Below are 84,174 nucleotides of genomic sequence, written 5' to 3'. Positions count from 1 at the left end.
AACGGTTCGACGATCGCCCAGAATGCATCCGAAATTTCCCAGGTTTTGATGCGTGCCATTTCTGCCTCCATTGCTTGATTTTCAACGGAATATGAGCCAATGGCGCGAAAAATGCGAGTAATTTATTCGTAGATAAGCACTTAGAGAAGTATTACGGCGTTGGTCTCCCTGCCTGGGCAACCGCCGCCGACCTCCTCCCTGACCGGGGAAGGCGGCCAAGCGTTTATCCGGTCAAGCTTGCCCCCTCAAACCGGGTCCTCGCTGCTGCGGACGATCTCGCCTTCCACCAGGTAGATGATTTCCTCGGCGATGTTGATCGCCCGGTCGCCGATCCGTTCGAGATGGCGGGCGATGAGATAGGCGTTGACCAGGGAGGCGGCATTGTCCGGGCGGCGGCCGATCTCCTCGATCACCGTCTTGTAGGCAGCGTCGCGCAGGCCGTTGACCTGGTCGTCCATGAGGAAAATGGTGCGGGCCAGGGCCGCGTCCTCGGTGACCAGGGCGTCCAGGCTGGCCTTGACCATCTCCATCACCTTGGCGGCCATGGGCTGGTAGTCGTGCCTCAAGGAGAAATCCGCGGTGGCAGTGGCCATGATGGTGCTGATTCGCTTGGCGATGTTGACCGCGATGTCGGCGATCCGCTCCAGCTCGTTGTTGATCTTGATGATCGAGACGATCAACCGCAGGTCGCGGGCCACCGGCTGGTGCAGGGCGAGAATCTTCAGGCATTCCTCCTCGACCCGGATCTCCATGTCGTCGACTTCCCAATCCTCGGCCATGATCGCCTGGACCTGGTCCCGGTCCCTGGTGTGCAGAATGGCGCAGGCCCGCCGCAGCCGATCCTCCACCAGGGTCCCCATTGTGAGGATCGTTTTCTTCAGTTCATCGATCTCGCGATGGAAATGCATGTGCTTGGCCACGGGATGCCTCCGATTGATCTGGGATGGGAAAAGGATGCGTACCGTTGTTAGGTACCGTCTCCGCGTTACCGCCCGATTAGAAACCGGTTAGGATCGCGTTAGCCTTTTTCTTTTCCCTTGCAACCCGTCCGGGGCTGCATAACACTACCGACAAGACCATGCAGCCCAACGGAGTGAAAACGTGAGAAAACCGCGCATCCTGGTTGTCGAGGACGACACCGACATCCAACAGCTTGTCAGTTACAACCTGATCAAATCCGGCTTCAACGTCACCTGCGCCGACAGCGGCGAGGAGGCCCTGCAGCTGCTGGCCAAGGAGCCGGTCGACGCCATGGTGCTCGACCTGATGCTGCCCGGCAAGGACGGCGGCGAGGTCTGCCGGGCGGTGCGTAGCCAGGAATCCACCCGCGCCCTGCCGATCGTCATGCTGACCGCCAAGAGCGAGGAAGACGACATCGTGGCCGGGCTGGAGTGCGGGGCCGACGATTATGTCACCAAGCCCTTCAGCCCCAGGGTGCTGATCGCCCGGATCGAAGCGGCCCTGCGGCGCCAGCCGGAGCCCGGCGGCGGGCCGGGGAGCGAATCGGTCCTTCTTGGCCGCCACGGCATGGAGATCCACCCCGGCCGGCACGAGGTGCGGGTGGACGGCCGCGAAATCCATCTGACAGCATCCGAATTCACCATCCTGGAGCTGCTGGCCGGCCGCCCCGGCTGGGTTTTTTCCCGGCAGCAGATCATCGACCAAATCCGCGGCTACGACTACAGCATCACCCCCCGAGCCGTGGACGTGCAGATCTTCGGCCTACGCAAGAAACTCGGGGACGCCGGCGCCTGCATCGAAACGGTGCGGGGGATCGGCTACCGGATCCGCGCCTAGCCGCCGCACCGACCGTCGACCGCCGGTGCGCCTCCTTCGCGACGGAGCGCCGACGCCATTATCGATTTTCCGAGAGAGCCGCCCATGCGCAACATCCGTCTCTTCTGGCAGATCTTCCCGGTCTGCCTCGGCATCACCCTGATTTCCATGCTGGCGGTGGTCTGGCTGGCCTCCACCACCGGCCGCGCCTTCTACCTCGAGCGCCTCAAGGAGGAAATCCGGGAACGGGCCCTGTTGATCGAACCCACCGTCGCGACCCTTAGCGGTGGCGACGACCGATTATTCCAGGATTTCGTCCGACAGACCGGTCGGCGGGCCGCGACCCGGATCACGGTGATCGACGGCAACGGCACGGTGCTGGCCGATTCCAACGAAGACCACACCCTCATGGACAACCATGCCCAGCGGCCCGAGGTGGAACCGGCGCTGGCCGGGGAGATCGGCTATGCCCTGCGCCGCAGCCGAACCCTGGGCGAAGGCATGCTCTATGCCGCCATCCCGGCCAGGATCGGGCCGGACCGGCACCGAGGCGCCCTGCGTCTTGCCCTCGCGGTGACGCCGGTTGAGGACATGCTGGCCCTGTTGCACAAGAAGATGGCCGGCATCGCCCTGGCCGTCGCCGTGCTGGCCGGGCTGCTGTCGCTCTATTCCGCCCGCAGGATCAGCCGCCCCCTGGAGGAGATGAAGCGGGGCGCCGAGCAGCTGACCACGGGCCGCATCGATCAGCTGGTCAAGATCGATGGCGGGCGCATGTCGGCGGAGATGGCCGGCCTGGCCGCTTCGCTCAATCAAATGGCCGAGCAGATCAACCGCCGCATCCGGATCATCATCCAGCAGCGCAACGAATTGGAGGCGGTCTTTTCCAGCATGGCCGATTCGGTGGTGGCCATCGACGCCGACCAGAAGATCATCCGCATGAACCAGGCGGCGGCGGCCCTGTTCGGTTTGCCGGCGGACGCGGTCAAGGGCAAAGCGGTGGAAGGTGTGATCCGCAACGCCTATCTCCTGGAGATGATCGAGGTGACCCTCGCCCACAATCTGCCGCAGGAGCAGAAGGTGACCCTGTTCAACGGCGCCGATCCGATTATGCTCCAGGTCCATGCCGTGCCCCTGCGCGACGAGGACAACCGCAGCATGGGCGTGCTGTTGGTGATGAACGATTTGACCAAGCTCAACCGGCTGGAGACCGTCCGCCAGGATTTCGTGGCCAACGTCTCGCACGAGTTGAAAACGCCGATCACCGCGATCAAGGGCTATGTCGAGACCCTGCTGGACGGGGCGCTCGACGATGCGGACCATGCCCGCCGGTTCCTGGCCATCGTCAATCGCCAGGCCAACCGCCTGGATGCCATTGTCGACGACCTGCTGACCCTTTCCCGGATCGAGGATCGGGAGAACAAGGAGGAAATCGCCCTGGGGCCGGGCGAGGTGGGGTCGGTGCTGGAAAGCGCGCTCCAGACCTGCGCGGTGCTGGCCGACGAAAAGGACATCGTCCTGCAGATGGAATGCGACGAGGAGCTGAGGGCGACCATCAATCAGCCGCTGCTGGAGCAGGCGATGATCAATCTGCTCAAGAACGCCATTGCCTACAGCCCGCGCGGCTCAATGGTGACTTTGCGCGGCCGGGGTACCGCCACCCTGGAAGGGGAACGGCAGGTGCACCTTGCCGTCGCCGACAACGGCCCCGGCATCGCCAGGGAACACCTGCCCCGGTTGTTCGAGCGGTTCTATCGCTGCGACAAGGCCCGCAGCCGCGACCAGGGCGGCACCGGCCTGGGCCTGGCGATCGTCAAGCACATCGCCCATATCCACCGAGGCACGGTGGAGGTGGAGAGTTCGCTCGGCAAGGGCTCGACCTTCACCATCATCCTGCCCATGGCCCACCGCTCATAGGGACGGGCTGGACCTGCAAGCTTCAGTTGCCGACTTCGGTCGTCCGGTTGTGCCGCCCTGGCCTCCCGGGCCGGAAATTCCTGACTGCCTGGCAAAAGGCCGCGAGCATCTCCGCTGTCGCCTGTTCGCGGTAACGGATGGCAATATAGAAGTCGATGATGACTTCCGCCCGGCCTCGCAAATCGGGCCGTGCCGCAGCCACCTCCTTCAGCAGATCGGCCGGCCCCTGATAATCGAGGACGACGACGCCGGCTCGCTCAAGCTTTTCGCGAAAAACCCTCCAGGCCCGCGCCACTTGATCGCCCTCCCGAGGCATTTTCCGCATGAATGCCAGAGCCAGGAAAAAAAACACCGCTGTCCCCAGCACCGCCGCGGCGATGAGAAGCAATTGAAAAAGCCCCCTGAACTTTTCCAGATCGATGCCCAACGAAGCGAATAAGCGGAACTGATCGGCAAAGGAATACTCCATGACCGACTGATTCCAGCGGCTGTTGACCATATCCCAGGCATTGAACAGGCTGGCCGTCCACTGGCCGACGGCACTCTGTTTGAACTGGGAAAAAAGCGAATCCCGTGCCTCGGCGCCGGTGGCCACTCTGGCGTTTTCCAGACCGCGTTCCGGGGCAACGGCCAGAGTCGGGTCGACCCGTTGCCAGAAGTCGCCGTTCCGCACCTCGACCCAGACATGGGCGTCGGATTGACGGATCAGCCAGTAGCCGCCGAAAGGATTTTCCTCACCGCCGAAATAGCCGTTGACCAACCGGGCCGGGATGCCCGCCGCTCGCATCAGGAAGGCGAACGAGGCGGCGAAGTGCTCGCAAAAACCGCTGCGGCTGTTGAACAGAAACCAGTCGATGGCATCCGTTCCAGATGGCGCCACTGCTGGAGTCAGGCTGTAGGTGAAGCGATTTTCCCGATAAAAATCGAGGAGTTTTTCGACGAACTCCGCGTCCGTTGCCGAGGTCCGCCGTAGCCGAGCCGCCAGTTCTCGCGCTCGGGGATTGCCACCGCGGGGCAGTTGCAGGCCGGGCCGGTCGTCCTGGGCTGGCTGATACACCGGCTGGATATCGAGGATCGACTCGCCCTGGTAGCTGAGACGCGACGTCACCGGCCTTGACCGATGGATGGCGAAATCGTCATGCAGCCGGCTTCCCGGGCTGGTGACCCGCACCGGCAAGTCGAGGGCAAACAGCCAGCGCTGATTGTGCGGCTCCAAGGTGACGGTATAGCCGCGCCGCTCCTCCTGCGCCACCATATCCATATTATCCCGTTCCACCGGGCGCATCCGCCCGCCCTGCTTCCAGGTCTCGCCCTGACAATCCCACAACACGATACCGCGCCAGTAGAGCTGGTTTTTCGTGGGACGGAATCCATTGTCGAAGGTGACGCGGAAGGCGGCGTCGCCTCGCACCGCCAGTCGGGCGACGGCACCGAAGGAAATCTCGTCGGCAAAACCGGTGTTGCTCTCCAAAAGGGCCGGCCGGCCCCACAAGCCGCCCTGGATACGCGGAAAAACGAGAAACAACAGAAGCATCAGGGGGAAGGCCCGGGAAGTGAGCCGCCACGACAAAGCGAGCGCCGGCGTCAGCGCCAGGGCCGGAAACTGGATGTGGATGAGCACCGCCGTGGTGAACAGGATGCAGCCGAGGATATAGGCGGAGGAGAGGATGGAATCATCGAAGAACATCCCGGAAACAATCAAGAAATAACAAAGAATGACCACCGTCATTTCGTCGCGCTGATGCCGCTGTTCAAACAGCTTCAGGGCGATCATCATGGTCAGCAGCGAGACGAAGGCTTCGAGGGTCAGCCCCTCGTTCGTGACGATGGCCGCCGCGAACAACAAGACGCCCAACAGGGTTCTCGTCATCAGCCCCGCCCTCGGCAAGCTCCAACGATACGCGGCGAAATGATAGGCCCAGAGGGCCAGGCAAAGCAGGATGGCCGGGACCGAAATATTGAAAAAATGCGGCAGGGTACAGAGGATGACCGCGTACAGCACCAGATGCGCTTCCTGGCGGCTGGGGACGAAACCCGGCGTGGCGCTTGCTGGGGTGGTCATGACGATTGGTACAGGGCCAGCGCCCGCAGGCAGAGGCTTTTATGGGACAGGCCACGGCCCGGCGCGATCAATTGTCCGCCCAGGCGCAGGCCGTAACGGGCGCCGTAGCCGTCCGCCCGCAGCATGAGATAGCAAAGCTCGCCGAGCTTATCCTCAAGACTCCTCCCCGACATATCGGCCAGGGAAAAAATGGCCCCGCCGCCCTCGTCTTCTTCGAAAACCTTGGCGAAGAGGCCGCGTTGGCCGGCCAAACTCTTCCAGTGGATCCGCCTTGGGTGGTCGCCGGGGCGATAGTGGCGCAGGCCATCGAAATCGTGGCCCGCGGTATGGAGGGGGAATGTGTCGTTTTCCTCGCGCTCGCCCTGGATTTTTTCGCTCCCCGCGTGGGTCGGCAATGGCTTCGGGTACACCAATCCGGTCAAAACGATGGGAATCTCTCGCGTCGCCCGCAACAGCCCCAACGGAAAGGCGCTGGCGGCAAAAATCCGGCGCATCTCGATCCGGCCCCGGCGGTTGACCGGCATGAAAACCTGGCACGCCGCCGACAAGGCATCGACCCGCTCCACCCTGCTCCAGCTGGTGCCGTCAAGTGACAGACCGAGGCCATAGCAAGGGCCGTCCTTGGCCTGAAGCGACAGGGAAAAGGGCAGCGCCTGCCCGGCGAAGACCGCGGCCTCGCCGTGCCCCTGACAGATAAACCCGTTGATATTGCGGAGCGTAAAGATGATGGAGACCAGAAGAACAGCGCTCAATAAAAACGTCAGCAGATAGCCGAGGTTGTTGTTGTGATTGATCGAACCGACCAACAGCGCCGCCAGCAGCACGACATAGACGACGCCGTGGCCGGTCGGGAGCAGGCGGACGCCAAAGGCGGGCACGGCAAAGCGGGCGAAAAACCTGTTTTTCAGACCGATTCCCCGGCTTGCCCTTATCCGATCCGTCGTCATGCCGGAACCGGAACCGCCTGGAAGGCGATCTCCAGTTCGGCGATGGTCAGGGGCGCCAGGGAATCGGCTGTTTTCAAGCGGTGGATGGCGATATAGGGCAGCACGCGGCGCACATCCTCCGGCAGCACGAAATTTCGCCCATGCAGCAGGGCATGCGCCTGGCCGGCCCTGGCCAAGGACAAGCCGGCGCGCGGCGAAAGGCCGATGGCGAAGCGACCACTGTTCCGTGAAAAATCAAGAATATCCTGAAGATAACCTACAAGCGTTTTGGCAAGACGCACCTGGCCGACCTGCTCCTGCAACTGGAAAACGACTTTGGCGTCGACGAGCGCTTGTTCGTCATCGCTAAATGCGGTCCCACCCGCCACCAGTAATTGCCGCTCCGCTTCGTGGTTGGGATAGCCGAGGGATATTTTCATGAGGAAGCGGTCGAGTTGCGACTCCGGCAGCGGATAGGTTCCAGCCTGTTCCAGCGAATTTTGGGTGGCGACGACGAAAAAAGGCGTGGGCAGCGGGCGGCTTTCGCCCTCGATCGACACCTGCCGCTCTTCCATCGCTTCGAGCAGGGCGCTCTGGGTCTTGGCCGTCGCCCGATTGATCTCGTCGACCAAAAGAATCTGGGTGAAGATGGCGCCGGGATGGAAGGAGAACAGGCCGCTGCGCTGGTCGAAGACGGAAACGCCCAGAATATCGCCCGGCAGCATGTCATTGGTGCATTGGACACGGCGAAATTTCAGGCCCAACACCTTGGCCAGGGCCTTCGCCAGCGTCGTCTTGCCGATGCCGGGGATGTCCTCGATTAAGAGATGGCCTCGGGCCAAAAGACAGCACAGCGACAGCCGGATCTGCTCTTCTTTGCCGAGCACATGGACGCCAAGCCGCTGTTCCAGGGCGGCGAACAGTTGCAGGGCCTTGGCTGGAACATCGGTCGGAGCGGCGATCTGGCCGGGGGAAGGTGGGCTCTGGTTTGCTTGCCGGGTATCCATGGCGGGGGAGAGGTCACAAGGAAGAGGTTACGGAGATAAAAGACGGCTTGACGCCGTCTTGGCCTTTTCCTTTCCATCATAGCAGGAAAACTGAGCAGGAACAAAAATAGATGCATTTTTCCAGCGTTGAGGGCGCGTCAAGCGGCCGGCATGGTCGAAGAGGCGCTGCCCACGGGCGCGGCCAAGATTCGCCATCGTATCGGCGATATTTTTACATCTGGTTACCATCGAACTTCAGCCAGGCTTGTTCGCCGGCAATCGGCGGTGTACTTGACGCTCCGGCAAGCCGGTTAATCAAACGGGATCTCCCGCTGCGCCCGAGATGACAATGTGGCCAGCGTCATCCTTGTTGCGAATATCTTTTGTTGGTCGTTTCGACGAACGCAGCAAGGAGAAATCTCAAGAAGTTTCGGCGGGATGGCGTTTGGACTAAAATCGACTGAATGCGCGGTCAGGGAAAAAGAGGCGCGGAACGGCGCCTCGGAAAAAGGAGGTCACAAGATAGCGGCCGCCACGAGGCCAAGCCAAGTCGCACCGCAGCCGAGCAGCGCGGTGCGGGTCATCAGGCAACAGGCCAGCGGGATATGGGCGCTCTCGACCGCGCCCAGGCCGATCCCGATGTAGGGCTTGTCCACCAGAACGCCGTGGTAGTAATTCGGGCCGTTGAGGCACACGCCCAAGGCCCCGGCAAAGGCGGCCTCGGGATAGCCGGCGTTGGGGCTGCCATGGTGGCTGCCCTCGCGCCAGGCAGTGACCAAGGCGCGGCGAGCGTCGAGTCCGGGGCACAGCCGGGCGGCCAGCCCGATCAGCAGCGCCGCCAGCCGGGCGGGAACGAAATTGGAGGCATCGTCGATCCGGGCCGCGGCCCGGCCGAAGAGCAGATAGCGCGGATTCTTGTAGCCCACCATCGAATCCAGGGTGTTGACCATCTTGTAGGCCACGGCAAGCGGCGCCCCGCCGATGGCCGCGAAAAAAAGCGGCGACAGCACGCCGTCGACCACGTTCTCGGCCACGGTCTCCACCGTGGCCCGGGCAATGTCGCCGGCCTGGTAGCGCTCAACATCCCGGCCGACGATCATCGCCACCTCCGAGCGGGCTTGATCGACCGCCCCGGCGGCCAGCGAGCGGTGGATCGCCATGGCCGCCTGGCCCAGCGAGCGGGCCGACAGGCAGTAGAACAGCAGCACGGTTTCGACCGCAAAGCCGATCACCCCATGCAGCCGCCAACCCACCCCGACTACCAGGGCGGCCAGCCCCCACCAACCGACAATCAGGCCGAGCGCGAAGCAAAGGCCGGCCAGCCGCTCATCGGCAATCCATTTCCGGCACAGAGGCTCCGCCTTGGCGATGGTCCAGCCCATCCAGCGGACCGGGTGCGGCAGCCAGCGCGGGTCGCCAAGCATGGCATCCAGGGCAAAGGCCGCCGGAATGGTCAGCCACGGCAGGAGATCGGCAACAGTCATGGCGCCCTCACTTTTTTTCGCCGACAGCGGCCAGCAGATGGCGGGCGACGGTTTCGTTGACAGCCGCATCCTTGAGGGCGATGCGCACAAAACCCTCATCGAGGCCGTGAAAATTGGCGCAGTTGCGGATCAAAAACCGCTGTTCGGCCAGGGTGCGGCAGACCGTCGTGGCGGTGCGGTCCGCAGGCAGGCCGATGAGCACATAGGAGGTGGCGCTCGGATAGAGGATCAGCCTGCCGGTTTGCAGGCGCTGCCGGAAACGGCGCCCTTCCTCGGCCAGGTAGGCGCGGGTGCGGTCGATGAAGGCCGCCACCGCCTCCAGATCCGTGCCGAGGAAACGGACCGCCTCCTGGGCCAGGCTGTTCATGCTCCAGGGTTGCATCAGGCGGCGGAACCGGTCGATCACCGGGGTGTTGGCCACCAAAAATCCGGCCCGCAGGCCCGGCATGCCGAAAATCTTGGACACCGACCAGAGAACCGCGACGTTGTCCAGGCCGCAGCCGCTCATGCTGTGGCTGCGATCCGCCGGGGCAAAGGGCAGGTAGGATTCGTCGATTACAAAGCGGACGCGGGGATGGCGGGTGCACAGCGAAAGCAAGGCGCCATGGTCGACGAGATGGCCGGTGGGATTGTTGGCATTGCACAGAAACACCGTGTCGTAGCCGGAGAGTGCCGCGGCCAGCCGTTCAACGTCCAAGGCGAAATCGTGCTTCGCTTCGGCCAGGAAAAAGTCGGGTTCGATGCCGCAGACTCGGCAGCCGTCGGCGTAATCGGCATAGGTCGGACCGACGATCAGTACCTTTCGGGAGGCAAGGGCCGCACATGCGGCATAGATGAACTGGGTGGTCCCGCCCCCGGCCAGCACCCGCTCTTCGGCCACCCCGAGCAGGCCGGCGATGGCGCGGGCGGCCGAGCGGGCATCGACCTCGGGCAGCACCCTGATCCGGTCCATCCGCCCCCGGAGGTGATCGATCAATCCGGGCAGGGCGCCGAGCGGATTGATGTTGCTGCTCATGTCGACGATCTCTTCCGGCCGGCAGCCCAGCTGCTCGGCCAGGCCGAAGATGTTGCCGCCGTGTCCCTGGATCATGGCCGCCCTCCATTGGAAACGATTGGTGACCCGCACCGGGCGCGCGGCACATGGTATGAAGCGGCGCCGCATCTCATCGCAGCCGCTCCCGCAGGCTGGCCGGCAGCAGCGCCGTCAGCGCCTCGATGTCGAGGTGAGCCAGGGCATGGGCCGCCAACTGCTCGTAGGCTTGGTCGCGGGCAGCCGGGCCGTGCAGCCGGTCGACATCGATCCGCCCAAGGCCGATGCCGGCCAGCCAGCGGCGGGTGATGGCCGGGGTGTCGAACAGGCCGTGCATGTAGGTGCCCATGATCCGGCCATCGGCGGCGACGCAGCCGTCGCGGTCGGCACAGGGCTGTCGGTTGCGGGCCTGCACCGCCACCAGGCTGCAGGACTCGGGCGGCTCGGTCCGTCCCATGTGGATTTCATAGCCCCTGCCGGCGATGCCGTCCCAGGTGAAGTCGGTCAAAGTGGTGGTCTTGGGGGCCTTGAGCACGGTTTCCACCGGCAGGAGACCGAGTCCGGCGATGGCACCCGGCGCGCCCTCGATGCCGTCGGGATCGCGCACCCAGGTGCCGAGCATCTGGTAACCGCCGCAGATGCCGAGCAGGTGGCCGCCGCCGGCCGCGTAATCGAGCAGGTGCCCGCGCCAGCCGCTGTCGGCAAGCCATTGCAGATCGGCGCAGGTGGCCTTGGTGCCGGGCAGGATGACGGCGCAAAAGGCGCTCAATGCCTGCGGCTGTTCCAGGTAGATGAGCCGGCAACCGTCCAGTTGGGAGAGCGGCTCGAAATCGGTGAAATTGGAGATGTGGGGCAGGCGGATGACCGCGATCGCCGGTTCGGCCGCCGCCGTCGGCTGGAAGGGCCGGGGACTCTCGATCACCACCGCGTCCTCGGCCTCGATGCGGAAATGCCGGAACCAGGGGAGCACGCCGAACACCCGCTTGCCGGTGCGCTGCTCGATCCAATCGATCCCTGGCTGGAAGAGGCTGAGATCGCCCCGGAACCGGTTGATGACGAAACCGCCGATCTGCGCCTGCTGTTCGGGCGCGATGCAGGCCAGGGTGCCCACGATTTGGGCAAAAACGCCGCCCCGGTCGATGTCGGCCACCAGCACCACCGGCGCCTCGGCATAGGCGGCCATCCTGAGGTTGACGATGTCGTTGGCCATCAGGTTGACCTCGGCGCAGGAGCCGGCCCCTTCGAGGACGATCACGTCGTAGGCGCTGCGCAGCCGGTCGAGCGCGGCCCGGCTCTCGGCGAACAAAAAATCCTTGTTGCGGTAATAGGACCGGGAGGTGGCGTCCATCCAGGCGCTGCCGTTCAGCACCACCTGGGAGCCGACGTCGCTCACCGGCTTGAGCAGCACCGGATTCATGTCACAGTGGGGCGCGGTCCGCGCCGCCTCCGCCTGGACGATCTGGGCCCGGCCCATTTCCGCCCCTTCGGGCGTCACCCCGGAATTGTTGGACATGTTCTGGGCCTTGAACGGCGCCACCCGCAAACCCCGGTTGGCGAAGATCCGGCACAGGGCGGTGGCGACGATCGACTTGCCCACATCCGACCCGGTCCCGAGCACTGCCAAACAGGCGGCTTTATGCGTCATGCTGTCTCCTGCGCCTGGGGCGTCCGGCACGCCGGCCGGTCGGCCGCGCATGCCTAGCCCTCGATGCCCTTGCGGGCGGCCACGCCCCGCTCATAATAATGTTTGACCGACCGCATCTCGGTGACCAGATCGGCACGCTCCAGCACCGCAGCCGGCGCGCCCCGGCCGGTCAGCACCAGCTCCACCTCGGGCGGCCGCCGCGCCATCAGGCCGAGCAGATCCTCCTCGGCCAGCAGGCCCAGGGCGCAGGCCACGTTGATCTCGTCGGCAATCACCAGGGCAAAGGCGCCCGAGGCCATGGCCGCGTCGAGGGCAACCAGGCCCAGGCGGGCCGCGTCGATATCTTCCCCGGTGGGCACGTGCACCAGCATGCACCCCAGGCCGTATTGCTCGATTACGATGGACTCGGTCAGGTGTCGCAGGGTGTTCAACTCGCTGTAATCGGCGTTCTTGATGAACTGGCCGATATACACCCGCAGCCCCGCTCCGGCGGCCCGCACGGCCAGCCCCAGGGCGGCGGTGGTCTTGCCCTTGCCGTCGCCGGTGTAGACCTGGACAAATCCCTGCATGTACAATCCTCCTCCGCAGCGGCTTGCAGCGGCTAAAACGCCTGTCGCGGCCAACGGTTCGCATCGCCTTCGCGCCCCACGAGCCTCTTTAGAGAATCGCGCCACAACAGTCAACAGCTTTTCACCCGCCCCGGTCCCGGCCATCGAGCGGCTCGGAACAAAACAGGGTTTTCCCGGCGAAAAAAGAGCCGGCCAACCGCGTGTTAGGAAAAATACTTTTTTGAAGATGACCCCTGGTACAATTTACGCAAGATCCTCTTGAAAAAATTGCAGAAAGATGTTTACTCCCGGTCGAGCTTATCCTGCTAACTCGTTTTATGCCCGAGGGAAGAATATGAACGACCGACAACCATATGGGTGGCGTCTCTGTGGCCCGATCCTTTCCGGTCTGCTGACCGGTCTGCTGCTCGCCCTGCCCGCCCAGACCGTCAAGGCGGAAGATGAAATCCGGGTCGGCGCCGTGGTCCAGATCCCCTTCAATCTCAGTTCGGAGCGCTCGTTGTTCGATCCCGGCGCCATCCGACTGGGCGTGACCTGCCAGTACGCGAACGTGGAGGAGGACAATATCACCACCACCCGCGGGATAACCAACACCTACGTCAACGGCACGCTGACCGAGAGCGTCGAAACGCCCGCCGCGACCCAGGTGGACGAGGGCAACCGGGTGTATGGCGTCGAAGGCAACGTGTTCGTCACCGTGCTGGGCGATTGGAACATCTCCGGGGAAGTGCTCGGACTGTACGGCACCAACCATGTCCAAGGCGCCCTGGGCGCCGGATACGGCCTGGCGGAAAGCTTTTTCCTGGATGCCAAGGCCAGGTTCCCCTATTCGGAGGTCGGGCTCCGGTTCCTCAACGGCGCCGAACTCTACGGCGGCCTCAACACCTTGGGCGACTTCAATTCGGGCAAACAGCAGCGCCGCTACCTGGTGAAGACCAACCGCAACAGCTACAGCCCCTCCGAAGACACCGTGGTGGTCATCGAATAACGGCCCTGCCGACAATCGGGACAGCCGCGCGCCGGGCGGGCTGTCCTCTTCTTTCTTCCGGCACCTTTTCCCCCGCCCGACGGGCAGGCCGCGAGCCCCGGGCAGCGCTGCCCCTTTCCTTGTGCGATCGTCGCGCCATCCCGTCGTCCCCGGCCCAAAGCAACGGTTCTCCCGATGCGGCCCCTCTGGGTCCGATGCGTTCCGATGCGCCGCAGGAGGTCCCAATGGGCTCCCGGCACCCCTTTCCCCTTGTTTTAATTCAGTAAAAACGTATTCCTCCCCCCTTATTTTTTTTTCTTTACCGCCTGATTTTCGAAACAATGGAATGAGAGGGGGTTATACGCTGTGAGCGCGTGGTAAGATGAAAACCGAGCATTGTCGAGCTTTGGCGAGTAAAATCGAGCTAGGAAGGGATCGGACACTGTGGACATTTTGTTGATAACTTTTTAACCAAAGGAATAACGATATGTTTTAATTCATTTTATTTCAGATACTGGTAAAACGGACGTCGTTATTGAGGGTTATACGGTTTTCCCCCTCGTAACGCCTTATAGCTCCAAGGAGTTCCATGTTGTTGTCAATCGTCCTGTTTGTATCACGAAATCGCCGCAAACCGTTTTTGACCGGCCGCCGGATTTTCGGTAGATGATCACCATTCGACCGGTTGCCCGATTTTCGGGAAAACCCTTGCGATACAAAGGAAACGGCTTTTTATGATGTGGAACGCGATCAAAAAATCCCTGCACAGCACCCTGCCGGAGAGTGAATACGGCCTGTGGATCAAACCGCTGGAATGTCGGCTGCAGGAGGGGCAGATGCTGGAGCTTGCCGGACCTGACCGCTTTTTTTGCGCCTGGGTGGAAGATCGCTACCTTGAGCTCATCCGGCGCGCAGCGAGCGAGATCGGCGGCATCGACGAAATCCGCCTGGCCGTCGCCGAAAACCAGGCCCGCCCCTTTGCCGGCGGCAAGGGCGGCCAGCTGCTCCTGCCGGGAACCACGCCCCCGCCCCGCCTGCGCTCGCTGCATCCGGCCTTCACCTTCGAACAGTTCATGGTGGGCGAGTCGAACCTGCTGGCCCGGTCCGCCTGCAAGGCCCTGGCCACCGGCGATTCCACCTTCGGCAATTGCCTGTTCATGAACAGCAGCACCGGTTTGGGCAAGAGCCACCTGACCCAGGCCGTTGTCCACCAGGTCCTGAGCACCGCCCCCTCCACCCGGCTGCAGTACCTGACCGCCCAGCAGTTTTCCGCCGAGATGGTGAAGAACATCCGCACCCACTCCATGGAGCAGTTTTCAAAACGATTCATCAACAATTGCGACATCTTGCTGGTCGAGGATGTCCACACCCTCACCGGCAAGACCAAGACCCAGGAAGAGCTCAACACCATCCTCGATTACCTGATCAAATCGGGGTCCCGGGTGATTTTGACCTCGGCCCTGGCTCCGGCCAAGCTGGCTGGCATCGACGACGACTTCCGCAGCCGCATGACTTCCGGACTGGTCACCGGGATCGAATCGCCGGATTACGAAACCAGGGCCCGGATCATCCGCCACAAGATGCAGAGCCACGGCCTGGGTGCGGACGAGGATCTGGTGGGATTCATGGCCGAAAACCTCCACACCGACATCCGCCGGATGGAAAGCGCCATTATCGGCATCAAGGCCAAGTCCTGCCTGCGGGGCACCCCGCCGGACATGGCCATGGTCCGGGAAGTGATTCTGGGGCTGACCGGCGGCACCCTGGAGGAAATCACCGGCGAGGCCATCCGCGACCTCATCGGCAATCAGTTCCGGGTCAGCGTCGAGGAGCTGCGGTCGCGGTCGCGCAAACGGTCCATCGCCTTTCCTCGGCAGGTGGCCATGTATCTCACCCGCAAGTTCACCAACCGCTCCCTGGCCGATATCGGCAGCATCTACAACCGCGATCACTCCACGGTCCTGCACGCCATCAAGACCATCACCCGGGACATGAGCCAGCAGGATGCGGTTCGGCTCCAGGTGGAGATGCTCTGCACCAAACTCAAAAGATAACGGTAGCGCAACGAGCTGTCGGGCCACCGCCCAACACCCCGCCCTTCCGCGCACCCGCACTGTTCAAAAATAGACTCCCTTGACCTCGGCGCCCGCCTCCGGCGCGGCCGGGGTATCGATCGCCCCGGCAATCCGCCGGGCCTCCTTGATCATGTCATTGATACCGATTCCCTTCCAGCCGAAACCGCAAAGGTGGAGGTTGGGGTGGGCGGCCTGGATCGCGCCGCGCCAGCGGAGCAGTTCCGTGTATCCGGCCTCCAGCTGGGGAATGCCCGCCCTGGGCCTGAGCACGGCGGTATAGACGGGCCGTGGCAGCGCCATCAGACGGCCGAGGTCGGCGTAGACCGCCTCGACCAGTTCCGCATCCGGCAGCGCCAGCCGTTCCGGATGTCGGCGGCCGCCGACCAAGGCCTCGAGCAGCTGGCCGCCGGCCGGAGCGCGGCCGGGAAACATATGCGAGGAAAACAGCGCCCCCAAGGCGAAGCGCTGTTCCCGCTCCGGGGCCAGGTAGCCGAAACCAAAGGGAATCTGGGCCCGGTGGTCGAAACCGAGCAGCACCGAGAGAATCCGGGCCTCGGGGATGGCCGCCCTTGGCGGCGGCGTGTCCGGCAGGGCGGCGGCCACCAAGGGCAGACAGCGATTCACCGGCAGGGCCAGGACCAGATGGCGACAGGACAGCTCGCCCTGGCCGGTTGCCACCCGCCACCCATCCTCCTGGCGGCTGATCTTCAGGACCGGGCTGTCGTAGGCGAGCATCTCCGCTGCTTGCAAATCCGCGGCCAGCCGTCGGGGCAGTACGGCCATGCCATCCTTGAAACTGGTCATGGCCGGCAATCCCTTCTTCTCCCGCCCCTGCTTTTTCGTTGCCCGCATTTTGCCGAACAGGCCCCGGATCACGGAACCGTGCGCCCGTTCCAACTCCCGTACCCCCGGCATCACCGCATCGATGGCGAGCCGTTCGATATCGCCGGCATAGGTACCGGTGAAGACCGCGTCGGCAAAGGGCAGCAGGGCCGGGCCGAACCGGTGGGCCACCCACTGGGCCACGGTGGGTTCGCCCGGCAGCGGCCGACGCCACAGATCGCCCACGACCCGCAGCTTGTCTCTCCAGGGCATCAAGGGCTGGCGCAGAATCGCCAGTGGTTTCTGGGGGATACACTGCAAGCGGCCATCAAGGCAGACATAGCGTACAAACCTGGACAGGGGGGCAGTGACCACCTCGTCTTCCAACCCGGCCAGGCGGACCAATTCGCGGCTCTCGGGACAGTTGTCGAGGAATCCGTGCGGCCCCCATTCGGCCAGATAGCCGGATTCGCTGAAACTGGCAATGACTCCGCCCGGTTCGGCCGTCTGCTCCAGGACCACAAGACGTGCCGTGGGCCGCAACGACCGGACAAAGGTCGCCACGCTCAGGCCGGAGATGCCGGCGCCGACGATGCCGACATCGTATTCATTTAATTTCATAAAACATTCCAATATGGTCGGCCGCGGACGGCCGCTTGAGGGTTTTCTTGACAGTCGATCATTCGTGCTTACCATGTTGCCCGGATAAAGGAAAGGCCCTTTATCCCCTTGGTATCTCCGGAAAATCATGTCTTTCCGGTCAACGAAACAGCCCTTGTACCCTGGAGAGGAACAGCCCCATGACAACAGCACAGGTTGAAACCAAGCAGTTTCAGGCGGAGACCAGAAAGGTCCTTGATATCGTCATCAACTCGCTCTACACCGAACGCGACATCTTTGTCCGCGAACTGGTTTCCAATGCCGCCGACGCCCTGGAAAAATTCCGCCACCAGAGCCTGATCGAGAAAATCGAGTTCGACAGCCACGTGCCTCTGGAAATCGTCATCGACGGCGACGACAAGAAGCACACCCTGACCATCGCCGACACCGGCATCGGCATGACCCGGGAAGAGCTGGAAACCAACCTGGGTACCATCGCCCACTCGGGATCGCAGCATTTCTTCGAGCAACTGGCCGAGGCCGCGAAAAAGGACGTCAACCTGATCGGCCAGTTCGGGGTCGGCTTCTATTCGGTGTTCATGGCCGCCAAATCGGTCCGGGTGCAGACCCGCTCCTGGGACGGCGGCGAGGGTTGGGAGTGGAGCTCGGACGGCGGCGGCACCTACAGCATCGGCCCCTGCCCCGGCCTGCACCGCGGCACCAAAATCATCATCGAGCTCAAGGACGACGCCCACACCTATGCCTCCAAGTTCACTCTGGAGCGCATCATCCAGCAATACTCCACCTTTGTCCCCTTTCCGGTCAAGGTGGAAGGGAAAAAGGTCAACACGGTCCAGGCCATCTGGACCCGGTCCAAATCCGAGATCACCGACGAGGAATACACCGAGTTCTACAAATTCGTGGCCAACGCGGTGGACGAACCGCTCTACCGGCTCCATTTCTCGGCCGACGCGCCCCTGGCGATCAATGCCCTGCTGTACGTGCCCAAGGAGAATTTCGAGGTGCTGGGCATGGGCCGCATGCAACCCGGCGTCAACCTCTACTGCCAGAAAGTGCTCATCGACCAGCACAGCGAGAACATCCTGCCCGAGTGGCTGCGCTTCCTGAAAGGGGTGGTCGATTCCGAGGACCTGCCGCTCAACATCTCGCGCCAGTCGCTGCAGGACAACGCCCTGGTGGTCAAGCTGCGCAAGGTGCTGACCAAGCGGGTGATCAAGTTTTTCGCCGAGGAGGCCGGCCGCGACGCCGACGCCTACCGCGAATTCTGGCAGACCTTCGGCATTTTCATCAAAGAGGGCGTGACCTCGGATTTCGAGCACCGCACCGAGCTGGCCAAGCTGCTTCGCTTCGAATCCTCGGCCAGCGAGCCGGGCAGCATGATTTCCCTGGACGAGTATGTCGGCCGGATGAAGGACGGCCAGGACAAGATCTATTACATCAACGGCCCCAGCCGGGTTGCAGTGGAATACGGCCCCTACGTGGAACTGTTCAAGAAGCGCGGCATCGAGATTTTCTACACCCTGGAGCCGATCGACGATTTCGTTCTCAACCATTTGGGCGAATACGACGGCAAGAAGCTGGTTTCCGCCGACCGGGCCGACGTAAGCCTGCCCGAGCCCGCCGCGGATGCGGACCCGGCTGCTGCCCAGGAAACGGCCGAGCCGCTGGCCGCCGCCGTGTTGACCTCGCTCTGCCGCTGGATGAAGGAGGTGCTCGGCGACCGCATCCAGGAGGTCAAGTCCTCCGATCGCCTGGTGGACAGTCCGGCGATGATTGTCAACGTCGACGGCTACATGACCTCCTCGATGGAACGGATCCTCAAGGCCTCCGGCCAGGGCGAGGCCTTTGGCATGGGCTCGAAGAAAGACATGGAGATCAACGGCGCCAGCCCCTTGATCAAAAAACTCGCGGCCCTGCGGGAGGCGGATCCCGAATTTGCCAAGGACCTGGTCGAGCAGTTGTACGACAATGCCATGATCCAGGCCGGGCTCCTCGTCGATCCCATGGTGATGGTCCGGCGAAACTACCGCATTCTGGAACGGATTGCCGACGGACCGGCAGACGCCGCCTGACCTTTTCCACCGCCCCGACAGGCATTTTGTCGTCTAACGGGTCGGTTTTTTGTTGGATTTCCAGGAAAGCCCAGGATCAGAACTTGAAAAAAGGTTGTGTTCACGATATATGAACACAACCTTTTTATTTGTCCGGAGTGTTCCTGGAGGGAATCGATGCGACACCCCCTGTTCGTGCTGCTGTGCACACTTCTTCTGCTTGGCGGTTGTCACTCCAAGCAGGTACGCCACCTGGCATCCGACGCCGCCCTGATCAAACCCGGTCAGACCACGGCCAGAGAGATGCAAAAATACCTCGGCGAACCCGATGGCCGGCGGGAAGTGGCCCCCGGCGTCAGCGAGTACGTCTACTTCGAGAACCGGCCGGGCATATTCGGCTCCATGCCGGTGCTCGGTTCGATGACCGGACCGACCGGCTACGAGATGATCGTGGTCACGGTCAGCAACGATGTCGTCACCAATTGCGAATTCCGCAACTTCAATCAGTCGGATCGCAAATGGAGGGAAGATTTCACCTGGGACCAGGAAGTCAAGTGAGCCCGCCGTCGACCTTTGACATCAACCGGGAGCGCATGATCGACGAACAGCTGGTGGCCCGCGGCATCACCGACCAGCGGGTGCTGGAAGCGATGCGGACCGTCCCCCGGCACCTGTTCGTCGAGGATGCCATCCAGGCGCATGCATACGGCGACTTTCCCCTGCCGATCGGTTCCGGGCAAACCATTTCCCAGCCCTACATCGTGGCCCTCATGACCCTGACCCTGCATCTTACCGGCTCCGAAAAGGTGCTGGAGATCGGGACCGGATCGGGCTACCATGCGGCGATCATCTCCCGCCTCTGCCAGAAGGTGTACACGGTGGAGCGGCTTGATGCCCTGGTCGGCCGGGCCAGAAAGGTTTTCGACCGGCTCCGCTACTACAACATCGTCTCGCGCATCGATGACGGCACCGTCGGCTGGCCCTCGGAGGCCCCGTTCGACGCCATTATCGTCACCGCCGGCGGCCCCCGCATTCCCGAGCCGCTCGTCACCCAGCTGGCCGATCCCGGCCGTCTGGTCATGCCGGTCGGCGGCCAGGACGTGCAGGAGCTGCAGGTCGTGGACAAACGGGACGGCGGCATTACGGTGACCACCATCGAACAAGTCCGCTTCGTCGATTTGATCGGCGCCCACGGCTGGCCGAACTAAGTTGATCTTGGCGGGCTCTCGCCCGCTGCGGGACCGCCTCGCTCCGATGTCGGCATGTTCATCGCGCCGCCCCGCGCCTTTCCGCCCTGCCGGAAGCAGCCGGGCCGTGGCGGTTTTGCTTTTGTCCCCTTCCCCCACCGGTGCCCATGTCTTTTCTCAATAGTGATACCCTGCTGGATGTACTTGTCAAAGAGCGGTTGCTTTCCGCCGAACAGCGGAAATTGGTTCTCCTGCACAAGGGGCGGCAGCGACAGAAACTGCTTAAGCAGCAAGGAGCCCGGCGGCAGGAGGAGGAAACCAAGCGGGACAAGGGCTTTCCCGACATGGTGGACATCATCGTTTCGCTCGAGCTGGAAAGCGCCGGGCCGCCCCCCGGACCGGTGACCGAGGAGCGAATCATCCAGGCTGTCAGCCACGCCCTCAAGATTCCCTTCAAAAAGCTCGATCCCCTTGAGCTGGACATGGACACGGTCACCAAGACGATCCCCCGGTCCTTTGCCGTCAACCACCTGATCCTGCCCGTGGGCCTCAACAACGGCATCCTCGACATTGTTACCTACCACCCCGATATTCATCCGGTGCTCGAGGATATCGAGCGGGTCAACCAGGTCAAAGTCCGGCCGTTTCTGTCCACCAGGACCGACATCAAGAAAATCCTGGCCGAGTTTTTCGGCTTCCAGCGCTCGATCACGGCCGCCGAGTCCCAGTTCGTCAGCAGCGGCTCATCCGCCACCGTCGACATCGGCAACCTCGAGCAGTACGTGCGCCTGGCCACGACCAAGGAGCTGAGTTCCACGGATCAGCACATCAAGGCGGCGGTCAACCACCTGTTCGTGTACGCCCTGGAGCAAAGGGCCAGCGACATCCACATCGAACCCAAGCGGGACAGTTGCCTGGTCCGGTTCCGGATCGACGGTGTCCTGCACACCATCTACAAACTGCCCAAGGCCGTGCATGCCGCCATTGTTTCGCGGATCAAGAGCCTAGCGAGGATGGACATCGCCGAAAAACGGCGGCCCCAGGACGGCCGGATCAAGATCGGTCGCCCGGGCGAGGGCGGCGGTGAGGCGGAACTCCGGGTCTCCACCGTTCCGGTCGCCTTTGGCGAGAAAGCGGTTATGCGCATCCTCAATCCCGAAGTCATCTTCCAGGATCTGGACCATCTCGGTTTTGCCCGGCGGGACAGGATCGTTTTCAACAGCTTCATGACCGCCGCCCACGGCATTGTCCTGGTCACCGGCCCGACCGGCAGCGGTAAGTCGACCACCCTGTACTCCACCCTCAAGCAGATCGCCTCGCCGGAAAAAAACATCGTCACCGTCGAGGACCCGGTGGAAATGGTCCACGAGGACTTCAATCAGATCGCGGTGCAATCGCAGATCGACGTCACCTTCTCCACCATCCTGCGCAACATCCTGCGCCAGGACCCGGACGTGATCATGATCGGCGAAATCCGCGACCTGGAAACCGCCACCCATGCCGTTCAGGCGGCCCTGACCGGACACCTGGTGTTCTCCACCCTCCACACCAACGACGCAGTCTCGACCATCGTCCGTCTGCAGGACCTGGGGCTCGAGCCCTTTCTCATCGCCTCGACCATGCTGGGCGCCCTGGCCCAGCGGCTGGTGCGGCGCAACTGTCCCCACTGCATTGAGCCTTACAAGGTGGATGGCGCGGGTCTGCGCAAACTCGGCTTTCCGGTCGGCAACCAGGAACTGGTCGAGCTGAAAAAGGGCAAGGGATGCCTCCAATGCCGCAATACCGGTTATTTGGGGCGGATCGGCATTTTCGAGGTGTTCCCGATGTCGGACCAGATGAAAAAACTGATAGCCGCCAAGGCCAACGGCATGGAACTGCGGCAGATGGCCATCCGGGAGGGCATGACCACTTTGCGCGAGGATGCTTGGCGGAAGGTTTTGGCCGGACTGACCACTGTGGAGGAGGTGCTGCGGGTGACCGGAGAAACCGAGGCGGGATGATTTTTTCCTGGCGTTCGGGTCAACACTCCCTATAGTGTTGCGGCGAAACGGGAATAAGGAGCGAGCGGCAAAACATGGGACAGAAAATCGTCAGCAAAAACAAAAAAGCCTTTCACGACTACCATATCGAGCAGACCTTCGAGGCCGGCATGGTGCTCAGTGGGCCGGAGGTCAAGTCGCTGCGTGCCGGCAAGGTGAATCTCCGCGACGGCTATGCCCAGCTCAAGGACGGCGAGGTTTTTCTGTACAATGTCCACATTTCGCCCTACTCCTACGCCACCCATATCGACCAGGATCCTCTTCGGGTCCGGAAGCTGCTGATGCATCGACGCGAGATCCGCAAGCTCATCGGCAAACTCCACGAGAAAGGCATTGCGCTGATCCCACTCAAGATTTATTTTATTGAAAATGGTAAGGCCAAGGTCGAACTGGCTTTGGCCCGCGGCAAAAAACTCTACGACAAACGGGCGGCACTCAAGGAGAGGGAGTCGAATCGGGAAATGGAACGCTCCATGCGCCATGACGACTGATTCCTGCATGCCGGCCGGCACATCACCTTTGACGCACATCGATGGGGGCGAAACGGATTCGACGGGGATATTGAAGCTTGTTGTTGCATGCCGAGTTTCTGTCAGCTCGTAAAATTGGCGGAATTAAATATAATCGCAGACGATTATAACTACGCACTGGCAGCTTAACCTGCCATGCCGTTCCACCGGCTTTCGCCTGTAAGGCCGGATTCGGAGCGTCGACTTCACAGGCTGGTTGTCCGTGCATGCCTGGGGCACGGATGACGAGATTTTTCAGGCTGGCAACCGACTATCCCGGTTCCGGGTGAGAAGCGGATGCGAGACATAATCCCGGAACTACGCATGTAGAGACACGAGGGGAGAATTTTCGGACCCGGGTTCAACTCCCGGCGCCTCCACCATTTTTTACAACCCGCTGTTATGGCTACGAGAAACACTCGAGCTGTCAGCGGGTTTTCTTTTTGTGGCCATTACCACGACGGCTCGCCATATTCACTCCTCGATTCTGACAATCGAGAGGTTCTTGATGTCCTGCCGGGTTTAAGCGATTCTACAAACAAAAACGCCTTGAAAGCGCATCACTTTCAAGGCGTCTGTATCAGCGGGTAGCTAACTGGCTGAAATATTTGGCGTCCCCAACCGGATTTGAACCGGTGTTGCCGACGTGAAAGGCCGGTGTCCTGGACCTGGCTAGACGATGGGGACTAAATTTGATCGCATAATGGTGGGTCGTGCGCGACTCGAACGCGCGACTCTCTGCTTAAAAGGCAGATACTCTACCGACTGAGTTAACGACCCTTAACTTCGAGAGCATCTCTCTACTAATTTCTCTTTGGCGTGTCAATGAAAAATGGCGATCGAAACCTGATTTTTGCCCGCCGCGCCAAGTCGTCCCGCTCCGGCCGCAACGAATCTTTCTCCACATTTCCTTATGGTCTCGCGGCGGGTTTGCGAGTACAATCTTCTTCCTACAATCGATTTGATCGGACGGAATACGTCTTGTCCGTTATTCATTATGGAGTTCGAGAAGCTATGGGGTTGCTGACAGGGTCGGCGTCGCTGACACGGTTTTCGGTGGTGGGCGAACTGCCCGCCTCTTTCTGGGATGTTGCGAGCCAACGGATCGCGGCCTTGAGTTTTCGGGATATCGACGACACCATGGACGAGTATTCCATTGGCTGGGTGTCGGTCGCCGACATGTTCGATGCCGGTTTTGCCTACAGTTCCTATGCCGCCGGCGATTACATCGCCCTGACCATGCGGGTGGACGAACGCAAGGTGGCACCGGCGGTGCTCAAGAAATTTGTCATGAAGGAGGAAGAGCGGATCAAGCGGGAGAAGCAGATTCCGCGGCTTGCGCGGGCGGCCAGAATGGAAATCAAGGAGCGCGTCCGGGCAGAATTGATCCGCAATGCCCCGGCCGTGCCGGCAACCTATGATTTATGCTGGAATCTTGCCGACAGCACCCTCCTCTTTTTTTCGACCAGCAAAAAGGCCATGGCCCTGCTTGAAGACCTGTTCAAGGAAACCTTCAATCTGTCGCTGATTCTGCAGATCCCGTGGCTGACGGGCCAGCACTTGGCCGAAGGGGACGCCTTGGATCATTACGAGGCCATGCGACCCGCCATCCTGCTTTAGCCGGACGCCAGTCCCTAATCAATGGAGGAGAAATGAACGGCTCGATACTTGGGGCGCTTCTTGTCGTCGCCTTGCTCGCGGCGTACCTGGTGTGGAAAACGCGAACCGGACGCAAGCGAGCCGCCATGCGTACCGATCCCGAGTCGATACCAGCCGCCGCCCCCCAGGAATTGACCGGCGAACCGGCTGCAACTCCGGAGCAGTCGCCGGTGCGGGATGATGCCGGGGTATCCTCGCCCTTGGCCGAGGCGGCAATGCCGCCGCTCGAAGTGGAGAGCGGAGGCAAACCCGCCCTGGCAGACGAACTAACCGCCCCCCCGCAGCCAGAGATCGACGAGGGCGAACCCACTCCTGTTGCCGCACCGATTGTCCCGGAACAGGAGGAGATGCAGCTGGCGGCCGAATCGACCGAGGCCGTTGTTGCACAGGCCGCCGTAGACGAAGAACCGGCTGAACAGCCGGCCGGCGAGGCGATCGTGGCGGAAGAACCGAGCACCGCCACGATCCAGGCGACATCCGACGCACCGACAATTCGCCTCAGTCTGGATGCCTACGCAAGCCGCATGAACGGCCTGGAGGATCGGCAACGCACTTTACTGACCCAGGCCATTGCCGATCGGGACGAAGAATTGCGCGACAGATTGCAGCGCGAGCTGGTGGTCATGAACGACAGGCTGGCCCTGATCGCGGACAGCCACGCCGAGGAAGTCGCCTGCTTGCAGCGGGTTCTGGACACTCTGCTTCAATTACGCCGGGAGTCGGGGACACAACCGGCCCTGGAGGGAGCGGTCGCCGACCTGTGCGGCGGCAATGCCGAACCCGCGGCAGCATGCCTGGCCGAATGGGGCGGGCAGCCGCCCGCCATGGCTGGCAAAATCGCCTTCTGCAGGGGGCAGCTGGCCGAATGCCGGGTCGATTTGCAGCAGGCGCTGGACCAGTACCGGCAGGCAGTCGCCCTGGAGCCGGATGATTGGTGCGGTCTGCAGGCTGCCGGCCGGGTGGCGCGCACGCTCTACAATTACAAAGAAGCCATTCCCTGGCTGGAATCGCTGGTGCGCCTGGCCCGGAAGAGCAGCGCTGACGATCCCCTGGCCCTGGCGCTGGCCCAACGGGAACTGGCGTACACCCATGTCCTTGCCGGTCAACATCAGAAGGCCGGGCCGCTGTACAAGGAGTCCATGACGGCCTTGGCCAGAAAACTGGGCCAAGACCATCACGAGCTGGCCACCTGCTGGTTCCAGATCGGCGAATTGCAGGAGACGCTGGGCGAGTACGACAAGGCGGTGTCTCTGTACCGGAAGGCCCTGGCGATTGTCGAAAAGCAAAAAGGCGCGGAACATCCCGCCCTGGCCGCCATTCTCGACAAGCTGGCGGCCCTGTGCACGGAGCTGGAAATGGAAACCGAGGCGGTATCTTTGTACGAGCGGCTGGTCCGCATCCAGGAAAAAACGCTGCGCCCCAACCATTTGCAACTGGCCATCAGCCTCAACAACCTGGGCGAATCCTATCGCCTCGTGGGGCGGTACGGGGAAGCCGAATCTTGCTACCAAAAAATCCTGGCAATCCACGAGGCGACCTACGGCCCGGACCACCCCAGCGTGGCCGCCGTGCTGCAGGAGTTGGCCAAGCTGCATGGCAACCTGCGCCATCCCGAGGAGGCCAGGCAATACCAGCAACGGGCCGCGGCCATTTTTCAAAAAAGTGTCGAGGCCCAGCAAAAAAAGGGCAGCGAAGAGTCGCTGACCTTGGAGCTCTAACCCGAAAGCGGCACGCAACGAACGGAAGAATCACACATGGATCTTGTCGATCTCATTCAAGAAAAGCGATTTGTTGGCCAGGAGTTTCTTGCCTGGCTATGGTATAAATCAGAAGAGCGCGGCGGCAGCGTCGAAGTACCTGGACGGGGCGATGTCCAGGTGGTATTCGAGAAGCACATGCTACTCGAATACGGCGAGGGCGAGGCCAACGAAAAGGTTATCTGCCGCGGTCTGCAAACCGAACTCAAGGAAGCGCGGGCCGGGCTCGGGCTGGCCAAGAAACCCGAACAGGCCCGCGTCCGCCTGGCCTGGGGCGAATACGAATTCAGCGTCACCCTGACCGCGGCGACCTTCGAATTCCGCAACATCCGCCTACCCAAGACCGCCGGGGCCGACGAGGACGACGGCCGGGCCGAAAGCCTGGAAGGCCGCATCCTGGAGCGGATAGCACTGATCGAGCATCTGACCCGGCTGGTCGACGACCTGTTCCGCATGTTCATCAATATCAGGGCGTCAACGCTCTGGAACGAAGAATTGCTCAAGATCCGCGCCTGGATCAACGCTGGCGTCCAAGCCGCATAACCTCTGCCGCGAACAGTATTCCCATGGAATTTGAAACCGTGATCGGGCTGGAAATCCATGCCCAGATGAAGACCAAAAGCAAGATTTTCTGCGGTTGCTCCACCGAATTCGGCGCGCCGCCCAATACCCAGACCTGTCCGGTCTGCCTGGGCATGCCCGGCTCGCTGCCGGTACTCAACCGCAAGGTGGTGGAATCGGCGATCAAGCTGGGCTTGGCCACCGATTCGACCCTCAACCGAGAAAACCGGTTTGCCCGCAAGAACTATTTCTACCCCGATCTGCCCAAGGGCTACCAAATATCCCAATTCGAACTGCCCATCTGCGAACACGGCCAGCTGGAGATCGAGGTGGAGGGCCAGGCGCCCAAAACCATCGGCATCACCCGCATTCACATGGAAGAAGATGCCGGCAAGCTGGTGCACGACGACCGCGAACCGTTCAGTTATGTCGACCTCAACCGCACCGGCACCCCGCTGCTGGAGATCGTCTCCGAGCCGGACCTGCGCTCGCCCGAGGAAGCGGCCGCCTATCTCAAGAAACTGCACGCCCTTGTCCGCTACCTCGACATCTGCGACGGCAACATGCAGGAGGGCAGTTTCCGCTGCGATGCCAACATTTCCCTGCGGCCCCGAGGCCAGGAGGAATACGGCATCCGCACCGAGCTGAAAAACATGAACTCGTTTCGCAACGTGCAGCTGGCGCTGGAATACGAGGAGCGGCGGCAACGCGACATCCTCCTCGAGGGCGGCCAGGTGGTGCAGCAAACCCTGCTGTGGGATGCGGATCACGGCCGGACCGAGTCGATGCGCGGCAAGGAGGAAGCCCACGATTACCGGTATTTCCCGGACCCCGACCTGATTCCGGTGGTACTCGACGAGACCTGGATCGAGCGGGTGCACGCCGAGTTGCCCGAACTGCCGGACAAACGGCGGCAGCGCTTTGCCAGCCAGTTCGAGTTGACCGATTACGATGCGGCCATTCTCACCGGCTCCCGCGAGTTGGCCGATTTTTTCGAAACCGCCCTCCAGGAGTTCGCCAACGCCAAGAAGCTCGCCAATTTTATCGGCACCGAGCTGTTGCGCGACTACGGCCCGGAGCGAATCGGCGAGTGCCCGGTCAAGCCGGGCCAATTGGCCCGCTTGCTCAAAATGACCGAGGAAGGGGCGATTTCCGGCAAGATCGCCAAGACGGTCTTTGGCGAAATGCTCACCAGCGGTGCCGATCCGGAGGCTGTCGTCGAGGCCAAGGGGCTGGTGCAGATGAGCGACGAGGGCCAGCTGGTTGCACTGGTGCGGGAGATCCTGGCCGCCAATCCGGACCAGGTGCAGCAGTTCCGCGAGGGCAAGGCCAAGGTGATGGGGTTCTTCGTCGGCCAGCTGATGCAAAAGACCAAGGGTCAGGCCAACCCGCAGCTGGCCAACAAGCTTTTCCAGCAGGAATTGGGCAATTAGGCGGGCTCCGGCCGGTGCCCCGGCCGGCCGCGGCGAAGAACGGATACGCGCTTTTGTCTGGAGACGAAACAACCAAGCGCGGGTCTTTTCCGGAAACGACAGTCATGTCACTGCATCAGGAACCGAACCGACGCTCCCGTCTTTGAACGGGTGCGGCAGGCCGACTCCCGATCATTCCACTTTCCCGGCTTGGCCCACCGAAAAACCGGCGCCACCGGAACTCGGCCGGTGCTGGCCTCGACACTGTTGCCCTGTGCGCGATGCCAGCTGCAATCATTGATATCGTCGCCAAAGCTGCACTACGCATTTTTGTTGATGCAAATCCGGATTTTCCTACCGATAAGCAATGAATAAAAAAAACATTGCTGCAACGCTAAAAGCCATTTCTGGCGGCGGGGCCGTGTCGACAGTGCGAGGGAGCTGACGATTCTTTGAGTATTTGGTTGAAATTATAGCGTCTTGATTTTAATTTGCTTTTGAAATTATTGCTGTCTCTTACCGAACCAGGTATGTGCACCCCATGACCGAGTCAAAACAACCGCCCCGCAGCCTCGAGCTGCCGCCTTCTCCCGGACAATCAGCCGTCAAGACCGGTTGGTTCGGCATGCGGGAAAAGCTGATTCTTCTTTTTGTCGTCATCAAGGTCCTGCCGTTGATTGGCTTGATGTTCGTGGCCGACCGACAGGTAAGCCAGCTTGGCGAGGCGTTCATCGACAAATCGAACGAAGTGGTGCGCACCACTCAGGACCTGGTGAACCAGACCGGCGCCCTGGCCACCGAAAGCTCCATCCGGGCCCTGGATCTCAAATCCAGGGAGGCCATCGAACGGCTCACCACCAATCTGGCCAGGCAGGTGGCGGATTTTCTCTATGCCAGGGATGACAATATCATCCAGGCCTCGGCCTTGCCGGTCAACGAGGAAGCCTACCGAAAATTCGTCTCGGTCTATAAAAAAGAGGTCGTGCGCCCCCACGAGTGGGTGCTCAACAAGGAGCAGACGGCCTGGGTGCCCAAGGAGCCGCCGGCTCCCCTCGATACGCCTGCCCAGGTGCCCTACGGCGCGCCGGACAACGAAAAGGACTTTCATTACAGTCCGCCCGACCGCCCCGGCATCCGCACCATGCAGCCGCTCTACCACGAGATGACGTTTTTCGATCTCGCCGGTCAGGAAAAAATCAAGATCTCGCTGACCAAGGTGCTGCCGCCGGATTTGCGCAATATCTCGCACCGGGAAAACACCTGGTGCAAGGCGGAAGATTACTTTGCGGAAGCGCAAAAGCTGAAGGAAGGGGAAATCTATGTCTCCAAGGTGATCGGCCCGTATGTGCCGTCACCGATTGTCGGCGTGTACACGCCTGCCGCGGCCGAGAAGCGCGGCATCCCCTTCGAACCCGAAAAAGCAGGCTACGCCGGCAAGGAAAATCCGGTGGGCAAGCGTTTTCAGGGGCTGGTGCGCTGGGTTGCCCCGGTTTTCAAGGATGGAAAGAAAGTCGGCTATGTCTCGCTGGCCCTTGACCACACCCACCTCAAAGAGTTCACCGACCACGTCCTGCCCACCGAGGAACGTTTCTCCGCCATCGCCGACGCCGGCAGCGGCAACTACGCCTTTATCTGGGATTACCTGGGCCGCAGCATCTGCCATCCCCGCGACCATTCCATCGTCGGCTACGACCCGAACACCGGCGAGGAGACCCTGCCCTGGATCAGTTCCGAGCTTCTGCCCATCTGGGAAGCAGCCAACGGCGTATTCAGCGCTTTTGAGAAAACCGCGCCCCAATACCTGGAGCAGACCAACAAGAAAAAGCCGGTTTCCGCCTTTACCAAGGCCGGTTTTGTCGGCCTGGATTGCCGCTACCTCAATTTCGCCCCCCAATGCAGCGGCTGGATGTCGCTGACCCAGCACGGCGGCTCAGGCTCGTTTGTCATCCTCTGGACCGGCCTGTGGAAACTCACCACCGCAGCCTCCATACCGTATTATACCGGCATCTACGGCGCGAGTCCGCGAGGATTCGGCTTTGTCACCATCGGCGCGGACATCAACGAATTTCACCGGGCGGCCACGGAGACCTCCGAGCGGCTCGGGGTCATCACCAAGGAATACGAAAACACCCTGGCCGAGGACCAGAAGAAGACGCTGACCACCATCCGGAACTCGGTCGAGGAAACCGGCTGGACCCTGACCATCTCCACCCTGGTGATGATCGTCTTGGTCATCGGAGTTGCCATCTGGATCGCCTCCAGCATGACCAAACGGCTGACCGATCTCATCCGCGCGGTGGGCCGTTTCAAATCCGGCGATCTTTCCTCCCGCCTGCCCGTTGCCAACCGCGACGAGATGGGCCAGTTGGGGACGGCGCTCAACGAAATGGCCGACCAACTGCAAAAATCCATCGCCGTCTACCAGGACGCCAAGCAGCGGGCCGAGGAATCGGACAAGGAAAAAAGCCTTTTCCTGGCCAACATGAGCCACGAAATCCGCACGCCCATGAACGCCATCATCGGCATGACCTCGCTGGCGCAAAAGGCGAAAAACGAGGAACAACGGCGCTTCCTGTTGAAAACGGTGGCCATTTCCGCGGAAAACCTGTTGCGGCTTTTGGATGACATCCTCGATTTTTCCAAAATGGAGGCCGGCCAGCTGCAACTCTGCGTCGGGCCGTTCAATTTGCGTTCACTGCTGGAGAGCATTCTTTCCATCATGAACGTGCCGGCCATGGAAAAGGGCTTGAAGTTGTGGCTCAACGAACCGTCGTCTTCATTGCCGCCTCTGTTCATCGGCGATGAAATGCGCCTGCGGCAGATTTTGCTCAACCTGGTCGGCAATGCCGTCAAATTCACCCCGGAAGGATCGATTTCCATCTCGGTCAGCCAGGATGAGGCGGAGGATTCCGGCGGCGGGGCTCTGCATTTTATCGTTTCCGACACCGGCATCGGCATTCCCCAGGAAAAACTCGACAGCGTGTTCAACCGGTTCGAGCAGGTCGATTCCTCCTATTCCCGCCAATACAGCGGCACCGGTCTCGGCCTGGCGATCTCCAAACAGCTCGTCGGCCTGATGGGCGGACGCATCTGGGCGGACAGCATGGTGAATGTCGGCACCTCGTTCCACGTCGTCATCCCCTCCGAACCGGCCAAAGAGGAAGACCTCGCCGCCCGGCCCTCCACCCTGGACCAGATCCACTCCATCCAGGGCTTGCGGATTCTGGTGGTGGACGACAACCAGATGAACCGGGATGTGGCGCGCATGATGCTGGAGGAAAGCCATCAGGTGACGACCGCCAATAACGGTCTCGAAGCCATGTCGACCCTGGCGGACAGCGCCTTCGACCTGATTCTCATGGATGTGCAAATGCCGCGCATGGACGGCATCACCGCCACCGAGGCCATCCGCGATATCGAGCGGGGGGCCGATCCGGCCAAGGCCGTCCCGACCGCCCTGGTCGAGATTCTGCGCGGTAAATTGGGGGGCGGCCACATTCCGATCGTCGCCATGACCGCCCACGCCATGAGCGAGGACCGGGAAAAATGCCTGCAGGCCGGCATGGACGCTTATGTCAGCAAACCCTTTAAATATCAGTCACTTATAGCAACGCTCGCCGATTTACTCCCCCGGATAGAATCACAGCAGCGTTTCCACGGTATCGTTCCGGCACGGCACGCTTCGGCGGCCTCCCCGGATATGCCCACGGGGCAGGATACTCCGCCGGCGGAGTCCCCCCTCCCACCCGATTCGCCGGAACCTGCCCAACCTCAGGAGGAGATAATGAAAAGCGGCACGGAACTGGCGGCGGAAATAGCTCGCAGCATCAAGGAATCGACCCGTTTGCCCGATGCTCAGGTCGCGAAACTGGTCGATTCGGCCCGCCGAAGCCTGAACGAATACCTCGATCTGGCCGACAAGGCATTGGCCGAACAGAACCAGAAGGACCTGAACCTGGCCTGCCACACCATCAAAGGTATGATCCAGCAGTGCGGCCTGGTCGAGTTGGGCCAGGAGGCACAGGCCATGTACGATAAGGTGCGCAACGAGGAAGACTATCCCTGCGCCGAAACCCTGGCCCGGATTCGCGGGGAACTGTCCGGATTTTTGAAGATGTGAGGCTGCGTGCGCCCGCGCTCTCCCGCTCGACGTGGCGGCGCGGGCCTCGTGACGGCCATCCGGGCAAAGGAGCGGTTACGTCCATGACGACGCCTTGACCGCTCGGCCGCAACTTTCGACAAGGAACACCTTTGCACAAGAGCGACTGGCAGGAAAAGGGCGAGGGCCATCGACAGCGGCTTCGTGACAAGTTCCTCGGCCAGGGCATCGACGCCTTCACCGACAGCGAGATCATCGAGCTGCTGCTGACCTTCGGTACCCCGCGCTCCGACTGCAAGGAGGCGGCCCGAGCGGCGCTTGCCCAATTCAAAACCCTGCCCGCGGTCCTCGACGCCGCCCCGGACGAGTTACAGCGGATCAAGGGTATGGGCCCCAAGAACATCTTTGCCCTCCGCTTCATCCAAGGGGTGGCCCGACGCTACCTCCGCCAGCGCATCGTCGGCAAGCACTATGTCCGTTCTTCCCGCGAGGTGGCCGATTATCTGATCCATTCCATGCGCGGGTTGCAGCACGAAGTGCTTACCGTGATCTTTCTCGACGCCGCCCATGGGATCATCGATTCGGCGGTGGTGGCCGAGGGTACGGTCAGCTCCAACACCGTCTACCCCCGCGAACTGGTCAAGGCCGCCCTGACCCGCAACGCCAGCGCCCTCATTCTCGCCCACAACCACCCTTCCGGCAACCTGAGCCCCTCCCGCCAGGACGAGGAGCTGACCCGCTCGCTCCACCTGGTCTGCTCGTTCATGCACATCCGGCTTCTCGACCACCTGATCATCGGCAGCGGCGACCAGGTCTACAGTTTTGTCGACCAGGGGATCATGGGGCGCATCCGCGAGGATTGCCGCCGCCTGCTCGACCGGGTCGGCTGATGGAGCTTGCCGCCAGCGCCGGGCTCTACGTGCATGTGCCCTTTTGCCGGCGCAAATGTCCGTATTGCAGCTTTCATTCCTTTCCCCCGCAGCCCGGCGACATCGCCCGATTTCTGGCCGCGATCCAGGCACAGATGCGCCTGGCCGCCACCCTGCCCGAGGTGCGGGCGCTTACCTTTGCCACCGTGTTCTTCGGCGGCGGCACGCCGTCGCTGCTTCCGGTTGAGCCCCTGGCCGGCCTGCTGGCCGAGGCGCGCCGCCTGTTTGCCTTTACTGTTGAGGAGCCGGAAATCTCCGTCGAGGTCAACCCCGGCACCGTCGATGCGGCGGGCCTGACGCATTTGCGCCGGGCCGGCTTCAACCGGCTGTCCGTGGGCGTGCAATCGTTGGACGATGCGGAACTGCGCCTGCTCGGCCGCATCCATCGCGGCGCCGAGGCCCTGGAGGTGATTGCGGCGGCCCGTGGAGCTGGATTTGCCAATCTCAGCTTCGACCTGATGTACGGCTTGCCCGGCCAAACGGTCGAGGCCTGGCAGGCCACCCTGGACCGGGCCATGGCGCTGGCCCCGGTCCACTTGTCGATGTACGAACTGACCGTCGAGCAGGGCACGCCCTTTGCCCTGGCCGCCGGACGGGGAGATTGGCGGCTGCCCGGCGAGGACGAGATCCTGGCGATGATGGCCGCCATCGACTCGACCGTCGGCGCCAGCGACCTGCAACGCTACGAGATTTCCAACTATGCCACGGCCGGCAGCCAGTGCCGGCACAATCTCAATTACTGGCGTAACGGCTGTTACCTGGGATTGGGGCCGGGGGCGGTCTCCGCCCTGAAGGGCGAACGGCGGCTGGCGGTGGCCGACCTGGAGGCCTTTTGCCGCACCGTGGCGGCTGGCTCGCCGGGATGGTGCGAGAGCGAACGGCTCGACCGGGAAGCCGCCTTTCGCGAAACAGTGGTCATGGGCCTGCGGATGACGGCCGGCGTGGAGCTGGCCGAACTCAGGCAACGGTTCGGCATCGATTTGCCCGAATATTACGGCCCGACCCTCGCCCGCCTCCTTGACCGGCACCTGCTCGTCCTGCGCGACGGCCGGCTGTTCCTCAGCGCCAGGGGATTGCCGCTGGCCAATCAAGTAATGGCGGAACTGGTCTAGCGCACCCCGTTTTTCGGCCAAAACAATCACTAAATGCGGCAATTACCCGCCGTTCCCGTCTTGCCTTTGTCGCCGGTGCAGGGTAAAAGATACGGTTGAACATTTGTCCGGCCCGCTGTTCGTCGTGCCAGCGGACGGCTTTCGCCCCGGCGGAGGCCCTGGCGCGAAGACGGCCCAGGATTTCGGGATGCCGGCCGCGCACTACTGCCGCATCCCCTGGACCGCAACAGCCGTGCGTTGTTTGTCTGTCGGGAGGCCCGGTTCAGCCGGTCCCTTATCGTCGTCTTTTCACTCAACAAGGAGCATGATTATGGCAGGTTTTGTGTATCAGGATCCCTTTCCGCTCGGTCAGGATGACACCAAGTTCCGGCTGCTGGAAGGTTCCCAGAAGTATGTCGCCACCGACACCTTCAACGGCCAGGAAGTCCTCAAAGTCGATCCCGAAGGCTTGAAAGTCCTGGCCAACCAGGCCATGCGCGAAGTGTCGTTCCGCCTGCGCCCGGCCCACAACGAGCAGGTGGCGAAGATTTTCGCCGATCCCGAAGCCTCGCGCAACGACAAGGAAGTGGCCCATGCCATGCTGCGCAACGCCGAGGTGGCGGCCAGCTATGTGCTGCCGATCTGCCAGGATACCGGCACGGCTTGCGTCGTGGCCAAGAAGGGACAAAATGTCTGGACCGGCTGCGACGACGCCGAGATGATCTCCGCCGGCGTCTACACCACCTACACCGAGGAAAACCTGCGCTATTCCCAGAACGCGGCGCTGACCATGTACGACGAGGTCAACACCAAGACCAACCTGCCGGCCCAGATCGACATCTACGCCACCAAGGGCGGCGAGTACAAATTCCTCTTCCTGGCCAAGGGCGGCGGCAGCGGCAACAAGACCTATCTCTATCAGGAGACCAAGGCCCTGCTCAACCCCGGCACCCTGAAGAAATTCCTGGTGGAAAAGATGAAAACCCTGGGCACGGCCGCCTGTCCGCCCTACCACATCGCCTTTGTCATCGGCGGCACCTCGGCCGAGACCTGCCTCAAGACCGTGAAACTGGCTTCGGCCAAGTACCTGGACCACCTACCCACCAGCGGCAATGAGCTGGGCCGCTCCTTCCGCGATCTGGAACTGGAGCAAGAACTGCTGGTCGAGGCCCAGAAACTCGGCCTCGGCGCCCAGTTCGGCGGCAAATACTTTGCCCACGACATCCGCGTCGTCCGCATGTCCCGCCACGGCGCCTCCTGTCCGGTGGGCATGGGCGTTTCCTGTTCGGCCGACCGCAACATCAAGGCCAAGATCAACAAGGAAGGCCTGTGGATCGAGCAGATGGACGACAATCCCGGCCGTCTGATTCCGGCGGAATACCGCAACCGTACCGGCGGCCATTCGGTGAAGATCGACCTCAACCAGCCCATCGCCAAGGTGCTGGCCGAGCTGACCAAATACCCGGTTTCCACCGTCCTGTCCCTGACCGGCACCATCATCGTCGGCCGCGACATCGCCCACGCCAAGTGGAAAGAGCTGCTCGACGCCGGCAAGCCGCTGCCCGACTATCTGAAGAACCATCCGGTCTACTATGCCGGCCCGGCCAAGACCCCGCCCGGCAAGCCCTCCGGCTCCTTCGGCCCGACCACGGCCGGCCGCATGGACAGCTATGTCGACCTGTTCCAGGCCAACGGCGGCTCGATGGTGATGATCGCCAAGGGCAACCGCTCGCAGCAGGTCACCGACGCCTGCAAGAAGCACGGCGGCTTCTACCTCGGCTCCATCGGCGGCCCGGCCGCCTTGCTGGCCGAGGAGAACATCAAGAAGGTCGAGTGCATCGACTATCCCGAACTGGGCATGGAAGCTGTCTGGAAGATCGAGGTGGTCGACTTCCCGGCCTTCATCCTGGTGGACGACAAGGGCAACGACTTCTTCAAGAGCCTTTGATCGATAACACGTCGCCCGTTGGCGCCGCGCCCACGGGCTGATAAACCGTTCGACAGGCGGGGAGGCAATGCCTCTTCGCCTGTTTTGCCTTGTTACCTGCTATGGACGATCTCAGAACTTCGGAGGCCTGGCGGGTGTTCCGCATCCAGGCCGAACTGATTGACGGCATCGAAACCCTCAACGACCTGGGACCGGCGGTCTCGATCTTCGGCGGCGCCCGCTTCAAGGAAGACGCGCCCTACTACGAGGCCGCGCGCGCCACGGCCGGGCTGCTCACCAGGATGAACCTGGCGGTGATCACCGGCGGCGGCCCCGGCATCATGGAGGCGGCCAGCCGGGGTTGCTTCGAAGCCGGCGGCACCTCGGTGGGACTGAACATCACCCTTCCCCGGGAACAGCATCCCAACCACTACCAAAACCGCAGCATCACCTTCCGCTACTTTTTCATCCGCAAGCTGATGTTTGTCCGCTTTGCCATGGCCTATGTCATTTTTCCCGGCGGCTTCGGCACCATGGACGAATTGTTCGAATCGCTGACCCTGGTCCAGACCAAAAAAATCCGGCGGTTTCCCATTGTCCTGTTCGGCACGAGCTACTGGCAGGGATTGATCGACTGGCTCCGAACCGAAATGATTCCCCATCAGGCGATTGCCCCCGGCGATCTGGATCTCTTCCACCTGGTCGATACCCCGGAGGAGGTGACGACGATCATCGGCGATTATTTGACGCGCTGCAGCCAATTCGAGGGCGATCAGCGCAAGGGGGTGGCGTGAAGGACTTGCCCGTCTGCTCGGGTGGCGGAGAGTGTGTTCGAGGTGTCCCGCCGCCGCGTGACCGAGGAGCGGGCCGGAGCTGAAAAACCACCAAGCGAGGCCGGAGACGACTGTCTCCGGCCTCGCTTTATTTTTGCGCAACGAAGGACAGTTTAGCGGTGCGGGCGCGGCCCGTTTTTTTCCCGGCGGTACGATTCGGCCAAAAGCGAAACGAAATGGGTGACCTGTTGGTGACCATCGGTTCGGTTGACATTGTCGAGCAGTTGCATCATGCAGGCCGGGCAGCCGGTGGCCACGGCATCGGCCCGGGTGCGCTCGATGTCTTCGGCCTTCTTGCGGCCGATGATGCCGGCGGTTTCATAGTGGGTCAGCACATAGGAACCGCCGCTGCCGCAGCAGGCATCCGGGGCCGCCATTTCCTTGAAGACCAGGCCGGGAATTAAGCGGAGAATCTCGCGCGGCTCGGCCGCCACCTTCATCGATTTTTTCAGGTGGCAGGAATCGTGATAGGTCACGGTGCGTTCGATGCGGCCCTGGGGCGGCCGCAGGGCGATGACGCGAGTCAGGAAGGTGGAGATATCGTAGGTGCGCCCGGCCCAATGGCGGGCTTTGGGCCCGTAGACCGGATCGGCGGCCAGCAGCTCGGGGTAGTCGTGCTGCCAGGCGCCGCCGCAGGAACCGCAGCCGGTGATCAAGTAGGCGCAGCCGGTGGCCTCGAAGGTGTCGATATTCCTGCGAGCCAGGGTCCGGGCGGTCTCGACGTCGCCGTGCACCAGGACCGGCACCCCGCAGCAGTTCTGCGCCTTGGGAACATGCACCTCGATTCGGTTGGCCACGAGGACCTCGATCAGGTCCAGTCCGGTTTCCGGGTAGAAATAGTTGAGCGAGTCGCCGGTGAAAAAAGCCACCTTCATCGCCGCGCCCTCCACTCGGACCACCTCGTCGGTCCGGTCGCGCAACGGTGTGTCGTTCAGAGCCGGCAGCCGCCGTTCACCGTCAAACCCGATCCGCTCGCCCACCCTGGCCAGGGGCGTCCGGGGCAGGATCGCCCGGCAGCTGTCTTCGTTCCTGAAGGCCAGGCCCTGCAGGGCCGCGCCCAGCCGCATGCCGGTATCGAACAGGGCGGGATGCTTCAAGGTGGAAAAGATCGCCTTCTTCAGCCAGGGCACACCGTTCTTGCGCACCAGGGCGGCGCGCAAGGCCAGCATGATCCGGTCGAAATTGACCTTGGTCGGACAGTTGGTCATGCACGACTTGCAGACCAGGCAGTTGAACAGCATCTCGTAGACCTGCGGGTCGTCCAAGGCCAGTTCGCCGGCAAGCACCGCCTCGGCCACGGCGATCTTCGAGCGGGTGACCGCCGACTCGACCCGTTCGGCCCCGTACACCGGGCAGACGGCCATGCAGTTGCCGCACTTCATGCACTTGTCGAGTTCCTCGCGGACAACGGCCAACTCGTCGTAATAGGTTTTTTCGCCCGATGCTTCCGGGCTTTTCGTTTGCGCCGCCATGGTCAATTCTCCCGCTGGGGCACCATCTTGCCCGGATTGAGGATGGCATCGGGATCAAGCGCCTTTTTGATGGTCTGCATCAAATCGAGCCCGGATTGCCCGAGTTCGTCGCCCAGGTATTTCATCTTGGCCATGCCGATGCCATGCTCGCCCGACAGGGTGCCGCCGAAGCGCAGGGCGGTCTCGAAGATCTCGTCCACCGCCTGGTGCACCCGATGGATCTCGTCCGGATCGCGCTTATCGCAGAGAATGGTGGGATGCAGGTTGCCGTCGCCGGCATGGCCGAAGGTACCCAGGGTCAGGTTGTATTTCTTGCCGATGGTCTCGCAGGCCACCAGCATGTCGGTGATCCGCGAACGGGGCACGGTGGCGTCTTCCAAGACCACGGTGTTGTTGAGCGAGGCCAGGGCCGGCAGGGCGTTGCGGCGGGCGGTCCACAGCTGATCGCGCTCCTGGTCGGTTTCGGCCGCCTTGAGGTCACCGTTGTTGTCGCGCACCACCCGCATGGTTGCCTCGGCCTCGGCCCGGACCACCTCCTCGGCCATGCCGTCGACCTCGATCAGCAGCAGGGCCTCGGCATCCAGCGGCAGGCCGATGCGGGCGAAATCCTCCACGGTGCGGATGGTCATCCGGTCCATGATCTCCAGGGTGGCGGGAATGACCTGGGCGGCGATGATGCCGGCCACGGCATTGCCCGCGTCGGCCAGGGTCTTGAAAACGCCCATCATGGTACGCCGGTATTTGGGGGCTGGAATCAGTTTGGCGGTCAGCTCGGTGATGATGCCCAGGGTGCCTTCGGAGCCGACGAACAGGTTCGAGAAATCGTAGGCCGTGACGTTCTTGACCGTCTTGCCGCCGAAGCGCACCTTTTCCCCGTTGGCCAGGACCACCTCCATGCCCATGATGTAATTCTTGGTGACCCCGTATTTGAGGCCGCGCAGGCCGCCGGAATTCTCGGCGGCGGAACCGCCCATGGTGGCGGTGGCCACGGTGCCGGGATCGGGCGGGTAGATCAGGCCGTGGGGGGCGACCGCCGCGTTGAGGGCGGCGATGACCACCCCGGGCTGGACCACGGCGGTGAGGTTGGCCGGATCGATCTCCACGATTTGATTCATTTTCTGAAAAGAAAGCACGATCCCCTTTTTCAAGGGCACTGTACCGCCGCTCAAATTGGTGCCGGCCCCGCGGGGATAGATGGCGATCCGGTTGCGTCGGGCCAGCTGCACAATGTCCCGGACCATCTCGGCGCTGGTCGGCAGAACCACCACATCCGGGGTTTGTTTGGGCATGTCGGCGGTGGCGTCGTAGCTGTAGGCCACCAGGTCGACCTTGCCGGTGAGCACGTTTTCCTTTCCTGCCAGATTTTCAAGTTCCGTTATGATGGCTGCCTCAAGCATGTCGGCGATCCTCGTATGATGGGGTTGCCCGGACCGGTTCGGTCTGCCCGCCTAACTGCTTGAAATCAGAACCGGCCGCGGTTGCGGTATTGTTGTCATACCAATTATCAAATAGAAATTGATCTGTCAAATATTTCTTCGACTGCAAGAGGAGATAACCACCGGAAAGAAGGCGGCGATGAGGCTGAAAACAACAGGTGGGCGGGAAAAATTTGCCGGCTGGGCGGTACGGTCAGGCCGCGCCCCGGGCCACGTAGGCGATGCTTCGTTTTTCGGCAAAGGTGAGATGATGGAGCATGGTGTCGCGGGCGGCATCGGCATCGCGGGAGCGGATGGCGGCGACTATGTCGGCGTGGTGGCGGAACAGCAGGTTGCGATCCTCGGTGGTGAGGTAGACCGCGCGCCAGACCCCGCGCTGGAATTCCTTCATGGCATCGAAGATGGACTGCATCAGGTGCAGCCAGACAACGTTGTGGGTGGCGCGGGCGATGACGATGTGCAGGTTGGCGTCGAGATCCTCCGAGGGCAGATCCGCAACCAGATTTTTTTCCATGCCCGCCAGGATCTCCTCCATCCGGCACAGGTCCTCGGACAGAGCCCGCTGGGCCGCGTAGTAGGCGGTCCACGATTCCATGCACTTACGGACCTCGATCACCTCCAGCGCGCGCTCCTGCTGACTGCGAATGAGGTCGCTCAAGGTATTGCCCTGCCCGGCCTCGACCAGGGAGAGCACCACCGTGCCGCCGCCCTGATACGACATGACCAGGCCCGACGAGGCAAGCAAATTCAGCGCCTCGCGCACCGAAGGCCGGGATACGCCGAACATTTCCGCCAGCTCGCGCTCCGGCGGCAACTTCTCGCCGGGAGTGAAGTCGCCGGCAAGAATGGAGTCGCGGATCTGGTCGGCGATCTGGCTGGAAACCTTTTTCGGTTTGATCGGCTTGAATTTCATGCTGTCCCCGGCTTCAGATGGAAGTGGCCCCTAAACCAACCCTTTCTACTCCAATACCCTTGACATTGCAACAGGTTGTCACCCAGGCGATCCATGCGCCGGCGGCGCTCGCCAGCCCATGGAAAAATGCGTACATCGGACACCTTCCTGCTCCGTTCCCCGCTGTCGCGCTCCCGTTTTTGCCAGAACGGACAGACTGCGATCGGAATAAAAAAAGGGGGACGCGCTGGCGTCCCCCAAAGACAAGGGGGGTGCGGCAAGGTCCATAGGGAAGCACCCTGCCGCAGGTATTCGTCCCTTTCTCCAGGGGGGCGCGTCATCCGGACAGAGGGAACAAACCGGACAACTCCTGGAGAAAAGGGACAAATGGCGCGATCACGGAATCATCCACTGCAGGTGATAGGCCTGGAGATAGACGATGACGCAGACCAGGAAGGTCAGGAAGAGCGAATGCTTCAGGGTGAATCGGAACAAAGTGCCCTCCTCGCCCACCATGCCGCAGGCGGCGGTGGCGACGGCCAGCGACTGGGGCGAGATCATCTTGCCCATGACACCGCCGCTGGTGTTAGCTGCGCCGGTCAGGATCGGACTGATCCCCAACTGCTCGGCCGTGGCCTTCTGCAAACCGCCGAACAGTACATTACTGGAGGTGTCCGAACCGGTGAGGAACACGCCCAGCCAGCCGAGCAGCGGCGCGATCAGCGGGAACCAATGGCCGGTCTTGGTGAAGGCCAAGCCGAGGCAATTGGTCATGCCGGAATTGTTCATGATGTAGGCCAGCCCCAGGACCGAGGCCACGGTCAGGGCCGGGTAGCGCATGTCGACGACGGTCTTGACCGCGATCTTGAACACCGACCCGAACCGCACGCCGCAAACCAAGGCCGAGAGCAGGGCCGCGATCAGGATGGCAGTGCCGGCCGCGGACATGAAATTAAAGGTGTACTTGGCCGGAATCCGGGCGGGCAGCTGATCGGCCAGGGCCTTGTTGATCGCCTTGAACTGATCTTTTTCCACCACCTTGTCCCGCACCAGGTCTTCGCCCAGCTTTTTCAGCTCATCCGCCTTCTTGAAAATCGGCTCAAAGGCGGTGAAGCGCTCCTCGGGCAACACCGCGCCCTTGCCGACCAATCGCTGCTCGACCGGGGCCAGATTCGATTGCAGGGCCTTGAGCTCGCCGAGCACCGCCAGCGCCTTTGCCCCCTGGGTATCGCTCTGGGGCAGGGCCGCGGCCAGCTTGTCGATCTCACCGGTGACCGCGGCAATGCGCCGCAGGCCCTCGTCCGGGGTGGTCACCTTCTTGACGATCATGTTGTCCAGACCGGGCACGGCAAAGACCACCTTGCTCTGGTCGAGCACATTTTTTACCGAGGGAATGCCCCAGAGCAGCACCATGACGGTGAGGAACAGGTACGGGGTCCAGGCGCGGAAGATCTGGGCGCCGGTGTAGCTGTGCTCTTCCTTGATCGCCTGCTGTTCGTGGGCGAAAACGAAATTCTCCTTGGGCTGCCAGACACGGAGCAACAGCACCAGGGCCGCCATGGAGGCCAACGAGGCGGTGATGTCCGGCAGATAGGGGCCGATGAAGCTGGCGGTGACGTATTGGGCCAGGGCAAAAACCAGACCGCAGACCGCGATCGCCGGAAAGACTTCCATGGCCCTTTTGAAGCCCGCCATCATGACGATGACGTAGAAAGGAATCATGAGCGAGAGGAAAGGCAGCTGGTGGCCGACCATGGCCGAGAGCTTCATCATGCCGGTGTCGTCATAGCCCATGACCGCCGACAGGGCGACCACCGGGATGCCGATGGCACCGAAGGCCACCGGCGCGGTGTTGGCCACCAGACAGATGCCGGCGGCATACAGCGGCCGGAAGCCGAGCCCCACCAGGGTGGCGCCGGCAATGGCCACCGGCGTGCCGAAGCCGGCGGCGCCCTCGATGAAGGCCCCGAAGCAGAAGGCGATCAACAGCGCCTGGATACGGCGGTCGGCGGTGAGCCCAGCCAGGGAGGCGCGGATGATCTCGAACTGACCGCCTTCGACGGTGATATTGTAGAGAAACAGGGTGGTCAGCACGATGTAGAAGACCGGAAAAAGACCAAAGGCCGCGCCTTGACCAAAGGCCAGGCCGGCCAGCTTAAGCGGCATGCCCCATACGACGACGGCAATGGCGAGCGCTGACGCCACCGCCAGCAGCGAGGCCTTGTGCGCCTTCATTTTGAGCAACGCGAGGCAAATGAAAATGACAACCAGCGGAACCGCGGCGACCAAAGCCGACATTCCGAGGCTTTCCCCGACAGGGGTATAGTTTTGAATCCAGGGCATGGGCAAATTTCCTTGAGCGGAGGGTGGATGAACAACCCCGGAATCGGGGCGATACCGGGTTCCTACAAAAGCGCGCGCGTTTGTTCTTCAATTGGTATTACCAATTATCTTTTTGCCGTTAACTTGTCAACATTTTTTTATATGTATGCCACAAAAGCATGTTGACAAGGGGCAATAGGATGAAATATGGTGACTAAAAATTTTGTTTTACAAATTTCACAAACCCGGCTGACCGATATCTTCGAGCGCAGGACGCAAGGGCGGTTGCCGGGTGGACCGGAGACACCGGGGACGCATCCCCGGAGGGAGGAAAAATGTACGAACAGTTCAAATCGAGAGCAGAAAGCGTGAGCGCCGAGGTGCATCGCTTCGCCTCCGAGGCCGAGGCCTTGTCCTTTCTCGTCGGCTTTCTTCGGGACCAGGGCGTGGCCGACCGGGACGGACAGTACGGGGTTGTCGCCTCCTGCCCCTTCCTGGACCGGGTGGACCGGTCGCAGCTGGCCGCGATTCCCGGGCTCTCGTTCGAGGTGACCCGGGAGCGGGCCGCGGCGGCCAAGGTCGGCATCAGTCAGGTCGACTGGGCCCTGGCCGACACCGGCACCCTGGTGCAGGATGCCACCGCCATCGACAAACGGCTGGTTTCCACCTTGCCGTCCGTCCATGTCGCCCTGATCGAAACCGACGGCCTGCGGCCGGACATGCCGGCCTGGCTGGCCGACATCCGGCCGGAGCAGGCCGCCTATATCGCCATGATCACCGGCCCGAGCCGGACCGCCGATATCGAGCGGGTCCTGACCATCGGAGTCCACGGGCCCGAGCGGCTGGTCATCGTCTTCATCGACCGGATGGGAGGAACCCTCTGATGCAGCAAGAATTCAAGGCATCCATCGACCGCGCCCTGCACAACGCTAATCTCACCGGGGCCCTGGGCAAGTTTTCCGAGGCCTACAAGGTCAACCGGGCCAAGGCCTACGAAGGAATCGATTTCGAGGAGTTGCGGGGCCGGATCGCCGAGCTGAAGGGCTCCGCCGCCTCCCATCTGGCCGAGTTGGCCGAACTGTTCCGCAAAAACGCCGAGGCCAGGGGGGCCAAGGTGTTCTGCACCGACGACCCGGCCGAGGTGCGGCAATACATTCTCAAGGTGGCCCGCGACAACGGGGTGACATCGATCGTCAAATCCAAGTCCATGGCCACCGAGGAAATCCACCTCAACGCCTTTCTGGAAAAGGCCGGGATCGAGGTCAACGAGACCGATCTCGGCGAGTGGATCATCCAGTTGGCCGGGCAAACCCCGTCGCACATGGTCATGCCCGCCATCCACATGACCAAGGAGGAGGTGGCCGAACTCTTTTCCAAGGAGGTCGACGAGCGGCTCGCCTCGGACATTCCCCGCCTGGTCAAGGTGGCGCGGGGCGAGATGCGGCCCAAGTTTCTCCGGGCCGAGATGGGCATCTCCGGCGCCAACATCGCCGTGGCCGAAACCGGCTCGATCGCGCTGGTGACCAACGAGGGCAACGCCCGCCTGGTCACCTCGCTGCCCAAGGTCCACATCGCCGTGATCGGGATCGAGAAGCTGGTGGCCCGGTTCAGCGACATCGCCCCGATTCTCAAGGCCCTGCCCCGCAGCGCCACCGCCCAGTTGCTCACCAGCTACGTCTCGATCATCACCGGGCCGACGCCCAACAGCGACGGCTCGCCCAAGGAGCTGCACATCGTCCTCATGGACAACCGCCGCAGCGCCATGGCCGCCGATCCGATGTTCAAAGAGGCCCTGCAGTGCATCCGCTGCGCCTCCTGTCTCAATGTCTGCCCGATCTTCCGCCTGGTGGGCGGGCATGTCTTCGGCAAGGTCTACACCGGCGGCATCGGCACCATTCTCACCGCCTGGTACGACGAGTTGAAAAGCTCGGAGGAGATTCAGGGCCTGTGCATCCAGTGCGGGGCCTGCAAGGACGTCTGTCCGGGCCGGATCGACATCCCCGGCCTGATCATGGAAATCCGGCGGCGGCTGGTCAAGGAACAGGGCATGGGGCTGGCGCAGAAGTCGATCTTTTCGGTGGTCAACAACCGCCGGATGTTCCACGGTCTGCTCCGGGCCGCCTCGGTGGCCGCCAAACCCTTTGCCAAGGGGACCAAGTTCATCCGCCACCTGCCGATGTTCCTGGCCGACCTCACCGACGGCCGCAGCCTGCCGGCCATTGCCGCCAAGCCCTTCCGCGACCTGTTCCCCGCCATCGAACAGCCGCAAGGGCTCAAGGAGAAGGCGGTCTTCTACGCCGGCTGCCTGATCGACTTCGCCTATCCCGAGATGGGCGAGGCACTGGTCAAGCTCCTCAACCACGCCGGCATCGAGGTGCTGTTCCCGGACGACCAGACCTGCTGCGGGGCACCGGCCCGGTACAACGGCGCCTACGAGGTGGCGGCCCGCAACGCGGCCGACAACATCAAGGCCCTGTTGGCCGAACGGGCCGACTACGTAATCTCGGCCTGCCCGACCTGCACCGTGGCCCTGGACCATGAATTCATCGCCACCTTCGAAAGCTTGGGCGAGTCCCAGTGGCTGCCGCAGGCCCGCGAACTGGCCGCCAAGACCGTCGATTTCTCCACCTTGGCGAAAAAATTGGTGGACCAGGGCCGCCTGAGCTTCAAGCAGGGCCAGGCGTTGGGTGCCATCACCTATCACGATTCCTGCCATCTCAAGCGGACCTTGAAGGCGGACCAGCCACCGCGGCAACTGCTGCGACAGGCGGGGTACGAACTCACCGAGATGTTCGAGTGCGACACCTGCTGCGGCATGGGCGGCTCCTACTCGCTCAAGCTGCCGGAGATATCGGCCCCGATTTTGCAACGAAAACTCAAGAACATCAAGGACAGCGGCGCTCCGATTGCGGCCATGGACTGCCCGGGCTGCGTCATGCAGATCCGGGGCGGCATGGACCAGGACGGCGCCCCGGTCCGGGTGCGGCACACGGTGGAGATTCTGGCCGAACAGTTGCCATCTTCCCCGGAAAAACCGGGGAGTTGACTCTCAAACGGCGGCAATGCCGCATTTTAATTTGAGAGAACGTCCAAATCGTCTTACAGTTAAAGCACATAAATACGAGTCGGTCCCGGAGCAGTGCCACCGGGACCGATTCTTTTTTCCGATTCACCCCCGATCCCGCCCAACCCGGCGGCAAAACGAGGTGCACCTGCCATGGCGAACAATCTCTATGTGACCGCGGCCGAGGAACGCAGCGGTAAATCGGCCATCATTCTCGGCGTCATGCAAGTGATCCTGAAGGAAATCAGCCGGATCGCTTTTTTCCGCCCGATCATCAACGACCATGTTTTCGGGCGGATCGACCACGATCTCAACCTGGTGCTCAAGTACTTCAAGCTCGATATCGAATACACCGACACCCACGCCTACACCCTGAGCCAGGCGCGGCAGCTGATCACCTCGGGCCAGGAGGAGATTCTCTACGAGAACATCCTCAAAAAATACAAGCAGCTCGAGGCCAAATACGACTTCGTCCTCTGCGAGGGCACCGATTTTCAGGGCAAGGACCCGGGCTTCGAACTGGATCTCAACGCCAACATCGCCGCCAACCTCGGCGCGCCGGTGCTGCTCATCGCCTCGGGCCGCGACAAATCCACCGAGGAAATCTGCACCCTGACCGCGATCACCATCGACACCCTGGAGGAAAAGGGGGTGGATATCGCCGCCTGCATCATCAACCGCGCCCCGGAGACCTTCCTCCGCGACACCGCCAGCAACGCCAAATGCCGCGAGCAGTTCGGCCGGCCGTATCCCCTGTATGTGATTCCGGAAAACCGCGCCCTGGGCAACCCGACCATCGACGACGTCAAGCGCTGGCTCGGCGCCGAGGTGCTGTACGGCAAACCCAGCATGCTCAACCTGGTGAGCAATTACCTGGTGGCGGCGATGCAGATCAGCAACTTCCTGGAATACCTCAAGGAAGGCAGCCTGATCATCACCCCCGGCGACCGGTCCGACATCGTCATCGCCAGCCTCGCCAGCCGGATATCCTCGGCCTATCCCAACATTTCGGGCATCCTCATCACCGGCGGCATCGAGCTCAGCCCCAGCGTCCAACGGCTGATCCAGGGGTGGACCGGCATCCCGGTGCCGGTGCTGTTCGTCGAATCGCACACCTACGACACGGTGCAGAGCGTCAACGAACTCTACGGCCGGATCGAGCCCACCGACGACAAGCGGATCGCCACCGCCCTGGGCTGGTTCGCCAAGTATGTCAACGTGCCCGAGCTCACCAAGCGGATCGTGGCCCAGCGCTCCACCCGGATCACCCCGCGCATGTTCGAATATTCGCTGGTGGAAAAGGCCTCGCGCGACAAGCAGCGCATCGTCCTGCCCGAGGGAACGGGCGAACGCATCCTCAACGCCACCGACATCATCCTGCGCCGGGGCATCGCCGAGATCACCCTTTTGGGCAAGGCGGACGAAATCCGGGCCAAGGCCTCCAAGCTCAATCTCAACATCGAAGGCGCGGCGATCGTCGACCCGACCACCTCGGAGTATTACGACGATTTCGTGCAGACCTATTTCGACATCCGCAAGCATCGCGGCATCGTCATGGACGTGGCCCGCGATCGGATGTCCGATCCCACCTATTTCGGTACCATGATGGTGCACAAGGGGCTGGCCGACGGCATGGTCAGCGGCTCGGTCACCACCACCGCCCAAACCATCCGGCCGGCCTTCGAGTTCATCAAGACCAAACCCGGGGTCTCGGTGGTCTCCTCGATCTTCATCATGTGCCTGCAATCCAAGATCCTGGCCTTCGGCGACTGCGCCGTGGTGCCCAACCCCGATGCCCGCCAGTTGGCGGAAATCGCGATCAGCTCCGCGGAAACCGCCAGAATCTACGGCATCGAGCCGCGGGTGGCCCTGCTCAGTTATTCCACCGGCTCCTCCGGCTCGGGCGAGGATGTGGACAAGGTGGTCGAGGCCACCGCCATTGCCAAGCAGTTGATAGCCGAGCGCGGCCTCGATTATCCCCTGGAAGGTCCCCTCCAGTACGACGCGGCCTTCGACACCGAGGTCGCGGCGCTCAAATCGCCGGATTCCCAGGTGGCCGGCCGGGCAACGGTGTTCATCTTCCCCGACCTCAACACCGGCAACAACACCTACAAGGCGGTGCAGCGCGCGGCCAATGCCGTGGCCATGGGCCCGGTCCTCCAGGGCCTGAACAAACCGGTCAACGACCTGTCGCGGGGCTGCACGGTCCAGGACATCGTCGATACCGTGGCCCTGACCGCCATCCAGGCCCAGGTGGCCAAACACCACTAAACGACTTGCGCAAGGAACGGCATCATGAAATTTTTCATCGTCAATTCCGGGAGTTCATCGATTAAATACCAAGTGATCGAGAGCGCGTCCGAAACCGTGCTGGCCACTGGCCTGGTCGAGCGGATCGGCGAGGCCGGTGGCCGGTTGAAGAACACCGCCTTTCCGGGCACCAGCGACGAACTGGACTCGGTGATCGAACAGCCCATTCCGGACCACCGCAGCGGCATGCAACTGGTGATCGCCACCCTGACCGACAAGACCGACGGCGTGATCTGCAATGTCGCGGAAATCGGCGCCATCGGCCACCGGGTGGTGCACGGCGGCGAGGACTTCAGCGGATCGATGCGGATCACCGATCCGGTGCTCCAGGCCCTGGAGCGCAACATCCCCCTGGCCCCCCTGCACAATCCGGCCAACCTGGACGGCATCCGGGTGGCCATGGAGATCTTTCCCCATGTGCCCCAGGTGGCGGTCTTCGACACCGCCTTCCACCAAACCATGCCGCCCAGGGCCTACCTCTACGCCATCCCCTACGAGCTCTACGAAACCGACCGGGTGCGCCGCTACGGCTTCCACGGCACCTCGCACCGGTTCGTGGCCGGGGAATGCGCCCGCCTGCTCGGCAAACAACTGCCCGAGTGCAACCTGATCACCGTCCACCTCGGCAACGGCTGCTCCATGACCGCGATCGAAAACGGGCGCAGCGTCGACACCTCGCTGGGCATGACCCCGCTGGAAGGGCTGGTGATGGGCACCCGCTCCGGCGACGTCGATCCGGCCCTGCATCTGTTTTTGAAGCAGAACAAGGGGATGGAGCTGGAAGCCATTGACGCCCTGCTCAACAAGGAATCCGGGCTCAAGGGATTGTGCGGCATGAACGACATGCGCGACATCCACAAGGCCGCGGCCGAAGGCGATGTCCGGGCCAAGCTGGCGGTGGAGGTCCAGACCTACCGCACCCGCAAGTACATCGGCGCCTTCATGGCGGTGCTCGGCCGAGTGGACGGCATCGTGTTCACCGCCGGCATCGGCGAGAACGATCCCATTGTCCGCGCCGAATCGCTCAAAGGGCTGGAGGCGTTCGGGATACGGCTCGACCCGGAACGCAACTGGCAGCGCTCGAAGGAGGCACGCTGCATCAGCGCCCCGGACAGCACGGTTCGGATATTTGTCATTCCCACCAACGAGGAGTTGGCCATTGCCCGGGAGATGGCCCAGGTGCTCCGCAATTGAGCCCAAGGGCGGCCCCGGCAACCCGCGGGCCGCCCTTTCTTTTTTCCCCTTTGCCGCCACGCCCCCTCTCCCAGCCTTGCCCGGTCCCATGCTCATGGGATATCTCCCCGGATCGACGGCCTCCTTTTGACGAAGCCCTGCCTCTGTGGTAGGTTCAACGCGGTCCCCACCATGGCAGCCGCCGGACGTCCGAGCACGCCCGTCGTCGCCGTACCCCTGTGCAATCACGCGTTTTTCAAGGAGGCAAGAGATGACAGCCCAGCGGCCGCCCCTGACCCGTTATGCCTGGATCTCCATTGCGGCGGCCATCGCCACCATTCTTCTGAAACTGACGGCCTACCTGATGACCGGGTCGGTAGGGTTGCTTTCCGATGCGGTCGAGTCGGTGGTCAATCTCTTCGGCGCCCTGATGGCTCTGGGGATGCTGTCGTGGGCAGCGCAGGCCGCCGACGACAAGCACCCATCCGGCCACGGCAAGGCGGAATACTTTTCCAGCGGCACCGAGGGGGCGCTCATCATCCTGGCTGCGGGGGGAATCGCCGTCACCGCCATCGAGCGGCTCCTCCACCCGCGTCCCCTGGAGCAGATCGGCATCGGTCTGGCGGTTTCGGTGGCGGCGTCGGCGATCAATCTGGTGGTGGCGCGCATCCTGCTCAACGCGGGCCGGCGGTACAATTCGATCACCCTCGAGGCCGATGGCCGGCACCTGTTCACCGACGTGGTGACATCGGCCGGGGTCGTGGTCGGGATCGGTTTGGTGATGGTGACCGGATGGTCGGAGCTGGACCCGATCGTGGCCCTGCTGGTCAGTGCCAATATCGTGTGGACGGGGATCGCCTTGATCCGGCGGTCAGTGGACGGCTTGATGGATGCGGGCCTGCCGGCGGAGGAGCAGGAGACGATCGAGCGGACAATGACGGCATTCAGGGCCAAGGGGGTGGCCTTCCACGCCTTGCGCACCCGGCAGGCGGCGGCCCAGCGTTTCATTTCCGTGCACGTGCTGGTGCCCGGCGACTGGACGGTCCACGATGCCCACCACCTGGCCGAGGATTTCGAGCAGGCGCTGGGCCAAGCCCTGGGCGAGGCGAACATCACCACCCATCTCGAACCGATCGAGGATGAGAATTCGTTTCACGGGGAGGCGCCGCAACCATTGCCCGCCGGCGGGGCGGAGTAGGCTACGGCTTGCGGTTCAGGCGAAGAGGCCGGAGGTGGTGGCCAGGAAATCCTGCACATTGTCCACCTCGGTGCGGGAAAGGCCCAGGTGGACCGCCTCCGGCAGCGCCAGCAGGTCGAGGTCCGGGTCGTGCCGCAGGCCGATGCCCATCTGATGGCAGATATGGTTGGCGATGCGCACCAGGATGAGGATGTAGTTGTCGGAAGCGAATTCCTCGAGATGGTGGTCGCGGGCGACCAGGGCAAAGGTCTCCGGCATTTGGATCTGGCACAACAACCGGTAGCCCTGCTCGGCGTGGAGCTGGTCCATGGCTTCGAGCAGCAAGGGCACGCCGACGTTCAGGGCCTTGCTGGTCCGTTTTTTATCGGAAATCACCTTCAGGATAAGCAGCTTGCCGATGTCGTGCAGCAGGCCGGCGAAGAAGGCCTCCTGCTGAAAAACGCCGAAATCGAGGCTGTTGGAGAGCATGCCGGCGGCAAAGGCGCAGCCCATGGAATGCTGCCACAGTCTTTTCATGATGCCGTCGATCTGGCGATCGCGGTCGCTGAACGATTTCCGGCTGACATTGGTCAGCACGATCCGGAACACTTCCGAAATGCCCAGCCGGATCAGGGCGGAACGGACGGTGGTGCTGTCGACCAGCCCCCGGTAGACCGATGAGTTGGCGATCTTGAGCAGTTGGCTGGAGAGCGACTGATCGGCGCAGATCAGTTTTTCGATGGCTGCCAGACTGGGATCCTTTTTCAGCAGTTCCTGCTGAAGACGCATGGAAACGGGATCGAAGATCGGCAGGGAGAGCTGTTTCGCCTCGATGTGTTTTTTGAGGGCCTGCAGGAAGGCGCTGTCATCGGTCATGGGTGCTTCCTTGTCGTGATCTGTCGGGCGCTCACCTTGGCCCGCCTCGACCGGCCTCGTCATCCCGGGCCGCCTGCCGGCGGGATGACATAGAAGAGCACGGCGAAATAGTGCAGAACACTGCCGGCCAGGACAAAAAGATGCCAAATGGCGTGGTGGTACGGCAGGCGCCGCCACAGATAGAAGGCAATGCCGCCGGTGTAGGCCAGGCCGCCGGCGAGCAGCAGCCAGAGGCCGCCGCTGGCCACATTGGCCACCATCGGCCGGGTGGCGGCCACCACCGCCCAGCCCATGATCACGTAGAGTGCAATCAGCCAGCCCCTAAACCGCCTGAGCCGGGTGGTTTCGATCAAGATGCCCGCCACCGCCAAGCCCCAGATCAGGCCGAACAGGCTCCAACCCCACGGTCCCCGCAGGCTGACCAGGGTGAAGGGGGTATAGGTGCCGGCGATCAGCACCAGGATGGCCGCGTGATCGAGGATGCGCAGGATGGCCTTGGCGCCGGGATGGAAAACCGCGTGATACAGGGTCGAGGCCAGATAGAGCAAAAACAGGGCGGCGCCGAAGATCGAGCAGCTGACCACATGCCAGGCATCTCCGTGCGCGGCCGCGAAACAGATGAGCACCACGAGACCGGCGGCAGCCAGCAGAGCCCCCAGGCCATGGGTGAGGCTGTTGGCGATTTCCTCGCCTTTGCTGTATCGGGAAAGAGAAGATGCGTGCGCCATGGGCTTATGGAATTGGTTTAAAAAAAGAATGACTCCCATTTTGTCGAAACTGTAGCGCGCTTCCCCCTGCTTGTCCACCGCATTCCTGCGACCGACCGTGCCGCCGGGTGCGTCCAACGGTGCCAGCGGCCTGTACAAAACCCGAAGATATGGTATGGTTGGCGGCCAACGCGGACCGAGCCGTGGCAACGATCCGCACCTTCCCCTCACCGCGCACCCGAGCCCGGAGGTTGTCCCGTGGATGATCGTTCCGTTGTCCCCGCCCATCTCGATCAACTGATCGTCGACTACCAGCGCCTATGGCCGTTGATGTCCGGCCTGCACGCGCGCATCGCCCGACTGGCCGGCAAGGAGGACATCAAGTCCTGCGCCCGGCGGCTGGGCATGCTCAGCCGCCAAAACGGCAGGACCGGCGTGGCCATCGCCCACGAACTGGAGGCGGAAATTTTCCAGGATTACCTGATCTACATGCACCAGCCGCGCGGGATCTCCCTGGTCCAACAGATGTTCAACCGCAAACGCGCCCAGCCGGGCAGCGACGAGCATGCCCTGCTGGCCGGCATGGTCCAGGCCCGGTTTTCCCTTTTCTGGATCAGGGAACTCCACCCGCCCGGAGGTTTTGTCGCCCTGGATGTCATCGGGGGCGGGCACTTCTTCATCCTCGACCAGTCGCTGCCGCACCAGGATGCGGTCGGGCTCTTGAGCGCCTTTCGCATTTTCCCTTTCCGCGGGGCCTGGCTCCATACCGGCGCCAACATGGTGTTCGGCACCGTCGGCGACGATGCCGGCATGCAGCCGGCCGGCCGGGTGCTCGACCGGCAGCAGGAGCGGGAGTTGAACGAGGAGAACATCCGCCGCTGGCGGGCCTTGCTCAACGAGACGACGGGGTAGAAAACGGGCGCCACCGGCGGCTTAAGCCGCCGCCCCTGCCGGTGCAAGCACGAAGGTCCCGGCCTTGACCTCCTGCTCGATTTCCACCAGGGCCCGCTTCATTTGCTTGAGCGCCTGGCGGATGCGGTTTTCGTTTTCCACCAGGGCCAGGCGCAGGTAGCCGTCGCCCTCCTCGCCGAACCCGGCGCCGGGCGCAACCGCCACGTTGGCCCGGTTCATCATCTCGATGGAAAAGCGGATCGAACCCATTCCGGCAAAGGGCTCGGGAATGCGCACCCAGACGAACATGCCGGCTCTGGGCTTCTCCACCTCCCACCCCATCCGGGCCAAGCCCTCGCAAAGCACGTCCCGCCGCTTCTGGTAGATCGCCACCTGCTCGATAATGGTGTCGTCGCAGTCGCGCATGGCCACGATACCCGCCACCTGGATGGCCGAGAAGATGCCGTAATCGTAATAGCCCTTGATCTTAGCCAGGCCGCCGACCATCTCCCTGTTGCCCACACAGTAGCCCAACCGCCAGCCAGCCATGTTGTAGGATTTGGAAAAGGAGCCGAATTCGACCCCCACCTCGAGCGCGCCCGGAATTTCAAGCAGCGAGGGCGCGGCCAGGCCGTCGTAAATGATCTGGCCGTAGGCGAAATCGTTGATCACCATGAAGTTGTGACGCTTGGCCAGCTTGATCATCTCGACGAAAAAGTCCCTGGAGGCCAAGGTGCCGGTGGGGTTGTGGGGGTAATTGAGCATCACCAATTTCGGCTGGGGATAGAGCGACTGGCACATGGTGCTCACCTGGCGGAGAAACGCCTCTTCCGAACCCAAAGGGAAGCGGAGCACGCTGGCCCCGGCGATGACCGCGGCGTACACGTGGATCGGAAAGAACGGCGACGGCACCAGGACGGTGTCGCCCGGTCCGAGCAGGGCCAGGCAGAGGTGGGAAATGCCCTCCTTGGAGCCGATGGTGCAGATGACGTCGTCCTCGCCGTTCAGCCCCACCCCGTATTTGCGTTTGTAATAGAGGGCGATCTCCCGTTTGAGGTTTTTCATGCCGCCGGCGACCGGATAGCGGTGGGTCTTGGGATCGACCGCCACCTCGCAGAGTTTCTCGGTCACCTTGCCCGGAGTCGGGTCCATGGGATTGCCCATGCCCAGGTCGATGACATCGATGCCTTCCCACCGTTTTTCCATTTTAATTTTGTTGATCATGCCGAACAAATAGGGCGGCAGCTGCTGCATGCGTTCGGCAAAGCGGATGGTCACGTCGTTGCTCATGGTGTTCTCCTGTAGATTGCCCGGCGCCAGGGATGCGGGGCGCGGCGACGCGGTCCCCAAAGCAAAACAGCCTGAACCGTTCGGTCCAGGCTGCCCAAAAAACGCCATGGACCGAAGTCTCAGTCCATGGCGAGCGGTTTAAATATTTCTCTGCTGCGGGTTACGCGGCAAGCGGTCGCCAATGAACTGGGTTCATCGCCGCCGCGGCCACGCTCTGTCGTTTCATCATGGGGGCTATCCTGCTGAATACGCGGAGGTTGCGGTTTAACACCTTGATCGCTTTCTAGCGTGGATCGGCCGGTTTGTCAACGGCTCCGGCCACACGCCCGCCTTCCTCTCAATCGATGCGAGCCATCATCGCCGCCATGGTCCCCACTTGTTCGCGGGCTTCGGGCCGCTCCTCGATCACCAATACGTCTTCCAGCTTGGCCAGTTGCTTGACGATCTGGTCGAGTTTATCGGTGGCATCGACCGTCAGCCAGATGCGGCTGGTGTCGCCCCGGCCGATGGCGGTGCATAAAATCCCTTCGAGGTTGAAGGCGCGGCGGGCGAAAAGGCCGCAGATCTGGAGCATGACGCCCGGATGGTTGTTGACCGTCAGGCGCAGGATGGTCGTGGAACCGGCGGGCATCGCCGCCATGCGATCGGTGTGGTCGGCGTGGCCGGCGTCAGTTGCTGGCATGATCGTCTCCTATCATGGTGGTGTTGGCGGCGCCTGGCGGCACCATGGGGGTTACTTCCTCTTCGATGTCGATCGGCGCGTTGATCAGGCACGGACCGGGTTCGGCCATGGCCTCCCGCAGCAGGCAATCCGAGTCGGCGGCGCCGCTGAGGTCGAAGGCGCGCATGCCGAAGCCGCGGGCAATGGCGGCGAAATCGACGGCAATGCCGTAGGAGGAGGCAAAATAGTGGCGTTCGTACAAAAGGCGCTGCTGCTGGCGCACCAGCCCCAGACTTTGATTGTTGAGCACCACGATCTTGACCGGGGTGCGCTGCTCGACCGCGGTGGCCAATTCCTGGATATTCATCTGCAGGCTGCCGTCGCCGCTGAAGCAGACCACCGGTCGGTCGGGAAAGGCGAGCGAGGCGCCGATGGCCGCCGGCAGGCCGAAGCCCATGGTGCCCAAACCGCCCGAGGTGAGCAGCTGGCGCGGCACGGTAAAGGGATAGCTCTGCGCCACCCACATCTGGTGCTTGCCGACATCGGTGCTGATCAGGGCTTCGGGACCGGCCAGCTCGGCAATGCGGCGGATGAGCTGAAACGGCTTGCCCGGGGCGAAACTCTGCGGCGGGAACCGGGGGAAATCCTTTTGCAGTTGCTGGATGCGGTCGTTCCACTGGCGACGCGGCCGGGACTGAACCAAGGGCAGCAGACCGGTAAAGGCATGCCGGGCATCGCCGGTGATGCCCGCGTCGGCCAATCGTATCTTGCCGATTTCGCTGGCATCGATATCGACGTGAATGATCTTGGCATTCGGACAAAAGGCGTTGATTCGGCCGGTGGCTCGGTCGTCGAAACGGACCCCGGCGGCAATCAGCAGATCGCACTCCTCCATGGCCAGATTGGTGGCGCGGCAGGCGTGCATGCCAAGCATGCCGAGCGACAGCGGATGGTCTGTGGGCAGGATGCCCAATCCCATCAGGGTCATGACCGTGGGGATGGACGATTGTTCCGCCAGTTGCCTGGCCTCGGCCGCCGCCCCGGCGTGGATGACGCCGCCGCCCAGATACAGGACCGGCCGGACCGCTTCGTTGATCATCGCTGCCGCCTGCGCAACCGATTGCAGATCGCCGGGCCTGTGATCGGCGGCCGGACAGGGTTCCGGCCAGGCGGCAAACTCCACCATTTCGGTCTGCACGTCCTTGGGCACGTCGATCAGCACCGGACCGGGCCGGCCCGACCCGGCCAGACGGAAGGCCTTGGGCACGATGGTCAGCAGCTCGGCGGCCGAGCGAGCCATGTAGTTGTGCTTGGTGATCGGCATGGACATGCCGTAGGTATCGACCTCCTGGAAGGCATCGGTGCCGAGCAGGGAACGGGCAACCTGGCCGGTAATGCAAACCATCGGGATCGAATCGAGATAGGCGTCGGCCAAGGCGGTCAGGATGTTGGTGGCGCCGGGGCCGGAAGTGGCGAAACAGACCGCCGGCCGGCCGGTGGACCGGGCCATGCCCTGGGCGATGAACCCCGCGCCCTGTTCGTGGCGGGCAAGGACGTGGCGGATGGTCGTGCTGCGGGCCAAGGCGTCGTACAGGGGTAGGTTGGCTCCGCCGGGAATGCCGGCAACCAACCGAATCCCTTGTCGTTCCAATTGGTTGATAATGATCTGGGCGCCGCTGAGTTTGGGCATGGTATATTCCTCCTGATATGGGGTCGAATGCAACAACCAAAAAAAAACCCCTGCCGGCTGGCGCCGGCAGGGGGATTCATCTCAATCGAGCAAAACCTTCCCGCTACGGCGCCCCTATGGGTGCGCGTACCACGACGACTACGTCTACGACGAGAAGGAGAGAGCAGACGTAACTGGTGGCGTTGCGGTAGGAAATCTTCATATTTTCCTGGTGGTTGACAGGCTGCGCCAACGGCGCGAATATAAAATATTGCTTTTTCATTACCTGAAGCGCCGGGTAGCCGTCAAGGGGAATGTTTCTTGCTCGCGGAACTTTTGCGCAAACCGCGGCAAAAATGGCAAGGCTTGGCCCATGTCTATCAGGGAATGGAAAATGGCTTTGAACCAATTCTGCAGCATGTTTGAGGAGAGGTCGATGAATATTTAAGGCAAGTGCCATTTACACAAAACTGATTGCTATCCAACTGCAGCTGATTTCATCCCTGAAGGTATTGCACTGAAATTTTTTGAGATTTTTCCTCGCTCCATTCCTCCACATGCCAACCGGAGAACGCTTGAGACAATGACACCGCTGCCCACATTGTCTCAAACGCAGCGAGAGATCCCGTTTGATCGACCGGCTTTCCGGAGCGTCAAGAACACCGCCGATTGCCGACGAACGAGCCTGGCCGAAATTCGATGGGAATCAGATACACGAAAGTACTTCAAGCTCGCCTTCCCCCCTACACCCCTTCCGAAGAGGTTTTTTCACCGTCATTTTTCATTTTCTCTTCATCGTTTTTTCATAGCACCGGGTTACAATGGATCTCCAAAACTGCTGAAGTTTTTTTCCTCACCGGACCACGGAGATTGCCCCCTTCTCTTCACCCGGTCCGGTCAACCGGTTCAAGCAGCCATGGCTATTGATCATGCCGATGTCTGGCGAGCCCTTGACAAGGCGGCGAATCATCGCACGTACGCACAATTGGAGATTGACGAAATGAGTATGCAGGAAGAGATTGTCAGCGCCTTAGATTCCCCGAAGGATCTCGAATTAATTTACAGGAAATCCCCAGCCGAATTCACCAAGACCTTTCCCAAAGTGTTTTCACAATACCCAGACTCGATCACCCTTAAAATCTGGCACGAACGACTCTTCTTCCAATCATTTTTCAACAGCACATCCAACAAAAACAACGATATTCTAGGCAAAAAAGACATTATACTTACCGTTATACTGTCTCTGACAGCAGGAACATTAATGAAAATCCCTGATCTAATAAAAGGAATTGACGAAAGTTTTTTTTATATTCGCGAGTCGTCGTTTATTGTTTTCATATCATTGGCCGCATATTTTTTGATCCAAAACAATTCCTCATTCAAGACAACAGGAACGACTCTGGCCTTGTTCGCCACCTCGCTTATATACATAAATATTCTGCCACACGATTCGAATTCGCAAACACTTATTCTCTCCTGCCTTCACATGCCATTTTTTCTATGGTCATTACTCGGCATCTCTTTCGTATCAGGACGCTATGGAGATTTTACAGGACGAATGAACTATATTCGTTACAACGGAGAACTCCTCATATTTACTATTATGATACTCATCGGAGGAGCAATATTGATCGGAGTTACCGCAGGGCTATTCAAAATTATATCCATTAATATCGGAAGATTGTACATGAGCAACATCGTTGTTTATGGTCTTGTGGCGGCTCCCATTGTCAGCACTTTAATAATCGATAAAATCAGCGGAAATCGATTCAAAATCGCTCCCATTCTAGCCAAAATTTTTACTCCTCTTTTTCTCGTTACCACTATCGTGTACCTCGTGGCAATGATAATCCAGGGAGAAAGCCCTTACACGAGCAGAGACTTCCTGATAATCTTCAATATATTGCTTTTGATCGTTCTCTGTCTTTCAGTCTTCTCCATCTCAGATCGTGGCTCAAACCAGGAAAAGACTGCCGGAGACTTCATGAATATTGCGCTTGTCACCGTAACGCTGATCATTGACCTTGTTGCCTTATCCGCTATCTTGTTTCGATTGTCGTCTTTCGGATTCACTCCCAATCGAATTGCGGTACTGGGGGCAAACATATTGGTTTTCGGTCACTTGTGCGGCATCGCATTGCACTATATCCGCTTTTTCAAGGGCTCAAGCGCATTTTCTTCACTTGAACACTGGATCGCGGGTTACCTTCCTGCCTACACGGCCTGGACTACAATCGTAGCCTTCGGATTTCCGGTGATGTTCTGGTTCAAATAAGACCCTGCCCGTCTTCACGTCGGAATGGAACCACAACGGTCAGCCAGTTGATTGGACCGTTGCTCGAAGAGCGCAAACATCTTGCCCGGCCAACGGATACGCGCCCTTTCGCACCGGATGCCTTCACAAAAAAAATTGGGTGATCGCCTCGAAATCGCGGTTGATGGCCTCGCGCATGGCCAGGCACTCTTCCGGGGTGAGCCCGGTCGTCGTCCAGACCTGGGGCACGGCGGTCAGCGCCCTCTCGTCGAACGTGCCGTTCTCGTGTTCCGCCCTGGCCAGCAACGCGCCGAGATGCACCAGGGCGGTCTCGACCGGATGGTGTCGCGCCCGTGCCGGTTCGAGGTGGCAGCGGACCAATTCCACCAGATTTTCCGGCAATTCCCACAGGCGCATGAGTTCGCCGCCGACAACCGCATAATCGAATCCCAGCAGGGAGCGCTCGACCATGTGCACCGGCTGGCCGTCCGCCAAGGCCCGCACCAGGGCCTGCTGGGCAAGGCCGGGAATGGCCTGGTACATGAGCAGATGGCCGATATCGTGCAGCAGGCCGGCAACGAAAAGCCGCTCCTGGCCGCATTCCCCTACCCTGGCCGCCAGGTGTCGGCAGGCGGCGGCGCAGTGGACGCTCCGACGCCAAAACCGCTGCATATCGATGAGATTGCTGGAAATTCCCTTAAAGGTCAAGGCGATGGAGGTGGCCAGCACCAAATCGTGGATCTGCTGGCTGCCGAGCAGGGTGACGGCCCGGCCGACCGAATCGACCCGGGCCGCAAGGGAGTAGAGGGAGCTGTTGACGATGCGCAGCAGCCGCAAGGTCATTGCCGGATCCTTCTCGATCACGGCCGCCACTTCCGCAGCGGTGTATTCGGGGGTGTCGAGGACCTGCCGCAGCCGGATGTAGATATCGGGCAGGGAGAGGAGATGGGCCGCACGGAGGACGTCATGGAGAAGGGGGACCATTGGGCGCTCCTGAAATGCAGATCCGTCGAGGGCGGGCCGGGTATTGCTGCGCCGGCATCCAGGCGCGGCAGCCTGCCCTCACAATCGTTTCTGTACGGATGCCTCGGCAAGCGAGGATGGACTCAATCCTTGCGGGCCCCTTGGCGAACGCCGACCGCATACCTGCATTCGCCGTCCGTCCCGGTCAGGCGCAAGGTATAAATGTCTGTTTTCGGCGCGGCGAACGGGAGGACGAAGGACTCGGTGCCATCGTACCGCCTGGTGGGATTGAGATAGACGGGCCCGCCAGCCGAATCGACAATCTCTATGGTGTATTTACCCGAATCTCCGGCTCCTGAAAAATAAAAACGGACCGCTTGCAGCGCTTCGAGCTGCAGCCGGTATTCGGCCACCGCCCCCTGGGCGATGCCGCCTTCCGCCTGGGCGCCGCCGATGGCGAGCACGTTGGCCTCGCCGCGCAGCTGGGCATTGCTGGCGATCGGCAACAGCTGCAGCCCGTAGGCCCCTTCCCCCTCGACGCCCTTGAGCCGGATCGTGTACCTGCCCGTTTTGGGCGGGGTAAACGCAATGGCGGTCGGATCGCCCACATTGTGCACCCGGGCCGCATCCCGATACACGGACCGGCCGGCAACATCGACGATATCCAGGCTATAGCGCAATCGATCTTCCGAGGACGGCAGGACCAGCCGAACCGGGCTGTTCTCCTCCAGGGCCACCCCATATTCGGCCACCGCTCCCTGGGCGATGAGCCCCTGGGCCGCCCCGCCCCCCAGGTGCAGGGTATTGGCCGGGCTCCGGAGCCGGGCATTGGTGGTGATCGGCGTCACCGTGAAGGCGTATTTCCCCTCCCCCTTGGTGCCGATGATGAACAGCGAGTACACATCGCTTCTGGGCGGGGTGAACGGGACGCGGGCGGCATCGGTGCCGCTGAGCGGCCGGCTTTTGTTCTGGTACACGATCCACCGCGCCGAATCCAGGATCTCGAGATTGAACTGCTCGGTATCGCCGGTCGGAATGAAACTCAACCGTACCGGGCTGTTGCCCTCCAATTTGATGGTATGCTCGACCGCCGCGCTCTTGGCGACGATGCCGCCGAACTCCTGTTCCTTACCGGTCATCTCCTTACGCAGGGCCTTTTCCGTCGCCGACACCTCGGTTTTCTTCGGGGCGACGGAAGGCGCCCGCCGGGTCCTGTCCTCGAAAAAAAGCGCCACGGTCTGGGCCAGGGCATCGCTGCGGACCACATTGCCGACATTGTTGGCGACCGAAAGCAGCACGCCGGCGAACCGGCCGCCAATGTAGAGCGGGCTGCCGCTTTCGCCCTTGGCCAGGGGGGCGGCGGCGTCCTGCGGCAGAATATGGATGGCGCGGAATTGGTCGTAGCCGACGATATTGACCGGAACGATGCGGATGCTGCCGTCCGCGAGCATGGTGCGCAATTCGCCGCTCTTTTCGGACGCCAGCAGGGTATCGAGGGGGATGTTCGCGTAGTAGGCGCCGGCCTTGCACGGGATCGAATCGGCGGCCGCGATCCGGAGCACGCTGAGATCGCCGGGGAAGGACTCGATCATCTCCGCAGGATATCGGTGTTTGTCGGCCAGGGTGACCTCGATTTGTAGGGCATTGTCGACCACGTGCAAGGGGGTGATGACCAGGCACTCCTCGCCGCGTTGCCGCAAGACGCCCTGGCCGGTCTCGTTGTTGTCGGTTCTGATGTAGGCATCTGAGGCCAGGGCCGGACCGGGGCCGGGAAAGAGCGCGCAAGCCCAGGAGAGGCTCGCGACAAGGCAAACGGCAAGGGCGGGAATTCTACTCATTTTTTCACATGCAGGGCGTGAAAGGCGAGAAGCCGCGACAAAAAGACCAGCATTCCGGGCACGGTGAGCAGCACCGCCCAGGTGATCACGAGTTCTTCGTCCTTGCCCAGTTTTGACCAAAGGTTGTTCCGGATTTGGATATGGGTCGCTCTGAATTTCTTCACCGTCGCCGAGTTGGCCTCGACGATGGCCACCATCTGCAAGCCGCGGTTGGTGTCGAAAGTGACCATCCCGCTCGTCTTGGGATTTTCGGGCAAAAATTGAATCTCATCGCCTAGCTGCAGCTTGTACGGGTCGACCTTGTAGTGATTGCCGGACAACAGCTGCCTGGCGATCATCTGGATTTCCCCGTCGATCAGCAAACCGCTCAACTGCTGGACGCCGTAGGTCGGCACCCGCCCCACGATGAGCGGGCCGTCGAGATTGTATTTCCACGATATATCCTTGCCGAGCAGGGCCTCGGGATCGTTGAGCACCAGTTCGACGAAGGGCGGCAGGTTGGCGACGGCTTCGTCCTTGTCGTTGTACACCACCACCGGGCTGGAACTCTTGATCTGGATATGCAGGGTTCCCCGGCCGATCCTGGAAAACACGAGGTGGGACTTGCCCTGGATCTGCACGGAACCGCTGCCTGGAATGGCCAGGGATTTCGAGGCGGATGCCTCCGAGACCAGGGGATCGAAGCGCTCGGTGCTCTCCTCCTCCCAATGCACGGTGGCATTGTGCAGGGGAATGCGCGGCGGGGCGATGCTCTCGGGCTGGTATTCGATCTGCTCGGTGCGGGCGGTCAGGATGAACGAGCCGGTGGCAGTGGCGTTGATGACGATCTTGGCGACCAGGAAAACCAAAAATCCGAGATAGACACAGAAGAGAATCGTGATGCAGTTAAGCGTCTTGGGGTAGCGCTCGGCCAGAACGGAGAATTTCCTGTTTTCCGGCTCGTAGAGGACAGCGGCCAGGACGATGTTGCGGATGATCGAAAAGGCCCCTTTGCAGGGTTTGCGGAGCACCACGCCCTATCTCACGGGAAATTCCACGTTCGGCAGTTTGTTCCCAAAGCTGTTACGCACCAGGAAGATGCTCTTGGGCTCGGCCAGCACTTCCCTGCCGATGACGCACTGGGTGTCGTAGGCGATGGTGTTGTCGGCGGCGATCTTGGCACAGGGAATCCGTTCCGTGCGGCCGGGAACGCCGATGATGGTGTCGGTATTGCCCGAGTTGACGTAGAGGATATAGTCGGCCGCGCGGGCTTCCCCCCAACTGGCCGGAATGTATTTCAAATCCGGCGCGGCACAGCTCTGCTTGGCGATCCCGGCCAGCACCACCAGGGCATCGGGCGAATAGCTCGACATCTGCTCCTGGTATTTCGAGGGCAAATCGACATTGATCGCGCCCGCCGGCTGGCTGCCGATGGCGTACTGCCAGGAAGCCGCGTACCGGCCGTCCCGGCTGACCATGTTCACGCACAGCATGGCTTGCGGATCGTCGAGATCGCGTTGCAGGTGGATGTAGAGCTGGCGCGCGTCGACCCGCTCCAGGGGGCTCTTGTACATGAACCCGGCCCGAATGCCGCCGGAGACCGTCACTTTCTCAAGAAACGATTCCCTGAACTGGTTCTCGCTGAGGACGATCTTTCGTTGCTGCTGCGCCTGCGCTTGGCCGGAACCAACCACCAGAGCGACCACGAGGCCGCCGATAATGCGATAAAATGCGTTCATTGCTGCCGACCTGCGGGGCGGGGGCCAGCCGTCCGGTTCACCGGCACGGTATGGCGTTGCGGAAGCTGTCCTTGGTCCAGATGGTCTGGCCATCCGGCGTCTTGCCGTCCACTTTCCATTTTTCGGATACGCTGAGGCAGTAGGAACCGAGGTTGAGCTTCTCCACGGGCTTCTCGGCCGGGGCGTCCTTCCCGATGAACATCAATTCGGGATTGGCGGAACTGTAGTTGGGATTGATGGTGGCGGCGCCGCAGCCCGCCAGGGTGGCGGCCAGCAGAGCCGAGCCGAGCAAAAGAGCTTTGTTCTTCATGATCCTCTCTCCTGCAAAGGAGTGCGTCAGTCGATGAAAGCGACGGCCGGGCGGTGCGTCGCGCCGGGTTCGGCGGCGGAAAACACCCGCTCGGCATGGCCGCTACTATAGTCCACTTCGCCTGCAAAAACAAGCCGGAGAGCCTTGCAGCGCAGGCACTTTTTTTGTTGTTGTTTTCAAGGGATCGGGCCGGTGGCGCCCGCTCAGCACATCCGCTCGCTGGACCAGTCGTTGTGCTCGAACTGGCTGTGGTCGGGTTTGGTCGGTTTGATCTCGGCCATGCGCTGTCGCAGCCAGGCCTGGACCTTGGGAAATTCGGCGACGAATTCGGCCAATGCCCTGCCCCGGTGGCTCACCTTGCTTTTTTCCTCCATGGAGACCTCGGCAAAGGTCTTGCCGAAGTCGGGGAAAAAAAAGACCGGGTCGTAGCCAAACCCCGATTCGCCCCGCCGCTCGGCGGTGATCTCCCCGTCGCAGCGGCCTTCCCAAGTCAGGGCCGGACCCGCCGGAGTGGCTAGCGACAGCACGCAGACGAAATGGGCGGCCCGGTTGCTCTTACCCGCCATTTCCCCCAGTAATTTTTCGCAGTTGTCCCAATCGGTCGCCTTGGGCCCGGCATAGCGGGCCGAATAGACGCCGGGCCGTCCGTCCAGGGCATCGACCGCCAGGCCGGAATCGTCCGCCAGGCACGGCACCCCCAGCACCTTGGCATAATGCAGCGCCTTTTTGTAGGCATTGTCGTCAAAGGTGGCGCCATCCTCGACCGCCTCCGGCATGGGGCCGAAATCGCCAAGCGACTTGACCGTCACCGGAAAATCCTTGAGCAGCTCCTTGATTTCCTTCAATTTGTTTTTATTGCTGGTTGCCAGCACAATGATATTGTCCATGTCATTTCTCCGGGCATGCTTGCTACAACCTTGGGCGCGCCCTCCCCGCCCAAGGCCGGCGCCTCATCCCTTTCGGTTGCGCAGCCGCTTATCGTATCGTTCCTGTTCGCTGTAAATGCAGCCGCAGTAAGGCTGCCGGTATAAACCCAAACGGATGGATTCGTCGATCCCTTCCTGCCAACCCTGCCGGAAGTCCTCATAATACCATCCGACCCCGTTGGCCGCCGCCAACTGCCCGCCCAGGGTGTCGAGCAGCCGGTGGTTCTGGTATTTCGAATAGAGCAGAGTGCTGGAAAAGGCGTCGAAGCCGCCGGCGGCCGCCCTGACCGCCGCCGCCGCCAGCCGCAGATCATAACACCGGGAGCAGCGCTCCGCTTCATGAAACACGACCCGGCGCAGATACTCGGTGAGGCCGTAGCGCTCGTCGATCTCCATCGGACAATCCGCCGCCTCGGCCAACTGGCGGACCGCGTCGAGCCGGCGGCGGAATTCCTGGAAGGGGTGGATGTTGGGATTGTAAAAGAAACAGCTCACCCGGTGCCCCTGTTCCCGGAGCCTGCGGAGGGGATACACCGTGCAAGGCCCGCAACAGACATGGAGCAGGATGCGCATCACTTGACCTTGAAATGCTTGGGCTCGATGCCGTAGCAGTGGATCTTGTAGTTGATGATCCGCAGGCTGGTCTCCAGGCTCTTGGCGGCCCGGGTCTGGTTGCCGTTGTTTTTCTTCAGTGCCTCGATGATCAGCTCGCGTTCGAAATGCTCGACCGCCGCCGCCAGCGACAGGGGTTTGTCGGCGTGCACGCTGTCCGTGCTCTGCAGGGAGGGCGGCAGATGGATCGACTTGATCGACGGGCCGTCGCAAATCAGCACCGCCCGCTCCATGCAGTTCTGCAGCTCGCGCACATTGCCGGGCCAGTGGTACTGGACCAGCAGATCGATGGCCGGGGTCGAGATCCGGGTGATCTCCTTGCCGTTTTCCTTGGCATAGCGTTCCAAGAAGTATTCGGCCAACAGCAGGATGTCGGTCCGCCGTTCCCGCAGGGGCGGCAGGTAAACCGGGAAGACGTTGAGCCGGTAGTACAGATCCTCGCGGAAATGCGTCTCCCGGACCGCGGCCTCCAGGTCGCGGTTGGTAGCCGCCACCAGGCGGATATCGGCCTTGATGGGCTTGTTCGAGCCGAGCCGCTGGAAGGTGCGCTCCTGGATCACGTTGAGCAGCTTCACCTGGACCGCGGGGCTGATCTCGCCGATTTCGTCGAGAAACAGGGTGCCGCCCTCGGCCAGCTCGAAACGGCCGCGCTTGGTTTCGGTGGCGCCGGTGAAGGCCCCTTTTTCATGGCCGAACAGCTCGCTTTCCAGCAGGGTTTCCGGCAGGGCCGAGCAGTTGACCACCACGAAGGGGCCGTTGGCGCGGCTGGAATTGTAGTGCAGGGCCTTGGCCACCAGGGTCTTGCCCGTGCCCGATTCCCCGCGCAGCAGCACGGTGGCGTTGGAATCGGCCACCCGGTGCACCATGTCGAACACCTCCTGCATCCGGGACGAATTGCCGATGATCTCCTCGATCCGGTTCTTGGCCGACAGCTCCCGCCGCAGCTTGGAATTCTCCAGCCGCAGGGCTTCCTTTTCCTGATTGACCCGCTGGATGCGCTGCACGGTCTCGGAGATCAGGCCGCTGACCACGGTCAGGAAGCGGAGATCGTTCTCCGATTGGATTCCGAAGCCCTCCAGGTACATCCGGTCGATCGACAGGGCACCGATGGTCTGTTGCGAGGCCAGGATCGGCACGCACAGAAACGAGCTTTTCTTCTTGCGCTCGTCGCCCCTGGTCCGGGTGCGGTTGAGAAACAGCGGCTCGCTGCCGATCTGCGGCACGATGATCGGCTCGCCGGTGGCCACCACCTTACCGGTGATCCCCTCGCCCAGTTTGTATCGGCCGCGCCGCTTGGCCTCGGCGGTGATGCCGTGGGCCACCTCGATTTCCAGCTCGCCGGTGGACGGGTTGACGATGGTGATCGTGCCGTTGTCCATGTTCTTGAGCTCGGCCAAGGTGGTAACGATTTTCTCCAGGCAGTCCTGCAGACTGGTGGCCGAGGCCAGGTGCCGGGTTATTTCGTAGAGACAGCTCAGGTCGATGAATTCCTGGTTCTGTCCGGAGTCCAACGGATTGTTCATAGCTTTCATGCAGGGGCCAAAGGAGTAATATTGACAGTGTTCCTTCGAGATGGTATGTACTTGCCGCTATGGAGGGATGGCCGAGTGGTTTAAGGCGGCGGTCTTGAAAACCGTTGTGCGAAAGCACCGTGGGTTCGAATCCTACTCCCTCCGCCAGAAAACTGGAAACCGACATTGGAGAGATGACCGAGTAGGCCGATGGTGCTCGCCTGCTAAGCGAGTGTGGGGGTTATACTCCACCGAGGGTTCGAATCCCTCTCTCTCCGCCATATATCAGCAAGGGCTGGTTGGCTCGCCAACCAGCCCTTGCTGTTTCCGGCTCGGGTTCCGGGCCTGCCGCGCAAGACCCTTCCCATTAATTTGACAACTTTGTACCATACCCGCCAACGGTTTGCCAGGATAACCTCACCCAAAATGTAAGTATTTATACAACCACCTTTTGCATTTGTGTCAGATCGACGCAAAACCGCCCCAGTCTACCCACGAAGATGTCATTTTCGACAGAGGCAGTCCGTTCAGGTCCCTGGCAGCAGGTCCTGCCACGTGGCGAGCGAATAAAAGGGGAAGTGCGGCCAGGCCGTGGCCTCGCCCCGGCCCTTGCCCCAGGCCCGCAACTGGTTGCGGCCGGAGAAGATGCGGTCGCGGCTGGTGACAAGCGCGCGGGAATAGATGTCGCGGCCCGGCCCCGCTTGCAGGAAGGCGTCGCGGCAGGCCGCCATTTCATCCCGTAACTCGACAAGCGGCCGTTGCGGCCGTCGCGCCAGGAACCGGCCCAACTGCTCCGGATCGTCGAACATGTCGCGGTGGAAGGTGTCGAGCACTTCCGGCCCGAAGTGGTCGAGCATGGCGTCGTAGCTGTCCGGCGGGATGCCGCGCTGCCGGTCCACCGGCAGCAGGGTGCCGCCGATGGCCGTGGCCGAGGCGAAGAGGGCGGCCCGGTCGGCCAGCAGATGGCTGGCCATCCACACCCCCCAGGACCAGGCGACCAGATGCAGCCGCCGGTAGCCGGCAAAGGCCCCCGGATCGACCGGCGAGGTGGTCCGGTAATCGTAGAACATGCAGAGATCGAGATCGGCGGCGGGCACCGGGGCGAACGGGGCCGGGTCCATGCCCCAACCGCTGAAGAACAGAATGCATTCCCGCCCCTGATGGCGCTGCAGCCACGCGGTCCGCATGGGCTCAGTCCAACGCGGTCTTGATGATCGCGGGCAGGGGCGCCAGTTGCTCCCAGTCCATGGCCGCGTTCAGCGACAACCGCAGCCGCGAGGTCCCGGCCGGCACCGTGGGCGGCCGCACCGCCTTGACCCAGTAGCCCGCCGCGCAGACCCGCTCGGCCGCGGCCACCGTTCTGGCCGCATCGCCGATCACCACCGGCACGATGTTGGAATTGCCCATGGTTTGGAGGCCGGCTTGCCGCAATTGATCGCGCAGCCGTTGGGACAGCTCGGCAACCTTGGCTCGTTCCCGGCGCAGGTGCGGAATCCTCGTCAGGACCGTCTCCAGCCAATGAACCGAGACCGGCGGCAGGCCGGTGGAGAAAATCTGCGGCCGGGCCGTGTTGATCAGGGTATCGACCAGCAGCCGCGAGCCGACCACAAAGGCCCCCTGCCCGCCGTAGGCCTTGCCGAAGGTGCCGGTCAGAATCTCGATCGCCTGCCGCACCCCCTGCTCTTCGGCAAGGCCGCAGCCGCTGTCCCCCCGGATGCCGGCCCCGTGCGCCTCGTCGACGTACAGCACCGCCGCAAACCGCTCCTTGATCCGCACCAGCTCGGCGAGGTCGGCCAGGTCGCCGTCCATGCTGAAAATCGATTCGGTGACGATGAACACCTGGCGAAAGCGGTCCCGGTCCTTGGTCAGGATGCGTTCGATGGCCCGGTAATCGAGGTGGGGATAGCGGACGACCTTGGCCAGGGACAGGCGCATGCCGTCGATCAGGCTGGCATGGCAGAGCTTGTCGGCCAGGATCAGGTCCTGCTTGCCGGCCAGGGCGGGCAGGATGCCGACGTTGAGGTGATAGCCGGAATTGAACACCAGGGCGGCCTCGGTCCCGTACAGGGCGGCCAGCCCGCGCTCCAGCTCGGCGTAGGGCCGGGTGTTGCCGGTCATCAGCCGGGAAGCGGTACTGCCCAGGCCGTAGCAGGCCAGCAGGTTGCCCTCGTCCTGCTGCCGGTAAAAATCCGCGAGCATTGCTTGGTTGGCGGCCAGGCCCAAATAATCGTTGCCGGCCAGGTTAAGATACTCGCGGCCGTCGATGGCGATGCGGCCGTGGGCCAGATGGGTCACCGGCACCAGCTGGCGCCGTTGTCCCTGGCGGTCGATCTCGGCCAGCTGTTCGGCCAGTTGGCGGCTGAAATCGCTCATGGCCGCCCCTCCGCGATCCGGACGTACAGGCTTTCGCTGAAGCCCACGAAGATCCGATCGCCCGATCGCAGCACCGGCGCCCGCAGGTTGCCGGTCCGGCCCGATGCCGCGGCCAGGATCGCCTTTTTGTCATCGGTGCGGGGATCGAAGACCTGGTAGTTCTTGCCCTTGGCCACCAGAATCTCTTTGGCGCCGGCCAGCACCCGCCAGGCCGCCTCGCCGGCCAGCGGCGTCTTTCTGGCGTCGTCGACCCGCAACGGCGTCATCTTGTTCTCATGCAGCACATCCTGTGCCTTGCCGCACGAGGCTCAGCCCTTGCGCAAATAGGCCCAATCGATTTCCATCGTTTCCTCCACGGTTGTCTTCCGGGCAATGCCGCCGGCACGGGCCAGCGGCCGCAATCGCTTACTATACCCGCGGGCCGGGCCGGCCACCACAGTATTTTCGGTCGATTGCCCATTCCCCAACGAAGCAAAATCCACTATAGACACCTCGACCACCCTTCGCATCCACCCAAGGAGACGCAACCATGACGACCCCGACCGACGTTCCCGGACCGCAGGGCGAACTGCTCCTGCGCACCATGCCCATGCCGGCCGACACCAGTTTCAACGGCGACATCTTCGGCGGTTGGCTGATGGCGCAGATGGACCTGGCCGGCAGCATGATGGCCAAGGAGGTGACCCGCACCCGCACCGCCACCGTGGCGGTGGAAAGCATGCAATTCATCAAGCCGGTCCGGGTGGGCGACGTGGTGTGCTGCTACGGCCGGATCAAGCGGGTGGGCACCACCTCGGTGACCGTCATGCTCGAGGTGTGGGTGCGGCCGATTCTCCACGCCGGCAAGGATCAGTTCACCACCTTCAAGGTCACCGAGGCGGCATTCACCTACGTGGCCATCGACCGGGAAGGCAAAAAACAGCCGATCGACAAAACCCGGCTGGGCGAAGCGCCGGGAGACGCGGCCTGAGGACCTGCCTCAAGAACCGGACGAAGCCGCCGGCCCGAGCATGGCTTCCGGCCGCACCATCCGGTCGAACTCCTCGCCGGTGAGCAGGCCGAGTGCCAGAGCGGCCTCGCGCAGCGACAGGTTTTCCGCGTGGGCCTTTTTGGCAATGGTTGCCGCCTTTTCGTAACCGATGTGCGGATTGAGGGCAGTGACCAGCATCAGGGAGTGGCGCAGATGGTGGTCGATCCGCTCCCGCACCGGTTCGATGCCGGCGGCGCAATGGCACTCGAAGGACTGGATGACGTCGGCCAGCAGCAGGACCGACTGGAGGAAGTTGTACACCAGCAGGGGCTTGAACACGTTGAGCTCGAAATTGCCCTGGCTGGCGGCAAAACCGATGGCGGCATCGTTGCCGAACACCTGGCAGGCCGCCATGGTCACCGCCTCCGACTGGGTGGGATTGACCTTGCCCGGCATGATCGAACTGCCCGGCTCGTTGGCCGGAATGGTGATTTCGCCCAAGCCGCAGCGCGGCCCACTGGCCAGCCACCGGACGTCGTTGGCGATCTTCATCAGGTTGGCGGCCAGCCCCTTGAGGGCGCCGTGGGCAAAGACCAGCTGGTCGTGGCCGGTCAAGCCGTGGAACTTGTTGGCCATGGCGCTAAAGCGCTTGCCGGTGTCCCGGCCGAGCTGCTCGGCCACCGCCTCGCCGAACCCGGCCGGGGCGTTGAGGCCGGTGCCGACCGCGGTGCCGCCGACCGCCAGCGACCGCAGATGCTCCACGCCCTCGCCGAGCTGGCGCAGGTTACTCGCCAGCATGGCGGCCCAGCCGCCGATCTCCTGGCCAAGGGTCAGAGGGGTGGCGTCCTGAAGATGGGTCCGGCCGATCTTGACGATGGCGGCATAGGCCTTGGCCTTGGCCTCAAGGGTCCGGTGCAGGGCCGAAAGCGCGGGCAGCAGCCGGTCTTCCAGGGCGAACACCGCGGCCACGTGCATGGCCGAGGGGAAGATGTCATTGGAGCTTTGGGACATGTTGACATGATCGTTGGGATGCACCGGCCGCCCCTGGTCCAAATGGCCGTTCGCCAGGATGGCCGCCCGGTTGGCGATCACCTCGTTGACGTTCATGTTGGTTTGGGTGCCGCTGCCGGTCTGCCAGACCGACAGGGGAAACTCGCCATCGTGCCGACCAGCCAGGATCTCGTCGCAGACCCGGACGATCAACTCGCAAAGCGGCTCGGGCAGCTTGCCCATCCGGCGGTTGACCTCGGCGCAGGCCCGTTTCAGCCGGACCAGGCCGTAAACCAGGCCCAGCGGCATCCGCTCCTCGCCGATATGGAAGTTGCGGCGGCTACGCTCGGTTTGCGCCCCCCAGAGTCGGTCGGCCGGCACTTCGATCTCGCCCATGGTGTCGTGTTCGATACGGTACTGCATCCTCGCGCCTCCCTCGTTGTTGGTTATCCCGCGCAAACATCCCGAGCATCACCAAAAACGGTTCGTTGCGGAAGGGCAAGCCTTTTCCGCATCCCGCCGGAAAGAAACGATTTTTCTGATCTTCGCCTTTGGCTATCCGAAGAAAAACAGGTTGCCGGCACAAGGGGATGGGGTATAACCGCAAGCTGAATCCGGCATCCCGGCCCCTCCGCGTTCCAGCCGGGATGTCTTCGCCTCCTCCAGCCGCAAGGAATCCGCATGGCACCCGCATGGTCCCGGCCGCCGGCCACCATCCTTTTTCTCCACGGGCTTGACTCCTCCACCAAGGGTACCAAGGCCCAATGGTTCCGCGCCTATTTTCCCCAGGTCGGCATGCGGGATTATCACGGCGAGCTCGGCCACCGGCTCACCCAATTGGAAGAACAAACCGCCGGAGTCGAACAACTGATCCTGGTGGGTTCGAGCTTCGGCGGCCTGATGGCCGCCTGCTTCGCCGCCCGCCATCCCGAGCGCTGCCGGCGGCTGGTCCTGCTGGCCCCGGCGCTCAATTTCAACGACTACCGGCCGCCGCCGGCCACTCTGGCGATCCCGGTGTTTCTGGCGATCGGCGCGCATGACACGGTCTGCCCGCCGGACCTAGTCATCCCCCTGGCGCGGGCCGCGTTCGACAATCTGGAGGTGCGGCTGGCGGATGACGATCACCTGCTCCACCGCACCTTCCCCTGCCTCGACTGGCCCGCCCTGTTCACCTGAGCACGGGCAGCGGCTCGCCCCCCGGCTTCCGCCCCTCCTGCTGCCGGGCCAGCAAACTGCTGGCCACGACCAGCCGGTACAACTCGGCCCGCTGGCCCTCGGCGTCGAATCCTCGGCCCGAACGCGCCAAATCCAGGCACTGGTCCCAGGTGAAGGTGCCGAGGTGCTCGGAATGGGTCAGCAACATGCCGTACCCGGCCACGGCGGCGGCGAAACGGAAATCGACGCTGGTACGAAGGCCGGAGGCTTCGCGCACCGGCAGGCTCATTTGCCGGGAAGTCTCGCTGCCCCGCGGTTTGTAGCGCAGCTTGACGGTCAGCAGTTCCGCGCTGTCTTCCGCCGGCGCCGGCGGCACCGCTTGGTACCTGAGGGAATCGAGCCGGGGCACCGCGGAATGGCCGGCCGGGATCAGTTCATACAGGGCAGTGACCCGGTGGCCGACCCCGATCTCGCCGGCATCCTTGCGATCGTCGCGGAAATCCTCGGCGGCCAACGCACGGTTTTCATAGCCGATCAGCCGGTAGGCCCCCACCCGGGCCGGATTGAACTCGACCTGCATCTTGACGTCGCCCGCCAGGGTGAACAGGGTGCCGCTCAACTCCTTGACCAGCACCTTCTCGGCCTCCAGCAAGCTGTCGATGTAAGCGTAGTTGCCGTTGCCCTTGTCGGCGAGAATTTCCATGGTATCATCATGATAGTTACCCATGCCGAAGCCGAGCACGGTGAGGTGGACCCCGGCCTGGCGTTCGGTCTCGATCAGGCGCTGCAATTCGTCGCGGCTGGTGACGCCGACATTGAAATCGCCGTCCGAGGCCAAGATGACCCGATTGTTGCCGTCGGGCAGAAAGCTCTTGCGGGCCAGCCGATAGGCCGCGCGGATGCCGGCGGAGGCATGGGTGGACCCACCCGCCCGCAGCCCCTCGATGGCGGCCAGGATCTCCCGCTGCCGATTGCCGGGCGTGGGTTGCAGCACCACGCTGTCGGCTCCGGCATAGACCACCACCGCCACCCGGTCACGCGCGCCCATTTGCCGGACCAGAAGCGGCAGGGCCTGCTTGAGCAGCGGCAGCTTGTTGGCGTCCTGCATCGACCCGGAAACATCGATCAGCAGGACCAGGTTCGAGGGCGGCAGCTGCTCCTTGCCCATCTCCTTGGCCGCAAGTCCGATCCGGGCCAGCTGATAGCCGGAGTGGAAGGGGCTGGGTCCGACTTCGGCGCTCAACGCAACCGGATCGCGGCCTTCCGGGTCCGGATAGTCGTAGGAGAAGGCATTGACCATCTCCTCGATCCGGACCGCGCCCACCGGCGGCAGGGCGCCGCTGTTGACGAACCGGCGGACATTGGCGTAGCTGGCGGTATCGACATCGATACCGAAGGTGGAAAGCGGACTGCGGCTGACGTTGACAAATCCGTTTTCCTGGACGGCATTGTAGGATTCGCGGTTCCAGGCCGGCGGGGACAGGCTGGCCGGCGCGGCCTGTCGGGGGAGTACCAGGCCGCGCTGCCCGACCTCCTTCGCAGGGGCCGCGGCCATCGCATCGGCCGGCATGGGCGACGGCCGGGCCACATCTTTTCGTTCGGCCTCGGCCTGGACCTCGACCTTGGCATGGGGCTCGGCTTCGGCTAGGGTCGCGGGATTGATCCGCAGCGTGCTTTCGTCCGGGGCCACGGACTCGGTCGCAACCGTCGGACCGGCACCGGCGCCGGGTTCTTTTGCTGTGTTCGATTCCGGGGTCGGCGCGGAACAGCCGGCCAGGAACAGGAGGGTCAACAGGGTGATCAACATAGGTCGTCGCATTGCGGGCTCCTTTGAGCAACTCGAGGTTGTACGGGACGGCCGACCGGCATGGCGGCCGCTTTTGTCCGATTGGACGGCACGGAGTTGGCAATGTGTCGCGGCATTCTGAAAAAAAATTGCCGGAGCGCGTCTTGACCGCACAGGACCGGACAACCTCGGCCAATCCCTGGCAGCAGCAGGCCATGGCGCACTGGCAGGCCGTCAACCGGCTGGCCGCGCGCCGCTTTCCCCAAGGGGCGATGGCGGAAGAGGCGGCGCTTTTTGTCATGGAGGGATTGGCGCGCGACGACTGGCGCCGGCTCCGCGCCTTTGCCGGCCGTTCGACCCTGACCACCTACATCGTCGCCCTCACCCTCCGCCTGCTGGAGGATTTCGCCCGCAAGCGCTTCGGCCGGAGCAAGCCGCCCGCCTGGATCCGCCGTCTGGGCGGCATCTGGCTCACCCTGTTCCGCCTGCTCTGCCTGGAGCGCCTTGCCCCCGGCGAGGCCGCGGCCATGGCCGGCAACGGCCTGCCCGGCCCGGTGCGGGCCGCCGAGGAGGCGGCCTACCGCATTCTTGGCGAAATACCCGATTGCGGCGCCCGCTCGGGCGAGTCGGTCGGATTGGACGAAACCACGGTCTTGCCCGGGACCGAGGACGACTGTTCGCACCAGGAGGAACGGTTGGCCCGGGAAGAACGGCACCGCCTGTTCGCCGTGCTCGGCCGGCTGCTGTTCGACGGCAATATCGGCGGCGAAATCGATCCCCGCCTTCTGGAACGGCTGGCGACGATCGCCCTGCCGCTGACGCCCGAGGAGCGACTGTTGCTCAAACTCTGCTATCGGGACGGGGTAGCCGTGGCCGAGGCGGGCAGGCTGCTCGGCTGGAACCGGCATCAGACCCACGGCCGGCTGCGGCGGCTGTTAGCCCGCCTGCGGCAGGACCTGGCCGAGGTCGGCCTGGAAGAGGAACTGCGGCTCCTGCTGAGCTGATCGTCCGACACAATGGAACCTTGGAACCGTCCAAGGGATCAGGAAGAAAAAAGCACTGCTATGAAACCATGAACCATCAGATGAGCGAGCACGAAAACAAGAGGGCTGAGGACCGGAGGCTGGCACTGCTGGCCCTGGCAGGCGAGCAACCCCGCCCCGCCGGTCCCTGCCTGGAGGCAGAAACGCTGGCGGCCCTGGTCGAGGGCCGGCTGGCGCAAGAGGAAGCCCAAGCCTGCCTGGCGCACATCGCGGGCTGCGATGCCTGCTATGCCTTGTGGCTGCAACTGGACCGGGAATGGCGGCAGCACCGGCCCGCCAGCAGAAAAACCGCCCTGCTGCGGCTGGTCCGGCGGCCGCGGGTTTTGACCACCGTGGGCTCGCTGCTGGCGGCAGCGGCCAGCGTGGCCCTGATGCTGACCCTGCCTTCCACCCAGGTCGACCGAATCAACCTGCCCCAACTCCAGGAAAAAACGATGTCGAAGCCGGCCATGGAGGAGGCGGCCGTGCCCCCCGCCGCCGACATCGCCGCGCCCCAGACCCAACCATTGCCGGCGGAGCAACCGGCCCGGCCCCTTCCCGCCCCGAAACCTTCGGCCCCAACCGCCGAACCGGCTAAGGCGGCCGCACCGCCGCCGCAGGTCATGGCCGAGGCGGCCCGGCGCGAAATCAAGGCGGACGACGCCGGCAACGCCGGCAGACTAGTACCACCGGCGGCCAACGGGCCCAGGGAGCGGGACAGGAGGGGAATGCAGGGGACAAAGGAAAAAACGGCAGTGCTGCCGGCCGAGCAGGCGGACACCGAACGGGAAGTTGCGGCCGGGCGGCAGGATGCGCACCGGCAGGAGGTCGCGGCGCTGTCCGCGGCTTCGCGGGCTCCAGCCCGGGCCACCGCGCCCCCGCCTCAAACCGAGCGGGAAGAAATGCCGGCCACGGCCGAAGCCTGGTATGCCCGCATCCGCCGGGGCTGCCAGGAGTCCCTCCGGCCCGAGTTTTTCTCCGCGATCGCCGCCCAGGGCGAGCACCTGCTGCAAAAACCGGCGGCACTATCGAGCCGGGATCGGCAACGAATCGAAGCCATCGTCGCCGAACTCGGCAGAAAGCAGCCTGCCGGCGGGCGATGCCCCGTTCTGCTGGAACTCATCGAATCAAGGGATCGACAGCCGCAGCAATAGCGGCGGGCGGTTCAGATGGGCGGGGCGATGGTCACCACGATGCGCATGTCGGTGGTCGCCCGCACCCCGTGCGGCTCGCGGATGTCGGAGATCAGCATGTCCCCGGTCCGGGCGGGCAGGGTGGCCTCGTTGTCGGCCAGAAAGAAACCCTCGCCCTCGATCACCAGGATCGACAGCTGGCCGTCGAGGTCGTGGGAGTGGATGGGAAACAAGGCGTTGGCCTTGAGATTGAAGTTGAGGATCTTGAAGTGTTCGGAATCGTGCAGGACAATCGCTTTCATTCCCAGGGGGTTGAATTCCCTGGTGGTGGACAGTTCGATTCGTTTCATGGGTTGCTCCTCCCTCGAAAAAAGTGACGAATCGCGACGCCGGACTTGTCTTCGACTCTATGCACGGTCCGCCGGAACGGCAAGGCGGGGCCGTCGGTCGTTCAGTCCCCGCATTCCTCCTCCCGGAATTGATTGAGGGCGATCTTGTATTTGTTGATCTTGTCGTACAGGCTCTTGCGCGAGATGCCCATTGCCCGGTGGGCCGCGCTAACCTGGCCGCCGGCCCGCCTGAGCATCTGCTCGATGTAGTGCCGCTCCTGCTGTTCCATAAAATCTTTCCACGGCATCTCGGCAAAATCCGCCTCCCCGACCATTGCGGCCGCCGGCCCGGCCATTGCCGGTTCCTTGCCGCCGAGCACGCAGTAGCGGCGGACGAAGTTCCGCAGTTCGCGGACATTGCCCGGCCACTCCTGCCGCATCAGCTGCCGGATCAAGGTCGATGAGCAGGGCTGCACCTCGCCGTCCTGGCCGTCGCAGTATTCGGTGCGGAAGGCCTCGACCAGCAGGGGGATATCTTCCTTGCGATCCCGCAACGGCGGCAGGTGCACCGGCAGGACATTGAGCCGGAAGTACAGATCCTGGCGAAAGTTCCCCTTGTCGATCTCGGCCCGCAAGTCGCGGTTGGTGGCGGCGATCACCCGCGCCTTGAGGGGAATGGCCGCGTTGCCGCCCAGCCGGGTGAAGGAGCGCTCCTCCAGTACCCGCAGCAGTTTGGCCTGCAGCGGGGCCGGCATCGAACAGATCTCGTCGAGGAACAGGGTGCCCTCGCCGGCGTATTCGAACTTGCCCACCTTGCGCTGGATGGCACCGGTGAAGGCGCCCTTTTCATGGCCGAAGAGCTCGGATTCGATCATCTCGGCCGGCAGAGCGCCCATGTTGACCGCCACGTAGGGCGCGGCCTCCGGCCTACCGATGGCGTGCAGGGCCCTGGCCGCCAACTCCTTGCCGGTGCCGGTTTCGCCGACGATCAGCACCGGGTCGCTTTCGTGGGCAATGGTCTCGATCAGCGCATACAGCCCGAGCATGGCCGGATGGCTGCCGACCAGCCCGTAGAAGCGGGACCGGCCCTCGCGGGTGGCGGTCAACTGCTGTTCCAGGCGGCGGTTTTCCAGCACCAGCTGCCGCCGCTCGATGGCCCGCGTCAGGGTGGCGAGGATGATGTCCTCGTCCACCGGTTTTTGCAGGAAATGGTAGGCCCCCTTCTTGACCGCCTCCACCGCCAGGCTGATGTCGCCGTGGCCGGTGATCAGGATCACCGGCAGGTCGGGATCCTTGGCCAGGATCCGTTCCAACAGCACCAGGCCGTCCATCTCGGGCATGCGGATGTCGGCCAGGACCGCGGAATAGGTGTTCTCGTCGATACGGGCCAGGGCCTCGAGCGGATTGCCGAAGGTCTGCACCGCGTAGCCGTTGAGGGCCAGGGTCTGCTTGATCGCCGCCAGCAGATAGAGGTCGTCGTCAACCACCAGGATTTCCGGGGCGGGCAAGGCGCAGGTCCGATTCTTCATGCCGCCCCGCTCCGCCGCAGGTCCGGGGAAGCGTCCCGCACGTACTGGGGAATGTAGACCGAAAAGTAGGAGCCGTGGCCGGGCGCGCTTTCCACCTCGATGTAGCCGGCAAATCCGCGCACGATCCGGTCGACGATCGACAGCCCCAGCCCCATGCCGGTCCCCACCTCCCGGGTGGTGAAGAAGGGATCGAAAATCTTTTTCTGCAGCTCCTCGGCAATGCCCTCGCCGTTGTCGGCCACGGTGACCACCACGTAGGGCTCTTTCAGCATGGTGGTCAGGTTGAGGCACAGGACGATGCGGCTGGTGACCGTCAGCCGGGGCGTGTCCACCCGGCCCATGGCCTGGATGGCGTTCTGCACCAGGTTGAGGAAGACCTGCTCCAGCCGGACCTCCACCCCCAGAACTTCGCAGGGCTGGTCGGCCAGGCGCAGGTCAAGGACGATCTCGCTCAAACGCAGCTGCGATTCGAGGAAGCTCAGGATCTTGCGGATGATGGCGTTGAGTTCCACCGGGGCCTGCTCTTCCTCGCCCTTGGTGCCGAAACTCCGCATGGTGGCGATGATCGACGAGGCCTTGTTCACCCGGTCGATGATGATCGACAGATTTTCCCGCAGCATCTCGGCGTGGTCGCCCGGCGTTTCCAGGGCCTTCAAGCAGTTACGGGCAAAGAGCAGGATGGCGTTGAGCGGCTGGGTCAATTCGTGGCCCACGCCGGCGGCCATCTCGCCCAGGCTGGCCAGACGGCTGGAATGGATCAACTGTTTCTGCCCTTCCTGCATTTGGGTCATCAGGTCGTAGAACTCGCTGCAATCGGAGCAGATCAGCATGTGCAGCACCAGGCCGTTAGGATTGACGTGGGTGGAGCCGCGCATCTTCACCGGCAGGCCCTGGCCGCCGGCTGTGGCGAGCTGGGCCTCGAACTCGGCGAACTCCCCCTTGGCAAAGGCCTGGCGGATGGCCTTGCCCGTGTCCGGCCGGACCAGGTCGTCCAAGGTCAGGCGCCGGCCGGCATCCAGGCTGAAGCCGGTCCGCTGCAGGAACTCACGGTTGGTCTGGATCACCTTGAACTCCTGGTCCATGAGGAGAAACAGCTCGGAGATGCCGGCCAGGATGCGTTCGGTGAACGACCGGGTGGCCTCCATCTCCTCGTGTTTCTTCAGGACCCGGACCACCAGATCCTGCCGCTGTTTCTCCAATATCTTGATTGCCTGATCGTGCATGGTCTTCCCCGGAAACGTGCCAATGGACCGATAACTGCCCGATCATACCTGGCATCCCCCGGTGGCGTCATCCACTTTCCGCAAGGAAACCGAACGGGCGCGGCGCCAACGGCGGACTCTGGTTTTTACGGCGCGCGGGCAGGTCTTGTGCGAAGGCGGCCATTGTTGCTGTACCTGAAGATCGGATCGTATTATAGTTGCTCGCAGGTGCCGACATTGATGCTCCGGACCACGAACATGCATGTCGCGCCGTTCCGACCGAATACCCCTGCGGCTTCATTCGTCCGAAAAAGGAGGTTGAAACCCCCGCCTTTCAGGCGGGTAGCATTCTGCTAGCAGCTGACTTGAAGAATTTCCCCACGTGAAAAAGCGCTATTGGGGCCGGCATTTTTGTGCACGTGGCTATTTTTGCGTAACGGCTGGCGAACTGACAAAAGAGATGATCTCGGAGTGCCTTTCGCATCATTTTGAACCAAATCCTCATGACAGTTTTGGTGTTGAGCCGTGAACCGGCTGCGCAGCCTGCCGGTATAGCTGGACTTTCAGTCCGCGATTCTAAACAACCACCGACTTCAAGTCGGTGGTTGTTTAGAATCGGCAGAGGAGACACGCCAATCTGGGGAATCTCTCACCCCTTGCGTTTTGGAAGAAATTCATCAGCCGGCAAAGAGCCGCCTGACACATTTATGGTGTCCATTATTGACGCCTACCTCAAAAAACCGATTACACAAAATTGTGGACACGCCCCCTGGCGTGGCCAGCGAGATGGGCGTCTCGCCCTATCCGTTCTGTATGACCGTGGCCCCGGCAGCCTCCGCCGCCTTCATGTCCCCGGTCTCCTCGCCGGTGAACACCCTGGTGGTCGGTTCGGGCCGGTATGCTTTTCTTGATTTCGTCCGTATCGGCGTGCCTCTGACCCTGCTGGTCATGCTGGTCACCGTGATTTTGATCCTCTTGATCTTGCCGTTCAAACCGGCCGTCATAGGATAAAGGGCATTCCAGAGAGTGTCGCGGTGCCGCAACGATTTGCAAGGTAGCCGCTCAAGCGGATTGGGCAGGGAATGAGGGGGAGGCGGATTCGTCATGAAAGACGACGGACGATCCGTTGGGCAGCGAACGTGCACTTCCTGGCAGCGGCAACCGTTCAACCGGATGCGCCTGATCGTCTTCTGGTGCGCGCCTGTCGATCTTGACGAAGGTGGACGCAAGCTACTATATCGACGGTTACGTGGATTCTTCCTCTGGCCTGACTTCGGCGGATTCCGATGCAACCTGTTCCTTCAGGGACTTACGTTCCTTCTTGGCTTCTTTCTTGCGCTGTTTCTCCAGCTCTTTCAAACGTTTTTCCTGCTTGTAGTTGGTTCGTTTCATCGTTGCTCCCCCAGCGCTTTATGTATGGGCGATGACCAACATGGAGAATCCCATGCCAGATGGAATTCTCCATGTTGGCTCTATTGTTAACGTTTTTTTACGACATGAGCGGCTGCCGGACCTTTGGCGCCATCGACCACCTCGAAGCTGACGCGATCACCTTCCTGGAGGGATTTGAAACCGTCAGCCTGAATGGCCGAATGATGGACGAAAACATCTTTGCCACCATCTTGGGCGATGAAGCCAAAACCTTTAGAATCATTAAACCATTTTACAGTTCCTTCAGCCATGTTGATAACTCCTCTTTGGTTGTGCTTTAAGCGCACTGTGATTTGATGGCCCCGGAATCGAATTGGGAGCCATGAATGGTGCTGAACGCATTGTGCAACCGTTCAGCATGCGCTGCTTTTTTTGTTCCGTGCAGCGGGCGGAAGTCCAAAAATGCTCGATTGAGTCGGGCGCCGTCGATGTTTGCGGGCTCCTTGGGAAGATTGCTCCGCTCCCTTGGAGGTGCCTTGAAGAGCGGTTGCCGACATATTGTTCGGTGCCACGGGAGGCGACGTCACCTTAACGGAATACGTACTCGCCGGTTGCGGCACCTCCAGGCGCGACATGGATGTGTCGAGCGAGCGCTCGATCACTTGCAGCAGGCGCTTGTCCTCACTCGTGGCAAAGGTCAGGGCGTCGCCAGTGCAGCCCGCCCGTCCGGTTCGACCGGTACGATGGATGTAGGCCTCGGCGGTATCAGGCATGTCAAAGTTGATCACATGGGAAATGCCGGTAACATCGATCCCGCGCGCGGCGATATCGGTGGCCACCAAAATGGTATAGGCTCCGTTCTTGAAACCTTCCAAGGCCTGCTGCCGTCTGTTTTGGGAAAGGTTGCCTTGCAGCGATGTTGCCCTGAATCCAGCATTGACGAGCTTTTGGGCCAACTGTTTGGCCTTGTGCTTCGTCCGGGTGAAAACCAATGTCGAGGGCATTGTTTCTTCACTGAGCAAGTACATGAGCAGATTGGTTTTTTGGTTCTGGTTGACGGAAAAGAGACGATGCGAGATGGCCTTGACCGAGCGGCTGGGGTTGATCTGTACCGTTGCCGGGTTCACCAGAATGTTTTCGAGCAAATGCTTGATTTCAGCGGGCATGGTGGCAGAAAAGACCAAATTCTGCCGTTTGATCGGTAGCCGTTGCACAATTCGGCGAATATCGGGCAAAAAACCCTTGTCGAACATATGATCCGCTTCATCTAGGACCAGCACCTCGACCTGAGACAGGTCAATGGCCTTGTCATTGTGAAGGTCGAGCAAACGCCCGGGGCAAGCAACCACAATATCAACCCCTTGGCGGATTTTGGCCACTTGGCCCGATTTGCTGACACCGCCATAGATGGCCAAGCTTCGCAACCCGGTATGGCGGATCACGGTTTGGGTGAATTCATGAATCTGCTCGGCAAGTTCGCGCGTGGGGGCGATGACCAAGGCTCGGACCCGGTTCCGGGGCGCGGCCATTAAGCGCTGCACGGTGGGCAGGATGAAAGCGGCTGTTTTGCCGGTGCCGGTCTGTGCCAGGCCAAGAAGATCGCGGCCGGCGAGAATAAAAGGTATTGCTTGTTGTTGGATGGGGGTTGGAGCAGTGTAACCGCACTGCTGAATTGCTTGGATAAGATGGTTGTTCAATTGAAATTCGTTAAAATTCATCCATACTCCTGCAATCGGAATCGATGGCCGTCGCAATTCACAATGCCAGACAGCACATGAAGTTTTGGCCAACCTGTAACCCGATTGCTTATGTTGTTAAGGGTTCCGTCGGTTCATGACGAAAGGAAGGTGGGGACAGCAGGTAAAGTTCAAGGGGCAGACATGCGTTCAACAAGGAAAAGTTCAAATATGGAAGGCTCGGTATAGTGATCGAGACGAAAAGTCAACCGAGTTTCATCGCCGGCCGCGGCTTTTTTTTGCCGGTGGTTTCGCTTCGTTGCAGACAAGGGTGCGATGCTTGTACTCCATGCCATTGAGTCCTTCCATCACTTTGTGGCCCGCAGAACGATTCGCCATTTCGACAAAACCAAAACCTTTGGCCTGTCCTGTAAATTGGTCGACAACCAATTTGACACTGACCACATCGCCAAAGGGGGTGCAAAGGGATTCAAGTTCCGATTCGGTAATATTGTAGGGAAGGCTGCCGACAAAAAGTTTCATGCCTATACTCCGCAGAGAGGATTGTAAGCAAAAACTTTTTGATTATCGAGAAGGTCGATGCTGATTGGCGGGGCATCAAAAAAGAGAATGCTATTTGATAATTGTCAATAATAAACGATTACTCCGAATATGGCAAGGGAATATTTAACATGCTGAAGTTCGGGTCAAACAACACAAGATGATCGCTCTGGCCGACCGAAAACGGGGAACTGGGAAATGTGCATCAAACAGCGGGATGGGGTTTGCTTCCGGGCACCATGGTCGCTTGACGGTCAAGAGCCCTTTGCTCCTATCCTTGCGAGAGATAAGCCGGCCAGCCCTGCGGCAGGGGCGCGCTTTATTTGAGTGCCTGACTTGTGGCAACCATTGTTTTCGGGTACAACTCCAGCAACCGGCCCCGCGCGGCGCGACCTGGAACTTCACTGTGCCGCAATGCATCGGTTTTAAATGAAAAAAATGAAAAAAAGTGTGTCAGACCAGGGAGCCTACTTGGTATCCATAGGTTCCGGGACCGACACGAAACGAACCGATTATTTGCCGGGGAGGATTTTTTTTCACAAGTGTTGGCCGCGTTCACCGCTACAGCCCGATTCCGGACCAGGGGATCGGGCCGGCGGCGGGCACTGCCAGCGGATGTGCGCATCGCGGCTCTGGTGAAAGAGCAAAAACGAGCGGCAGACAATCCGGCAAGCTCCGGGTGGTTCGCACTCACGTGCCAGTTCAAGGGGCAAGCCGTTCGCTGGTTCCGCATGGCGCCTGTTGGTCGCAAACAGGCGTTGCTGCAAGTAACCATGCACCGATTGCAATGTGCACGATGCGGGTGTCTCTGGTGGCCTCGTTTTCCGTTTGTCAAAGGAAACGCCCGCTACACCAGGTCGTTTGCCTTGACCGTGCTCGATCTGCTGCAATTCGGCACTATCCGGGCAGTAGCCGACTCCGCGTGAGTTGGGACCTGGTCAAAGAGATCCACAAAACCTGGCTCGCGGCAAAATACCGGACCAGCAATTTGAGCGAGGTCCGCTATCTGGGCATTGACGAGTTCAGTTTGAAAAAACGCCACACCTACATGACCATCTTCGTCGATCTCCAATC

The 84,174-nt window shown here is 62.0% G+C and carries 68 protein-coding genes, 4 tRNA genes, 1 other RNA gene and 3 pseudogenes; 34 read left to right on the top strand and 42 right to left on the bottom strand.

The window, feature by feature from the left end; genetic code table 11:
- Positions 1-245: 245 nt before the first annotated feature.
- Complete coding sequence (phoU, locus tag RMR13_RS11805; RefSeq protein ID WP_310600826.1) at positions 246-920, bottom strand: phosphate signaling complex protein PhoU; 675 nt, start codon at positions 918-920, stop codon at positions 246-248.
- A 181-nt stretch (positions 921-1,101) separates the two neighbouring features.
- Between phoU and RMR13_RS11800 the strand changes: the two genes are divergently transcribed.
- On the top strand, positions 1,102-1,797 hold the full coding sequence (locus RMR13_RS11800) for a response regulator transcription factor (RefSeq protein ID WP_310600825.1): 696 nt from the start codon (positions 1,102-1,104) through the stop codon (positions 1,795-1,797).
- Between the two features lie 84 nt (positions 1,798-1,881).
- A complete protein-coding gene (locus tag RMR13_RS11795) occupies positions 1,882-3,690 on the top strand; it encodes an ATP-binding protein (RefSeq protein ID WP_310600824.1) in 1,809 nt (602 codons plus the stop codon).
- 22 nt (positions 3,691-3,712) lie between these two features.
- On the opposite strand, the gene RMR13_RS11790 is transcribed toward RMR13_RS11795, so the two are convergent.
- From RMR13_RS11790 to RMR13_RS11760, 7 genes are all read right to left on the bottom strand, one after another.
- Positions 3,713-5,752 carry a DUF3488 and transglutaminase-like domain-containing protein gene (locus RMR13_RS11790; protein ID WP_310600823.1) on the bottom strand — a complete coding sequence of 680 codons (2,040 nt, stop codon included), beginning with the start codon at positions 5,750-5,752 and terminating at the stop codon, positions 3,713-3,715.
- Entirely contained in the window at positions 5,749-6,699 is a 951-nt protein-coding gene (locus RMR13_RS11785; protein ID WP_310600822.1) for a DUF58 domain-containing protein, read from the bottom strand. The genes RMR13_RS11790 and RMR13_RS11785 overlap by 4 nt, the downstream gene beginning before the upstream one ends.
- Positions 6,696-7,685: an AAA family ATPase gene (locus tag RMR13_RS11780; RefSeq protein ID WP_310600821.1), complete on the bottom strand. Its 990-nt coding sequence runs from the start codon at positions 7,683-7,685 to the stop codon at positions 6,696-6,698. The genes RMR13_RS11785 and RMR13_RS11780 overlap by 4 nt, the downstream gene beginning before the upstream one ends.
- Positions 7,686-8,179: 494 nt before the next feature.
- A complete protein-coding gene (gene cbiB / locus RMR13_RS11775) occupies positions 8,180-9,148 on the bottom strand; it encodes an adenosylcobinamide-phosphate synthase CbiB (RefSeq protein WP_310600820.1) in 969 nt (322 codons plus the stop codon).
- Positions 9,149-9,155: 7 nt separating this feature from the next.
- On the bottom strand, positions 9,156-10,238 hold the full coding sequence (locus RMR13_RS11770; protein WP_310600819.1) for an aminotransferase class I/II-fold pyridoxal phosphate-dependent enzyme: 1,083 nt from the start codon (positions 10,236-10,238) through the stop codon (positions 9,156-9,158).
- Between the two features lie 73 nt (positions 10,239-10,311).
- Complete coding sequence (locus RMR13_RS11765; RefSeq protein WP_310600818.1) at positions 10,312-11,823, bottom strand: cobyric acid synthase; 1,512 nt, start codon at positions 11,821-11,823, stop codon at positions 10,312-10,314.
- Positions 11,824-11,876: 53 nt separating this feature from the next.
- Entirely contained in the window at positions 11,877-12,392 is a 516-nt protein-coding gene (locus tag RMR13_RS11760) for a cob(I)yrinic acid a,c-diamide adenosyltransferase (protein WP_310600817.1), read from the bottom strand.
- Positions 12,393-12,726: 334 nt separating this feature from the next.
- Here RMR13_RS11760 and RMR13_RS11755 point away from each other — a divergent pair, with 334 nt between their 5' ends.
- Both RMR13_RS11755 and dnaA read left to right on the top strand, forming a co-directional pair.
- Positions 12,727-13,380: a hypothetical protein gene (locus RMR13_RS11755; RefSeq protein ID WP_310600816.1), complete on the top strand. Its 654-nt coding sequence runs from the start codon at positions 12,727-12,729 to the stop codon at positions 13,378-13,380.
- 713 nt (positions 13,381-14,093) lie between these two features.
- On the top strand, positions 14,094-15,413 hold the full coding sequence (gene dnaA / locus RMR13_RS11750) for a chromosomal replication initiator protein DnaA (RefSeq protein ID WP_310600815.1): 1,320 nt from the start codon (positions 14,094-14,096) through the stop codon (positions 15,411-15,413).
- Positions 15,414-15,476: 63 nt separating this feature from the next.
- Here dnaA and hemG read toward each other — a convergent pair whose 3' ends face one another.
- A complete protein-coding gene (gene hemG / locus RMR13_RS11745; RefSeq protein ID WP_310600814.1) occupies positions 15,477-16,877 on the bottom strand; it encodes a protoporphyrinogen oxidase in 1,401 nt (466 codons plus the stop codon).
- Between the two features lie 179 nt (positions 16,878-17,056).
- Between hemG and htpG the strand changes: the two genes are divergently transcribed.
- The 6 genes from htpG (at position 17,057) to ssrA (ending at position 23,046) form a co-directional block, all read left to right on the top strand.
- Positions 17,057-18,949, top strand: a complete 1,893-nt coding sequence (htpG, locus tag RMR13_RS11740; RefSeq protein WP_310600813.1) for a molecular chaperone HtpG — start codon at positions 17,057-17,059, stop codon at positions 18,947-18,949.
- Between the two features lie 156 nt (positions 18,950-19,105).
- Positions 19,106-19,486 carry a hypothetical protein gene (locus tag RMR13_RS11735; protein WP_310600812.1) on the top strand — a complete coding sequence of 127 codons (381 nt, stop codon included), beginning with the start codon at positions 19,106-19,108 and terminating at the stop codon, positions 19,484-19,486.
- A 35-nt stretch (positions 19,487-19,521) separates the two neighbouring features.
- Complete coding sequence (locus RMR13_RS11730) at positions 19,522-20,136, top strand: protein-L-isoaspartate(D-aspartate) O-methyltransferase (protein WP_409070290.1); 615 nt, start codon at positions 19,522-19,524, stop codon at positions 20,134-20,136.
- 146 nt (positions 20,137-20,282) lie between these two features.
- Positions 20,283-22,115 carry a GspE/PulE family protein gene (locus RMR13_RS11725; RefSeq protein ID WP_310600810.1) on the top strand — a complete coding sequence of 611 codons (1,833 nt, stop codon included), beginning with the start codon at positions 20,283-20,285 and terminating at the stop codon, positions 22,113-22,115.
- 74 nt (positions 22,116-22,189) lie between these two features.
- Positions 22,190-22,645: an SsrA-binding protein SmpB gene (smpB, locus tag RMR13_RS11720; protein ID WP_310600809.1), complete on the top strand. Its 456-nt coding sequence runs from the start codon at positions 22,190-22,192 to the stop codon at positions 22,643-22,645.
- A 43-nt stretch (positions 22,646-22,688) separates the two neighbouring features.
- Positions 22,689-23,046: a transfer-messenger RNA gene (gene ssrA / locus RMR13_RS11715) on the top strand.
- 226 nt (positions 23,047-23,272) lie between these two features.
- Here ssrA and RMR13_RS11710 read toward each other — a convergent pair.
- Positions 23,273-23,350, bottom strand: a tRNA-Glu gene (locus RMR13_RS11710).
- Positions 23,351-23,367: 17 nt separating this feature from the next.
- Positions 23,368-23,443 (bottom strand) — tRNA-Lys (locus tag RMR13_RS11705).
- 234 nt (positions 23,444-23,677) lie between these two features.
- Here RMR13_RS11705 and rdgC point away from each other — a divergent pair.
- The 9 genes from rdgC (at position 23,678) to RMR13_RS11660 (ending at position 36,892) form a co-directional block, all read left to right on the top strand.
- Complete coding sequence (rdgC, locus tag RMR13_RS11700; protein WP_310600808.1) at positions 23,678-24,283, top strand: recombination-associated protein RdgC; 606 nt, start codon at positions 23,678-23,680, stop codon at positions 24,281-24,283.
- 32 nt (positions 24,284-24,315) lie between these two features.
- Positions 24,316-26,040, top strand: coding sequence for a tetratricopeptide repeat protein (locus tag RMR13_RS11695; RefSeq protein WP_310600807.1), 1,725 nt, complete (start codon positions 24,316-24,318; stop codon positions 26,038-26,040).
- A gap of 36 nt (positions 26,041-26,076) precedes the next feature.
- On the top strand, positions 26,077-26,622 hold the full coding sequence (locus tag RMR13_RS11690) for a hypothetical protein (protein ID WP_310600806.1): 546 nt from the start codon (positions 26,077-26,079) through the stop codon (positions 26,620-26,622).
- Positions 26,623-26,645: 23 nt separating this feature from the next.
- The gene (gene gatB / locus RMR13_RS11685; RefSeq protein WP_310600805.1) at positions 26,646-28,073 is read left to right on the top strand and encodes an Asp-tRNA(Asn)/Glu-tRNA(Gln) amidotransferase subunit GatB; all 1,428 of its coding nucleotides are present in this window, start codon (positions 26,646-26,648) and stop codon (positions 28,071-28,073) included.
- A gap of 520 nt (positions 28,074-28,593) precedes the next feature.
- Positions 28,594-32,172: an ATP-binding protein gene (locus tag RMR13_RS11680; protein WP_310600804.1), complete on the top strand. Its 3,579-nt coding sequence runs from the start codon at positions 28,594-28,596 to the stop codon at positions 32,170-32,172.
- Between the two features lie 131 nt (positions 32,173-32,303).
- Complete coding sequence (radC, locus tag RMR13_RS11675; RefSeq protein ID WP_310600803.1) at positions 32,304-33,041, top strand: RadC family protein; 738 nt, start codon at positions 32,304-32,306, stop codon at positions 33,039-33,041.
- Positions 33,041-34,192, top strand: a complete 1,152-nt coding sequence (gene hemW / locus RMR13_RS11670) for a radical SAM family heme chaperone HemW (RefSeq protein ID WP_310600802.1) — start codon at positions 33,041-33,043, stop codon at positions 34,190-34,192. Before radC ends, hemW begins: the two co-directional genes overlap by 1 nt.
- A gap of 310 nt (positions 34,193-34,502) precedes the next feature.
- Positions 34,503-36,119 (top strand): fumarate hydratase, encoded by a 1,617-nt coding sequence (locus tag RMR13_RS11665; protein WP_310600801.1) that lies wholly within the window; start codon positions 34,503-34,505, stop codon positions 36,117-36,119.
- A 101-nt stretch (positions 36,120-36,220) separates the two neighbouring features.
- On the top strand, positions 36,221-36,892 hold the full coding sequence (locus tag RMR13_RS11660) for a TIGR00730 family Rossman fold protein (RefSeq protein ID WP_310600800.1): 672 nt from the start codon (positions 36,221-36,223) through the stop codon (positions 36,890-36,892).
- Between the two features lie 152 nt (positions 36,893-37,044).
- Here the strand turns inward: RMR13_RS11660 and RMR13_RS11655 are convergent, their stop codons facing one another.
- From RMR13_RS11655 to RMR13_RS11640, 4 genes are all read right to left on the bottom strand, one after another.
- Positions 37,045-38,403, bottom strand: a complete 1,359-nt coding sequence (locus tag RMR13_RS11655) for a (Fe-S)-binding protein (RefSeq protein WP_310600799.1) — start codon at positions 38,401-38,403, stop codon at positions 37,045-37,047.
- Between the two features lie 2 nt (positions 38,404-38,405).
- Entirely contained in the window at positions 38,406-39,800 is a 1,395-nt protein-coding gene (locus RMR13_RS11650) for an FAD-linked oxidase C-terminal domain-containing protein (RefSeq protein ID WP_310600798.1), read from the bottom strand.
- 232 nt (positions 39,801-40,032) lie between these two features.
- On the bottom strand, positions 40,033-40,752 hold the full coding sequence (locus RMR13_RS11645; RefSeq protein ID WP_310600797.1) for a FadR/GntR family transcriptional regulator: 720 nt from the start codon (positions 40,750-40,752) through the stop codon (positions 40,033-40,035).
- Between the two features lie 375 nt (positions 40,753-41,127).
- A complete protein-coding gene (locus RMR13_RS11640; protein ID WP_310600796.1) occupies positions 41,128-43,074 on the bottom strand; it encodes an L-lactate permease in 1,947 nt (648 codons plus the stop codon).
- 314 nt (positions 43,075-43,388) lie between these two features.
- Between RMR13_RS11640 and RMR13_RS11635 the strand changes: the two genes are divergently transcribed.
- The 5 genes from RMR13_RS11635 (at position 43,389) to RMR13_RS11615 (ending at position 50,798) form a co-directional block, all read left to right on the top strand.
- Positions 43,389-43,937 carry a lactate utilization protein gene (locus RMR13_RS11635; RefSeq protein ID WP_310600795.1) on the top strand — a complete coding sequence of 183 codons (549 nt, stop codon included), beginning with the start codon at positions 43,389-43,391 and terminating at the stop codon, positions 43,935-43,937.
- Positions 43,937-46,099 carry an L-lactate dehydrogenase (quinone) large subunit LdhH gene (ldhH, locus tag RMR13_RS11630; protein ID WP_310600794.1) on the top strand — a complete coding sequence of 721 codons (2,163 nt, stop codon included), beginning with the start codon at positions 43,937-43,939 and terminating at the stop codon, positions 46,097-46,099. Before RMR13_RS11635 ends, ldhH begins: the two co-directional genes overlap by 1 nt.
- Before the next feature lie 171 nt (positions 46,100-46,270).
- On the top strand, positions 46,271-48,388 hold the full coding sequence (pta, locus tag RMR13_RS11625; protein ID WP_310600793.1) for a phosphate acetyltransferase: 2,118 nt from the start codon (positions 46,271-46,273) through the stop codon (positions 48,386-48,388).
- A 24-nt stretch (positions 48,389-48,412) separates the two neighbouring features.
- On the top strand, positions 48,413-49,621 hold the full coding sequence (locus tag RMR13_RS11620) for an acetate kinase (protein ID WP_310600792.1): 1,209 nt from the start codon (positions 48,413-48,415) through the stop codon (positions 49,619-49,621).
- Between the two features lie 250 nt (positions 49,622-49,871).
- A complete protein-coding gene (locus RMR13_RS11615; protein WP_310600791.1) occupies positions 49,872-50,798 on the top strand; it encodes a cation diffusion facilitator family transporter in 927 nt (308 codons plus the stop codon).
- Between the two features lie 15 nt (positions 50,799-50,813).
- On the opposite strand, the gene RMR13_RS11610 is transcribed toward RMR13_RS11615, so the two are convergent.
- Together RMR13_RS11610 and trhA are read right to left on the bottom strand one after the other, a co-directional pair.
- Entirely contained in the window at positions 50,814-51,653 is an 840-nt protein-coding gene (locus tag RMR13_RS11610; protein WP_310600790.1) for an HDOD domain-containing protein, read from the bottom strand.
- A 59-nt stretch (positions 51,654-51,712) separates the two neighbouring features.
- Positions 51,713-52,381: a PAQR family membrane homeostasis protein TrhA gene (trhA, locus tag RMR13_RS11605; protein WP_409070289.1), complete on the bottom strand. Its 669-nt coding sequence runs from the start codon at positions 52,379-52,381 to the stop codon at positions 51,713-51,715.
- Positions 52,382-52,618: 237 nt separating this feature from the next.
- Here trhA and RMR13_RS11600 point away from each other — a divergent pair, with 237 nt between their 5' ends.
- Complete coding sequence (locus RMR13_RS11600; RefSeq protein WP_310600788.1) at positions 52,619-53,272, top strand: hypothetical protein; 654 nt, start codon at positions 52,619-52,621, stop codon at positions 53,270-53,272.
- A gap of 21 nt (positions 53,273-53,293) precedes the next feature.
- Here RMR13_RS11600 and RMR13_RS11595 read toward each other — a convergent pair whose 3' ends face one another.
- From RMR13_RS11595 to RMR13_RS11580, 4 genes are all read right to left on the bottom strand, one after another.
- Positions 53,294-54,541, bottom strand: coding sequence for an aminotransferase class I/II-fold pyridoxal phosphate-dependent enzyme (locus tag RMR13_RS11595; protein ID WP_310600787.1), 1,248 nt, complete (start codon positions 54,539-54,541; stop codon positions 53,294-53,296).
- A gap of 337 nt (positions 54,542-54,878) precedes the next feature.
- A complete protein-coding gene (locus tag RMR13_RS11590; RefSeq protein ID WP_409070288.1) occupies positions 54,879-55,181 on the bottom strand; it encodes an ACT domain-containing protein in 303 nt (100 codons plus the stop codon).
- Between the two features lie 28 nt (positions 55,182-55,209).
- Entirely contained in the window at positions 55,210-56,892 is a 1,683-nt protein-coding gene (ilvB, locus tag RMR13_RS11585; RefSeq protein WP_310600786.1) for an acetolactate synthase large subunit, read from the bottom strand.
- A 103-nt stretch (positions 56,893-56,995) separates the two neighbouring features.
- Positions 56,996-57,331, bottom strand: a complete 336-nt coding sequence (locus RMR13_RS11580) for a hypothetical protein (protein ID WP_310600785.1) — start codon at positions 57,329-57,331, stop codon at positions 56,996-56,998.
- A gap of 123 nt (positions 57,332-57,454) precedes the next feature.
- On the opposite strand from RMR13_RS11580, the gene RMR13_RS11575 reads away from it, so the two are divergent.
- The gene (locus RMR13_RS11575; RefSeq protein WP_310600784.1) at positions 57,455-59,146 is read left to right on the top strand and encodes a hypothetical protein; all 1,692 of its coding nucleotides are present in this window, start codon (positions 57,455-57,457) and stop codon (positions 59,144-59,146) included.
- 123 nt (positions 59,147-59,269) lie between these two features.
- Here the strand turns inward: RMR13_RS11575 and RMR13_RS11570 are convergent, their stop codons facing one another.
- The 8 genes from RMR13_RS11570 to RMR13_RS11535 form a co-directional block, all read right to left on the bottom strand.
- A complete protein-coding gene (locus RMR13_RS11570) occupies positions 59,270-60,109 on the bottom strand; it encodes an HDOD domain-containing protein (RefSeq protein WP_310600783.1) in 840 nt (279 codons plus the stop codon).
- A gap of 122 nt (positions 60,110-60,231) precedes the next feature.
- Entirely contained in the window at positions 60,232-61,926 is a 1,695-nt protein-coding gene (locus tag RMR13_RS11565) for a trypsin-like peptidase domain-containing protein (RefSeq protein ID WP_310600782.1), read from the bottom strand.
- Positions 61,923-62,939: a hypothetical protein gene (locus tag RMR13_RS11560; protein ID WP_310600781.1), complete on the bottom strand. Its 1,017-nt coding sequence runs from the start codon at positions 62,937-62,939 to the stop codon at positions 61,923-61,925. The genes RMR13_RS11565 and RMR13_RS11560 overlap by 4 nt, the downstream gene beginning before the upstream one ends.
- A gap of 3 nt (positions 62,940-62,942) precedes the next feature.
- On the bottom strand, positions 62,943-63,644 hold the full coding sequence (locus RMR13_RS11555) for a hypothetical protein (protein ID WP_310600780.1): 702 nt from the start codon (positions 63,642-63,644) through the stop codon (positions 62,943-62,945).
- Positions 63,645-63,681: 37 nt separating this feature from the next.
- Entirely contained in the window at positions 63,682-63,954 is a 273-nt protein-coding gene (locus RMR13_RS11550) for a hypothetical protein (protein ID WP_310600779.1), read from the bottom strand.
- Between the two features lie 203 nt (positions 63,955-64,157).
- Positions 64,158-64,841: an XTP/dITP diphosphatase gene (locus RMR13_RS11545; RefSeq protein ID WP_310600778.1), complete on the bottom strand. Its 684-nt coding sequence runs from the start codon at positions 64,839-64,841 to the stop codon at positions 64,158-64,160.
- A 63-nt stretch (positions 64,842-64,904) separates the two neighbouring features.
- Positions 64,905-65,453: an epoxyqueuosine reductase QueH gene (locus RMR13_RS11540; RefSeq protein ID WP_310600777.1), complete on the bottom strand. Its 549-nt coding sequence runs from the start codon at positions 65,451-65,453 to the stop codon at positions 64,905-64,907.
- Positions 65,453-67,015, bottom strand: coding sequence for a sigma 54-interacting transcriptional regulator (locus RMR13_RS11535; protein WP_310600776.1), 1,563 nt, complete (start codon positions 67,013-67,015; stop codon positions 65,453-65,455). Before RMR13_RS11535 ends, RMR13_RS11540 begins: the two co-directional genes overlap by 1 nt.
- Positions 67,016-67,085: 70 nt before the next feature.
- Here RMR13_RS11535 and RMR13_RS11530 point away from each other — a divergent pair.
- Together RMR13_RS11530 and RMR13_RS11525 are read left to right on the top strand one after the other, a co-directional pair.
- Positions 67,086-67,171: transfer RNA gene (locus RMR13_RS11530), tRNA-Ser, on the top strand.
- A gap of 20 nt (positions 67,172-67,191) precedes the next feature.
- Positions 67,192-67,284: transfer RNA gene (locus RMR13_RS11525), tRNA-Ser, on the top strand.
- 246 nt (positions 67,285-67,530) lie between these two features.
- Here RMR13_RS11525 and RMR13_RS11520 read toward each other — a convergent pair.
- From RMR13_RS11520 to RMR13_RS11505, 4 genes and pseudogenes are all read right to left on the bottom strand, one after another.
- Entirely contained in the window at positions 67,531-68,190 is a 660-nt protein-coding gene (locus tag RMR13_RS11520) for a pimeloyl-ACP methyl esterase BioG family protein (protein WP_310600775.1), read from the bottom strand.
- Positions 68,191-68,194: 4 nt separating this feature from the next.
- On the bottom strand, positions 68,195-69,376 hold the full coding sequence (locus tag RMR13_RS11515; RefSeq protein ID WP_310600774.1) for an 8-amino-7-oxononanoate synthase: 1,182 nt from the start codon (positions 69,374-69,376) through the stop codon (positions 68,195-68,197).
- A pseudogene (locus RMR13_RS11510) lies at positions 69,373-69,669 on the bottom strand (hypothetical protein); the annotation flags it as partial. The pseudogene RMR13_RS11510 and the gene RMR13_RS11515, both read right to left, overlap by 4 nt.
- 15 nt (positions 69,670-69,684) lie before the next feature.
- Positions 69,685-69,858, bottom strand: coding sequence for a hypothetical protein (locus RMR13_RS11505; RefSeq protein WP_310600773.1), 174 nt, complete (start codon positions 69,856-69,858; stop codon positions 69,685-69,687).
- Between the two features lie 47 nt (positions 69,859-69,905).
- On the opposite strand from RMR13_RS11505, the gene RMR13_RS11500 reads away from it, so the two are divergent.
- Positions 69,906-70,346, top strand: a complete 441-nt coding sequence (locus RMR13_RS11500) for a hotdog domain-containing protein (protein ID WP_310600772.1) — start codon at positions 69,906-69,908, stop codon at positions 70,344-70,346.
- Between the two features lie 9 nt (positions 70,347-70,355).
- Here RMR13_RS11500 and fumC read toward each other — a convergent pair whose 3' ends face one another.
- Complete coding sequence (gene fumC / locus RMR13_RS11495) at positions 70,356-71,759, bottom strand: class II fumarate hydratase (RefSeq protein WP_310600771.1); 1,404 nt, start codon at positions 71,757-71,759, stop codon at positions 70,356-70,358.
- Positions 71,760-72,017: 258 nt separating this feature from the next.
- Between fumC and RMR13_RS11490 the strand changes: the two genes are divergently transcribed.
- The gene (locus RMR13_RS11490; RefSeq protein ID WP_310600770.1) at positions 72,018-72,512 is read left to right on the top strand and encodes an alpha/beta fold hydrolase; all 495 of its coding nucleotides are present in this window, start codon (positions 72,018-72,020) and stop codon (positions 72,510-72,512) included.
- Here RMR13_RS11490 and RMR13_RS11485 read toward each other — a convergent pair.
- Positions 72,505-74,310 (bottom strand): VWA domain-containing protein, encoded by a 1,806-nt coding sequence (locus RMR13_RS11485; protein ID WP_310600769.1) that lies wholly within the window; start codon positions 74,308-74,310, stop codon positions 72,505-72,507. The two genes, RMR13_RS11490 and RMR13_RS11485, sit on opposite strands and share 8 nt — an antisense overlap.
- A gap of 131 nt (positions 74,311-74,441) precedes the next feature.
- Between RMR13_RS11485 and RMR13_RS11480 the strand changes: the two genes are divergently transcribed.
- The gene (locus RMR13_RS11480) at positions 74,442-75,281 is read left to right on the top strand and encodes a hypothetical protein (RefSeq protein WP_310600768.1); all 840 of its coding nucleotides are present in this window, start codon (positions 74,442-74,444) and stop codon (positions 75,279-75,281) included.
- 80 nt (positions 75,282-75,361) lie between these two features.
- Positions 75,362-76,453, top strand: a complete 1,092-nt coding sequence (locus RMR13_RS11475) for a hypothetical protein (RefSeq protein ID WP_310600767.1) — start codon at positions 75,362-75,364, stop codon at positions 76,451-76,453.
- Between the two features lie 11 nt (positions 76,454-76,464).
- On the opposite strand, the gene RMR13_RS11470 is transcribed toward RMR13_RS11475, so the two are convergent.
- The 3 genes from RMR13_RS11470 to RMR13_RS11460 form a co-directional block, all read right to left on the bottom strand.
- On the bottom strand, positions 76,465-76,782 hold the full coding sequence (locus tag RMR13_RS11470) for a cupin (protein WP_310600766.1): 318 nt from the start codon (positions 76,780-76,782) through the stop codon (positions 76,465-76,467).
- Positions 76,783-76,883: 101 nt separating this feature from the next.
- Entirely contained in the window at positions 76,884-78,290 is a 1,407-nt protein-coding gene (locus RMR13_RS11465) for a sigma-54 dependent transcriptional regulator (protein WP_310600765.1), read from the bottom strand.
- Entirely contained in the window at positions 78,287-79,513 is a 1,227-nt protein-coding gene (locus tag RMR13_RS11460) for an ATP-binding protein (protein WP_310600764.1), read from the bottom strand. The genes RMR13_RS11465 and RMR13_RS11460 overlap by 4 nt, the downstream gene beginning before the upstream one ends.
- A gap of 346 nt (positions 79,514-79,859) precedes the next feature.
- Here RMR13_RS11460 and RMR13_RS11455 point away from each other — a divergent pair.
- Both RMR13_RS11455 and RMR13_RS11450 read left to right on the top strand, forming a co-directional pair.
- Positions 79,860-80,021: pseudogene (locus tag RMR13_RS11455) on the top strand (transposase); the annotation flags it as partial.
- A 242-nt stretch (positions 80,022-80,263) separates the two neighbouring features.
- Positions 80,264-80,503 (top strand): annotated as a pseudogene (locus tag RMR13_RS11450) (SLC13 family permease); the annotation flags it as partial.
- Positions 80,504-80,737: 234 nt separating this feature from the next.
- On the opposite strand, the gene RMR13_RS11445 reads toward RMR13_RS11450, so the two are convergent.
- From RMR13_RS11445 to RMR13_RS11430, 4 genes are all read right to left on the bottom strand, one after another.
- Positions 80,738-80,884, bottom strand: a complete 147-nt coding sequence (locus tag RMR13_RS11445) for a hypothetical protein (protein WP_310600762.1) — start codon at positions 80,882-80,884, stop codon at positions 80,738-80,740.
- An 86-nt stretch (positions 80,885-80,970) separates the two neighbouring features.
- Positions 80,971-81,174 (bottom strand): cold-shock protein, encoded by a 204-nt coding sequence (locus RMR13_RS11440; RefSeq protein ID WP_309411070.1) that lies wholly within the window; start codon positions 81,172-81,174, stop codon positions 80,971-80,973.
- A 102-nt stretch (positions 81,175-81,276) separates the two neighbouring features.
- A complete protein-coding gene (locus RMR13_RS11435) occupies positions 81,277-82,581 on the bottom strand; it encodes a DEAD/DEAH box helicase (RefSeq protein ID WP_310600761.1) in 1,305 nt (434 codons plus the stop codon).
- A 234-nt stretch (positions 82,582-82,815) separates the two neighbouring features.
- A complete protein-coding gene (locus RMR13_RS11430) occupies positions 82,816-83,082 on the bottom strand; it encodes an RNA-binding protein (protein WP_310600760.1) in 267 nt (88 codons plus the stop codon).
- Positions 83,083-84,174: the final 1,092 nt, after the last annotated feature.

Origin of the sequence: Desulfobulbus sp. (assembly GCF_031547805.1) — a bacterium.
Lineage (GTDB): Bacteria > Desulfobacterota > Desulfobulbia > Desulfobulbales > Desulfobulbaceae > Desulfobulbus.
Note: the sequence above shows the minus strand (reverse complement) of the source record. Positions and strands in the feature narration are given on the sequence as shown.

Coding starts and splice junctions, on each gene's coding strand:
- RMR13_RS11770 (WP_310600819.1), bottom strand. CDS start 10,238: ATGATCCAGGGACACGGCGGCAACATCTTCGGCCTGGCCGAGCAGCTG.
- RMR13_RS11665 (WP_310600801.1), top strand. CDS start 34,503: ATGGCAGGTTTTGTGTATCAGGATCCCTTTCCGCTCGGTCAGGATGAC.
- RMR13_RS11580 (WP_310600785.1), bottom strand. CDS start 57,331: ATGGCACTTGCCTTAAATATTCATCGACCTCTCCTCAAACATGCTGCA.
- RMR13_RS11435 (WP_310600761.1), bottom strand. CDS start 82,581: ATGAATTTTAACGAATTTCAATTGAACAACCATCTTATCCAAGCAATT.
- RMR13_RS11655 (WP_310600799.1), bottom strand. CDS start 38,403: ATGGCGGCGCAAACGAAAAGCCCGGAAGCATCGGGCGAAAAAACCTAT.
- RMR13_RS11730 (WP_409070290.1), top strand. CDS start 19,522: ATGATCGACGAACAGCTGGTGGCCCGCGGCATCACCGACCAGCGGGTG.
- RMR13_RS11500 (WP_310600772.1), top strand. CDS start 69,906: ATGACGACCCCGACCGACGTTCCCGGACCGCAGGGCGAACTGCTCCTG.
- RMR13_RS11470 (WP_310600766.1), bottom strand. CDS start 76,782: ATGAAACGAATCGAACTGTCCACCACCAGGGAATTCAACCCCCTGGGA.
- rdgC (WP_310600808.1), top strand. CDS start 23,678: ATGGGGTTGCTGACAGGGTCGGCGTCGCTGACACGGTTTTCGGTGGTG.
- RMR13_RS11595 (WP_310600787.1), bottom strand. CDS start 54,541: ATGAGCAACGACGTGACCATCCGCTTTGCCGAACGCATGCAGCAGCTG.
- RMR13_RS11795 (WP_310600824.1), top strand. CDS start 1,882: ATGCGCAACATCCGTCTCTTCTGGCAGATCTTCCCGGTCTGCCTCGGC.
- smpB (WP_310600809.1), top strand. CDS start 22,190: ATGGGACAGAAAATCGTCAGCAAAAACAAAAAAGCCTTTCACGACTAC.
- RMR13_RS11645 (WP_310600797.1), bottom strand. CDS start 40,752: ATGAAATTCAAGCCGATCAAACCGAAAAAGGTTTCCAGCCAGATCGCC.
- RMR13_RS11485 (WP_310600769.1), bottom strand. CDS start 74,310: ATGCGACGACCTATGTTGATCACCCTGTTGACCCTCCTGTTCCTGGCC.
- RMR13_RS11540 (WP_310600777.1), bottom strand. CDS start 65,453: ATGCGCATCCTGCTCCATGTCTGTTGCGGGCCTTGCACGGTGTATCCC.
- RMR13_RS11490 (WP_310600770.1), top strand. CDS start 72,018: ATGGCACCCGCATGGTCCCGGCCGCCGGCCACCATCCTTTTTCTCCAC.
- gatB (WP_310600805.1), top strand. CDS start 26,646: ATGGAATTTGAAACCGTGATCGGGCTGGAAATCCATGCCCAGATGAAG.
- RMR13_RS11690 (WP_310600806.1), top strand. CDS start 26,077: ATGGATCTTGTCGATCTCATTCAAGAAAAGCGATTTGTTGGCCAGGAG.
- RMR13_RS11650 (WP_310600798.1), bottom strand. CDS start 39,800: ATGCTTGAGGCAGCCATCATAACGGAACTTGAAAATCTGGCAGGAAAG.
- RMR13_RS11445 (WP_310600762.1), bottom strand. CDS start 80,884: ATGAAACGAACCAACTACAAGCAGGAAAAACGTTTGAAAGAGCTGGAG.
- ilvB (WP_310600786.1), bottom strand. CDS start 56,892: ATGCCCAAACTCAGCGGCGCCCAGATCATTATCAACCAATTGGAACGA.
- RMR13_RS11660 (WP_310600800.1), top strand. CDS start 36,221: ATGGACGATCTCAGAACTTCGGAGGCCTGGCGGGTGTTCCGCATCCAG.
- RMR13_RS11570 (WP_310600783.1), bottom strand. CDS start 60,109: ATGGTCCCCCTTCTCCATGACGTCCTCCGTGCGGCCCATCTCCTCTCC.
- RMR13_RS11590 (WP_409070288.1), bottom strand. CDS start 55,181: ATGGCGGCGATGCCCGCCGGTTCCACGACCATCCTGCGCCTGACGGTC.
- RMR13_RS11555 (WP_310600780.1), bottom strand. CDS start 63,644: ATGAACGCATTTTATCGCATTATCGGCGGCCTCGTGGTCGCTCTGGTG.
- RMR13_RS11515 (WP_310600774.1), bottom strand. CDS start 69,376: ATGAGCGATTTCAGCCGCCAACTGGCCGAACAGCTGGCCGAGATCGAC.
- RMR13_RS11535 (WP_310600776.1), bottom strand. CDS start 67,015: ATGAACAATCCGTTGGACTCCGGACAGAACCAGGAATTCATCGACCTG.
- RMR13_RS11725 (WP_310600810.1), top strand. CDS start 20,283: ATGTCTTTTCTCAATAGTGATACCCTGCTGGATGTACTTGTCAAAGAG.
- RMR13_RS11640 (WP_310600796.1), bottom strand. CDS start 43,074: ATGCCCTGGATTCAAAACTATACCCCTGTCGGGGAAAGCCTCGGAATG.
- RMR13_RS11565 (WP_310600782.1), bottom strand. CDS start 61,926: ATGAGTAGAATTCCCGCCCTTGCCGTTTGCCTTGTCGCGAGCCTCTCC.
- hemW (WP_310600802.1), top strand. CDS start 33,041: ATGGAGCTTGCCGCCAGCGCCGGGCTCTACGTGCATGTGCCCTTTTGC.
- hemG (WP_310600814.1), bottom strand. CDS start 16,877: ATGAAATTAAATGAATACGATGTCGGCATCGTCGGCGCCGGCATCTCC.
- RMR13_RS11680 (WP_310600804.1), top strand. CDS start 28,594: ATGACCGAGTCAAAACAACCGCCCCGCAGCCTCGAGCTGCCGCCTTCT.
- RMR13_RS11780 (WP_310600821.1), bottom strand. CDS start 7,685: ATGGATACCCGGCAAGCAAACCAGAGCCCACCTTCCCCCGGCCAGATC.
- RMR13_RS11460 (WP_310600764.1), bottom strand. CDS start 79,513: ATGCACGATCAGGCAATCAAGATATTGGAGAAACAGCGGCAGGATCTG.
- RMR13_RS11765 (WP_310600818.1), bottom strand. CDS start 11,823: ATGACGCATAAAGCCGCCTGTTTGGCAGTGCTCGGGACCGGGTCGGAT.
- RMR13_RS11790 (WP_310600823.1), bottom strand. CDS start 5,752: ATGACCACCCCAGCAAGCGCCACGCCGGGTTTCGTCCCCAGCCGCCAG.
- trhA (WP_409070289.1), bottom strand. CDS start 52,381: ATGGCGCACGCATCTTCTCTTTCCCGATACAGCAAAGGCGAGGAAATC.
- RMR13_RS11520 (WP_310600775.1), bottom strand. CDS start 68,190: ATGCGGACCGCGTGGCTGCAGCGCCATCAGGGGCGGGAATGCATTCTG.
- RMR13_RS11620 (WP_310600792.1), top strand. CDS start 48,413: ATGAAATTTTTCATCGTCAATTCCGGGAGTTCATCGATTAAATACCAA.
- RMR13_RS11465 (WP_310600765.1), bottom strand. CDS start 78,290: ATGAAGAATCGGACCTGCGCCTTGCCCGCCCCGGAAATCCTGGTGGTT.
- RMR13_RS11735 (WP_310600812.1), top strand. CDS start 19,106: ATGCGACACCCCCTGTTCGTGCTGCTGTGCACACTTCTTCTGCTTGGC.
- RMR13_RS11610 (WP_310600790.1), bottom strand. CDS start 51,653: ATGACCGATGACAGCGCCTTCCTGCAGGCCCTCAAAAAACACATCGAG.
- ldhH (WP_310600794.1), top strand. CDS start 43,937: ATGCAGCAAGAATTCAAGGCATCCATCGACCGCGCCCTGCACAACGCT.
- RMR13_RS11475 (WP_310600767.1), top strand. CDS start 75,362: ATGAGCGAGCACGAAAACAAGAGGGCTGAGGACCGGAGGCTGGCACTG.
- htpG (WP_310600813.1), top strand. CDS start 17,057: ATGACAACAGCACAGGTTGAAACCAAGCAGTTTCAGGCGGAGACCAGA.
- RMR13_RS11755 (WP_310600816.1), top strand. CDS start 12,727: ATGAACGACCGACAACCATATGGGTGGCGTCTCTGTGGCCCGATCCTT.
- cbiB (WP_310600820.1), bottom strand. CDS start 9,148: ATGACTGTTGCCGATCTCCTGCCGTGGCTGACCATTCCGGCGGCCTTT.
- RMR13_RS11440 (WP_309411070.1), bottom strand. CDS start 81,174: ATGGCTGAAGGAACTGTAAAATGGTTTAATGATTCTAAAGGTTTTGGC.
- pta (WP_310600793.1), top strand. CDS start 46,271: ATGGCGAACAATCTCTATGTGACCGCGGCCGAGGAACGCAGCGGTAAA.
- RMR13_RS11615 (WP_310600791.1), top strand. CDS start 49,872: ATGACAGCCCAGCGGCCGCCCCTGACCCGTTATGCCTGGATCTCCATT.
- RMR13_RS11545 (WP_310600778.1), bottom strand. CDS start 64,841: ATGGACAATATCATTGTGCTGGCAACCAGCAATAAAAACAAATTGAAG.
- RMR13_RS11785 (WP_310600822.1), bottom strand. CDS start 6,699: ATGACGACGGATCGGATAAGGGCAAGCCGGGGAATCGGTCTGAAAAAC.
- fumC (WP_310600771.1), bottom strand. CDS start 71,759: ATGCAGTACCGTATCGAACACGACACCATGGGCGAGATCGAAGTGCCG.
- RMR13_RS11575 (WP_310600784.1), top strand. CDS start 57,455: ATGACACCGCTGCCCACATTGTCTCAAACGCAGCGAGAGATCCCGTTT.
- RMR13_RS11430 (WP_310600760.1), bottom strand. CDS start 83,082: ATGAAACTTTTTGTCGGCAGCCTTCCCTACAATATTACCGAATCGGAA.
- dnaA (WP_310600815.1), top strand. CDS start 14,094: ATGATGTGGAACGCGATCAAAAAATCCCTGCACAGCACCCTGCCGGAG.
- RMR13_RS11635 (WP_310600795.1), top strand. CDS start 43,389: ATGTACGAACAGTTCAAATCGAGAGCAGAAAGCGTGAGCGCCGAGGTG.
- RMR13_RS11760 (WP_310600817.1), bottom strand. CDS start 12,392: ATGCAGGGATTTGTCCAGGTCTACACCGGCGACGGCAAGGGCAAGACC.
- RMR13_RS11695 (WP_310600807.1), top strand. CDS start 24,316: ATGAACGGCTCGATACTTGGGGCGCTTCTTGTCGTCGCCTTGCTCGCG.
- RMR13_RS11550 (WP_310600779.1), bottom strand. CDS start 63,954: ATGAAGAACAAAGCTCTTTTGCTCGGCTCGGCTCTGCTGGCCGCCACC.